A 112,265-nucleotide genomic window follows, 5' to 3' on the forward strand; every position below is an offset into this window, starting at 1 on the left:
TGGCGGCGTGACGGCCGCGCCGGCGTGGATCGCGCTCAGCAGGCCGGGGAACCGGGCCTCCAGGTCGTCCCAGCGGAGACGTACCTCTGTACCGTTGGGCCGCTGTGCCACGAAGATCACTCCCGACTCGCGCAGGACCCGGAAGTGGTGGGTCCGGCCGGCCTTGCCCACCGGCAGCTCGAACCAGGGGTAGGGGAAGGCGCTGTCCCGGGGCTGGTTGACGAGCATGGCGACGACGCGCAACCGGTTGGGCTCGGCGATGGCGCACAGCACTTCACGCAGGTCCAGCTCAGCCCGCTCGGGGTGGTGAATTTCCGGCGGTGTGGCCTGGGCTGTTGGGGAGACAGGGGGCATGGGAGCGATATCCACTTCTCGTCAGGTATGACGGTCACCATACGCTGTAGCTGAATCGTCGGGTATGGTAGCGACCGTACTCCAGATACCCGATTGATTTAGTTGGGAATTCGCATGGCCCTCCAGCTGATCGAGCTCACCCCCGACCGGGCGGACCGTGCCGCCGCCGACGCCCTGATCGAGTCCGCCGCCAAGGCCCTCAGCGCCGGAAACGCGGAGCTCGTCGAGGCCCAGGTCCCCAGTGACTTCGGCCGGGTCTTCCTGATCGCGGAGGAGCGGGCCGACTCGGCCGCCGCCGACGCGCTCAACACCGCCAGTATCACCTTCGACGACATCGCCGAGGTGCGCCTCGTCGGCGCCGACCTCGAGACCGTCAAGGCGAGCAAGGGCTCGGCCCAGTATCTCGTGGAGTGGGACCTCCCGGAGGGGCTGAGCATGGACAAGTACCTCGCCCGCAAGGCCGAGAAGTCCCCACTGTACGAGAACGTGCCCGAGACTCAGTTCCTGCGCACCTACGTGCGTGAGGACATGGGCAAGTGCCTCTGCTTCTACGACGCTCCCGACACCGAAGCCGTGGAGCGCGCCCGCCAGGTCGTCGACACCCCGATCGACCGCCTGCACGAGCTGAGCCAGCGGGACTGAGCAAGCCACCCCCCAGTAAGGCGAGGACAACGATGACGACCATCAGCACCCAGACACGCGTTCCCGACAACGACGGCGAACTCGTCACGTGGTTTGCCGAACGGGCTTCCGACGTCGACCGCAACGGCGCCGACGTGCGGGACGGACTGCGGTGGTTGGGCCAGCGTGGACTGCTGGACACCGCGGCCCCGCACTCCTGGGACGGCGGCCTGCTGCCCCTGCTCGGCACGGTCGAGAGCGTCGCCCGCGCCTGTCTGAGTTCCGCGTTCTCGCTGTGGGGGCAGCGGATGGTCATCGAGTACCTGAGTCGGGCCCCGGGGACGCCGTACGTCTCCGGGCTGCTCGACCAGCTCCGCACCGGCGAGATCACCGGCTCCAGTCACATGGCGCCCGCGCTGAAGGAGATCTCCGGCGTCGGCGACGTGGTGATCACCGCGCGCCGCACCGACGGCGGCTACGTCCTCAACGGGCCGATCCCCTGGGCGTCGAACCTGTTCCCCGACGCCGTCGTGGTCCTCCCCGCCCGCCTGAGTGATTCCTCGGACGACGACTCCGACCGGATCATCGCCACCGTGCGAGTCGGCGCTCCCGGGGTGCGGATCCGCGACTACCCCGAGCTCATGGCGCTGAACGCGACCGCCTCCTCCTCCGGCACCCTAGAGGAGGTTTTCGTCGCCGACGAAGCCGTGGTGTCCACCGACCTGAGTGCGTTCTGCTCCCAGGTCCGGCCCACGTTGCTGCTGGTCCAGACCGCGTTCTGCACCGGCCTGACCACCGCCTCCCTGGCCCAGGCGCGTGAGTCGCTGTCCTCCTCGGACTCCATGTTCGACGACGACCTGGACACCCTCGAGGGCGAGCTGGCCGGGCAGCGGGAACGGCTCGGGGCGTTGGCCACGACCCCACCGCAACCGCGCGCCGCCACCCAACTCCGGCTGGACGCCGCGCTCCTGGCACAGTCCGCCACCCGCCTGGAGGCCACCGCCAAGGGCGGCGCGGGATACATGGCCAAGAGCGCCACCAGCCGTCGACTGCGCGAGGCCGCGTTCCTGCCGGTCCAGTCGCCCACGGAAGGACACCTACGGTGGGATCTGCGAAACTAGAGGTCCGGTCGGGCCACAAGTCCTACGGGCACCATCCGGTTCTGCGCGGTGTCGACGTCAGCATCGACGCGGGACGCACCCTGGTGATCCTCGGTGCGAGCGGCTCCGGAAAGTCGACCCTGCTGCGGATCCTGGCCGGCCTGGAAGACCTGGACTCCGGCGACCTCCTGCCCGGTGGGTCGGAACTCGCCACCGGCATGGTGTTCCAGCAGGCGTTGCTGCTGCCCTGGCTCACCGTCCGCGAGAACATCGCGCTCGGCTTGAGCTACCGCGCCAACCGGGGTCGGGTGAACGCCGGACGAGCGGCGGCCAACGGCGGAACATCCACGACCGTCGGCACCTCCGCCGGCACCAGCGTCACCATCGACTCCCTGCTGGACTGGCTCGGACTCGTCGACCTGGCCGACACCCTGCCCGCCCAGCTCTCGGGGGGACAGGCGCAGCGCGCCGCCATCGCCCGCGCGTTGGCGATCCGCCCCGACGTGCTGCTGTTGGACGAACCGTTCAGCGCGCTCGACCCCCTGACCCGCGCCTCCCTGCAGGACCGGCTGCGCACGGTGATCGTGGAGCTCGGGCTGACCGTCGTCCTGGTGACACACGACGTCGGCGAGGCCGTCTACCTGGGCGACGAGATCGCGCTGTTGGACGCCACCGGGGCCATCGGGCACCGGTGGGACGGCGCGCCCGGCGACCGGGACTCAGATCGGGGCCAGGAACTCCAGGAACAGATCCTCGACCGCTACGAGGCCGTGCTTCCCGCAGGCGCCACGCGATGAGCGTCAACCGCCGCACCCTCCTCGGCGGGGGGATCGGGCTCGGGCTGGCCGCGGGGCTCGGCGCCACCGCCGCGGGGCTGCGCCCCTCCGACGCCGCCTCGGCGTCCTCGGCGCTGCGCATCGGCTACCTGCCGATCACCGACGCCGCCCCCCTGCTGGTCGCACACCAGCGCGGGCTGTACGAGGACTTCGACGTTCCCGTGGCCGAACCCGTCCGGTTCCGGAGCTGGGCGGAGCTCGCGCAGGCGTTCGTGGCCGGACGGGTCGACGTGGTCCACCTCCTCGCCCCGTTCGCGGTCCAGCTCCGGTACGGGATGGGCGCGCCGGTCCGACTCATCGCGTGGAACCACACCAACGGTTCGGCCATCACTCTCTCCGACACGATGTCGGGGCTCTCGGACCTGGCCGGTCAGACCTTCGCCATCCCCTACTGGTGGTCGATCCACAACATCCTGTCCCAGGACCTGTTCCGCGAGTCCGGTCTGCGCCCCGTGGTGCGCAAGACCCCGTCGGCGAGTGACGGTGAGGTCCGCGTCGTGGTGATGAGCCCCAGCGACATGCTCCCCGCGATGTCCAACGGCGTCATCGCCGGATACTCCGTCGCCGATCCGTTCAACGCGATGGCCGAGGTGCGCGAGGTGGGCCGGATCCACCGCTTCCTCGGTGACCTGTGGCGGAACCATGCCTGCTGCGCGGTGGTGATGCGGGAGGACACCATCGACGGGGACCCCGGCCTGGTGCAACGGTTCACCAACGCCCTCACGACCGCGCAACTCGACATCAACGCGGACCGGCCGGCCGCGGCGACCGCCCTGACCGAGGGCTACCTGCCCCAGCCGGAGCCCGCGATCGCCCGAGCCCTGACCTACCCGACGGAGGAGTACGCCGACTCCGGTGCGGTGCTGCGCCCCGACTGGCACGGCAACCAGATCGGTTTCGCGCCGTTCCCGTTCGCCGACTACACCGAGAACCTGGTGGACGCGATGGGACGCACCCTGGTCGACGTCGACACGCGCTTCCTCGACGACCTCGACCCGGCCGACGTCCACGCCGACCTCGTGGACGACACCTTCGCCCGCGAGGCGATCGAGGCGTCGGGCTCCCCCGCCGCGTTCGGACTTCCCGACTCCCTCACCCGCACCGAAGAAGTGGACATCACATGAGCGGCACACCTGAGGGCACACCACGGAGGCTGCTGCTGGTCCTCGTGCCGATCCTGGTGGCGGTCGCCCTGTGGTGGCTACTGACCTCCGTCATCGCGTCAGGCCACGTGGTGCTGTCCGGCTTCGCCCCACAGCACGCGTTCCCCGCCCTATGGGAGTTCGCCCTCCACGGAACCCTCTTCTCCGACACCCAGGCGAGCCTGTGGCGTCTCCTGCTCGGGCTCGGCATCGCCACCGCGGTGGGTGTGCCGCTGGGGCTGACCGTGGGGTTGATTCCAGCGGCCGAGCGGGCCACCCAGCCTCTCTTCCACTTCCTGCGGATGATCTCCCCGTTGTCGTGGGCGCCGGTGGCGATCGCGGTATTCGGCATCGGACACCAGCCGGTCTACTTCCTGGTGGCGGTCGCCGCCGTGTGGCCGATCGTCCTGAGCACGGCCGCGGGCGTCCGGGCGATCGACCCCGGGTTCCTCCAGGTGGCCCGCTCCCTGGGTGCCACCTCCACCGAAGTGCTGCGCACCGTCATCCTGCCGGCCGTGCGCACCCCCATCCTGACCGGCCTACGCCTGGCGCTGGGTACCGCGTGGATCGTCATCGTCCCAGCCGAGATGCTCGGCGTGGACTCCGGCCTCGGCTACGCCATCCTCAACGCGCGCGACCAGCTCGCCTTCGACGAACTCATGGCCGTCATCCTGTGGATCGGCCTCCTCGGCTACCTCATGGACGCCCTCTTCCGCGCCCTGCTCACCCGCTCAGTCCCGGCCGCCCAGCGCGAGTCCGCGCCGCAACCGGTGGGGTGAGGCGGACTGGGACGGACAGCCTCGTCCACTCCGGAACTTCGCCTTCGAACGTCACCGCGAGACGGCCCTACTTCGGGGGAGAGCCGACTGCCCCGGTTACCGCGCACGTCGCCGTCGGCCTCGAATCACTGAGGGACGGTCGGAGCGGGCAACGGTGCGATCTCACGGTGGAAGAACTCCAGGACGGGCTCGGCCTCCGCGAACAGCGACGCCATCGCGACGCGCACCGCGGTGATCCCGTCAGGGTCGTCGATGTGCCGTGCCTCCATCGGTGTTCCGTCGGATTCCTGTACCACGTGGTACAGGACATGCTCACCGAGGAGCACCAAATCTGGGAGGGGTCCGAAACGCTCACGGTCCGCGACGCGGCCCGCTTCCAGGACCCGCAGCGGAAAACCTTCCTCCGCCAGGATTCGGAAGTACTGCATCTCCCACTGGACATAGGGCGTGACCGGCTTCTCGACGATGCGCAGCCGACGGATCTCGACACCCCGTTCGCGCAGTGAACTAGCTTCGGCGCGGGCCCCGACGCGTTCCTGTTCGTTCAGGACGAGCGAGCGCTCCCAGTCGCCGGCGACGAACGCCTCCCAACTCGGGTCGCCGTGCTCCTGGTACGTCTGGCCACGTTCCAGCTTCCACAGCACACCCGTGAGCTGGGCGAATTCGGCGGCGAAGTCCTCGTGGTAGGCGGAACGGTCGAGCCGTTTACCCACCATCTCGGGGATTCGCTCAAGCATCGCGAATGTCCGGCTTGGCCGCGCTCAGCATGTTGCCCGGAATGACGACAAGCCGTTCATCCTCGCCGATCCGTGCGTCATCTGGCAGGCGCTCCCGGAGATCGTTGGTGAGATCGCGCCCGATGACGGCGATGTCCCCAGTTCGGCCGCAGTCTTTCCCAACCATCGGACAAGCCGGGCATTGGCGTCCGCTTCCCAGGCACACACCACGGGAGCCTCCACGTCCACTCACTGACGGAACACACCAGCGTTTCACCATCCGTCTGGAGCGACAAGCGAACGGCCGATAGCCCTTTGTGTCTCTTCGGTTAGCGAGACAGCAGGCACGGGAGCGAGAGTCAGGACGGGTCTACAGCGCATCGCCTTGGCGGCGAGCCGCCGCTTTCCTCCTCCGGATGGCGCTAGAGGAAGGGCTGCGTCGCTACTGGAACCGGGTTTGTCCGGACCTCAACCGATGTGCACCGCACGTTCGCTCCCTCTGCCTGGAGTTCTACGGCGGAGCGGGACTCGCCGGACGGTGGTCCTCATGCTGGATTTCCTTGAGCCGTGCCTGCCATTATCACGGCTACGCCCTCACTCCCAGCGCGGTCGAGATGCATAACCGTCACGACGAAGTCGCCGAGATCCTTCGCGAGTTCTCCCGCGCGGTTGGGGTGGCCCCGTCAGCCACGAAGTAGAGGTAGCCACGACAGCGCTGGCCACCGCTGGGCGGATGCGGGAGTAGCGGCCACCCGCACGAGGGAGCAGGCGTCGACGGACATGTCGGCGCCCCTTCTATCGACTAGCGTCTCTCGCTGTCCAGTGTCGGCCTCGGTAGGGGCCTTCCTCGGGGGTGGCCCACGCGGACAATGGGAGGCCGACGGTTGTTCCCGCGGTCCGGTCAGCCCGACCCACTCGTGAGCTGACTCGCCGTGGAACTCAATCGCCTTGCTCCCCGTCCACGAGAGGCCCGTGCCGACATGCGATCCGAGAAGCCAATCGTCATCGAGTTGCGCGGCGTCACTGCCCCCCTTACCCACTTCGTGAGCGTCGGGCTCCTCCTGTACGTCCTGCTCGCGGCTACGGGAGCCTCGGCGGTGTTCTTCTTGGAGAAGCTCGGGGTGATCATGGACGACGTCGGCGCCGGTTGGACGGATCTCCGCACGTGGGGCCTGGGGCTGGCCACTGTCGTCCTCATTCCATTCTCCGTCGCCATGGTGCGCCTGGCGGTGGTGCGAGCTCCCCGGCAGTTGGCGCGTCGTGAGTGCGTGATCTCCAGCGAGGGGATCGAACTGATCCGACACCGCAAGCGGTGGTCCCCCGAGATGCGCCTCAATCTGCCGTGGAGCGACATACATGCGATCACCACGAACATCGAGTTCCTGAGTCGCCGGCACGCCCGCCGAACGCACCGGCATCGAACGATGCTCATCGCCCTGCGCAAGGAGATACCGAGGAACGGAGAGTTCCAGGTCATCCCCAAGGGTGGGCCCATCCCCCGAGCCCACAGGTCCCACTGCCGGGTTTTGGTCAGGGGCATCAACCTCGGCCTTCGGGGTGCGAAGAACCGGGACATGCTGGCGATAGCCGAGGCCATCGAACGCATACGTCCGGGGCTGTTCCAGCGCGGCGTCAACAAGAGGGAGTGGTTCCCCCAATAGCCCCCCTCACGGCGAGGTTCTTCTATCTCGCTCCGGTGCTGAGTGGGTGGTGTCCGCCGGGGGGTGCCGACCTGTTCGCGTCGGCACCCCCGTGTCACAAGGTGACGCTACTGCTTCGCCGCCTGGTTCGACTTCAGGAACGGGCGCACGATCAGGCCGATGGCCACACCGACGAGACCGGTGAGGGTCATCGGGATCCAGGGGAGCGCCTGGCCGTCCGCTGACGCGGCGCGGAAGTCGGGGACGGCGTCGGGGTCGCCGGTCTGGCCCTGACGGTCCAGGGCGCTGCCGTCTTCCCAGCCGCCACCGAGGTCACAGTTCACGCGATCGCGGGAGGAAACGGCGCCCTCCGGTAGGGTCATGGACTGGCTGGAGGCGCTGGAGGTGGTGCCTTCCGGGACCTCGACGTCGGGCTCGGGGATCCCGCCCTCTTCGTCGCGCAGACGGGTGTCGAGGTCGTCGACCAGGTAGTCGCCGAGGTCCAGCCCGTCCATCGCCCACTCGGTGCTGAAGTCGGTGAGCAGGGCGCGGGCGGCCTCCTCGTCGCCGTCCTCGAAGGCGGCGAGGGCCTCCGCCTCGACGTCCTCCAGGTCCTCGGCGATCTGGGCCTCGAAACCCTCCCACACGTCGGTGACCTCACCCAGGAAGAGCTCCGGGCGGGCACAGGTGTAGTACATCAACCGCTTGTAGGTCTGCGTCGCGTAGCGCGTCGCCTCCTGCGGAGCGAACTCCGGGTTGAGGTAGCTGGACGGGGACTCCGAGGTGAGGTACCGGTGCTGGCGGTACTCCATCGGCACCTCGTCGGCCCCGATGTGGAACGGGATGTAGGGCGCGGTCACCGCGGAGGTGACGGCAAGCCACAGGGTGGCGAGCTCCTCGTGCTCGAGGTCGTCGCGCAGGTGAGCGACCTGTCCATAGCCGGCACGGTCGTCGGCCCACCGGGGGTCGCGCACCAGCCGGAGCATGTCCTCCAGGCTCAGTGGCGCCATCTCGCGCAGCTCGTCCTCCAGGCCAGGCGGGTAGCGGTACGGCGCCGGGTCCTCGGGGTCGTGTTCCACGGTGTCGGTGGGGAACGACGCGCCGTAGGCCTCCTGCAGGTTGAACGGCTCGTCACCGTCCGGGTCCCACCACTCCTGCTCGACCGCGAAGTCGACGATGTTCTCCGAGCCCATGAAGTCGGGGTCGTCGGCGAAGTCCTCGGGGAACTCCTGGATGTAGCCGGGGTAGGAGACGCGCACGTCGTCCGGGCCGAGCCGCTCGGCGGCCCAGAGGCCCTCGCCGCCCGGGAACTCCACGAGGACCCAGCCCTCGTTCTCGTCGGCGAAGAGGTGGGAGTTCCCGCCGTAGGTCGTGTAGCCGTGCTCGTCGATGAGGCCACCGACGATCTCGGCGGCCTCCTGCGCGGTGCTCGCGCGCTCCATCGCGATCCGCGACAGGTCGCTGTACTGCGGCCCCTCCTGCGGGGTCGGCGTCATGTCGACGAGTTCCTCGCGGGAGTCCATCCACACGTCACGCCCGGCCACCTGGTGTTCGTTGAGTCCCCCGTTGGTGAGGGGTGCGGGGAAGCCCGCGAACTCCGAGTAGAAGGAGGTGATGTACTTGTTCGTGCGTTCGGCCTGCGGGATCTCGGTGAGCTCACCGGGGATGTCGGCCTCGTCCGTGGCACCCACCTCGATGGTGGTGCCCTCCTCGTGCTCCTGGGAGGGCACGATCTCCATCCAGTGGCTGGACGGTTCGTGACCGAACCCTCCGAGCAACACCGAGCCGTCGTCGGTCAGGTTCTTCCCGACGTAGAACGCGATGCTCTTGTCTCTCGGGTCGGGGGGAGTAATCGGGACGTCGTTGGCCGTCTCGGTGTCCGCCACCGCGGGCGCGGCCCCCACACTGAGGGCGAGTGCCAGGGCGGAGACGACTCCGGTTCTTCCGGCGGTTCTCACGAATTCTCCTGTTCGGTTCCTGAGGACAGGTAACCGCAAGATCATAAAAGCAGGACAGACGTAGTAAATCTGACATAAACCGCGAATCGCCCACCTGGTAGGGCGAAACGTGCCGCCATGAGGATCCCCTCGATGGTCTCGAGGACGTCACGAAGAGGCCGAGCCAGCGAGGCCCGGCGGCTCCTCCGGAACGCGGGCTCCGATTAGGCGGGGTCGCCGACCGTGGACGAACCGGGAGCCTTACGTCGAGGGGTTCGCCGTCTCCATGATCCACGCGTGCACGCGGTCGACCGTGTGGATCGCTGGTTCGTTCGTGGTGTCCACGAGTGACACGGCCGGGGTGAGTTCCGCGGCGTTGGCGCGGAGCCAGGTGTCGAACTCGAGGGTTTCGGCGATGCGGCCCTCGGTCCACTGACGCCAGGCGGGGCGCCTACGCAGCCGTTCCGCGAGGCGCTCGGGGGCACAGGTCAGGGCCAGGTAGCGCACGTCGGCGAAGAGGCCGCGCTCTGGGAGGTGTTCGAGTTCCGGGGGGACCACCGTTCCGCACAGTACGACCGGACGCCCGTTCTGGTGGATCATCGCGGCGAGCCGTAGCCACGTCGCGCGGAAGGAGCCGACTCCGGCGGCGGAGTCGTGGAAGGCCTCGCCCCACAGCACGTCCTGTTCCAGGACGACGTGCGTGTCCCGCAGCCGTTCCGTGAGGAGTCGGGTCACCGTCGACTTGCCCGCGCCGCTCGGCCCGGTCAGACACCACAGGGGCAACCGCAGAAACGACTGCCGGTGCCCGCAGTTCCCACACGGCAGCACACCGTCGGATGTGGCGCGCTCCGGGTCGGTGTGCCCGCCGCAGCGGGCACAGATCAACGGGTCCACGGACTTCCTAGTCGAACAGGGACTCCAGGAATCCGCGTCGGCGACGCCGGTGTCCGTAGGGAGGTGGGGAGTCCGGGTAGTGGCCGTAGGGACGAGGAGAGTCGGGATAGGCGTAGACGCGCGTCGTACCGGCCGCGCGCGGTGGTGGTCCGGGTGGTGGCGGTGCGTGCGGGTCCGGCGGTGGGGCACCGTAGTGACGTTGTTCCGCGGAGACCAACTGTTCGAGTTCTCCACGGTCCAGGAACACACCACCGCAGCTCTGGCAACGATCGATGTGGACGCCTTGGCGGTCGAAGGTCTGCATCAGCCCTTGGCACTTGGGACAGGTCACAGTGTCAGAGTACTGACGCAGCGTCAGGGCGCCGTAAAGTTCGGGAACTCCGCTGGAAATCGGACAGCGGCGGTGGTTCCATGGGCGCCGTGGAGGAACGCGACGCGCGGGCCGAGGCCGACATCGCACCCGTACGAGCATTCTGGCGGGACCTGGGTGTCCCTGGCCTGGTCGACGTGCACACCCACTTCATGCCCGACCGGATGCTCCGCAAGGTCTGGGCGTTCTTCGACCAGGTCACCGGGCCGGACGGCACGGGGTGGCCCATCATGTACCGGTCGGACGAGGACGACCGCCTCGCGAGGCTGCGGGACTACGGCCTACGGACCTTCTCCGCATTGAGCTACCCCCACAAACCCGGCATGGCGTCCTGGCTCAACACCTACGCGACGGACTTCGCGGCGCGGGTCCCGGAGTCGCTGCACAGTGCCACGTTCTATCCCGAACCCGATGCCGCCGACTACGTGAAGGCCGTGATCGGCGAGGGGGCGCGGGTGTTCAAGGCGCACGTCCAGGTCGGAGCCTACGATCCCCGGGACCCACTGCTGGAGGGGGTGTGGCGGGCGATCGCGGACGCGGAGGTGCCGGTGGTGATCCACTGCGGATCGGGGCCGCACCCGGGCGCCTTCACCGGCCCGGGTCCCGTCCGGGAGATCCTCCGCCGCCATCCGCGGTTGCGGCTGGTCGTGGCGCACATGGGCATGCCGGAGTACTCGGAGTTCCTGGACCTGGTGGAGGAGTACCCCGGCGCGTACCTCGACACGACGATGGCGTTCACCCCCTTCACCGAGGCCTTCATGCCATTCCCACGGCAGGAGTTGGCCCGGCTGCGCGCGCTGGGCGACCGGATCCTGTTCGGTAGCGACTTTCCGAACATCCCCTACCGCTACATCGAGGCGCTGGAGGCCCTGGCCCGGCTCGACCTCGGCTCCGACTGGCTCCGCGCGGTCTGTCACGACAACGGGGCCGCCCTGTTCGACCTCCCCGACCCACGGAACGCCTAGGGCGCCCGCGTCAGGATCGAGGTATCCGCGCCTCTCCCTGGTCCGCCGCTGCGCCTGATCGGTCGGCCGCCCCCTGCCGCTCGGCGACCAGGAGATAGCCAGCGACCACACCGATCCAGCCGAGGGACAGGGCGAGGTTCACCCGCTGCCACAGTCCGTGGAACTGCCCGGACTGAGTCGCCATGTCGAACTGCCCGGCGCTCAGCGCGAAGGTGACCGGGATCAGCACGGCACTGGCGACGCAGTACCAGACGAGGGGTCGTGGGCCCCCGTCCTTCGCGAATCGCCACGCCATGACCACGACCAACGCGATGAGCGAGAGGTAGAACGGGATCGGGTTGGCGTCGTGGATCGTGCCGGCGAGGCTCGGTTCGCTGACGCCGGTGCTCCCGGCCGGGTAACCGGGCTTCGGGTCCGTGACGAAGACGCCGCCCACGATCAGGCAGAGCCCGAAGATCACGCCGAGCACTGGTGCGACGACCCCGGCCCGTCCTCCCGCGAGCGTTCTCCGCACGCCGGCCGAGAACGCGAGGACGAGCATCCCGGTCACGACGAAGTTGGCGATCTGGACCCAGCCGCGCTCCCCCAACGCCAGTTCGCTGCCGAACCGATGCGCCGACGCGTAGTCGGGCCGGAGCGCCCCCTCCACCAGGATGACCACGACGAACAGGGGGGCGAGCAGGCCGCAGGCCAGGAGCCGTCGCGTTCCCGTCCGAGTCCCTGACGGTGTCCCACGCACGGAACCACTCCTTAGCATCGATAAGCCCTTAGCGTTGCTAAGTGTGCATTAGCATCGCTAAGGACGCAAACGCGCGGGGGAAGCGGGGCCATGGATCGAGCACAGATCGCCCGCGAGGGCCTCGACCTCCTCAGCGAGGTGGGCTTGGACGGACTCACCGTGCGCCGGCTCGCGACACGCCTGAACGTGAAGTCCCCCGCGCTGTACTGGCACTTCCGCAGCAAGCAGGAACTCCTGGACGAGATGGCACAGGCCCTGCAGGCGAACCAGGACCTCGGCCCGCCGCACCCCGACGAGACATGGCGCGCCTGGCTGGCCCGACGCGCGAGGGAGCGACGTCAGGTCCTGCTGTCCCGGCGGGACGGGGCCCGACTCATGTCCGGAACACGCCCCGGCGACACCGCGCTACGGAGCTTCGAGGAGGAACTCCAGGCCCTGGTGGGGTTCGGATTCACACCGTTGGGAGCCGTGCGCGCGATTACGTCCCTGGGACACTTCGTCAGTGGATTCGTCCTGGAGGAGCAGGCTGAGCTCGAGCGGCGGCCGGACCCGTCGGGTTCTCACGTCGACGACCTGCCGCCCGAGGAACGGGAGGGTCTCCTCCAGGCGTTCCCGGTCCTCGCCGCGGCCGTCCACGCCGGGGGGTCGCCCGGCGGAGGGGACGACGCCTTCGAGGCCGGGCTGACCATGATGCTCGACGGAATCACGGTCCGCCTCTCGCCCGACGCGGATCCGCCCACACCCCGATAGCGCGCCACTCCGCGACCGCGACGCCCGACCAAGGCCACACGAATCCACATCAGCCCATCAGGCCAGCCCGAACACCCCTTGTTCCACCCCCAACTCCGCGTTAAGCTCACGTGAAACCACAGCGAAACGCAGGAGAATCCACATGTACGCGGAGGAGCGTCAACAGGAGATCCTGGACCGCGCTCGGGCCGCGGGACGGGTGGACGTCGCGGCACTCGCCGCGGACTTCGGGGTCGCCGGGGAGACGATCCGGCGCGATCTCACCACGTTGGAACGCGACGGGGTGTTGCGGCGCGTGCACGGCGGCGCCATCCCGGTTGAACGGTTCGGGTTCGAGCCCACGCTCGGGCTGCGGAACACGGTCATGACGGAGGAGAAGGACCGGATCGCCAAGGCGGCTCTCGAGGAGGTGCCGGCCGAGGGCGCGATCCTGATCGACGCCGGCTCCACCACCGGGCGGCTCGCCGAACATCTCCCCACCGACCGCGAGCTCACGGTGATCACCAACTCGCTCCCGATCGCGTCCACGCTGCGCTCCCGGCCCGCCGTTGAGGTCCTCTTCGTGGGTGGACGGGTCCGGGCCCGCACCATGGCCGCGGTCGGCGCGTGGTCCTACCAGATCCTGGAGCAGATCTACGTGGACGTGGCCTTCATCGCCGCCAACGGGATCTCGCCGGAACGCGGGCTCACCACCCCCGACACGTCCGAGGCCGAGGTGAAGCGGAGGATGGTGCGCGCCGCGCGCCGGGCGGTGTTGCTGTGCGACCACACGAAGTTCGGCAACGACCATCTCGCGCGATTCGCCCAGGTCGAGGACATCGACACTGTCATCACCGACACCGGGCTGGCGGACGGCCTCGCCGACGAGGTCCGGTCCCTCGGCCCCCGGGTCGAACTCGTCTGACACCCCACCCACGTACCGCCGCCCCCACCGCGAAGGAGCTCCGTGATCTGCACCGTCACCCCGAACCCCAGCGTCGATCGCACGGTGGAGGTGTCGACGCTGCTCCGGGGAGAGGTACTGCGCGCGCACGGAGGGGGGACGGATCCCGGCGGCAAGGGAGTGAACGTGTCCCGCGCGCTCCATGCCCAAGGCGTCGCGACCGTCGCGGTCCTCCCGGTGGGTGGCCACGAGGGGATGGTGCTGCGCCAACTCCTGGCCGAGCATGGTGTGCCCGCTACGACGGTTCCTGTGTCCGGGGGGACCCGCGGCAACATCACCGTCGTCGACGAGCACGAGACCACCACCAAGATCAACCTCGATGGGGTTCCCCTCACCGGTGAGGAGTCGGAGCGACTCGTCACCGCCGTGGCGGAGCGACTCGACGCGGGGGCGGAGTGGCTCGTCATCGGCGGAAGCCTGCCCTCCGACGCGCCCCCCGACCTGTGTGCTCGGCTCGTCGTCGCCGGCCGTGACCGGGGGGTTCCCGTCGCCGTGGACACCTCCGGTCCCGCCCTGGAGGCGGTGGCCCACGCCGGTGGCGTCGACCTCCTCACACCCAACCTGGAGGAACTCGCCGAGCTCGTCGGCCGGGAGCTCACGACAGTCGGCCATGTGGTCGACGCCGCGGAGACCGTACGCGGCTGGGGCAACACCACCGTCCTGACCACCCTCGGCGCCCACGGTGCGCTGCTGGTCAACGGCGAGGGGACGTGGTGGGCCGGGAGTCCGCCCGTCGTCGCGCGAAGCACGGTGGGGGCCGGCGACTGCGCCCTCGCCGGCTACCTCGCGGCCGGCGGCGCTCCGGCCCAGGAGCGGCTCCGCCACGCGGTCGCCTGGGGCGCCGCCGCCGTTGCCCTGCCCGGCAGCGCGGTCCCCCGTCCCGGTCAGCCCCGGCCCCACCACGTCCAGTTGACCGCCGACCCCGCACCCGACCACAAGATCAAGGGCGGTGAGCCGCAGGCCCACCGGCCCGCACCAGGAGGCCTCCGTTGACGTCGTCGACCACGCTTGTGACCCCCGAACTCGTGTCCCTCGGCCTGAGCGCTCATGACCGACAGGACGCGACCCGCCAGCTCGCCGAACTGCTGCGCGACTCCGGCCGCGTCACCGACCTCCCCGGCTTCCTCGCCGACGTCCAGGCCCGCGAGGAGCAGATGCCGACGGGGCTGCCCGGACAGGTCGGTCTCCCGCACGCTCGGTCCGCGTACGTCACCGCGCCCGGCCTCGCCATCGGAACGTTCCCCGAGGGAGTGGACTTCGCCGGCCCGGACGGCGACGCCGTCCTCGTCATCCTCATCGCCGCGCCAGCGAACGGCGACGAGGACCACCTGAGGATCCTCGCCGCCCTGGCCCGCAAACTCGTGCACGCGGAGTTCCGCGCGGCCCTGCTCGAGTCCCCCGACGCCGCCGGCGTCGCCGCCACCGTCAACCGAGAGGTCGTGGTGTCGTGAAACTCGTCGCGGTCACCGCCTGCCCCACCGGAATCGCCCACACCTACATGGCCGCGGAGGCGCTGGAGCGGGCCGCGACCGCCGCCGGACACGAGATGAAGGTGGAGACCCAGGGATCGGCCGGCGCGGAGACCCTGGACCCCGCCGTGATCGCGGAGGCGGACGCCGTCATCTTCGCGACCGACATGGGGGTCCGCGACAGAGGTCGGTTCGCCCACCTGCCCTCGGTGGACGTGGGGGTCAAGGTCGCGGTCACCGGAGCGGCCGACCTGGTCGCCCAGGCCGTCGCCGCCGGTGAGGCACGGGAGCCGGCGGCGCCGGACTCCCCCGACGACCAGCCCGCCACCCCGTCGCCCGCGCCCGCCACCAAGGTCACGGAGTCCGGCGGTGTGGGGACCCGGATCCGCCAGTGGCTGATGACCGGGGTCTCCTACATGATCCCCTTCGTCGCCGCCGGCGGGATCCTGATCGCCCTGGGCTTCATGGTCGGCGGATACGAGATCGCCGAGGTGGGGCCCGAGGCCGTCATCGACGAGTTCAGTGTCCTGTCGGCCCAGAGCTGGGGCGCGCTGCTGTTCCTCACCGGCGACACGATCTTCGCCTTCCTGGTGCCGGTGCTCGCCGGGTTCATCGCGTACGCGATCGCCGACCGGCCGGGGCTCGTCCCCGGCTTCCTGGGCGGGGCGGTGGCCCTGGTCGTGGAGGCCGGGTTCCTCGGCGGCCTCGTCGCGGGCTTCATCTCCGGTTTCGTCGCCTTGGGCCTCACCCGGATGCCGGTTCCCGCGGCGCTCCGCAGCATCATGCCGGTCGTGGTGACCCCGCTGCTCGCCTCGATCGCGACCGGGTTCGCCATGTTCATCCTGCTCGGCCCGCCCCTGGCCTCCCTGATGGGCGGCCTGGAGACGTGGCTCTCCTCGCTGACCGGCGGCAGCCTCATCCTGTTGTGCGGGCTGCTCGGTCTGATGATGGCGGTCGACATGGGCGGGCCGGTGAACAAGGTGGCCTACACCTTCGCCGTCACCGGGCTCACCACGGTCGGAGCCTCCGTGTCCGTCGACCACGCCGAGTTCACGATCATGGCCGCGGTCATGGCGGCCGGCATGACGCCACCCCTCGGCCTGGCGTTGGCGACCGTGGTGCGGGGACGCCTGTTCACCACGGCAGAACGGGAGAACGGCAAGGCCGCCTGGGTGCTGGGGGCCTCCTTCATCACCGAGGGCGCGATCCCCTTCGCCGCGGCGGACCCGCTGCGCGTCATCCCCGCGCTCGTGGTCGGGTCCGGGGTGACCGGTGCGGCGGTCGGCGCCGTGGGGGCCACCCTACGCGCGCCGCACGGTGGGATCTGGGTGGCGCCCCTCATCGGTCAACCCCTGATGTACCTGCTCGCACTGCTCCTCGGCACCGTCGTCACCGCGGCGGCCGTCCTGGGACTCAAGAGCCTGCGGCGCCGGCCCGCCGCCGACGCACCCGACGCGGTGACCGTCGCCGCGTGACCCGACCACTTCCCACACGAGAGGACGACCCATGGCTGAGGCCACCGCGACGATCCGCTCCGAGGTCGGGCTACACGCCCGCCCGGCGACCCTGTTCGTCACCGCAGTGACGGAGACCGGCCTCCCAGTGACGATCGCCAAGGACGGCGACGCCCCGGTCGACGCCACGAGCCTGCTGCAGGTGATGGGACTCGGCGCGCGCCACGGGGAGAAAGTGACCCTCACCGCCGAGGGAACCGACGCCGACGCGGTCCTCGCCCGTCTCGTCGAACTGCTGGAGAGCGACCTCGATGCGCACTGACCCCCACCAGCGTCTCCCGGCCGGCGCCCCCTCCTCCACCTTCGTCGGCCGGGAGGCTCCGTCCTCAGGTCAAACTCGGCCCTAGTTTCCTCCGACCGTGCTTAATCCCCTCGGCGCGCGGCAAGCCCGTACGAGAGGGCTGTCGTCCACCTCGATCGGGGGAACGCCGTGAAGATCGGGTTCAAGCTCATGGCCGAGAAGTTCGGACCGACGGAGCTGGTCCGCCAGGCCGTCCGTGCGGAGGAGCTGGGGTTCGACTTCGTCGAGATCAGCGACCACTACCACCCGTGGCTCTACAGCCACGGCCACTCCCCGTTGGCGTGGACGGTTCTGGGGGCGATCGCGAACGCCACGGAGCGGATCAGGTTGGGAACCGGTGTCACGTGTCCCTTCCTGCGTTATCACCCGGCGATCATCGCCCAGGCGGCCGCGACGACGGCGCTCCTGTCCGAGGGGCGACACTTCCTCGGCGTCGGAGCGGGCGAACGTCTGAACGAACACGTGGTGGGGGCGGGGTTTCCGTCCGCGACCGAGCGCCACCGCATGTTGCGGGAGGCGATGGAGATCATCCGGCGCCTGTGGTCGGGCGGGATGCACTCCTTCGACGGCGAGTACCTGACGCTGGAGGACGCACGCGTCTACGACCTGCCGGATGTTCCTCCGCCGGTCATCGTCGCGATCAGTGGTGAGGAGTCCGCGAAGGTCGCCGCGGAGTACGGGGACGGCGTCTTCGCCACGGAGCCCCGGTCGGAGCTGCCGCGACTGTACGAACGCGCCGGAGGGTACGGGCCGCGCTACAACGAGGTGCCGTTGGCGATCAACGCGGATCGCGCCACTGCGCTGCGCGACGCGCGGGAGATGTTCCGGTTCTCGGCAGGGGGCTGGAAGGTGATGTCGGAGCTGCCCAACCCGGTGAACTTCGAGGCGGCGAGCCAGTACGTCACGGTGGACGACATCGCGGAGATGATGTCGGCCGGCCCGGACCCCCAGGACCACATCGCCCAGGTGCGGACGTTCGCCGACGCCGGGTTCGACCATCTCGCGCTGGTCAACGCCGGCGGGGATGTGGACGAGTTCCTCGACTACTACCAGGAGGAACTCGCCGGACCGCTCGGTTCCCTGGTGTGACGTAGGCGTTGGGGCGGTGTGGCCCGCGAAACGGGTCACGTCGCCGTCCGCTCCTCGATGACCTTGCGGGTCATCGTGACCAGTATCGTCGCGCCGGCCGCACTGGTCAGACACAGGGTGAGGGCCATGGGGACGGCCGACGCCTCGTTGAGGCCGACCAGTGGCGCCACCAGGGCACCGAAGGAGAGCGGGAACGTGCCGAGCAGCGCGCTCGCGCTTCCGGCGTTGCCCTGCTGGCCCCGCATACCGAGGGAGAACGACGTGGTGACGATCATGCCCATGGACAGCATGTAGGCGAACAGGAGCCCGACCACCGCGGCCAGCGGTCCGGCGAACAGGGCGACCACGAGCAGGAGGACGGTGGCGCAGGTGGCCAGGGTGACGGCCGCGCGCAGCAGGTCGCGTTCGTGCACCCGACCGCTGAGCCGCCCGACGATCGCGTTGCCCAGGATGATGGCGACACCGTTGACGCCGAACAGGATTCCGAACGTCTGCGGCGATACTCCGTAGATGTCCTGATAGACGAAGGGCGTTCCGGCGACGTAGGCGAAGCTTCCGCCGTGGATGAGGCCGACGACCAGCGCGTACCCCATGAAGGAGCGGTTCGTCAGCAGCCCCCACATGGTGCGCACGGACGCGCCGACGGAGCTCGGCACCCGACGCTCCACGGCCAGGGTCTCCGGGAGACGCCACGCGGTGACGGAGACGATCACCACGCCCAGCAGTCCCAACGACACGAAGATCCAGTGCCAGGTGGCGTTGGGAAGTACGAGAACCCCGCCACCGAGCACGGGCGCGAAGATCGGAGCCGACGCGTTGATCATCATGACCAGCGCGAAGAAGCGCGTGAGTTCGGGCCCGGTGAAGACGTCGCGCACCACCGCGCGGGACAGCACCACCCCCGCGGATCCCGTGAACCCCTGGAGGAACCGGGCGACCACCAGGGTCGTGATGTTGGGGGCGACGGCGCACAGGAAGGAGGACAGCACGAAGAGGGACAGGAAGAAGACGAGCGGCCCGCGCCGCCCCCGCGCGTCACTGATCGGCCCGATCACCATCTGACCCACGGCCATCCCCACCAGGCACGTGGTGAGGCTCAGCTGGACCAGGGACGCCGGTGAGTCGAACTCCGCGGCGATGTCCGGGAATCCGGGAAGGTACATGTCCACGTTGAGCGGCCCGAGGATGGCCAGCATCCCCAACAAGAGGGCCAGGCCCAGCCGCACCCGCCCCACCGGATTGCGCAGCACTCAGACCCACACACTCATCGCGGACCACGGAACCCCGGCGACACCGGGACGGTAGGAGAGCGCTCGCACGGGACGCGAGCCTATCCACCGGGCGGTTCCCGAGACAGACCCGGGCCCCCCGGGGGGTGTGGTGCCCGGGGACCCGGCCCGGGGAAGGCGGGCCGGGCCTCGCCGTTCGGCTAGAGCTGGCCGCCGGCGTCCACGACGTGGGTGGTGCCGGTGACGTACTGACCGTCGTCGGTGACGAGGTACATCACGGCGTTGGAGATGTCCTCCGACTCCAGCGCGGCGACGGGGAGCTTGTTGAGGTCCCGTGCCGACTCCTCGAACTCGGCGCGGCCGGGGTTCTCGACGTCGGGGCGGAAGAGGCGGAACGTGGCGTCGTTGAGGACCATGTCGGTGGCGACGGTGGTGGGATGGACGGTGTTCACCCGGACGCTGTGCGGCGCGAGTTCCTTGGCCAGCACCTTCATGAGCATCACGAGGCCAGCCTTGGCGGCGCTGTAGTGCGCGGTGTTGGGGTTGGCGTAGATGGCGGCGAGGGAACTGGTGATGACCACGGAACCGCCGCGCCCACCCGCGGCGATGTGCGGCACCGACGCCTTGAGCGACTTCCAGACGCCGGTCAGGTTGATGTCGATCATGTCCTGCCAGACCTGGTCGTCCATGGCGAGTGAGTCCGCCGGGCTGGAGATGCCGGCGTTGGCCAGCACGATGTCGAGCCGCCCGAACGCCTCGATCCCCTCATCCACCGCGGCCGCGAGTGCCTCGCTGTCGCGGACGTCGGCCTCGCGGGCGACGATCCGCCGTCCGGTGGCCTCCACCTGGCGCACCGTCTCGGCGAGGTCGTCAGCGGTGGCCAGCGGATAGGGCACCGAGTCGACCGTGGTGGAGATGTCCACGGCGATGATGTCCGCGCCCTCGCTGGCCAGGCGTACCGCGTGACTCCGCCCCTGCCCTCGTGCCGCACCCGTGACGAACGCGACCTTGCCGTCTAACCGACCCATCTCGACCTCCATGTGATGTGCGTCTCAACGGATGGAGGAACAATATGACACCGGATGCCAAAAAGGAAGAATCTGGATGGTGGATCTTTCGTCGCGCCCACCGAGCTCCGTCGCGAGGGGCCGGGAGGAACCGACGGATGCGGCGGAGCTCGGTGGTGGATTGGGTCAGCCGGATCAGCCGGCGATGCGCCGATCGGGGTGGCGCACCAGCTCGAAGACGCTCATGAAGTCGTCGTCACCGTGTCCGTCGGCCACCCGACGACGCATCAGCTCGTCGATCGGTCGCATGAGCTCGCCGTTGACACCGAGGTCTTCGGCGACCCCCGCCATGCCCGACGCCGACGCCTGCATGGCCAATGTGGAGCCGGTGCCGCCGTAGTCCCCGTGCGCCGCCTGCCGGGCCGACTCCGGGAACGACGCGATGACGCCCCGCATCCACGGAAGGAGAAGCTCCGACGCGAACTCCTCCAGGTCGACACCTTCGGAGTCCACGAGGGCGAGCGCCTGCAGCAACCCGCCGAACATGCCGTACATTCCGTTCAGCAAGGCAAGGTCGTAGAGGGCCGCGATCCCCGGGTCCGCCCCGATGAAGTGCGGTGTGGCGATGGCCGCGAGGGTCGACTCGTACGCGCGGTAGCTCCGCTCCGATCCGCTGTACAGGATGAACGCGTGCGGCCCCGGGATCATGTCCGGCGTCGCCATGATTCCGCCGTCCAGGAAACCCGCCACCCCGTGGCCCTCGGCCCAGGTGGACAGCTCCCGTGCCCCCTCCGGGGCGGAGGTGGTCAGCTCGACGAGCGTGCGGCCTCGGAGATGCCCCGCCACCGGGTCCAGGACGTGGTGCACACTGTCGTGGTCCAGCAGGCAGGTGATCAGGAGTGGGCTCGCCGTCACGGCCTCCTCCACGGTGGTCGCCTGGTGGGCACCGGCGGCGACCAGGGGGCCGGCCTTGTCGGGGCTACGGTTCCACACGGTCACCGGGTAACCGGCCTTCAGCAGGGTGTGGGCGAGTTTGGCCCCCATGTTTCCCAGGCCCAGGACGGTGACCGGGGTTCGTTCCGTGGTTGGCATTCGGGTTCCTCGGTTCTCCTCGGATGGTTCGGCGGGAGGTGGTGCGACGGTCAGAACGCGCCGCGCTCGTACATCTCGACCACACGTGCGTAGTCCTCCTTGCCGTGGCCCTCGGCCACGGCCTTGTCGGCGATCGCCTTGGCGGCGCGCAGCACGCTGGCGTCGATGCCGCGCGCTTCGGAGGCCTCGATCAGGTGGCCCATGCTGTCGGCGTTGGACTCGATGAGGGAGCCCTCGCCGGGGAAGTTCCCGCCGTCGGCCCGCGACGCGAGGTCGGGCGCAAGATCGACGGTGAGCTGTCCGATCCCCTGCGCGAAGGGGGTCAGCTCGGTGGCGGAGACGCCCTCGGCCCGGGCGAGCGCGAAGGCGTGCATGAGGCCGTTCATCGAGGTCCAGAAGAAGTCGAGCAGCGCGGCGTCGTACGCGGCCGCCCGGCCGTGGTCCGATCCGAGGTGGCTGTGGGTACCGCCGAGGCTGGCGAGCGACGGCCGCCAACGCTGATAGAGCTCCTCGTCACCGCTGTAGATGAAGACGGCTCCCGGGCCACCGATGGATTCGGTCGGGGTCATGATGGCCCCGTCGATGTAGTTGATCCCGTGACCGGCCGCCCACTCGGCCATGTCCCGCGCGCGGTCCGTGAGGTCCGCGGTGAGGTTGACCAGGGTCCGCCCCCTCAGGTCGGCGGCGATCGGCTCGACGATGGCCCGCACCGCGGCGTAGTTCATCACGTTGACCACGACGAGCTCGCTGGCGGCCACGGCCTCGGCAGCACTGCGGGCATGGCGGGCGCCCTTCTCGACCAGCGGCTCCGCCTTGCTCGCGGTGCGGTTCCACACAGTGGTGGGGTGCCCCGCGTCCACGAAGGTGCCGGCCAGCGCCGACCCCATCGGCCCGAGCCCCAGCACCGTCACCGGCGTCTTGTCCGTCATCGTGCGCTCCAATGGTCGTTGTGTCTCGCTGACGGAATCACCGTGCCTCCGCACGCTGATGGACGACTGATGCGGCACTGATGGCTGGCTGGCGCCGGGTGGATGCCGGGGAGGGGGCGATGTTTCCCGCTCTCCTCTTCGTCCCCCCGTTGGGAAGGAGCCGCTGGCGGCGCCGCTCGCCCGCCCCACCAGAATCAGAAGAGCCGGGCGCAGCGGAGCACAGGTGCGGACACAGGCCCGCCGAAGACGGCGGCACCGACCGCGCCACCGTTGAGGACGCACCACACTCGGCCGCTCCCACTGACCGTTTGAGGGCCGGGGTCTCCATCGGCAGGACGGCGCGCGACAGCGCCGGTGGAGGCAGCGGCCCTCCGCGTCCGAGGCACAGTGCCAACTCCACAACCACGGTGCCCGCGCTCGGGATACCCCCAGGCGACACCACTCGCCCCACAATTAAAAGAGCCGGGCGTAGCCCGTCCGTTGTGGGTGGTGGTGGGCGACGGGTGGGGCGGGCGTAGCCCGTCCGTTGTGGGTGGTGGTGGGCGACGGGTGGGGCGGGCGTAGCCCGTCCGTTGTGGGTGGTGGTGGGCGACGGGTGGGGCCGGTCGCTTGTGGATGGCGGGCTCGCCGTCGACCGGGACGGCACGCGAAGGAGAGGTGGGCGGCCACGGGCCCGCTGAGGACGGCGGCACCAACCGCGCAACCGTTGAGGACACGCCACACTCGGCCCCCGCGGGCAAGGCCAGACGCGGGTGTGGTGGGCGACGGGCAAGGCGACGCAGCCCGTCCTTTGTGTATGACGCGGTCTCCGCCGGGGGCGCCAAATGCCTGGGGGGGCCGCTCGTGGGTGGTGGGCGGCGGGCTCGGGGGCCGGGGGGCTGGTGATGGCCTAGCGTGACGTTATGAGGTTCGGTGTCCTGGGTCCGCTCGCGGTGTGGACGGATGACCACACGGCGGTGCCGGTGCCGGAGGCGCTGGTCCGTCGGCTGCTTGGCGCGCTCCTGCTGGCCGACGGTGGGCCGGTGGGTTCGGACGGGCTCGCGGACGCGTTGTGGGGGGACGACGTTCCCGCCACCATGGGCAACGCGCTCCAGGCCAAGGTGTCGCGGCTCCGGCACGTGTTGGACCGGGCGGAGCCCAACGGGCGCAAGCGTCTGTCCCTGACTCCCGCTGGATACCACCTCGAGTTGGCGCCGGGTGACGTCGACGCCGTTCGATTCGCCGAGCTCGTGCGGCGGGCCCGGGCCGACCGGGATCCGACCGATCGTGCCCGCCGGTTGGACGAGGCGCTGGGGCTGTGGCGCGGCCCGGTGCTGGCGGAGTTCCGGGACGAGGCGTTCGTCGCCGCCGAGGCCGAACGCCTCGACGAGGCGTGGCTCGCCGCCGTGGAGGACCTCGCCGCCGCGCGCCTGGATCTGGGTGACCCCACCGAGGTCGTGACCACCCTCGCGGCGCCGGCCGCGCGGCACCCGTTCCGGGAGCGGCTCCACGCACTCCGGATGCGCGCCCTCTATCGGGCCGGACAGCAGGCCTCCGCGCTCGAGGTCTACCACGAGACCCGTCGACGCCTCGGTGAGGACCTCGGCGTGGCCCCCGGAGCGGAGCTCCAGGCCGTGTACTCGGAGGTCCTCAACCAGGAGCCGGTACCGGCCCCCACACTCCCGGAGGACACGGCCGCGCGTGGCAACATCCCCGTCCCACTCACCGAACTGGTGGGACGCGACGACGCGCTCGCCCAGCTCACCGCCCTCACGGCGTCGCGCCGCCTCGTCACGCTCGTGGGGACGGGCGGTGTGGGCAAGACCCGCCTGGCCACGGCGACCGCCCACGGGACCGTCACGGACGCCTGGTTCGTGGACCTGGGCGGCCTCGATGCCGGGGCCTCGGCCTCGGACATCGCCGGTCGGGTGAGCGTCACGCTGGGGATCCGTGGCGACACCTCCTCCGGCCCACGCGGCGTGGACACCCTCACCCGCCTCACTTCGGCACTCGCCGCGCGGGAAACGCTGGTCGTGCTGGACAACTGTGAACACGTGGTGGCGGGGGCCGCGGAGTTCGTCCAGGCGGTCCTGTCGGCTTCACGTGGGGCGCACGTGCTGGCCACCAGCCGGGAGCCGCTGGGTGTCGCCGGCGAGACCGTGTGGACCGTCCCTCCTCTCGACCTCCCTCCCGCCGTCGTGCGGGAGGCCCCGGCCCTGACGGGTTTCGCGGCCGCGCGACTGTTCCTCGACCGGGTTTCCGATACGGTGCCGGGCTTCACGTTGGCGCCGGACCAGGTGCCGGTTGTCGCCGCCATCTGCCGGAAACTGGACGGACTCCCGCTGGCCCTGGAGATCGCCGCCAGCCTCATGCGTGGGTTCTCGCCGCACGAGATGTTGGACCGACTGGACGACCGGTTCCGGCTGCTCTCCTCGGGAAAACACGGTGTCCCGGCTCGCCAACGAACTCTGCGGGCGCTGATCGACTGGAGCTGGGACCTGCTCGCGCCCGCGGAACGGGCGGTGCTGCGCCGGCTTTCGGTACACCGGGACGGGTGCACCCTCGCCTCGGCGGAGACGGTGTGCTCGGGAGCCGGGGTGACGGCAGGCGATGTTCCCGCACTGCTCGCGCGTCTGGTTGACCAGTCACTCGTCAACGCGGAAGGTTCTGGCACGACCCGCTATCGACTGCTGGAGTCGGTCGCCGCCTACGGTCGTGAGCGGCTCGCCGACGCCGGGGAGACCACGGAGACCGAACGGCGCCACCGCGTCTACTATCGGGACCTGGTGGAACGGGCCGACCTGGGGCTGCGGGGCCCGGACCAGTGTGAGTGGCTCTCCCTCCTCGACACGGAGTCCGCGAACACGGACGCCGCCCTGGAGCGCGCGATCGCCACGGACGACGCCGAGGACGCGCGACGAATAGCGGTCGCCCGATCCTGGTACGGCTTCCTGCGGGGGCACCGGCAGGAGGCGCGCACCATGCTCGACCGCGCGCTACGCACGCCAGGTGCGGCGCCCGCCTGGGTGAGCGCGCGTGCCCGGGCCTGGCGCGCGGGACTGACGATGTTGCTGGGAACCGAGCGCGGCGAACCGAACACGGACGTGGAGGCCGCCTTCGCCGCCGACGACCCACGAGGACTGGCGCGCGCCCGGTGGTTCCTCGCCTACGCGGAGTTCGGGTTCGGTGACCTGGACGAGAGCGAGCGTCTCCTCGACCTGGCCCTCGCCGAGTTCGAGCGCTCGGGCGACCAGTGGGGCACCGCCGCGGCCCTCAGCGTCCGGGCGGACCAGGCGTTGTTCCGTGGGGACCTCGACGCGTTACGCGCCGACGCGGAGCGCGGCGCCGCCCTGTTCGTGACGGTGGGCGACCAATGGGGGCACCTCGCCGCGCTCGGGTCCATCGGTGTGCATCACGAGATCGCCGGGGACACCGCGACCGCCGACGACGTCTTCGCCGAGGGCGAGCGGATCGCCGAGTACCTGGGGCTCTGGCCCGACGTGTCCACCATGCTCGCGCGACGGGGACGGGTCGCGATGCTGCGGCGCGACCACGAACGGGCCGACGAGCTACTCGAACGCGCCCGAAAGGTGGCCGACGACCACGGGGACGTCGCCGGACAGGAGTTCGCCGACGTGGGACGGGCGATGAACGCCCGCCGTCAGGGGCGCTGGACGGAGGCGGAGTCCCTGCTCCGACGCTGGCTGGAGTGGAACCGGAAGCTGGAGGCGGACTACGGCATCGCGCTGATCCTCGCGGAGCTGGGGTTCCTGGCCGAGGAGCGGGGGGACGCGGACGCGGCGCGACGCCTCCACCGGGAAAGCCTCGCCGCGGCCCGTCGGACCGGTGACCCCCGCGCCGTGGCCCTCGCCCTGGAAGGCCTCGCCGGTGCCGCGTCCCTGTCCGGGGACCATTCCGGAGCCGCGTACCTCCTCGGCACCGCCCACTCCGCCCGCCGGTCCGCCAACACTCCGCTCCCCGCCCGCGAACGCGCCGACGTCGACCGCAGCACGACCCGCGCCCGCGCCGCCCTCGGTGACGACGTCTTCACCGCCAGGTTCGCGATCGGCACGAAGATCGACTGGCGAACCGAACCCCCGACCGGTGAGCGGGCCTAGGAACTCGCTCGACAGACGCACTTCATGAGTTCGTTGGTGCAGTGCGGACAGTAGTCAGAGGCCGGGAGGGCGCGCTGTTTCGCGGGCCTCGGGTCCGGACGCTTCGACCGCTTCGGCCGGTGAACCTTCTTCGGCCCGGTTCGGCGTCTCCGCGCGGCACCCATGGCTGGCCTCCGTCACGTCTCGACCGGCGGCATGTTCCACTCGGCGCGGTCCAGGCGGTACACGTCGACCGACTCACCGAAATCACCGGTCAACCGCGTCACCCAGCGCATGCCGATCTTGCTCGCGACGCGAACGGACCCCGTGTTGACCGGCTGGACCCGCGCCACGAGCGTGTTCGCGTCGAGCTCCGTGAAGGCCGCGTCACGGATCGCCGTCGCGGCTTCGGTGGCGATCCCCCTCCCCCACGCCCGAGGGGATATCCACCAGCCGATCTCCAGTGCCTCCGGGTCGACTCCGGGCAGGGGTGCGAGGAGCAGGTTGATCGCGGCCACACCAAGGAACTCGCCGCTGCCACGCTCCAGCATTCCGCGCCAGCCGAACCCGTGCCGCGCCCAGTGGTCGATGTGGGCCTGGTGCCGCCGTGTGGCGAACTCCCGACTCCACGTCTGCCCGTTCAGGACGAACCGAACCACCTGGGGGTCCGCGGACAGTTGGACGAGCTCCTCGCGGAACCGGTCCTCCCAGGGGGCGAGAATCAGTCTGGCGGTCTCCAGCGATTCCATGCGTTCACCCTTCGCATGCGGCGTCGTCCCCGGCATCGGCTCTTGGCGCCCCGCTCGGGCGCCTACTCCATCGCAGCGTCGGCGAGGATCTCCTCGATCCCCGGCGTCTGCCACTCGTCGACGACGAAGATCTCGGACTCGGGCAGGTACCAGGAGCGCAGCAGGTACCGGTAGGGGTAGGCGCCGGTCTCGAGTTCGGGGATGGCGATATCGGGGTTGGGTCCACAGGTGCCGGCCCACTCTCGGTAGTAGGCGTCCCGGTCACCGATGGGGACGAGGTCCTCGGTCAGGGCCGTGCCGTCCTGTGGGCCGGACTCGAGGAACTCCATGCCAGGCACGCAGAAACCGACGTCGGTGCGGTTGGCGGGCTCCACGTTCTCGCTCAGGGGAGTCCAGATCGAGTCGGGTTCGTCGGCGTGGATCCGGTCCGGTCCGTACAGTACGACGTGACCGCAGTGACTCACCGCCGCCGCGTAGGCGGCCGGGTCGTCGCCCGGGGGCTCCACACAGTCCGGATTGTGGGTGTCGAGCACCAGGGCGTCCTCGATCAGGTACGCGTCCTCGGTCTCGGTCCAGTCCTCGGGCACCCACATGGTCAGGTTGCGGAAGGCGAACTCCTGCCCGTCGGGGTCCTCGTCCTGGTCCTCGCTCGGGCTGGGAGTCTCCGGCGCGCTGGACGGGCTAGGAGCGTTCGCGGCCGCGGGTGTGTCGTCGGTCGTGGGAGTGCCGCGTATCGCGTCGATCGCAAAGTATCCGCCGGCGACGACGGCACCGGCCGTGACCACCGCCGCGCCGCCCTTGGCGAGTGTCGCCGACTTCGCGGCCGAGGTGGCGCCCTTGGTCACGGTAGGCCCCGCTCCGGCTCCCACGCCTACGGCCGCCGCGCCTCCGGACGCCACCGCCAAGGTTCGCCAGGCGTGGGGGTCGTGGCCGGCGGCGTCGATCCCGACCCACAGATCACGGAGCAGCGGAACCAAGGCCGTGGACAGCGCCGAGGGGCTGGCTGGAGCGCCACCGAGTTCCACGGTGGGCTCGGTTCGTCCCGTCCCCGTGGTCTCGTCCCCCGCCGCGGAGGCGGGGGACGACGGCGGTGCTGCCGAGGGCCGCTCGCCGAGCAGGACCCAACCGATGCTCTCCGCCGTGGGGCGCTCCGTCGGGTCGACGGAGAGGGCGGCCCCCACCAGGGAGGAGATCCTGGACGGCAACCGGCTCAGGTCCGGGGGATGCCCGTCCCGGATGCGGGCGGCGACCTCCGTCGAGGGGACGTCGCCGAAGACGTGCGTCCCCGTGGCGGCGAAGGCCACCAGCAGTCCCCAGCAGTAGACGTCGTTGGCGGGGTCCGCCGGCCGCCCCGCCATCCGTTCCGGTGCCATCCAGCCGGGAGTTCCCATTCCTCGGTTCGGGTCGTCCGTCGGGTCGCCGCCCGCGTGGGCGATCCCGAAGTCCAGCACCTTCGGCCCGTCGGGAGAGAGGACGACGTTGCCGGGTTTCAGGTCCCGGTGGGTGACTCCGGCCCCGTGGAGCGCGCTCAGCCCCTCCGCGACGCCCACCGCGAAGGCCTGCAGGTGCGCCCCCCGCAGCGGCCCGAACGCCGCGACGTGCTCACGCAGGGTACGCCCGGGGACGAACTCGGTGGCCAGCCACGGTTCGTCGCCGCCTTCCTCTGCCCCGAGAAAGGCGGGGGCGCACGTCGCCCGCAGCCCCCGCACCAGCGCGATCTCCTGCGCGAATCGAGTACGGAACTCCGCTTCGGCGGCGTGCCGCGCGGCGATCACCTTGATAGCCACGCACCGCCCGTTGGTGTCGAGCCCCCCGTACACCACGCCCATGCCTCCGGCGCCAAGCCGGCCGATGACCGTGAACGGGCCCACCGAACCCGGGTCATCCGCGCTCAGGGGACCAAGCTCTGTCGGCATTGGGGGCGGCGGGGCGGCCATGCCCCGTATGGTACGAGCGGTCCCCTCCAGAGAACAGGGCGCCGGCCGCTACCGGTCAGCCAAATCTTTACACTGGAAATTTTCCACCGTATAGTTGTGGGTGTGTCAGACAAGAGGAACTACCACTACGGAAATCTGCGGGCGGCCGTGCTGGAACGGGCCGCGCGGGTCATCGAGGAGCGGGGGCCGGACGGTTTCAGTCTGCGCTCGCTCGCGGCTGACCTGGGAGTGAGTCACACCGCGCCGCGGCACCACTTCGGCAGCCGCACGGGTGTGTTCACCGCCCTGGCGACCGAGGGGCACAACGGCCTGGCGGCGCGGGTTCGGGAGTCGCGGGAGCAGGGGGGCGGCTTCCTCGAGGCCGGTGTGGCGTACGTGCAATACGCGGTGGAGCATCCGGCGCACTTCCACGTCATGTTCGCCCCGACGCTCCTGGACTCCAGCGATCCGGAGCTCGCCGAGGCGAAACGCGCCTCGTTCCAGGAGCTGCAGGCCGGGGCGACGTCCACGTTGGCGCGGGAGAACACCGACGACGCCCCCGCCGTCGCGCTCGCCGGGTGGGCCATCGCGCACGGCATCGCGACACTCGCGTTGAGCGGAAACCTGGACTCCAGCGGGATCCGGACCATGTTCGCCGAGCAGGACCTCGCCAGCATCACCCGCCGCAGCGCCGGCCAACTCTTCTCCTCACGCCCATCCCCAGAGGAGGAACCATGACATCAGCGAGCCTCATCGCCGCCGGGGTCGTCCTGCTCACCGTGATCGGGATCGCCTACGGGGGCACGTTCCTGCTGCGCGTCGTCAACGGCGGCGTGCCGACCAACGAGCTCCAGCGGTCCTACTTCCGCGCCGGGCACGCGCACGCGGGGATGCTGGTCACGCTGGGCCTCGTGGTGCTGTTGTTGCTGGGGCAGGCGGATGTTCCCGGGTGGAGCTACACGTTGGGACTCGGCGTGCTCTACTCCGCGATCCTGATGCCCGCCGGGTTCTTCCTGTCGGTCATTGGACGGGATCCCGAGCGTCCCAACGGCCTCAAGGCGCTGATCTGGCTCGGTGCCGCCAGCCTGGTCGTCGGCGTGGGCTCCGCCGGGATCGGGCTCATCGTCGCCGGAGCCTCCGGCTGACACCGCCTCCACCTCCCGTCGATGTCACCCACTCTGTTCCAGGCCCCACCGGCGGCGGATCGACCGGTCGGCGCGACTGAACAGTAGGTCGATGAGCAGGCCGATCACCAGAACGATGATGATGTAGCTGAGGAGCCGTTCGGCGTCGTTCATGGCGCGTGCCTGGCTGAGGGCCCAACCGATCGAGTTCTGTTGGTTGATGATCACCAGCAGCTCACCCGCCATGAGCGAACGCCAGGCGAACGCCCACCCCTGCTTGAGCCCACTGACGAACAGGGGAAGCGCGGCGGGGATCGTGAGCAGTCGGTACCGCGTCACCCCGCGCAGGCCCATGACGTTGCCGGCGCGCAGGAGCACGGGCGGTGTGTAGTCGATGCCGGAGATCAGGCCGTTGGCGATCGACGGGGCGGCGCCGAGGACGATGACGAACATGATGGCGGACTCATTGATGCCGTAGAGCAGCATCGCGAAGGGAAACCACACGATCGACGGCATCGTCTGCAGGCCGGTGATGATCGACCCGATCGCGGAGCGCAGCGGCGCGAACCGGGCGACCGCGATCCCCAACGCGGCCCCGACCGCGACGGCGAGCAGGAACCCGGTGACGGCGCGGCGCATCGTGACGCGCACCGCCTCCCAGAACTCCGGCGAGGCGACCTCCGCGGCGAGGGCGGGCAGCACTCGGTCCGGGCCAGGGAGCACGAACTCCGGTTTCCATCCGCTCCACACCACCAGCTGCCACGCGGCGAGGGCGAGCGCGACCGCCAGCAGTTTGGGCCAGGAAGCCTGCCAGGCGCGCCCGGCCGGGCCGAGGAGTCCGCCACCGGCGCCACGGGTGGACACGAGCTCCAACGCGTCCAGGCCCTCGACGCGCCTGGCGTCGTCGGTGGCCGCTGGAACCGACCCCTTCCCCCGGGGCTCAGCCGGCATGGCGGCTCACCTCCTCCCGCAGCCGGTCGGTGATCAGGGCGGCCCGCTCGGCCGTGCGCACGGAGTCGATCCGCCGTGGCCGCTCCTCCTCCACCGGAAACTCCTCGATGATCCGTCCCGGGCGGCTGGACAACAGGACGACCCGGTCGCCGAGCCGCACGGCCTCACGCACGTTGTGGGTCACGAACAGGACGGTCAGATTCCGCTCGTGCCAGATGCGCTCGAGCTCGTCGTGCAGGATGTCGCGGGTCATCGCGTCCAGCGCGCCGAACGGCTCGTCCATCAGGAGCACGTCGGCGTCCTGGGCGAGGGCCCGCGCGAGCGCCACGCGTTGCCGCATGCCGCCGGACAGTTCGTGTGGGCGTTTCCGCGCCATGCCGCCCAGGCGCACCAGGTCGAGGAGCTCCTCAGCGCGTCGGCGTCGGGCCGGCTTGGCAAGCTTGCGCACGCGCAGCGGAACCTCGATGTTCCCCGCCACGGTGAGCCACGGGAACAGGGCCGGTTCCTGGAACATCATGGACACCCGATGCTCACCCACCGACACCGCCCCGCGGGTGGGGGCGTCAAGGCCGGCGACGAGGGACAGCAGGGTGCTCTTCCCACAGCCCGACGCACCGAGGATGGAGACGAACTCCCCGACCCTGGCGGTGAGGTCCACCCCGTCGATCGCGGTGACGGCGCCACCGCCGTGCCCGAACACCTTGGTCACGCCGGCGACCGAGACCGCGTCCCCGACGGGGGTCCGTTGTTGGGTGGGCTGGTCGACGCTCATCCGGTGGATCCGGAGAATCCCGCGACGGTGGTGTCGCCCCGCTCGTCCAGCACGGTGTTCAGCGGGTCCAAGGCGTAGATCCCGTCCAGGTCGACGGGGTCCAGCAGCCCCACCTCCTCCGCGTGCTCGGCGCTGCCGCGCAGCGAGTCGGCGATCGGGTCCACGGTGAACTCCAGGTTGTCGAAGGCCGACTCCAGTACCGCGTCGTTGAGTGGCGCCCCGCTCAGCGCCTCGAAGTGGGTGTTGGCCACGTCCCGCGCCTCGGCGGGGTTGTCGTTGATCCAGTCGACGGTCTCGACGTGTCCCGCCACGAGGCGCTCGACGGCCTCGGGGTGGTTGTCGAGGAAGTCGGCGTTGACGATCAGGTGGGTGGTGACGAACTCGCCGTCGGTGTCGGGCCACTCGTCGGTCTCGTCGACCAGCACGTTGCCGTCGCCCTCCAGGACGAGTCGGCTCGCGTGTGGCTCCGGCACCCAGGCTCCGTCGATCTCTCCGTCCACGAACGCGCTGATGATCTCCGGGTTCTCCTGCGGGACGATGGAGATGTCCCCGCCGCCCTCGGTGTCGAAGTCCCACCCCTGCTCGGCCGCCCAGTACCGCAGGGCGACGTCCTGGGTGTTGCCGAGCTGCGGGGTGGAGAGGGTGGCCCCTTCCAAGTCCTCGACGGAGGTGATGTCGGGCTGGGTGACGAGGGCTCCGCCGCGCGACGTGGAGCCGGCGACGATCCGCAGCGCGGTGCCCTCCGACTCCGCCCAGCCGTTGATGGCGGGGTTGGGGCCGATGAACGTGGCGTCGACCTCGCCGGAGAACAGGGCGTTGATCGCGTCGGGGCCGGCGTTGAAGGTCTGGGTGTCGAAGGCGACGTCCTCGCCGAGCGCGTCGGCGAACGTGCCCTGTTCCACTCCGACCAGCGCGGGGGCGTGGGTGATGTTGGGGAAGTAGCCGAGTGTGAAGGCGTCGACCTCGCCACCGTCCCCGCAGGCGGTGAGGGTCCCCGTCAGGACGACGACGGTGAGCGCGGCGGGCGTCCGCCACCGGACAAGAGCCATGGATGCACCCTTTCAGAATCCCCTGGAACCCTACTTGAAAAGTAGGAAAATGAACATGGAATGGCGCGAGGGATTCGGCGTGAAGCGTCCCTCCGCCGGGCGGGACCGTCGTCAGGTCAGTCCGGGACCAGGTCGTTGTACCGGTCGTCGACGAAGTCCCCGAAGTTCGGCGCCTGGGGGATCTCGCCCGCTTCGGCGAAGTCGTCGGCCAGCCGCTGCTCGGCCTCGACCAGGTCGTCGTCGATCGGCCGGGGCGTGGGCTGTCGTCGTTCGGCCGCGGCCCGGGTGACCTCCACCGGAAGTCCACTGTGTTCGGACCACACCTCCGCGTACTCGTCCGGGTGCTCTCGGCTCCACTCCAGGGCCCGGTGAACGCGTTGGACGTAGTCCTCGATCGCGGCCTCACGCACCGGGTCCTCCAACGCCGCCTCGCTCGCCACCTGGAAGTTGTAGGTGTTGCTGTATCCCTCGGCGTTGACGAGGATGCGGGCGTCCGCCTGGTGTTCCGCCTGTGCGACGTAGGGGTCCCACACGGCCCAGGCGTCCACCCGGCCCTCGGAGAACGAGGCGAGGGCGTCCGAGGGCTGCACGAAGTTCACGTCCAGGTCGTCGAGTTCCAACCCCTCACCGGACAGGACCCCCAGTAGGTGTCCGTGTGCCGAACTTCCCTTGGCCACGGCGACGGACGTACCCGCGAGGTCAGCGGGCTCGGAGAGGTCGGAGTCCTCCGGAACGAGGATCGAGGAGCCGTCCGGATTGGCGTCGAAGGCGGCCACGATCCGTAGGTCGGAGTCGGCCGCGGCGGCGAAAACCGGCGGAGTGTTGCCGACCTGTCCGATGTCCACCGCCTCCGCGTGCACCGCCTCCAACAGTGGAGGCCCCGAGGTGAAAGTGGACCACTCGATCTCGTAGGGCGTGTCCTCGAGCTCTCCCGCCGCCTCCAGCAACGGTTGGGCGCCCGCCAACTGGTCGCCCACCTGGAGCGTGAGATCGGCCAGATCGTCGGCACCTCCGGCGTCCGCGCTCGCGCAACCGGTGGTCAGGACGAGCACGACAGCGGGGAGGGGAGCAACGCGCCGGATCTTCATGGTTACCGCCTGAGTCTCTAGTTCGTCACACCGAGTTCGCTGAGTAGGTCGGCCCGGAGCCGGACGAGGTGCGGGTCCTCCCGGTGCCGGGGGCGCTCCAGTCCGACCGGGGTGTCCCGCGAGATCCGGCCGTCTGTCAGGACCACGACGCGGTCCGCGAGCAGGAGGGCCTCGTCCACGTCGTGGGTGACGAGGAGGACGGCGGGGTCGTGTGCCCGCCACAGGCGCAGCACCAGGTCGTGCATCGTCGTGCGGGTCAGCGCGTCCAGCGCTCCGAACGGCTCGTCCAGCAGCAACAGTCGGGGCTCCCGGATCAACGCGCGGGCGAGGGAGGCCCGCTGCGCCTCTCCCCCGGACAGGGTGAGGGGCCAGGCGTCGACATGGCCACCGAGGCCCACCTCGCGCAGCGCGGCCTCGGCGTCCCCGCGCGGCGTGGCGGTGTCGAGACCGAGGACGACGTTCTGCCACACCCGCTTCCACGGCAACAGTCGCGGTTCCTGGAACGCGACCATGACGGCGCCCCGTGTCGTCAGCGTCCCGTCGAACCCCACGTCCAGCCCGGCGAGGAGACGGAGAAGCGTCGACTTCCCCGAGCCACTGCGTCCCAGCAGGGCGACGAACTCCCCCGGGCCGATGGTGAGGTCCAGGTCGTCGAGGACACGCCGACCGTCGAAGGACTTCCGCAGTCCACGCACGAGCGCCGCGGCGTTCGTCGCGGCGTCGGTGTTCAGAGATCCAGTCCCCGTCGCCATACCAACGCCCTCCTCTCCAGGAGTCGAACCAGGGCGTCCGTCGCGAGGCCGAGGAGGCTGTACACGATGAGCCCGAGCACGACGATGTCGGTGCGCAGGAACTCCCGCGCGCTGTTGATCATGAAGCCGAGGCCGGCGTCGGCGTTGATCTGTTCCGCGACGATCAGCGCCAGCCAGGCCGCTCCGAGGCTCAGGCGCAGGCCCACCAGCAGGTTCGGGAGCGCCCCCGGAAAGATGACGTGTCGGATCACGCCCGTGCGGCGCAGCCCGGCGATCCGGGCGACCTCCACGTACTTCGGGTCCACGCCGCGGATCCCGGCGAAGGTGTTGATGTAGAGCGGGATGACCACGGCGATGCAGACCAGGGCGACCTTCGGCAGTTCGCCGATCCCGAACCAGAGGATGAACAGCGGGATCAGCCCGAAGATCGGCAGCGTTCGCAGCATCTGCAGCGGCGGGTCCAGGAGATTCTCGCCCCAGCGGTTCAGCCCCGCGAGCAGGGCGAACACCAGTGCCGCGCTGGCCCCCACCGAGAAGCCGACCACGACGCGTTGCAGCGAGACCGCGATCGCGGGGAGGAGCGTCCCATCCCCCAGGAGCTCCCATCCCGTCACCGCGATGGTGGTGGGCGCGGGCAGCAGCCGCTCGGGTATCAGGCCCAGCGCCGATCCCACCTGCCACACCACCAGGAGGCCGAGGGGGCTGACCCATCGGTGCCAGGTGGGGGTACCGGAGCGTCGCCTCCGTGCGGGGGCGTCGGGTTCCACGCGGTCGGGCGGGGCGCCGTCCGGGGGGTCGGGTCTCGGAAGGGCGTGGGTCACCGCGTCCTCGGGGGCGGAGGGCGCCGAGGCGTCACGGTCGGTGTCGGACGGATGGTCCTGGCTGGCCGTCGGGGACATGTGCCTGATCTCCTTGCGCCGTGGGAGTCGGACGGGACGGCGAGGCGTGGCCCTACCGGCTGGGTGGCCGGAGGAGGCGAGCCGCCGCCCCGGGTCAGCGGGCGTAGGCCGCGGTGAAGGCCCCACCTTGGAAGCCGCCAGCGCCCGCGACGGACGCGGGTGTGTCACCGGGTGGCTCCCAGACGCCCCGGTCACGGAGGATCGGGAGCACTCCCTCCCCGAACCAGTAGGCCTCTTCAAGGTGGGGGTATCCCGACATGACGAACTCGGAGATTCCCGCCCGGGCGTACTCCTCGATCCGGTCGGCGACCTCCGTGTGGCTTCCGACCAGCGCCGTCCCAGCGCCGCCGCGCGCGAGCCCCACGCCCGCCCACAGGTTGGGGTAGATCTCCAAGCCGTCGCGGGTCCCGCCGTGCAGGTCGAGCATGCGCCGCTGTCCCTCCGACTCGCTGCGGCCGAGCCCCGCCTGGACAGCGGCGACGGTGCCGGGGTCGAGGTGCTCCAACAGACGGTCGGCCGCACGCCACGCGTCCTCCGAGGTGTCCCGGGTGATGACGTGCAACCGGATCCCGTACTCCAGTGCCCGGCCACGCCGCGTGGCCAACGCCCGCACGCGGTCCACCTTGTCGGCCACGGCGCCGGGCGGTTCGCCCCAGGTCAGGTAGGTGTCTACGCGCTTGGCCGCGACCTCGAGCGCGGCCGGGGAGGAGCCGCCGAAGTACACGGGTGGGCGGGGCGCGGGCGTGCGCGCGAGCGCGGCGCGCTCCACGCGGAGGTGCTCGCCGTCGTGTGTCACGGTCTCGCCGTCCCACAGCCGGTTGACGACGCTCAGGAACTCGTCGGTGCGCGCGTAGCGCTCGTCCTTGCTGAGGAAGTCGCCGTGCGTCCGCTGTTCGGCGCTCTCACCACCGGTCACGACGTTCAACAACAGGCGACCGCGACTCAGGCGCTGATAGGTCGACGCCATCTGGGCCGCCAGGGTTGGTGAGAGGAGTCCAGGCCGGAACGCCACCAGGAACTTCAGGCGCTCGGTGATTCCCACGAGCATCGCCGTGGTGATCCAGGCGTCCTCACACCAGGCTCCGGTGGGGGTGAGCGCGCCCTCGAACCCCAACTGTTCCGCGGCGCGGGCCACCTGCGCCAGGTATTCGGTACTGGGCTCACGGGTGCGCCAGGCCGAGTCCACGGCGACGCCGTGTCCGCCCCCGACGATGCCGCGACTGTCGCCCTGCGTGGGAAGGAACCAGTGGAATGTGAGTGCCATGCGGCCGACCTACCGTCCCTGTCGCTCGAGGTGGGGGCCGGCTCCGCGTACCGACCCCCGTTCGTGGGCGCGCGGTGTCACCGCGACGTCCCACCGCCACACCGGAACCGGCCGCCTTGCGTCGCTCCCGGCTTCCGTTCGTCAGACTCGTCGACACAACCGACTTTGTCAACCAGAAAAGTAGGAAATAGACACAGCACCCGGACACTCCGGCCGCACCACCAGCACAAGTACCAGCACAAGCACCCGACAGAATTACCCACTATCCCTGTAGGAAATGTGGTTAACTGTGGGATCGCAGGTCACACACGGGAGGAACGAGATGACGACGAGCCTGGCCGGAACCGAGGCGGCCTCGGTACCCGCGCCCACGCCGTGGACCCTGGAACGGCTGCTGCGCCACACCGCCACGGTCGCCGCCGAGGTACGCGCGGGCATCCACCAGATCCGCTTCGACGCGGAGCACCGATGGTCGACCCGGCTCCACAGCGACGAGCACATGGACGTCTGGCTGATTAGCTGGACCCCGGACCAGTCCACCCGGCTCCACGACCACGCCGGATCGCTCGGGGCCCTCACCGTCGCCAGTGGCACTCTCACCGAGGTCTACTGGTCCGGCGGCCACGGCGAGCGCACCCTGCCCACCGGGACGGGAGCCGGATTCCCCCTGGGACACGTCCACGACGTGGTCAATCGGCAGGCTGATCCCGCGGTGAGCGTGCACGCCTACTCACCACCGCTGACCGCCATGTCCTACTACGAGACCGGCCGGGACAACACGCTGCGACGCACCCACAGCGTACTGACCGACGACCCGGAACCACAGGTCACGACCCTGGACCACGTGCCAACCGTCGGGGGCGGGGCTCTGGGGGGCAACCGCGTCGGAGGCGGGGTGGTGGGGCCGTGAGCGCGATCGCCGAGCTCCTCGCCCGCCGCCGGGCCCAGATCCGGCGCGTCACCCCCGCGGAGGCCCACGCCCTCCATCGTGGCGGCGGACTCCGTCGACACCCGCCCCGCCGACTACCGCGAGCGTGAGGGACACATCACCGGCGCACTGATAGTGGAGCGCAACGTCCTGGAGTGGCGGCTGGACCCCACCAGCCCCGACCGCCTACCGGAGCTCCAGGGCGCAGACCAGGACGTGGTCGTGTTGTGTAACGAGGGATACGCCTCCACCCTCGCCGTCGCCCAGCTCACGGACCTGGGCCTCACCCGCGTCGCGGACCTGATCGGCGGCTATCGTGCCTGGCACGCCGCGGGCCTGCCCACGGTCTGACCGTCCGACCACCCGCCGCCTCAGCTCGGGACGGGCTCCCCCGACAGTCGGGACCGCAGCTCGTCGGGTACCGGGGTGGCCTGGCCGTCCACCGAGTCGACGTACACGGTGACCACGCGACAGCGGGCCACCGGACCGGACGGACCGGAGAGCTCCGCCTCGAAGGTGATCGACGAGCGCCCCACCTTGGCCACGGTGAGCGTCGTTGTCACCTCGTCGCCGAAGACCACGGGGGACACGAAGTCGGCCTCGATCCGAACCCGCGGGACGTGCCCGTAGACCCACATGGTCCCGAGTTCCCGCATCAGCTCGTGCTCGGCGTGCTCGACGAACCGGAAGACCGTCGAATAGTGCCAGATCCCCGCCGCGTCGGTGTCTATCCACTCCAGGCGACGACGAACCGTGACGCTCGCACCCGACATCCCAACCCCCAAGGCGAAGGCACCCAGACGCCGTAACGGTAACACCCACGGCCGGACCGGCCCCGCACGGGCTGTGACCAGCTACGGGACAAGATCCCGGCCGGGGCAACGGCGAATGCGGCGCGGCTGTACGGGTAGGAACAGGGTGCGGTGAAGGGGGGTCGGTGTGCGTATACGCGACGTGGCGATCTATGTGGACGACCAGGCGAAGGCGCTGGACTTCTACACGCGGGTCCTGGGCTTCCGCAAGAAGACCGAGATCCCGTTGGGGGACGTGGCGTGGCTGACGGTGGTCTCCCCCGAGGACCCCAACGGACCAGCCATCCTCCTCGAACCCGAGGGCCACCCAGCCGTAGCCCCCTTCAAACGGGCGCTCCTCACCGACGGTGTCCCCTACGCCACCTTCATCGTGGACGACGTCCGCACCGAACACCGCCGCCTGAGCGAACTCGACGTCCACTTCCAACACGAGCCGAGCACCGTCAACGGCACCACCATGGCGGTGCTGGACGACACCTGCGGCAATCTCATCGCCATCACCTCGGGCTGACCCGCCCGAGGTCACGTGGGCCGGGTCAGGGGCCCCGACCCACGCGGACGGGACTACTGCGGCGGCAGCAGGTCCTCCATCTGCCAGGCGAGGTGGCTGTCCACGGCGACCACGCCGTCGACTCCTTCGATGATCTGGATGACGACCGGGACGTTGCTGTGCTGGTGGAGGCGGCCCTCGGCGCGGACGATGCCCTCGCGGACGGTGAACGACAGGTCGGCCGGTTCGATCCAGGCGGGGACGTTCTGGATGGCGCGCTCGACGTCGCGTTTGATGTCCTCGTCGGCGCGGACGAACACTCCGAGGAGGTCGCGGCGGCTGACGAGGCCGAGGAGATGGTTACGCTCGTCGACGACCGGCACCTGCTTCACGTCGAACCGGTCCATCACGCGGGCGATCGTCACCGCGTTGTCGTCGGGGTGGACGGTCACGACGCGGGTCGACATCAGCTGGTCGGCCTGCTCGGCGTTCGCCTTGCGGCGGATGGCGCCGGAGGTGCCGAGTTTACGGCGCAGCCGGGCGCGGAGCGGTGACGCGTACTCCTCGCCGTAGTCCTGGGGCTTGAACTCCTCCTTGTGCAGCATGTCGGTCTCGGTGATGATGCCGACGATCTTGCCGTCGGTGATGACCGGGAGAGCGCTGACGTCGCGCGAAACCATGGTGCGCGCGACCTCCTTGTACGCCGTGTCCGGCGTGACGGTGGCGACGTCGGTGGTCATGACGTCGCGCGCGATGGTGCTCATGGACCCTTCTCCTTCGGACGTCCTTCGGTGTTGGTGTGACCTCCTCGGGCCACGACCAACCCCACCTATTACGGTATGCCCGCAATACGGCACACAATGTAATGGAATGACGCTCGCGACAGGAAACTGGCCCCGCGTCGGTCCCCTGAACCCCTAGGACCCCGAGAACGTCGAAGATCCAGGATTTCGGCGAAGTTTTTGGAAGGCCAAAACACGGACTGTCGGGTTTCGCGGCGGAAGGCACCACTGGTCGGGGCGAGGAGGCCGAAACCGGCGGTGTGATCGCGGCTCTGAGTCGGAGATCAGAGCGTGTCGGCACTGTTATTCTGCTGCCTCATCCGCCGTACGTGCCGCACTGTCGCACGACAGGCTCCCGCCTGTCGTGGGCACGGATCATCGAGGGACGGCCGCATGCGTGTCGAGACCGACCGGACGACGCGGAGTGTGCGGTCCAGCCGGCACCGTCGACCACGGCGCCGGTTCGCCGTCCATCACAGTGCGGGCCCGACTCAGCGATCCCGAGCCCAAGCGCGTCCGTGACGTCGGGCGGTGTGCCATCCCGGACTCGCCGCCTCTCCCCACTCGACCGAGGAGTCTTCGATGGCCGAACCGAACGAGTTCATGAAGCAGGCCGCGCGGGAGTACGACCCCTCCGGGTACCCGCCCGACATCCCCACCGACCGCCCCACCGCCTCCCGGGCGTACGGCTGGCTCCTCGGTGGCAAGGACAACTTCCAGGTCGACCGCGACTTCATCATGAACCTGGAGAAGCGCTTCCCCGAGTGTCTGGACATCGCACGGCAGAACCGCATGTTCCTGTACCGCGCGGTGCGCTACCTGGCGCGCGACGTGGGCATCCGCCAGTTCCTCGACCTGGGCAGCGGCTACCCCACCACCAACAACGTGCACCAGGTGGCCCAGCTCTTCCAACCGGACGCCCGGGTGGTCTACGTCGACATCGACCCGATCGTCCTGACCCACGGCCGCGCGCTCCTGGCCGACAACCCCAACACCACCGTCATCACCGCCGACATCACCGACCCCGACGCCGTGCTGAACCACCCCGACGTCACGCGCCTGATCGACCCCGCCGAGCCGCTCGGCATCCTGCTGTTCTCCATCCCGCACTGCATCCCCGACAGTGACGGGGCCTACCGCGCCCTGCGGCACCCCATCGACCGGGCGGCGCCCGGAAGCCACATGGCGATGAGCCACGTCGTCGCCGACGACCAGGCGACCGCCGACGATCTCACGTCGGTCATCACCTCGCTCGGTATGCCTTGGTGCACCCGCACCTCGGCCACGGTCACGCAGTGGCTGGAGGGCCTGGAGCCGGTGGAACCGGGGCTCGTGGACATCAGCACCTGGCGCCCGGACCCCGACCAGCCCGCCCTGCCGGACGTCGCCGACGAGCTGAAGCAGTACCTCGGGGCCGGCTCACAGAGTAAGAAGGTCTACGAGTTCGGCGGCGTGCTGCGGAAGTAGCGGCGGATTCCCCTCCTCAGATCCCCCCAGGAGCCAGCGATGACCGGTACCAACGAGTTCATGAAGCGGGCCGCGCGGGAGTACGACCCCGCGCAGTATCCGCCCGACATCCCCACCGACCGTCCCACGCCGTCCCGGGCGTACGGTTGGCTGCTCGGTGGCAAGGACAACTTCCAGGTCGACCGTGACTTCGTGCTGAACGGTCACAAGAAGTTCCCGGAGTGCCTCGACATCGCACGAGAGAACCGGCTGTTCCTCTACCGGGCGGTGCGCTACCTGGCGCGCGACGCCGGCATCACCCAGTTCCTCGACCTGGGCAGCGGCTACCCGACCGAGAACAACGTGCACCAGGTGGCACAAAGCTTCCAACCGGACGCCCGGGTGGTGTACGTCGACATCGACCCGATCGTCCTGACCCACGGCCGCGCGCTCCTGGCCGACAACCCCAACACCACGGTCATCACCGCCGACATCACCGAACCGGACGCCATCTTCGCCCACCCGGACGTGAAGGCGTTGATCGACCCCGCTCAGCCGCTCGGGGTCCTGCTGTTCTCCATCCCGCACTGCATCCCCGACGACGCGACGGCCCAGCGCACCGTCCGGGCGGCGATCGACCATACGGTTCCCGGGAGCTACCTGGCGTTCAGCCACGTCTCGGCACACGACCAGGAAACCGCCGACGCCATGACCTCGGTCATCACCGAGCTGGGCATGCCGTGGCGGACCCGCACCCCCGAAACGATCGCCACCTGGGTGGAGGGACTGGAGCCGGTGGACCCCGGGCTGGTCGACATCAGCACCTGGCGCCCCGACCCTGGCCAACCGCCGCTCTCCGAAGTCCCCGACGAACTCCGGCAGTACATCGGCGCGACCCAGAGGAACAAGCGCATCCACGAGTTCGGCGGCGTCCTACGCGCGTGACGTGGCGGCGCCCGGTCCCCCGGCCCGCACGTCGGTCAGGTACCGGGCGCATCCTGCCAAGGGTCCCTACTGGTCCGACCGGTCCAACCGGTAGAAGCGGGCGGCGTTGCGCCACAGCACGTCGTGGGCCCGTTCCTCCCCCACCGCTTCGGTCAGCACGGTGAGGTCGGCGTCCCGGAAGGGGCGGGGCGCCCGGGTGGAGGGCAGGTCCGTCCCGAACATCACCGCCTCCGGGTTGGCGTCACACAACCGGCGGAGCGCCGTGGGCACGTCCAGGTCGACCCGCCCGAAGCCGGTCGCCTTCACCCGGACACCGGCCTCGACCATCCGCAGCAGGTTCGGTAGGCCGGCGGCGGAGAGACCGAGATGGTCCACGCTGGCGGCGGGGAGCGCGGCGATCCGGGGGCCGAGCTCGTCGGCCGACGCCGCGTCGACGTAGAACTCCGCGTGCCATCCCGCGAGGTCATGGACGCGGCGCGCGAAGGTGTCCATCGCGTCCACGGGAGCGGAGCCCCCGCGCCGAACGTTGAACCGAACCGCGCGCACGCCTCGCTCCGCGAGGTCCAGGATGGTGGAGTCCGGGGTGTCGGCCGGGAGTTGGGTCACGCCGACGAACCCCGGTCCCAGTCGCTGGAGTGCGTCGAGCAGGTAGGTCTGGTCGAAGGCCTGGAACGAGCCGGACACCACGGCACCTCCGACGATCCCCAGGCCCTTGGCGCGCGCGTCGTAGTCGGCGACGGTGAACGGGGGCGGTCGGTAGCCATCGTTGTCCACCAGCGGAAACCGGGCGTCGATGATGTGCATGTGGGCGTCGAACACCGGCCCCCAAGGCGCGCCGGCTCCACCCTCCGTCGTGTCGGCGCCTCCCTCCGCTGGGGGACGGCCCGGTGTCGTGTCCCCCACACCCGTGTTCCCGTTCGTCGCAGTCACCCGAGTTCCCTCCGCCCGATCGTCGACGTCATGCGGGCTCCATCCTGTCGGGACGCGCCGTGGGGCGTGCGGGCGGGTGTGACGTGCGTCGTGGCCCCGGGTCGGCGCGCGTCGATAGGATCGGGCGGTCCGCAACGGCCAACCGTCAGGTGAGAGTGGGAGTATGACCGGCGTCATCGCGGGGTTCTCGGTGATCGCCGTCGTCATCGGGGTCGGTTACGTCCTGGGCCACTTCGACGCGCTGGGCGCCAACGCCCGTGAGGTTCTCACCAAGACCGCCTTCTACGCGGCCACCCCTGCCCTGCTGTTCGACATCCTCAGCAAGGCGGACCTGTCGGTGCTGCTGTCGGTGCCGCTGTTGGTCGCCGCCATCAGCATCGCCGTGAACATCCTGCTCTTCGTGCTCCTGGGCGTGTTCCTGCGCTGGGGCACCGGGCCCACGACGCTCGGTGCGATGTGTTCCAGTGTGGTGAACGCAGGGAACCTGGGGATCCCGATCGCCGTGTACGTCCTCGGTGACCCGTCCCTGGTCGCTCCGATCCTCCTGCTGCAACAGTTGGTGATCAACCCGGTCGGGCTCACCGTCCTCGACCTGAGCGGCCAGGGCGGTGGCGGGCGGGTTGGCCTGTTCACTCTGGTCACCACCCCGTTCCGCACCCCCATCGTGATCGCCTCTCTCGCGGGTGTCACCGTGTCGGCCACCGGCTGGGCCCCGCCCGAGCTGATGATGCGCCCGATCGAACTCATCGGCTCGATGGCGGTGCCCGCCGTCCTCCTGGCGTTCGGTATCTCTCTCCGTGGAAGCGCCGTTCCGGGGCGCGGCCCGGAACGCGCCCCGGTGTTCGTGTCGGTGTTCCTCAAGTCGTTCGTGATGCCCTTCGTCGCCTGGGCCGTCGGTTCCTGGGGCTTCGGTCTCTCCGGCGACGAACTCTTCCGCGTCGTGGTCCTGGCCGCCCTCCCGGCCGCTCAGGACCTGTTCACCTTCGCGTCCCGCTACGACGTCTCCACCCGCCTGGTCCGCGAGTCCCTACTGCTCTCCACTCTGATCACGATGCCGGTCCTGGTCCTCATCGCGTTCCTGCTGAGCTGACCTGCGGCTCACGCTCGTCGCGCCAGGCGATACACCCGCTCGGCCGTCGCCCCCTCGACCGCGACCCGTTCGCTCGGCGTCCAGTCGGCGAAGAGCCCCCGGACTCCGGTGGCGATGTCGCCGTACCGGGCGACGAGCCGGGTCACCGGCCAGTTGCTGGCCATCATCAACCGGTCCGCGCCGAACAGGTGACGAACGTGCTCCACGTAGGGGGCGAGTGCGGGCGGGGCCCACCGGTTCCACGCGCTCAACAGGTGCACCCCGGCCGACACCTTCAGCGTCGTGTTGGGCTGGGCCGCGACCTCCGCGATGGCCGAGGCCCAGGGCTCCCACGCGCCGGTGTCGGCGGGTGGGCGGCCCAGGTGGTCCAGCACGAGGCGCAACTGGGGCCGTTCGGCCGCCAGCGCGGCGGCGGCCCGCAGCTCCTCGGCGCTGACGCACACCAGGTCGTAGCTCAGATCGTGGTCGGCGAGGACCTGGAGCGCGTCGAGGCCGGCGCGGGAGGTGGGATCGGGCTCGGGGGTGGTCAGCGAGTGGTGCCGGGCGAGGTGCCGGACCCCGCGTAACGCCGTCGGATGGCCCAGCTCGGCGAGGGCCTGGCGGGTCGCGTCGGGGTCGTGCAGGGGCAGCCACCCGCAGACACCGGCGACGAAGTCGTGCTCGGCGTGGATCCGCAGCAGCGCCCGCGTGTGGTCGAGCGTGTTCGCGGTCTGCACCACGACGCTCGCCCCCACCCCGCTCACCCGCAGGTTGTGCTCCAGTTGTTCCGGTGTCGCGTCGCGGTGCAGGGGCGCGTACCGGGGCGCGGGGAAGTTCCCGGCGGCGTGCTCCGCCGTCCAGAAGTGGTGATGGGTGTCGACGACCCGTGCGCGCTCAGTCACGTCGGCCCCTCTCGTCGATCCGGGGTGCCGCGACCTGGCTGAGGACGCCCGCCAACGGCATGCTCAGGTCCAGTTGCCGGGCGACCGTCACGACGTCCCAGAGGTCCTTGCGCCATGGACGGTTGGCGGGAGCGGCACCGGAGGCCTCGTACTCGCTGGCGACGCGGTCGAAGAATCCCCAGTTGCGAAGACACCAGGAGTCGGCGGTACCGGCCTGGGCCACCTCCACCACGCGGTCCTCGGCGACGCCGAAGGCACGCGCGAGCGCGACCGCCTCCAGCGCGGCGGCCTGGTTGGCGAAGGTCATGAGCTGGTTGGCGAACTTGACCGCGAGCCCGCTGCCCAGGGGGCCGAGGTGGAAGACGTGCTCTCCCAACACGTCGAGCACCGGGCCGGCGTGGGACACGTCGGCGTCCTCACCGCCCACCATGATCGCGAGCGTTCCGGCCCGGGCCCCGTGGTCACCTCCGCTGACCGGAGCGTCCAGCACGGCCACTCCCCACGGCCCCAGCTCGCCGGCGAGGGCGGTGACCGTGCTCGGGAAGACCGTACTGTGCACCATGACCGTCGTGCCCGTTCGCAGGTGTCGTGCCACCCCTTCCGGTCCCGCGACGACGTCGCGGACCTGGTCGTCGTCGACCACGCATACGCAGACGACGTCACACTCGTGGAGGTCCGCCGGCCGGTCCACCAGCGTGACGCCGGCGTCCTGGGCGACGGCCCGTCGTTCGTGGCTCACCTCCACGGCCAGCACCGGTACCTGGGTCTCCGCCAGCCGTAGGGCCATGGGGAGCCCGAGGTTGCCGAGGCCGATCACACCGACGCGGGGAACTGGTCCGGGGGAGACTTCGGTTGGTGTTGTCACTCTTCCTCCATGACGCCATCGCTGTTACGGGTGGGCGGGCTTGGGGTTCCACGGACCTCGGGGTCCGCCAGTCACTGGGGGCTCGGGGTCGCCTCCTCGGCGCGGTTCGCGCGGGCGCGCCACAGGGAGAACCCCAGCGAGGCGACGCTCAGCAGTAGCAACAGGAATGGGATCGGTTCCAGGATCCAGCCGTAGCCACCGCCCTCGAGGATGGTGGCGCGCCGGAAACCCGCCTCGGCGAGCGGCCCGACGATGAGGCCGATGACCATGGCGGCCGGTGGGAACCCGCCCTTGTGCATGGCGTAGCCGAGGACGCCGGCGAGGATCATCACCAGGATGTCGAACGGGTTGGAGCGCAGGGCGAAGGCCCCGATGACGCACAGCACCAGGACCCCCGGCCACAGGAACCGGGTCGGGATCCGCCTCGTCTGCGCCCACAGCCGGATCCCGAGGAGTCCGACCAGCAGCATCACGAAGGGAATGATGAGGAACCCGATGAACACCCCGTACACCACGTCGGGTGCGCCGGAGAAGAGCTGGGGTCCGGGCTGGAGACCGTGCACCGTGATGGCGCCGATGAGCACCGCCGCCGTGGCGTTGCCCGGGATCCCGAGCGTGAGGGTGGGGGCGAGGGTCCCCGGTACCGCCGCGTTGTTGGCCGACTCGGCCGCCGCGACACCGCGCGGGTCACCGTGGCCGAAGCTGTCCTTGTCCCGGGACAGGCGCCGGACCTCGTTGTAGCCGACGAACGCGCCGATGTCGCCGCCCGTCCCGGGGAGGATTCCGACGACGAACCCGAGCAGCGAGCTGTAGACCGACGCCGGCAGCAAGCGTCGCAGTCCACCGAGGATCGCGATCCGGAACGACCCGATCGGGGTGCTCCCCGACTGTCCCGAGCGCATGTTCTCGTAGTGCCGGAAGGCCTCGGCCACGCCGAACAGTCCGACGAGGACCGGGATGAAGTCCAGGCCCGCGCGCATCTCCCCTATCCCGAAGGTGAAGCGGGGATAGCCGTCGATCGGGTCCAATCCCACGGTCGCGATCAGCATTCCGAGCAGGCCGGCGATCAACGCCTTGCCCACCGCACGTTCCTGCAGGGAGGCGATGATGGTGAGGGCGAACACCGAGAACATGAAGTACTCCGCGGGCCCGAAGGACAGCGCGAACTCGGCGAAGAAGGGCGCGAAGGCCGCGAGCAGGACCGCTCCGACGAAGCCACCGACGCACGAGACGACGACCGCGATGGTCAGCGCTTCACCCGCCCGGCCCTGCCGCGCCATGGCGTGGCCGTCGGCGACCGTCGCCGCCGCGGCGGGAGTGCCGGGGAGCCGGAGCAGGATCGCGGGGATGGATCCCGCGTAGACGGCGCCCGAGTAGATCCCCAACAGCAGCATCATGCCCGGCAGCGGGTCGAGCGCGAACGTGAAGGGAAGCAGGATCGCCACGGCCATGGTGGCGGTGAGTCCGGGCAGGGCGCCCACCGCGACCCCGGCGACGACACCCACGACGAGCAGGAGTAACGGCTGCCACGCGAGGACAGCTTCCAGGCCGATCATCCAGTTGTTCACCGGTGTGTCTCCTGAGGGACGGTCCGGCGCGGGGGCCGGGGCGGATTCGGGGTCCGGTCGCCGGCCACGGCTCCGACGCTCAGGGCGCGGTCCCCGGCGGGGCACCGGGGCGGGGCACTGTTCCGGCCGGGCGCGTCCACCCGAGATCCCGCTTGGGGGACGTGCGTCGGGGTGTGCGGGACGAGGAGGGGCTGCACGCGGTCTCCCTTTCGCGGTGGGCGACGGGTGGGGCACCCGCCGCGCGACGGTGCGCGTACGGGGCGCGGGACGACGGGCGAGGCCCGGTGGGCGTCGGGTCAGGGGGAGGTCACGTCAGCAGACGTTCGAGGGGACCCCGGGGAAGGGAGACGTCGAAGACCCCGTAGAAGGTGAAGTAGACGGCGGCGCTGAATGCCACCGAGACGCCGACCAGCGCGAGGACGTTGCGCACCCCGGCCAACCTGAGGGCGACGCCGAGGAAGACGGTGGTCGCGAGCAGGTACCCCAGCGGCGCGAGAACATTGACGTAGCCGACGATCGCCGCCACGACACCGACCACCCGCCAGGCGTCACTTCCGCGGGGGAACCGTTCCTCACCCACCGACCGGGGCAGCAGGGTCAGCGCGAGTGCCGCGAGGACAACGGCCAGGAGTCGGGGATAGCCCCCGGCCCCCGGATCGCTCTGCCGGCCCGGCGCGGGGAGGTCCAGGCTCGCCGCCCACACGGTGCCGGCCACCACGAGCAGGACGAGCACCGTCGCGATGGTCCCGGCTCGGCCCGGCGCCGTCCCCACGGGGGTGGGGGCCGCCACGGTCACGACTCCCCGTACAGGGTGTCGATCAGGTCGGCGTACTGCTCGAACTCTTCGTCCATGAACGCCTCGAACTGCTCGGCGTCGAGGTAGTCGCGCACGAAGCCCTGGGTGTCCATGAAGTCGACGAACTCCTCGGCCTCGAACGCCTCGGCGAAACACTCGTTGAGGGCGGCGACGCGTTCGGCGTCCACATCGTTGGGGACGACGAGGCCGAACCAGTTGGCGGCCGTCCAGTCGACACCCTCCTCCACCAGTGTCGGTGTGTCCGGGAGCCGCTCCAGACGGTCCTCGGCCATGGTCGCCAGGGGACGCAGCTCCCCGGCGTCCATGTGGTCCACGCTCTCCGCACCGGAGGGGGCGATGGCCTCCACCTGGCCTCCCATGACGGCGGCGATCATGTCGGCGCCCCCGTCGAAGGGCACGCGCTCGGTGAACTCGGCGCCGGCCTCCACCTCGAGTCCGCCCGCCGCGATGTCCCAGATCCCACCGGTGCCGTTGGTGGCGATCCGGACCGTGTCGTCGCTCTCCATCGCGTCGACGAGGTCGCCGACGGACTGGAACTCCGAGTCGTTGGCGACGCTGAGCACGGCGGGATTGGCGCTGAACTTCATGACGCCTTGGAGATCGTCGGGAGTGACCTCCGCGCCTCCGAGGTGGTTGAGGATCGACACCTCGATCGTGGCCGCTCCGAGCGTGTACCCGTCGGGCTCGGCGTCGGCGACGGCCTGGTGGCCGATGGCGCTACCGCCGCCCTCCTGGTTGCTGACGATGATGTCGACGCCGCAGGGCTCCTCCGCCGCCGTGGCGAGTTGGCGCACCGTTTGGTCCGTCCCTCCGCCGGCGGCCCAGGGCACGATGACCTCGATCTGACGACTGGGGAACTCCTCGTCGTCCGCGGCGTCGAGGCCACAGGACGTCAGGGCGAGGGTGAGGACGAGTCCGAGACTGAGTGGTGGCGTCAAGGGGATGAGAGCCGGTCGTTCTCCGCGAGGTGCCATCTGCCTCTCCTTCTGTGTCCACGGTTGGGGTCCCCCGTGTCGCACGCCGCGTGGTCGCTGGCGTGGTCAGACAGGCATCGAGTGCGGATCCGCGTCTGCGCGACGATGACAGCCACATTGTGGGCCGCGTCTCGGACTTTTGTCTACAATAGACTCGACTTTTCGCGCAACGGAAGTCGTTAGACTGCCTGCAAGGACGCGACGGGTGACCAGATCGATGGCCAGGGAGTATGTCCGCGCGGCCGGCCGAGTGCCATGGGTGCGTATCTGCGTGACACGACCAAAGGAGCGCCGTAATGTCCGTCTCCAGCGCCGAGACGACCGTTCCGCACAGTATGCGGTTGTCCTCGCCGCCGAGCATGACGCAGCTCGCTACGGATGCCGTCCGCTCCATGATCCTCTCGGGGACGCTCTCGCCGGGGGACCGGGTGGTGGAGAGCCGTCTCACCGAGCTGCTGGGGGTGAGCCGGCCACCGCTGCGCGAGGCCCTGCGGGTGTTGGAACAAGAGGGCCTGATCGAGCAGCTACCCCGCCGGGGGGCACGCGTTCCGCCGATCACCCTGCAGGACATCTACGAGATCTACTCCCTGCGCGAGGGCCTGGAGGAGATGGCGCTCGGGTTGGCGCTGCCGGTACAGACCCCGGCGCGGCTCGAGCGGGTCCGCGCGGCGTTGAACTCCATGCGGGAGGCGGCCTCCGTCGGCGACGAGGGCCGGTTCACCGAACGCGCCTTCGAGTTCCACACCGCGATCGTCGCGTTGGCGGGAAACCACCGGCTGGAGATGAGTTATCGATCGGTGGCCAACCAGATCCGCCTCTGCATGGCGATGAACCGCCGCGCCCGCCAGGCGCAGGAGTCACTCGAGGCCGACTGTGCCCGACACCAGGAGGTGTTGGACGCGTTGGAGGCCGGGGTGCCGGAGGACGCGTGCCAGGCACTGCGTACCCACGGTCACCGCACGTTCCTGCTGTCCGTCGAGCCGGACACCGCTGAGGCGAGCCCGCAGGCCATCGCGTGGCTGCGCGAGGTGCAGCGCGCGGAGGGCGGGATCGACGCCCCCGACGTCTGAACGGCCGCGCGATATCCCGGTCGAGGCGATGGCCCCGCCCTGCCGGTGGGCGCGGGCGGGACCATCGCACGGGGGGACGCCTACCGCTCGGCGGGCTCCTTGGCCGACCCGTCGTCGGCCCGGTCCCGGTACATCAGCCGGGACAGCACCGCGTAGACCACGGCACCGACCAGCACCGCCGGCAGCGACGCCGTCGTGTACTTGAACAGGACGGTGTGCGGCTCGTAGGTCACCGGGTTCATGATCGCGATGTAGGTCGCGCTGCCCAGGAGGAGGGCGGCGATCCCCGCGATGTTGAACCCGCCGGTGTACCAGTACGCGGACCGGGGCGAGTGATCGAACAGCGAGGCAACCCGCAGTGTGTCGATCCGGCGCAGCAGGTACCAGTCGGCGAGCTGGATGCCCACCATCGGCGCGATCATCAGACCGAGGAACGCCATGAACGCGTCCACGTTGTCGTAGAACGCGTTGCCGAAGAGCAGCACGGTGACGAACATCGGCAGCAGCACCAGCGCGGACAGGGGTTTCCAGCCGATCCTGGTGTTGACGTGCGGAAGCTGGGACAGACCCAGCGTCGCGATGAACGCCCCGACCAGGGGTGAGGTGATGTTGGCGAACGCCACGAAGACGAGGACGGCGATGCCGCCCGCGGGTCCGGCGAGTTCGGGAGCCCAGATCGTGGGGTCGCCCTCTCCGGTGACCAGCGCCGCGTACAGGCTGACGATCCCGACGAGGACCCAGGCGACGCCGAGGCCGATCATCGACGGGAGGATCGCCTTCCGCGCCCTGCCGGTCATGCGCACGATGCCGCCCATGTAGGACCACCAACCCCAGGTGCTGGCGATCAGCAGCTCAACCACGGAGGTGTAGTTGACCAGGCGATCGGCCCAGGGCTCCAGGGGTTCGGCGTTCGCGATCGCGGTCACGCCGTAGGTGGAGAGCAGCACGTAGAGCAGGTAGATCGTCAGCAGGGAGGTGAGGATCGCGACGACCGGCCCGATCTTCTTCAACGAGCGGGATCCACGACTCACCAACACCCAGACCAGCACGACACCGGCGCCGGCGATCAGGGTCGAGGTGGTCTCCCGCGCCCCGGGTGGGATGACCCCGAGGATTTCCAGCACCGACCCGGCGGCCCGCCCGAAGAAGATCATCAGGACGGTGTTCCAGCCCAGGGCCGTCGCGTACTGGAAGAACAGTGCGATGTAGCTGCCCCGAACGCCGAGCTGCGGCTTGGTCGTGGTGACCGTTTCCAGGCCGTACTTGGTGCTCGCGGGGACAGTCGCCAGCGTGATGAGCAGTTGGCCGATGATGCCGCCCGCCAGCATCGCGGCGGCGCCCATCTTGGCGTCGAGGTAGTAGGCGGACGATGTGCCGACCACGAAGGACCAGGTCGCGATCCCCACGGTGGTGCACACGGCGCCGAGGACGAATCCGTTCCAGTTCCGGTCACCGAGCGGGACCGGCAGACTCGAACTGCGCATTTTCAGGGCGGGTCGACTCATAGCCAACCCCAGATCAGCAGCATGGCCGGGACCAGTAGGCCCAGAACCGCGAGTACCGCGAGATCGGGACCGTTGAAGCCCTCTCCGACCGGCTGCCTCTCTAACTCGTCCGCGTAGATCTCCACAATCTCTTGGTCAGGATCTCGGTCTGACACGCAGACCTCTCTCTCGTTGATTGTTGAATACGGCTAGCCGGTCGATCACCCTGGGTGATCGACCGGCTATACCGTGATCTTCTTTTTGGCACCGGGGCTACCGGGAGGGGGTGTTCCCCTCCCGGCGGTTCCTCGGCTTGACCGGCTCACGCTCGCTCGGGCAGCGGCTTTCCGAGCCAGTCGCGGTAGAAGGTCTCGAGGTCAGGCAGGAAGTCGAAGACGACGGGGAACCCCGGAGGGGCGGCCTCGACCTCGAGCAGGGTGGTGCATCCGGGGCAGATGAACTCCCGGATCTCCATCCAGTCGGTGTCGGGGGCCAGACGCCCCGGGTAGATCTCCTCGACGCTCTCCTTGTCGCCGCGGACCCGCACGTTGGCGCTGAGCTTCCAGTTCGTCCGGTAGTCACCGAACTCCTGGCCACAGTCGCACTTGACGATCCGCCCGGAGGGGCTCTCCACGATGTAGAGGTGCTCACCGATGGGCAGCAGGATCGGGTCGTCCCACTTCACGCGGTCCTGCAGGACGGCGATGTAGGTGTCGAAGCGGTCGTCGTCCTTGTGGGAGCTCATCATCGACTTGAGCGTCGGCCACTGGAGCTCGCCCTCGATGAGGTCCTTGATGATCTTCTTGTCACTGAAAGACACGATGTGTTTCCAATCCGCGTAGTGGAGGTCGGCTCAGCGCGCGTCCGCGGCGGGTTCGAAGCTGAAGTCGTCGTTCAGCCCCCAGAACTCGCGGAACTCCTGCGCGAACCGCTCCGACAGCGCCATGCTGTCGCGGTACATCTCCCGCACCTCCGGGACGAAGTCCCGCCGGGCCACCCGCTCGCGCTCGGTCTTCATCCACTCGGAGACCGGGACGCCCTTGGTCTGGCGGTCGGCCACGATCTCGCGGCGACGCTCAGCGGTGGCCTCCGCGTTGACCTGCGGAATCTCGTCGTCTGACACGATAACGCCATACACGGCGCGGGCCGCGAGCCGGGTCACGTATCCGTTGGCGATGTCGGTGGCCACGGACGCGGGGTCGCGCTCCAGCGGGTCACCGTAGCCGCCGCCGCCGTTGTAGGCGTGGGAGAACATGTCGCCCTCGCGCAGCGGGTCGTCGATGTAGGGACCCTCGACGACGTCGACGTTGCCGTTGGAGTACTTCTCGACCTCGGTCTCGTAGGGGTCCTGGCCGAGGGCGTGCGGCAGCGGCTTGCGCGCGTCGGTGAGCTCCTTGAGGTTGCCACCGGTGGCGGCGTAGTGGAGCTGCACGGTCGGCGCCGGGTAGCCACCGCACATGCCGGCGTTGTCGAAGACGCGGCTGGAGTGCTCGGAGGTGGCGATCCGCAGTTGGTCGGTGCGGTTCACCAGCCACAGGGACTCGAAGCCGCAGCCACCGCGGTAGCGGCCGAAGCCACCGGAGTTGGCGCTGATGCTCCGGCCGAGGTAGACGGCCGGCATGTCCTGCTCCCAGACCTCCATGTTGCCCATGTCGGACTCGGGGTTCCAGCCGACGTAGGCGGTGTCCAGGCCGTCCTTGACTCCCAGGGCGCCACTACCGGCCGCGGCGCACTCGAACAGGGCGATACCGAAGTTGCCGCCGTACTGGCTGCGACCACCCATCTCGACCATGGGGCTGTTCACCTGGCCGACGAACACTTCCTCCATGAACCCACGGCCGAGGAAACCGCGGCTGAGGAGTCGCTGGAACAGCCCGTAGGCCGGCAGCAGCAGGGCCCAGGACGTCGCGGTGGCCACCGACTCGTCCTGCGGGTTCGTCCAGGTGTCCGGCGGCAGGGTCAGGTCGGTCGCCAGCCAGGCGCCGTCGTTGACCTTGCCGTCGTAGTTCATGCTCTGGGTGAGGGTGACGAACAGACCACCGTCCATACCGGCCGGGGTGCAGTTCATGGAGTGGTAGCCCCACGAGTTGGTGCCCTCGAAGTCCAGCGACAGCTTGCCCTCCGCGGACACGTCCATGTCCATCGGGATGGCGTACAGCCAGTTCTTCTTGTCGGAGAGGGGAAGCAGACCCTTCTTGCCCTCGGTGACGTATCCGAAGAACGTGTGGCCGCGGTAGCGTCCGGGCACCGTGAGCTGGCGCATCCGGGCGAGCTGCGCCTGGCGGCCCTCCTCGATGAACTCCTTCGTGGCCTGCTTGTAGTAGTCCACGCCGACGTTCTCGATGACCTCCTTGAGCTGCTCACGCACCTCGAGGCAGGCGGCGACCTTGGCCTTCTCGTCCAGCACCCAGTAGATGGGCATGCGCAGGTTGCGCTCGAGCCGGATCAGGTAGTCGCGGCGCAGCTCGTCGTTCTGGCCGACCTTCTCCGCGCAGACGAACAGACCCTCGGTGTAGCGCTCCTGCGCCAGGGCGACGTCACCACCGGGGGTGATGCCACCGACCTCGAGCTCGTGCACGACGGCGGCGGCCCAGCCAATGAGCTCGCCCTCGTGGAACAGCGGGATCACGTCGATGACGTCGGGGGTCTGCACGGTGCCGATGAAGGCGTCGTTGTTGGCGAAGATGTCACCCGGGTTGATGCCGGGGTTCTCCTCGTACCCGTTCTCGATCATCCACTTGATGAACCGGCTGGCGGTGTGGACGTGCACCATGATGCCGTTGGACAGCGCGATCGCGTCGCCCTGCGGGGTGAACAGCGCGACGACGCTCTCGCCGACCTCGCGCACGCCGGGGGAGGCGGAGATACGGCGGGCCATCTCACGCGCGGAGACGACCATGGAGCGCAGCTTGATGTGCAGGCTCTCGTACTTCATCGGGTCCTGGTCGCGCAGCGTGAGGTCACTCAGCCCCGCGTAGTGCCCGGTTTCCTCGAACTGCCGTTCGCTCTCCAGCAACGAGTCACGAAGCGGCATCGACGCGTTCGATACCTGAGTTGCGGACATTGTCCACCTTCCTGTGTCGGGAGAGCTGTCAGGCGTGCTCGTAGTGCAGAATCGTCCACTCGTCGACCCACACCCGGTCCCCCGGCGGGATGACGAGGGTGGTGGCGGGGTGCTCGACCACGGCGGGGCCCTCGACGACGTTGCCCGGGCGCAGCAGGTCCATCTCCCACAGGGCGGCCTCGTGCCACTCCTTGAAGTAGTACATCTGCCGCGTGCCCTTGGAGGCCTCCGCGTCCGGCTGGGCGCTGCCCAGTTCCTGCTTCACCAACTGCGGCTTGATCTTGTCGACCTTGGAGATCAGACCAAGTTCGGTGATGGTGTGTCCGGCCTCCCGGTACTGCGCGACCGCGCGGTTGATGGAGGCGTAGAGACGGTCGAACTCCTCGACCAGGGTGTCCAGGTCGGCGTCCGAGCTGAATTCCTGGATCGTCAGCGGCACCTCGACGTCCTCGAGCTGGCCCGTGTAGCGGGTCATCGCGAAGAGCTGGATCTCGACCTTGCCCGCCTCGTGGCCTTCCTCGACCATCTCGCGGACCGCGTTCTCCTTCAGCGCGCTCCACACCCGGTTCGCCTGCTCGACGACGTCGGCCCGGTGGGCGGCGTCGGCGTTCGGCGGGATGGTGAGCTGCACCGAGCGGCTGTAGCGGCGCAGGTAGTCGGCGGTGGCGCAGCCGAAGGCCGAGAACGCCGCCGCGAAGGGGAAGGTGAGGATGTTCTTGAAGCCCATGCCGCGGCTGTACTCCGCCATGTGCAGCGGGCCGGAGCCACCGTAGGACATCAGGGTGTACTCGGCGGGGTCCACGGCGCGGGCGGAGATCATCTGCCGCATCGCGTCCTTGGCGCTCTCCTCGAGGATGTTCGCCATCCCCTCGGCCGCCTCGTAGAGGTCGATGCCCAGCGGGTCGGCGACCTTCTCCTTGATGACCTTCTTCGCGGCCTCGACGTCCAGGCGCACCTTGCCGCCGAGGAAGTTGTCGGGGTTGAGCCGGCCCATGACGACGTCGCAGTCACACACGGTGGGCTCGGTGCCGCCCTTGCCGAAGGCGACCGGGCCGGGGTCGGACCCGGCGCTCTCCGGGCCGAGGCTGACCTTCTTGGTCAGCGGGTCGACCTTGATGATGGTTCCGGCGCCGGCGCCGATGGTGTCCATCGCGATGGTGGGCAGGTTCAGCTTGAACCGGGCCAGGGTGGGCTCGTCGTCGATCGGGATCGTGCCGCGGGTGATGGCGCTGATGTCGAAGCTGGTGCCACCCATGTCACTGACGATGATCGAGTCGGAGCCGATCACATCGCCGACGTACTTGGCGCCCAGGATGCCGCCGACCGGGCCGGAGATCATCGTCTCGTGCAGCCTCGGGTAGCGGACGCCGGCGAGACCGCCGTAGGACAGCACGGTCTGCACTCCGTAGCGGAAGCCCTGGGAGTGCGCGACCTCCTCGACCCCGAGGAGCTGCTGCCGGCTGCGGCCGGCGGCGTAGGCCTCGAGGATGACGCTGTTGAGGCGGGACTGCTCGCGGATGACGGAGCGGACCGCGGACGACAGGTAGACGTCGACGTCCGCCTTGTGGTCGGCGATGACCTGCTGGGCGATCTCCGCGATCTGACGCTCGTGGGCGTCGTCGACGTAGGAGAACATGGTGCAGATGCAGATCGCCTCGACGCCCTTGGCGAGCATGTCCTCGACGCCGTTGACGACCTCGTGCTCGTACACCGGCGCGATCTCGGTGCCGAATTGGTCGATGCGCTCGGTGACGCCACGGACGAGGTTCCGGGGAATCAGGGGCTCGGGGTGGGCGTGGGTCACGGCGTGCAGCCGGTCCTGGTAGGAGTAGTCCGCCCACGCCTGCAGGCCTCGACCCATCAGGACCATGTCTTCCATGCCCTTGGTCACGAGGAGGCCAACGCGCCGACCGGTGCGTGACAGGAGGGTGTTGAGCATGCCGGTCCCGGAGTACAGGACGACGGCCAGGGCCTCGAAGGCCTCACGGGAGCTCATGCCGAAGTAGCCGGCCGCGTCCTCCGCGGACTCGAGGAAGCCCTCCGACTCGTTATGCGGAGTTGTCGGTGCTTTACCTACGGCGAATCGTCCGTACTCGTCGACGAGGAGGGTATCGGTCATCGTCCCTCCGGCGTCGATCCCGAGTACGAGAGGCCGAAACTCGTTCAACGGGGATCCTTCCGCCTGCTGACATTGACTAACGAGATTAACCATAACCGCAGGTTGGGGCGATAGATCAAATCTGATCTTGCGTTAATCGCAATCCTCAACGAAAACGGCGCGTTGTTCTGTCGCATCAATTGCCGCAAAAACAAGTGACCTTAATCACAAAAATTACGTATTGTCACTGGTCAATCAAGGTGCAGATTTAGACACAAATTAGGGGCGAAAATCCGCAAACGGTATGGTCGGCCAATCTTTGTCCGATCCGCGCAGGAGGCCCCCCATGTCCGCCCTTGCCCCCTTCGTCCGCGCACTCGCGTCGGGCGACATCGACGTGATCGACCTCACAGCACCACTGACCTCCGAGACGCCCGTCCTCCAGCTCCCCGAACCCTTCGCGAACACCGTTCCGTTCACGTTGCGGGAGGTCAGCCGCTACGACGACCGGGGACCCGCCTGGTACTGGAACGACATCCACACCGGCGAGCACACCGGGACCCACTTCGACGCCCCGGTGCACTGGGTGACCGGCGCCGAGGGTCGCGACATCGCCCAGGTTCCGGCCACCGAACTCCTCGCCCCGGGAGTCGTGCTGGACTTCTCCGCGCAGAGCGCGGCCGACCCCGACTTCCTGCTGAGCGTCGACGACGTCCGCGGGTGGGAGGCCACCCACGGCCCCCTCCCCAGCGGCGGTTGGCTGCTGCTGCGCACCGGGTGGGACGCATACGCCCACGACGCGGAGCGCTACCTCAACACCGACGAGACGGGCTCGCACACGCCGGGCATCTCTGGGGACTGCGCGCGGTGGCTCGCCGAGGAGACCGACATCCTCGGAATCGGGGTGGAGACCGTCGGGACCGACGCGGGAATGGCGGCGGGCTTCACTCCCCCGTTCCCCTGCCACGCCCTCCTTCTCGGTGCGGGCAAGTACGGCCTGACCCAGCTCCAGCGGTTGGAGCGACTGCCCGCCACCGGGACGTTGATCATCACCGCCCCACTGCCGATCGTGGGAGGGTCGGGCAGCCCAGCGCGCGTCCTTGCCCTGGTGGACCGCACCGCGTAGGCGGAGCCCACGGCGTCAGGTGCGCCGCCCCGCCTCGCGGAGAACCGGTCAGATCCCTCCCGTGAGGGTCTTCCCCCCGTCCACGGGAACGGTCTGGCCGGTCAGCCACGCGGCGTCCTCGGAGAGCAGGAACGCCACGACGCCACTGACGTCGCTGGGCACACCGAGTCGACCCAGCGGGTAGCCCGCGGCCACCTCGGGCTCCTTCCCCTCGTACAGGGCGGTGGCGAAGCGGGTCTTGACGACCGCCGGGGCGACGGCGTTGACGCGCACGGCGGGGGCGAGCTCGACGGCCAGCTCCGCCGTGAGGTGGGAGAGCATCGCCTTGCTCGCGCCGTAGATCCCGATGCCGGGTGCCGGGGCGAGTCCCGCGACCGAGGACAGGTTGACCACCGCGCCGCCGTGGTCCCGCATTCCGGCGCGGTACACCTGCTGGGTCCAGGCCAGGGCCGCGAGACAGTTCACCTCGATCACCTTGCGCGCCGCGTCCAGGTCCACGTCGATGATCGGGCCGTACACCGGGTTGATGCCCGCGTTGTTCACGAGCAGGTCGATCGGGCCGAACGCCGCCCGGGTTCGCTCGACGGTCTCGCTCTGGTGGTCGGCGTCGTCGCTCCTGCCCGGCACGCCCATGGCGTGGTCGGGGCCACCCAGCTGGGCCACGGCCTCGTTCAGGGGGTCGGGTTTGCGCGCGGTGACACACACCCGCGCGCCCTCGGCCACGAGCCGCTCCGCGACGGCGAGTCCGATCCCACGACTCGCCCCTGTGACGATCGCGGTCCTTCCGGCGAATCTTCCGGTCATGGGGATCCCTTCTCGGCGAGGCGGCCACGGGGGTGGCCGGGCGAACACGCGGGCTCGGGGAACCCCAGCTAGATGTCCCGCTGTTCGATTCCGCTCACGAGGAGCTCCGCGTAGTGGGCGGCGAGGGTCGGGGGCGGAAGGGGACCCGTGGGGTCGTACCAGGTGCCCAAGTGGTGCACGGAACCGACGAACTGGTGCACCACCAGGTCGGCGGGGATGTCGTCGCGGAACGCACCCGACTCCTGTCCCTCGGCGATGAGCGCGGTGAAGGTGTCGTGGAACCGGCGGCGCTCGGTCTCCACGCCGCGCCGTTGGTCGGAGCGGAGCCGGTGCGCCGCCGTCAGGAACACCCACACCTCGTCCAGGTTCTGCACTGTCGTGACGACGAAGTCCTCCGCCGCGGTGCGGACACGCCCCACGGGGGCGTCGGACGCGCCGGCGATCGTCTCCAACCGTGCCCGCTGCTGGCGGATGATGCGGGCGTAGATCTCGTAGAGCAGGTCGTCCTTGGAGTCGAAGTAGTGGTACATCGCGCCCTTGGTGAGACCCGCGGCGCCGACGATGTCCTGCACGACGCCCGGTCGAAGCCACGTGCGGCGAAGAGCCGGCCCGCGACCTCCAGCAGCCGCTCCGGTACCGCGCGTGGGGAGTCGCGATCGGACTCCCCTGGGTCGGCCGGACCGGACCGTCGGTTCTGCTCCGTCATCCCGGCCAGCATACCGAGCGCCGGGCCCCGGAAACCGAGACCCGGCGCTCGGCCCAAGCCGACGGAGCCCTAGTCGACGGAACCCTTCTCGGCCGTGCCCGCCGCCTGCGTTGACGAGGATGACTCCGCGTCCTCGACCTGGTCGACCTCGTCGAACCGTTCGGGAAGCCCGGCACGGTGACGATGGTGGGCCACCACGTGGGCGACGATCACGGCGCCCACGACGAGAGCGCTCAGCCCGTTGAGCAGGACCGCGTTGCCGGTGGGGATGGAGGCCGTCGCCTGGGTGATCGCCGCGGCCAAGCCACCGGGGAGGAGATTCACGAAGTAGTCCGCGAGCCAGCTCGAGAGGATGAGGGCCATGGTCGCCGCGCCCAGTCCGACCCGTTCCAGCAGGGTGGTGGCTCGGAGGAAGTAACCCTCCAGACACACCGCGAAGGCGAACAGGGCGAGACATCCAGTGATCACCGCCGAAATGATCTCGGCGAGCGATCCGTTCAGCAGCAGCGGCGTGTAGGCCATCAACAGGGGAATCAGGTAGAGGCCCTTGGCGTACTTCCAGGCCGACACCGAGGTGCGCATCGCCCCCGACCCCGCGATGGCCGCGGCGGAGAACGCCGCCAACGCCACGGGTGGTGTCACGTTGGAGTCCTGGGAGTACCAGTAGACGATCATGTGCGCGACCACGAGGGAGAGCCCCAGCTCGCCGAGCGCGGGGACGGCGAGGACGCTGAGCACGATGTAGGACGCCGTGACCGGCATACCGAGCCCCATGATCAGGGATGCCAGCGCGATGAGCAGCAGGGTGAGGAAGAGGTACCCGCCGCCAGCGCCCACGATGTAGCTGGAGAGCCGCAGCCCCAGGCCGGTGAGCCCGACGATTCCGACGATGATGCCGGCGGCGGCGCAGGCCACCGAGACCAGCAGCGTGTTGCGGGCGGCGATGACGAACACTTCCAGGATGTCCCAGAAGCCCAGGCGGCTCGCGGCACGCACCATGGCGACCAGGAGCAGCACGCCGATCGCGACCATGCCGGCCCGCAGCGGGGTCCAGTAGAGGAGCAGCAACGCGGTCAGGACGACCAGTGGGATGAGGAAGTGGAACCCGCTGGCCATGACGTCGCGTACACGGGGGAGGCTCTCCTTGGGCATCCCCGTGAGGCCGTTCTTGCGGGCGATGATGTCCACGAAGAGGTAGACGACGAGGAAGTACATCAACGCCGGGATGATGGCGATCTTCACGACGTCGGTGTAGGGGACGCCCAGGAACTCCGCCATGACGAACGCCCCGGCGCCCATGATGGGTGGGAGGAGCTGTCCACCGGTGGACGAGGCCGCCTCGACGCCGCCGGCCTGGTGTCCCTTGAAGCCGACGCGCCGCATCATCGGGATCGTGAAACTGCCGGTGATGGCGACGTTCGCGATCGCGCTGCCCGACACCGAACCGACGAGCCCGCTACCCACGACGGCGCCCTTGGCCGGACCGCCGGGGGAACGTCCGGTCAGCGCCATCGCGAGACCGACCAGGAAATTGCCGCCACCGGACTTCTGGAGCAACGCCCCGAACAGCAGGAAGACGAAGATGAAGGTCGCGGCGACACCCAGCGGCACCCCGTAGATGCCCTCCTGGAACAGGTAGCTGTGGTAGGTGATCCGCTGGTAGGTGTAGCCACGGTGGGCGAGGTCCCCGGGCAGCAGCGGTCCGATCCAGGCGTAGAACAGGAACCCGGCCACCAGGACGGACATGAACAGGCCGATGACGCGGCGGCAGGCCTCCAGGACCACCAGGATGGCGACGACGCCCATGGCGAGGTCCAGCCCGGTCGGCTGGCCCATGCGCTGCACGATCTCGCCGAAGTTCAGCAATGGGTAGAGGCTGACGACGGCGGCGGTCCCGGCGAGCAGGAAGTCCACGACGCCCATCGGTGTGCTCTTGGCCCACGCGCCCTTGCCGGCCGGCTTCACCAGGAACACCAGCACCAGCACGAAGAGCAGGTGGGTGACGCGGTGCAGGTAGGCGTCCAGGCTCACGAAGAGCGCGCTGTAAATCTGGTACAGGCCGAGCAGCACCGCGATCACGAGCACCACGATGCCGAGCACTGAGGCCAGACGGCCCTCGCCCCAGCGTTCCGTGGCGAGCCGCTCCCACAGGGGCCGACCGTCACCCTCACTGTCCACGTCGGGCTGTGTCGGGCCGGACGGCGGCACGGGGGGAGCCGCCGACTGGGCGGGTGGCCGCCGCGCGGTGTCTTCAGTCATGGCTTTGCCTCATTCGTTGCCTCCGTGTCGCAGCCGGCGGGCTCGGGGCCCGCCGTGATCCATCGCAGGGTGGAGACCCGAGCCGCGCTCAACGTGACGCGTTCGCTCTCCCAGCACCGGGAGAGCGCGACCTCTCCCTCGGAGTACAGAAGACGGTGGTCCACCCCGGCGTCTCCGGCGCGGACGTGCAGCTCGCCCACTGGTTCGTCGATGTCCTCGACCACCCAGTCGGCGCCGTCGGCGCTGCCGCTCCCCCGGCCCGGGATGTGGCCCATCCCGGCGCCGAACGACTGGATCCGGGTGGACTCCAGCACGACCTCCCCGTCGGCGATCCGGTACTGGTCCTGGACGGGAAGTCCGTCGATGGAGTGGGTGAACGACACGGTGAACACGGCATCGTCACCCAGCCGGAGGAACCCGGCGTCGCCCGACTCGGCGTGGACCGAGAGGGCGGGCCACACCGGCAGGAGAAGAGCGGCCGTCGCCCCCAGGACGGCCGCCGTCCCCCACAGTCGGGCCGGGGTCACGGCCGCAGGTCGTCCGGGACGTCGATGTCGTTGTCCTCCGCGTAGGACACCAGCCCGGGGTGCAGCGGGATCGGGCTGTTCTCCAGGGTCTCCGGCGCGAAGTACGGGGTTCCGGGCTCGTAGACCTGCGAGATCATGTCGACGTTGTCGTAGACGGTCTCGACGATCTCTCGCCCGAGCTCCTCGGGGAAGTCGGGCGGCACGACGACCACGTTCCACAGGGCGAGGGTCTCGGTGTCGTCCTCGACGGAGTCGTAGACGTCGGCGTCGATGGTGTGCGGCTCGTAGAACGGGTGCGCGTCGGTGATCTCCGCCTGTTCGTCCTCGCACATGTCGATCAGGTGGATCGGGTCGGTGGCCTCGAGCTCCATCAGGCTGCCGTGGCTTTCGCCCACGACCCACGATCCGGCGTCGAGGTCACCGTCACGCAGCGCGGTGGCGGTCTCGGCGTAGGCGTAGCGGTAGACGTCGATGTCGTCGAAGGTCATGTCCAGACCGTCGAAGACCAGGTCGGTGGCGAGCTCGTTGCCGCTCGCGGGGGCGCCGACGGAGAACCGGTGTCCCTCGACGTCGGAGAAGCACTCCAGACCGAGGTCGTCGGCGACGCTCTGGAGCGTCACCGCGTGGTAGACGTTCGGGTAGATGACCATCAACACCTGGGACTCGATCGGGTCGTCGGCGAACTCGTCGCCCTCCCCGTGCAGGGCCTGGTAGGCGACGTCTCCCTGGACGAGCGCCAGGTCGCTCTGCCCCTCCTCGAGCAGGCGCATGTTCTCCACCGAGGCGCCGGTCGACTCGGTCGTCGCCCGGACGTCCTCCACCTCACTGTTGATGATCTCCGAGATGGCGCCGCCGACCGGATAGTAGACTCCGGCGGTCGTTCCGGTGGCCATCGACAGGTCATCCCAGGCGCGCTCGTCGCCGGACTGCTCGGCGGGCTGCGTACACGCGGCCACCAGCAGGACCGCGCCGACGCCCGGTAGCGCGGCGTACACACGTCCCTTACGTCCCCGCATCGTCCACCTCTTCCACGATTGCGTCCTATGTCACGTGCCAGCGACCTTGTACTAACATCGCGAACAGCGGTAGGGATCCGTGGTTGATTTGAGGAAGACCTGAGGTGGACCGACCACCCGGCCCGGCTGCCGCGTAGGAGGTCAACCCCCATGCCTCGCTCCACAGCCGCCCGCGTCGCCTCCGGGGTACTCGCGCTGGCCGTGGTCAGTGGCCTCGCCTCCGTGTCCTGGGTCTGGGCGCGGCACGACGCCGAGCCCCTGCCGAACCTGGTGCTGGCCACGGGGAGCACCGGCGGCGTCTACCACGTGTACGGTCTGGGCTTCGCGCGGATCCTGGAGGAGCGCACCGATGCCGAGATCACCACGGTGCCGACAGCGGCGAGCCTGGAGAACATCAACGTCGTGGTCGGCGGAGACGCCGACGTCGGCTTCTCCCTGGCGGACGTCGCCGCCGCCGCGGTGCGTGGCGACCCCCCGTTCGAGGGGCCGATGCCGGCGTCCGCGCTGGCCCGCATCTACGACAACCGGACACACCTCATCGTGCGGGCCGACTCCCCGGTGGAGCGGGTCGAGGACCTCACCGGCCGGGTGGTGTCCACCGGGGCGCGGGACTCCGGCACGGAGTTCATCGCCGACCGGCTGCTCGACGTGGCGGGTGTGGACCCCGAGGACGACATCGACCGCCGACCCATGGACCTCGTCGACGCCGCCCAGGCCCTCACCGACGACGAGATCGACGCGTTCTTCTGGTCCGGTGGCCTGCCGACCGAGGCGGTGACCGAACTCGCCGCGTCGACCGACGTCCGGCTCCTGGACCTCGGCCGCTACGTGGAGGACCTACGGGCGGAGCACGGTGACGTCTACACGGAGGTGTCCATCCCCACCGGCACCTACGCCGGGATCCCGAACGTGCGCACCATCGGCGTACCGAACCTGTTGGTCGTCGCCGACACCATGCCCGACGACGTCGCCGAGAGCCTGACCCGCCTGCTGTTCACGTCCCGCCCCGACCTGGTCCACGTGCACGACGCGGCCCTCCAGCTCAACCCCCGAGTCGCGGTGGCGACCCTCCCCGTCCCCCTGCACCCCGGCGCCGCCGAGTACTACCGCACCGAGAAGACCGCCTACGGAGCGACCGCGCACCTCCCCCTCGCCCTCCCCAACGCCCGCCCCACCGCGACCCGCCCAGCGGCACCCCTCCGAGGCCCCCGCCCCTCCCCCCACAACGTTCGCCCGGCGGCCCCGGCCCTCGCCGCGACCTGACCGCGAGGCACGTACGGGGTTTCCGGTCTCCGTGGTGGGCCCACAACCGGTTCCGCCCGGCGGTTCCTAGGGCGCGAGGTGGGTGACGTCGCGCCCGGCAACGTTCGTATGCAGGCCCAAGGAGCACGGTGGTCTTCGCACACATGACAGGGAAGACGGTGCGGTGGAGTCGGCCCCTTGGTCGCGCCCGACGCACGCCCCACTCCCTCCCCCCACCGCCGATCGTCATCCTCGGACCCCGCTCGACGCTCCCGACAGAGCCAACGGCGCCACGTCACGCATGCGGGATTCCGCCAGACGCGAGGCTCCCCGCAACCGCGCACGGCGCGGGAGGTGGATGCTCCGGTGAGGATCTGCGTCCGCATTCGCGGTGATCCCGTAGGCCCCGTCCGAGGCCAGCACAGCCGGCCCGAAGGCCGCGTCCCGGGGAGACCCGCCACGCGAAGGCGGAGGGGATCCTGGGGCTGAACGTCCCCGACCCCTTCCGCGCCGGACCCCTCACCCTCGCGCACACCCCACGACACGGACGGGCCACACCGGCGGTTCCCTCGTGTGCGGTGTCTCCCCGCGCGGACGACCGGCCCTACGGCCCGCTGCCAGGGGTCCGCCTCACGTCCGTCGGCCTGGTTGGTGGCCTTTCGGTCTCGCGGGGTGGCATGGTCACTCCTCGTCGACGGGGTTCGGTACCTCGGTGGGGACCTGGATTCGGGCGTCGATGCCGTGGGGGTCGGCGGAGTCGAGGCGGAGCTCGCCATCGTAGGTCTCCAGGAGGGTGGCGACGATGGACAGGCCGAGGCCGACTCCGGCGGCGCCGGCGCTGTCGGGGGAGCGCCAGAACGGGGCGGCGGCCTTCTCGAGCTGTTCGGGGGCGAGACCGGGGCCGTTGTCGACCACGTGCACGCGGACCTTCCCGTCCCGGGGTGGGTACACGTGGACGGCGACCTGGACGCCGGCGCCACCGAACTTCAGCGCGTTGTCGATCAGTACGTCCAGGGCTTGGTCGAGGATGCCGTCGGGCAGGCGCACGGGGGCGTGGTGTGCTCCGCAGCGGCGCAGGTCCATGCCGGAGCGTTCCGCGATCGGGAGCCACGCGGCCACGCGCGCGTCGGCGACCTCACGCACATCGAGGTCGACGGCGCGTTCTCGGCCGGGTCCGGTGCGGGCGAGCTGGAGCAGGGTGTCGCAGATGCGGGCGAGCCGGTCGACCTCGTCGAGGGTGAGCGCGTGGTCGGCGGCGCCCGCGGAGTTGAGGTGGGCGGCGAGACCGTCCACGCGCAGCCGGAGCGCCGCCAAGGGGTTACGGATCTGGTGCCCGGCGTAGGAGACGAACGTGCGTTGCCGGCTGAGCAGCGTGGTGATGGTGTCGGCCATCCGGTTGAAGGACTCGCTGAGGCGGCGTAGCTCCGGCGGCCCGGCCTCGGCCGGGACGCGGGCGGTCAGCTCACCGTCGCTGATCCGCCGGGTGGCGGTGTCCAGGTCGTGGACGGGGCGCAGGACCCAGCGGGCGAGCGGGTTGAGCGCCAGCGTACCGACGGTCAGCACGAGGAGGACCGAGCCGAGGACGACGCCCCACTGCCACATCGTGCTCCAGCGCAGGGCGTCGGTGGGCGACTCGGTGGCGACCGCGCCGATCACCTCGCCGGAGCGCACCACCGGCTCCACCACCACGAGAGCCTGGGTGTCCCACGGCCACAAGGTGTCGGCTCCGGCGCTCCGGTTACCGGCCAGCGCGGCGCGCAGTTCCTCCCCGGACACGGTCGTTCCGGCGCTCACCCCGGAGGAGACCACGACTCCGCCGTGCCGGTCGAACACCCACGCCCGGATGTCGTACAGCGCGTAGTAGGCGTCGAGCTCCGCACCGAGCGCCTCGGTCTCGCCGCTCTCCAGGGCCGGCCCGGCCAGGCTGGCGAACCGGACGGTGTCGTTGGAGCGGTCGATGACCATGTCGCCGGTGTTGCCGGACGCGATCGCCGTACACAGCGGGAAGGCGAGGCCGAGGCAGGCGGTCACGAGCAGGGAGAGGTAGACCGTGACCAGGCGTCGACGCACGAGCCGACCCTCAGGAGGCGTTGAGTCGGTAGCCGACCCCGCGCACGGTCTCGATCAACTCGCGTCCGCCGAGCTTCGACCGGAGCGTCGCGATGTGGACCTCCAGGGTGCGGTTGTTGCCCTGCCAGTCGGTGTTCCAGACCTCGATCAGCAGGCGTTGCTTGGACACGACGGCGCCGGGTTCCCGGGCGAGCGCGGCCAGGAGCTGGGACTCCTTGCGGGTCAACTGGATGGACGCGCCGTCGTGGGAGACCTCCAGGGCGTCCCGATCGAACTCCAGCGGGCCGACCTGTTGGCGTGGTGGCCGCTGGCCCCGCACCCGCCGCCCCACCGCCTCGATCCGGGCCCGCAGTTCCTCCATGGCGAACGGCTTCACCACGTAGTCGTCGGCGCCGGCGCGCAGTCCCCGGACCCGGTCCTGGGCCCGGCCCCGCGCGGTGACCGCGATGATCCCGGTGTCGCCCCGCTCCCGCAGCGCGCGGCACAGGGAGATACCGTCCCGGTCGGGCAGGCCGAGGTCGAGCAGCACGATGTCGCAGGGATCCGCGTCGAGGGCGGCCTGGGCCGTCGCGACATGCGTGACGTCGTAGCCGTGCCCGCGCAGAGTGCTGGCGAGCACGTCCGCGAGTCGCATGTCGTCCTCGATGAGGAGAACGCGCATAGGTTCACCGCCGATCCGCGGGCGGCTCGGGGGCGCCGCCCTCATCGACCACTGTGGCGGCGGGCGTCTCGATCTTCAAGAGGGGAGTTCGAGGTCGATGCGGCGGTCTCGTACGCACACCCGACCACTGGCGGGGAATGCCGGCCTCAGCGGTGCGCGCCGGTGACCATCCAGGCGTCCCCGTGGGCACGGACGCCGAGGGTGAGGCCGCGGGCGACCATCCACACGCCGAACGCGGCCCACAGCGCGGTGAGACTCCAGTCCGCCCACTCGGGGACGAGCCAGAGCACGGCGGCGGCGCAGGGGAGGTAGGCGATCATGGTCCAGAGACTGGCCCAGGCGAGGTAGCGCTGGTCGCCGGCGCCCATCAGGATTCCGTCCAGCACCATGACCACCCCACTCAGCGGCTGCATGATGGCGACGACGAGCAGGGCACCGGTGAGGAGTTGGGCCACCGCCGGGTCCACGCCGAAGGGAACGGCGGCCCACGGGCTGACGGCGAACACGAGGACGCCGAAGACCAGGCCGAGCATCACCCCCCACTCGAGCATGCGACGGGTCGCGGCGCGGGTGCCGGGGACGTCGGACGCGCCGAGGTATCGCCCGATGATGGCCTGGCCGGCGATGGCGATGGCGTCCATCGCGAACACCAGCAGGGACCAGATCTGCATGGCGACGTGGTGGGCGGCGATCTGGGCGTCGCCCAGGCGGGCCGCCACCGCCGTGGTGACGAGCAGCACGATCCGCAGAGAGGCGGTGCGCAGGAGGAGCGCGAACCCGGCGGTGGCGGCCCGCTGGATGCCCGCCCAGACCGGACGGACACTCACGCCCTGGCGTCCGGCGGCCCGGAGCACGATCGCGAGGTAGACGGCGGCGCCGGCCCCCTGCGCCGCGACGGTCGCCCACGCGGCACCGGCGATGCCCCAGCCGAGCCCGAGGACGAACAGGGCGCAGAGACCGGCGTTGATGACGTTGCTGCCCACGGCGACTACGAGCGGGGTGCGCGCGTCTTGGAGCCCCCGCAGGACACCGGTCCCGGCGAGGATGAGGAGCAGCGCGGGAGTGCTGATCAGACTGATCCGGAGGTAGGTGATCGCGGGGGGAGCGACGTTCTCCGACGCGCCCAACGCCTCCACCAACAATGGAGCCGCCACCCAGCCACCGACCCCGAGCCCGATCCCGACCAGGAGCGCGAGCCACAGCCCCTGCACTCCGTCCCGCAGCCCGCCCGGGATGTCGCCCGCCCCGTACTTCCGGGCGACGGCTGCGGTGGTCCCGTAAGCCAGGAACACGCACAGGCCGGCCAGGGTCAGCAACACCTGACTGGCGACCGCCAACCCTCCGAGCGTCGCCGTCCCGAGCCGACCCACGACGGCCGTGTCCACCAACAGCATGAGCGGCTCCGACACCAACGCGAAGAAGGTGGGAACGGCCAGCGAGAAGATCTCACGGTCGTGGGCATGGCGAAACGGAGCGGCGGAAAGAACTCGGGGCACGCCGGACACGCTACCCAAGCCGCACTCGGTCGCCGTATCCAGGCGTGGGGTCGGGCACAGGTCCAATGACGAGGTGGTACTCCCCTGTCGGAAGCCCTGCGGTGACCGTTGGGCCCGGCGCCGAGCGGGTGACCGCTTCCACTATTCGGCCGCTCAGAGCGACCATTCGTCAGTGAACTGGTCCAGCTCGCGCAGGAACCGGTCATGTGCTTCCAGTTGGGCCCAGTGGCCGCAGTTCGGCACCATGGCCAGGGTGGCGTGCGGCATCCGGTTCGTCGCCTCGCGGGAGCCCCGCGGGTCGACCAGTGGGTCGTCCTCACCGTGGAAGAACAGGGTCGGGACCTCGATGGAGCCCACCACCGGGAGGAGGTTGTTCAGCATCCCCCTCCGGCCCAGCGTGGCCTGGTTGTAGCGTCGGTACCCCATACTGGTGGAACGTCGCCGGGCCTCCTCGACGAACTCCCGGCGCACCTCGGGCGGCAGGGTGTCGACGTCCTTGACCATGGTGCGGATGACGGCGTCGACGTAGCGGTTCGCCAGTCGCGCCAGTGGGTCCATCGCCCAGTCCGGCAGGACCGACATCATCCACGCGGCCGTGTGCGTCCAGCGGTTGCGCAGCAGGGGGATGAGACCCCCCGGACCGATGAGCACCAGCCCGGCCACCCGCTCGGCATGCCGCAGCGCCAGGTTGAGCGCGACGTCCCCGCCCATCGACACGCCGGCGACGATCGCCCGGTCGAGGCCGAGTGCCTCGGCGACCCCCGCCACAAAGTCGGCCTGGGCGTCGGGACCGCCCACCGGGTCGATCTCGGTGTAACCGAACCCGGGGAGGTCAACGGCGTAGACGGCGCGGCCGGACCCCAGGGCGTCGAACAACCGATACCAGGAGATCGCCGCGTTGTCCGTGCCCCCGCCATGGACCAGCAGCAGGGGCGTGGCAGCCGGGTGGTCGCCGGTGCTGCGCAACACCCGCACCCGCCCGGTCTGGACGTCGACGAAGAGTTCCTCGGCGCCGGGGGGTATGAGCCGTTCTCTCTTGGCCTCTTCCGTCATCCACTCCACCGATCCCTCGCGTGGCCAATTGACCAAATCAACGTATTTAGTCAATGAGTCTACAGTCTGAGGATCCCCGCCGCGCAGGCAACCCCCGGCGGTGATCAACGCGACGGGACCGGCCGCTCGCCTGACCAGGGAGAACCAATCGACTCGTGCGTTTTGTCGGTACGTACGACTGAGACGTACGTACCAACGAGGGCTAGACTCCCCCGCCATGAACCAGAAGGACGCGCTCCTGCGTGGCGCCAAGAAGTGCCTGATCGAGAAGGGCTATGGGCGCACCACCGCCCGCGACATCACGGAGGCCTCCGGCGCCCACCTCGGGTCGATCGGCTACCACTACGGTTCCAAGGATCGGCTGATGAGTCTGGCCGCGCTGGAGCTCAGCAGTGAGTGGGGCGACACGATCTCCGAGGCCCTGCACGAAGCCAAGGGCGCGACCCCCCGCGCCCGGCTCGGCACCGTCCTGGCCACGATCCGCGCGTCACTCCCGGAGACCCGCGACGTCCAGTCCGCGAGTCTGCAGGCGTTCGTCCAGTCCCAGTTCGACGACACGCTCCGCGAACACCTCGCCGCGGGCGGCGCGAACGCCCGCCGCGAGTTCGGCGCCCTCCTCGCCGACCAAACCGAGTCGACCACGGACCTCTCCGCCCCCCAGTCCGCTCTGGGCGCCCTCGCCCACGCCCTCACCCTGGGCGTCGTGGTGCAGTACCTCGTCGAACCCGACAGCCTGCCCACCGCGAACGAGATGAGGGCCGCGCTCGACCTGCTCTGTGACGGAGAGGAAGAGCGTTAGGTCACCGAAGAGCCTGTTCGGCCGACCGCGGTGCAGCGACGAATCACGGACGCGGCATCGTCGGGGCGTCGGGGTGCTCCACCATCTCCCGTCCTTCACGGGCGATCCGCCGTTTGCCCCACTCACCCAGGGGCTGAAGGGCGGCGTTGAGGGCTTGGCCGTGTTCGGTGAGTGAGTACTCCACGCGGGGTGGGACCTCGGCGTGGACGACGCGGTTGACCAGTCCGTCCTGCTCCATCTCACGCAGGTGCTGGGTCAGCATCTTCTCGCTTACGCCGGGAACGCCACGCCGGAGTTCGGCGAAGCGTCGCGTTCCGTGCCAGTCCAGCTCCCACAGGATCAGGCCCTTCCACTTGCCTCCCACGACGTCGAGAGCGGCATCGATCCCACACACGTAGGGACCGTTCCGGGCCGACTTCGCCATCCAGACACCCCACTTACTTTTTGGTAAGTACCGCAGAAAAAGGTGGGTACTTCCCCAATCTACAGCGGGAGTCCAGCATGGAGGAGACCACCCAAGGACACAAGGGCTAGGAGCGATAGTCATGCACGACTCCACCGCGACACCAGTGACCGTCATCGGACTCGGCTCGATGGGATCCGCGCTCGCGAAGGCGTTGGTCGGTGCCGGACATCCGACCACGGTGTGGAACCGAACCCCGGAGCGGGCCGAGCCCCTGGCGCGGGCGGGTGCCCAGGTCGCGGCGACCGTCGCGGAGGCCGTCGCCGCCAGTCCGCTGGTCATCACCTGCCTGACCGACTTCGACCAGACGCGCGCCGCTCTCGCTCCCGCCGAGGGCGAGCTCCCCGGGCGGGCCCTCGTCACGCTCAACACCGGCTCGCCGGTGGGGGCCCGCGCCACGGCCGAGTGGGCCGCGGCCAACCGGGCCCGATTCCTCGCGGGGGCGATCAAGAACGTCCCGGCGGCCGTGGGGGCGGAGGACACCCTGCTCTATTTCGGCGGCGAGCGTTCGGTCTTCGACGAGTACCAGGCCACCATCCGCGTTCTCGGAGGGGACACCGAGTATCTGGGCGAGGAGCCCGATCTCGCCGCCCTGTACGAGGCGGCTGTGGGGGCGATGCTGCTTCCCGCCCTGATGGGGTTCTTCCAGGGGGCGGCGGTGATCCAGTCCCGGGGGCTCAAGGCGGCCAGCATGGTGCGCTTCACGCAGAAGTGGATCGACATGATCAGGATGATCGTCCCCGCATTCGCCGAACAGATCGACCACAGGGACTACACCAACGCCTCGTCCAGCGTGAACCTGTTCCTGGCGGCCCAGAAACTGGACACCGAGCTCGCGGAGGAGACCGGTGTCGACGTCACCTGGCACGAGCCGATGTTCGACCGACTGCGGAGTGCCGCCGCCCTCGGCTACGGAGACCAGGAGATCTCGGCGGTAACCGAGGTGCTGCGCCAGGGCCACCCCTAGAGGTCGTGGGTGGGAACGACCCCGCTGTGGCAGGTGGATGTGCACACCCACACGCTGAGGGTGCGTTGGCCCTGATGGGGGGAGAGAAATCCTGGTGGGGGGGAGAGGGGTGGGAGGAACGCGCCTAGACGTCCAGGGCGACGAGGGCGTCGAGGGCGACGTGGATGCCTCGGCTGACTCCGTCGGCGACGACGGTGCGATGGGGGTCGTAGGCGGTGGGGTCGGGGTGGTCGTCCACGGCGTTGCCGTCGATGACGAGGACTCCACCGGCCGTGACGCCGTGCATCGCGGCGTCGACGAGCAGCGTCGAGAGCTCCATCTCGATCGCGATCACGCGGGACTGGATGTACTCGTCGGTCGGAAGCCGCAACGCGCCCGGGGAGAAGGCCGCGCGGGTCCACACGATCCCTCGGTGGGCGGGCGCCGCGTGCTCACGGGCGGCGCCGGCCAGGGCGAGGACCGCCTCGGGGGTGCTGAACGCCGGGTACTCGGCCGGCACCAACTGTTGGGTGACACCGTCGTCGCGCACCGCGCCCTCGGCGATCACCAGGTCGCCCTCCGCGATGTCGGACCGGAACGCGCCCGCCGTGCCCAGACGCAGCATCGCCCGCACGCCGGCCACGCGCAGCTCCTGGAACAGGCACAGCGCGCCGGGTCCACCCACCCCGTGGGAGGAGACGACCACCGGAACGTCCCGCCACGTCCCCGCGTAGGTGTGGTACTCCCGGTTACGCGCGACCTCACGACCGTCCGTGAGCCGCTCCGCGACCGACGCCGCGCGGGTCTGGTCACCAACGAGGAGCGCGCGTGCGGGCAGACCGGTACGGGGCACTTTCGTGATGGGCAGGGTCATGCGGTCTCCGTTGCGTAGTAGGAGGCGAGGTCGAACGCTGAGAAGCGCCCACGGTCGGTGGCCACGGCGCTGACGAACCGCGGCGGAGTCACGTCGAACGAGGGGTAGTAGCCACGGACCAGCCGGGACGCCGTCCGGGTGCCCAGGGCGTGCAGCACGTCCTCTCCGTCCCGCTCCTCCATTGGCACCTGTTCCGCCGTCGGGGCGTCGGCGGGGTGCTGGACCAGCGCGTAGTACGGCACCGCGAACGCGTGCGCGGCCACGGCGAGCTGCAACGTGCCCACCTTGTTGATGACATGACCGTCCATCGTGACACGGTCCGCCGCGGTGACCAGGGCAGAGACACGGCCCGTACTCAGGACGTGTGCGCCCATGTTGTCGGTGATCACGGTGGTGTCCACGCCCATCTCGGCGAGGCTCTCGGCGGTGAGGCGCGCGCCCTGCAGGTAGGGGCGGGTCTCGGTGACGTAGGCACGCAGGGTCTTGCCTTGGCCCAGTGCCGCGGCCACGGTCTCGGTCAGGTAGGACTCCGCCCAGCAGTGGGTGAGGATCACGTCGCCGTCGCGCAGCAGTTCCGCCGCGTACGCTCCCATGGTCCGGCTGCGCCCGAGGTAGTCCTCACCGTGGCGCGACGCCGCGCTCCACAGGGCGTCCGCGAGGTCCTCCCCGGCGGAGATCGTGTTCTCGGCGTCGGCGAGCATCGCCGGGACCAACCCGCGCGATCTGGTCGTTGGTGGGGCGGGTCGCCATCAGGGTGTCGCCGGCGGCGCGGAGGTAGGCGAGCGGCTCGGCCTCGGTACGGGCCTCGCGGGCGGCGAGAACCATCCCGCCGGCCGCGGCGAAGTACGGCCCGCTGCTCTGGGTCACCATGTCCTTGATGGCCTGGGCGACCTCCTGGTGCGTGTCACACCGCACCCAGACGCGTTCGAAGGGGAATCGCCGCCGGTCCAGAATGCGGACGCAGTCGTCCTCGATGAGCACGCTCTGTGCGATCAGCGTGGGAACGGGGATGGAGGTCACGGTGCCCTTCCGGTGCGAACTAGAGTTTGTGCCCGGCGCTGGATGATCATCGAGCGTTTAGACTTGTCAGACGTCCGACGACTAACGACTGGACGTTAGACGCGCAGCCCGGAAACCGTCAAATGGGACGAACGTGAATCGCGCACCGACCCTCGCCGCCCAGCTCGCCGCCGGGCTCCGGCAGCGTATCCACAGCGGCGAGTGGGCCCCCGGCGAGAAGCTGCCGAGCGAGACCACGCTGGCGGCCGAGCTCGGGGCGAGCCGAGCCACCGTCCGGCAGGCGATCAACGCGCTCCAGGAGGCGGGACTCGTCCGGGTTCGGCACGGTCGGGGCACCTTCGTCGCGCACTTCCCGTCGGTGATCCGCAGCGGGCTGCAGGAACTGCGCTCCATGACCGCCACCATCGCCGAGCAGGGCCTCACCCCGGGCATGCGCTACAGACACCGCGAGGTGCGCCCGGCCACCGGGGAGGACGCGGAGCGGCTGGGCATCGCGGCGAACGACCCGGTGTTCGCGGTGGAGCGGGCGATCACCGCGGACGACGAGGTCGTCGCCTTCTCCTACGACCAGATTCCCGCCAACCTGCTCGGTGCGGACTTCGATCCAAACGGGGTGGCCGGCTCTCTGTTCGACCTGATGGAACGCTACGGTGTACTTCCGGATCACGGTGTCGCCGAGGTCCGTCCCGTGATCTCACCCACGGTGGGGTGGGGCGAGGGTGTTTCCCCGGAGGGTCTGTACCTGCTCCTCGAGCAGACGCAGCACCTCGCGGACGGTTCCATCGTGAGCTATTCGCGGATCTACTTCGTGGAGGATCGGTTCCGGTTCCTTATCGTCCGGCAACGGCCGTGAAACATCGCGTCCTGTACCTTACATTCGCTACATCTATGCAGGTAAGACGCCCGACGGCGACGGTGCCCGGGCGGAACGTCCACAAGGAGACCCTCACCCCATGAGATTCCGCGCCACGGGTACCTTGGCCGCCGCCGCAGCCGTCGGCGTGCTCGCCGTCACCGGCTGTAACGCCAGCTCCGACGACGACACCGCCGACAGCGACATGTCCTTCGTGCTCGTCACCCCGGACCCGATCGGGACCAACGAGTTCTTCGGCATGTCGATCGAGGGCATGGAGGAGGCCGCCGAGGAGCACAACGCCTCCACCAACGTCTACGAGAGCGACGACCCGGCCACCATCGCGCAGAACATGGCTGCCGCCGTCCGGGAGAGCCCCGACATCGTGATCGGCGTGGGCTTCAACCTCGCCGACGCGATCGCCGAGGAGGCGGAGAGCAACCCAGACCAGGAGTTCCTCTTCGTGGACGCCTGCACCGAGGAGGAGTTCGACAACGTCGCCTGCGCCTCCTTCCGCGAGCAGGAGAGCAGCTTCCTCGTCGGCGCCGAGGCCGGCCTGCTGACCGAGAGCGACCACGTGGGCTCGGTCGTCGCCCTCGACGCGCCGCAGTTCCACCGCTTCTCCGAGGGCTTCGCGGCCGGCGCCGAGGAGGTCAACTCCGACGTCGATGTCTCCACCCTCTTCGTCGGTGGCCAGAACCCCTTCAACGACCCGGCGCGCGCCAAGGAGCAGGCCACCACGCTGGCCAACGACGGGGTCGACATGGTGTACGGCGTGGCCGCCGTATCCGGCAACCCCGGCGTCTTCGAGGCCGCGGAGGAGAACGACATCATGGCGTTCGGTGTCGACTCCAACCAGTGCCCCGAGGCCCCGGGCACCATCGTGGACAACGCGCTCAAGCGCACCGACGTCGTCGTCGCCGACGGCATCAATCGGATCCTCGACGGTGACACCGGCGGTTCCCTGTCCTATGGCCTGGCCGAGGAGGGCATCGGCGTGGTCGGTCTCCTGGACGACGAGGTCGCCGACTCCGAGTGCGTGATCGCGGAGCACGAGGACGTGATCGAGGAGCTCCGGGAGATCCAGGACAAGATCATCGACGGCGAGATCACCATCGATGACCCCCTCGACTCCTGATCCGGACCTGCCGCCCTCGGCGGCGGGTCACGACACCGAGGGCACGGCCGGCACGGCGGGGGACGTCCCCGCCGTCCGGCTCACCGGCATCGTCAAGCGCTACCCGGGTGTCCTCGCCAACGACGACGTGGACCTCACCGTGACCCGCGGTGAGATCCACGCCCTGATGGGCGAGAACGGCGCCGGCAAGTCGACGCTCATGTCGATCCTGTACGGCATGGAGAAACCCGACTCCGGCACGATCGAGATCGACGGGCGGACCGTGCACTTCGGTTCGCCCACCGACGCGATCGAGCACGGCCTGGGCATGGTGCACCAAGGGTTCAAGCTGTTCCCGAGCCTGACGGTCACCGACAACGTGGTCTACGGCCACGAGCCCACGAGCGGGGGCTTCCTCTCCTCCGCGCAGGCCCGGAGCCAGGTCGCCGAACTCGTGGAGCGCTACGGCCTCCAGGTCGATCCGGACGCGAAGATCTCCGACCTCCCGGTCGGGGTGCGCCAGCGGGTGGAGATCCTCAAGCTCCTGTACCGCCAGGCCCACATCCTGATCCTGGACGAGCCCACCGCCGTCCTCACCCCCGGTGAGACGGACCGGCTGTTCGACGTGCTGCGCGGACTGCGGGAGGACGGGCGGACCATCCTCCTGGTCACGCACAAACTGCACGAGGCCCTCGCCCTGACCTCCACCATCACGGTGCTGCGGGACGGCGCGGTCAGCGAGACCATGGCCACGCGGGACGCCACGTCCACCGACATCGCCCGCGCGATGACCGGACGCGACGTCGAACTCGACCGGGCGTACCCCAACGGCCAGCCCGGCGAGACCGCCCTGGAGGTCGACCGGCTCACCGTCTCCGGTCCCGGCGCGAAGCCGCTGGTCGACGCCGCGACGTTCACGGTCCGCTCCGGTGAGATCGTCGGTGTGGCCGGTGTCGCTGGTAACGGGCAGAGCGAGCTGGTCGAGGCCCTCGCCGGACTGCGCGCTACGGCCAGCGGAACGGTGCGGGTCAACGGCCAGGACATGGCGGGGCTCTCCGTCGCGCGCCGCCGCGCGGCTGGCCTCGCCTACGTTCCGGAGGACCGTGCGGAGGTCGGCGCCGCCGCCGGGGCTTCCACCTCCGACAACCTCGCCATGGGGTTCCAGCGCGGCCCGCTGCGGTCCCGCTGGGGCTGGCTGAGCCCGCGCGCGCTGCGGGAGCACGCCCAGCGCGTGGTGTCGGACTTCGGGGTCAAGGTGTCGGCGCTGTCGGTGCCCATCAGCACCCTGTCGGGCGGTAACCAGCAGAAGGCGATCCTGGGTCGGGAGATGACCCACGAGGCGCCGTTGCTGGTCGTCGAACAGCCCACGCGCGGTGTGGACATCGGTGCCGTGGAGAACATCCACCGGCGACTCATCGAGTACCGCGACCAGGGACACGCCGTACTCCTGGTCTCCGCCGAACTCAGTGAGGTCCTCGGCGTGTGCGACCGCGTCCTGGTCATGTACGAGGGCCGCATCGTCCTGGATGTCGCGCGGGACGACACTGACCATCACGAGCTTGGGCTCGCCATGGCCGGTGGGCCGGCCGGGGAGGACTGAACACATGTCACGCACCACGTCCCCGGTGGTGAAGGGCGAGCGGGGCGGCCTGTGGACCGCGATCGCCCCGCGGCTCCGGGGGCTCGTGTTCTCACCGGTGACGTTCGCGCTCGCCGCGGGCCTCGCCCTGGCCGTCGTCATCCTGTTGGCGACGGGCGCGAACCCGCTGACCGCGATCGGCGCCCTGTTCGTCGGAGCCTTCGGCGAGGACGGGATCTCCGACACCATCAGCCAGGCGATCCCCATCGTGGGGCTCGCGATCGCCCTCGCGATCCCACTGCGTGCGGGACTGGTCAACCTCGGCGGTGAGGGCCAGCTGGTCCTGGGCGCCATGGCCGCGGTCGTCACCGGCCTCTACAGCCCCTTCCCCGGCTTCGTCACCCTGGTGCTCGCGCTGGTGGCGGGGATGGTGGCCGGCGGGCTCTACGCCTGCATCGCCGCCCTGGGCGAGATTAAGTTCGGGGTTCCACTGCTGGTCACAAGCCTGCTGCTCAGCTACCCCGCGATGTCCTTCGCGTCCTACCTGGTGCGCCACCCACTCCGGGAGGAGGGGTCGGCGCTGCCGCAGACGCAGCGCGTCCCCGCCGAGGCGCACCTGGCGTCCTTCGACATCGGACCGGCGCACATCAGCGTGGGCGCCGTGCTGGTGCTGGTGGTCATCGTGCTGTTCACGGTGAGCGACGCCCGCACGCCCGGCGGGTACGAGGTCCGGATGACCGGCCTCGGTCCCCGATTCGCCGCCTACGCCGGGGTGAACCGGAACCGGCTCACCCTCCGGCTGCTGTTCATCTCCGGGTCGCTCGCCGGCATGGTCGGCGCGATCCTGATGCTCGGCTTCCCCTACCGCTTCATCGACGGCGCCCTCATCACCCCCGCCTACGTGTGGACGGGCCTGATGGCGGCCCTGCTCGCGGCGGCGGCGCCGGTCGGGACGGCGATCGCGGCCGCGTTCTTCGCCGCGCTCAGCGTCGGCGGGTTCGGCATGGAGCGAGCGACCGAGGTGCCGCGCGAGCTGAGCGCGGTGCTGCAGGCGGTGATCATCGTGTTCCTGGCGGCGCGGACCGGCATGTTCCGGCGTAAACGCCAGCGCGACACGGCGAACGGGGACGAGGACTGACCATGCCCATCGACACCGAGCTCTTCTTCTCCGCGCTGCGCGCGCTCACGCCGATCCTGTTCGCCGCACTGGGCGGCGCGCTGTGCGAACGCGCGGGCGTCTTCAACATCTCCCTCGAGGGAACGCTGCTGATCGGCTGCTTCACCGCGGTCGCCGGGAGCTGGTTCACCGGTTCGCCGTGGCTGGGCGTCCTGTTCGCGATGGTCGCGGGGATCCTCTTCTCCCTGATCCTGGCGGTCGGCACCGTCACGCTCAAGGGCAACTCCATCGTGCTGTGTGTCGCGATGAACCTGCTGGCCCTCGGGTTGACGACGTATCTGCTACGCACCGTGTTCGGTGCGCAGGGTTCCTTCACCGACCCCAACCTGCAGGGGCTGAGCCGCATCGACATCCCGCTCGTGGCCGACATCCCGTTGGTCGGCCCGGTCGTCTCGGGCCACTCACCCCTGGTCTACCTGTCATGGGTCGCGGTGGTCGTGTTGGCGGTCATGTTGCGCCGCCACGTGTGGGGGCTGCGGCTGCGCGGGGTCGGCGAGACCCCGGACGCGGCGGAAAGCCTCGGCGTGAGCGTCTCCCGCTACCGCTATGCCGCGATCATGACCAGCGGCGCGCTGTGCGGCCTCGGTGGTGCGCAGCTGGCCCTGGGCAACGTCACCCTGTTCGCCGAGAACATGACCGCGGGGCGCGGCTGGATCGCGGTCGTCGCGGTCATGCTGGGCGCGGCGGCGCCGGTCGGGGTGTTCCTCGCCGGCGGACTGTTCGGTGTGGCCGAGGCGTTGGGCTACCGGCTCCAGGGCCTCGGAATGCCGCAGCAGGCGGCCGACGCCGCTCCGTACCTGGTCACGCTGGTGGCGCTGTTCCTCGCCGCGCGTCGGGTCCGGCGCCAGGCCCAGGCCGCGACCACGTCCACGGCGGACGGTGGTTCCGATCCCACCCCGGAGGCCGCCGCCCCGGTGGGTCCGCAGCGGGAGTAGTGACGCCCTGGCCAGAGTGACGGGAGTTGACGGGCGCGGTGTAGCGGGACCGAGTGTTCGGCCCACACCGCGCCGCCCTGGCCCTCACACGGCCCTTGCCCCGTCTCACGGGGCGAGGAGCCGACGGAGCCCGCGCGCGATCCCGAACTCGCCGCCGCGGATCTCCTCCAGCGCGTCGCCGACCGTGGCGCTGTTCACTGCTGGGGCCCACGTGGAGAGCAGGCCCATGGCGTCGACGATGTCCAGGGCGGCGACGAGTTCGGTGTGGGTGGGAGCCTCGACGAAGAACAGGTAGGACGGTGCCACTGCCCGTCGGTAGACGGCGATCGACAGGGCGCCGTGCGCCACCCCGAGCCGGGTGAACTCCTCGTACCGGGCGGCGGCCAGCTCCTCGGCGATCTCGCCGATCTCCGGGAGTGGGTGCTGTGTGGTGGTCCAGGTCTCCCGCGAGTACAGCGGGATCAGCTCCCGGACCATGTGCTTCTCCGTCATCGGAACCTCTGGTCGGGGCCCGTCGGGGGCGGTTACGTCCGGCGCCGGGGCACGCGGGTCGCGTCCCGTGGCGGACCGCTACAGCACGAACTCGAACAGGACGATCATCAGCGCGATGAGGACCACCGCGGCGGCGATGACCCAGCATCCGACGTTGCCCACGGACCCCGGGTCGCGCGTGTCGCCGCGGCGGAGCTCGGTCCGGGCGCGGCCCTTCTGCTGACGTGCGCGTGACTTCTTGCGGGCGGCCATGGCAGCGACCCTCACTCTCGCCGTTGCCGACACATCTGACGCGACGACCATACCGGGTTCCCGTGGGCGACTCTCCCGGCCCTAACGCGGTTGATGCCATTTGTTCCTGGTCAGGCGATACCGTAGAAGCCCAGAGAGGTCTGTTGGGGTGGGGAAGGGCGGGAGTACACGCATGCGGCGTCGTATCGTCACCGTCGTCAAACGTGTACTGATCGGCCTGTTCGCGGCGCAGCTCGCGACGGTCGCGGTTCTCGTTGGGGCGGACTTCTGGCGCCGCCGGATGCTGCGGTGCGACCAGGGGCGCTTTCCGCGGACGTCCCCGATGGAGACGGGCGTGGAGGGCACGTCGGTCACGACGTACACCTTCGGCGAGGACCTCTTCGCTGACATGCTGGACGCGATTCGCTCGGCCCGTGGTCGTGTCTTCTTCGAGTCCTACATCATCAAGGACGACGAGGTGGGGCGGCGTTTCAAGTCGGCCCTCATCGAGGCCGCCGACCGTGGAGTCGAGGTCTACGTCATCTACGACGGGTTCGCGAACCTGGTCGTCCCGCGCTCGTTCTTCCAGTTCCCGTCAACGATCCAGGTGCTGCGCTATCCGGTGTTCCGTCTCGGAGCGCCGCTGCTGCTCAGTCGGTCGGGGCGGGATCACCGCAAGATCCTCACCGTCGACGGCGAGGTCGGGTTCGTGGGCGGCTACAACGTCGGTTCCGCCTACGCCACCGAGTGGCGCGACACCCACCTGCGCCTCCAGGGGCCCTCGGTGTGGGAGCTCGACAACGCGTTCATCGACTTCTGGAACGCCCACCGTGGGGCCGCCCAGCCGGCGTTGGAGCACGACGGCACCCGGCACTGGAACGCGCGCATCCGCGCGTACCGCAACGTACCGTCGCAGTTGATCTACCCGATCCGTGCCATGTACCTCGAGGCATTCGACCGTGCGCGGGAGCGGATCCTGCTGACGCAGGCCTACTTCATCCCCGACCGGGAGATGACCGAGACCCTGGTGGCCGCCGCCCGGCGCGGCGTCGAGGTGCACGTGCTGCTGCCGGAGCGCTCCAACCACGTGATCGCCGACTGGTTGTCGCGCGGCTGGTACTCCACCCTGCTGCGCGGTGGGGTTCAGTTGTGGCTGTTCCAGGACGCGATGGTGCACGCCAAGACCGCGACGGTCGACGGTCAGTGGAGCACGGTCGGTACGGCCAACATCGACCGGTTGAGTCTCACCGGGAACTACGAGATCAACCTGGAGCTGCTCGACCCCGGGGTCGCCGACCACTTGGAGAAGGCGTTCGTGACCGACCGTGGCAACGCGCGTCCGATCACGCTCGCCGAGTGGCAGGCGCGTCCCCTGTGGGAGAAGGTCTGTGAGCGCCTCCTCTCCCCGCTGTGGCCGATGCTCTGACCCCCGCTTCCCCCACCAGGATTCCCCACCCCCATCGGATTTCTCCACCCCCAACCCCTGGGGCTGCACATCCACCTACCAGAACGCGGCTGATCGCACCCGGGCGTCTCGCCGACCCCGCATGGATCTCAGTTCCCCTGCCAGTCCGGCCGCTCCTTGGCCATGAACGCGGCGACGCCCCGGTGGAAGTCGTCGCTGCCGAACACGCGCGCCACGATGTCGTCCCCGTCGGGCAGGTTGGCCAGCCGCAGCCGACGCACCGCCTCCTTCGCCGCCCACATGGACAGGGGCGCGTGCTCCAGCAGGCGGGACGTGGTGGTGCGCACGACGTCCTCGAGGTCCTCGTCGGCGCACACCTCGGCCACGAACCCCGCCGCGGCGGCCTCGTCGGCGTCGAAGAGGCGGGCGCGCAGCAGCATGTCGAGGGTGCGGCTCGGCCCCATGTGGTGGACGAGCAGGGAGTAGGTGTTCATGGAGAGGCAGTTGCCCAGCGTGCGCGCGACGGGGACACCGAAGCGCGCCGACCGGGTGGCGACGCGCAGGTCGCACACCGCTGCGAGGATGAGTCCCCCACCGACGCAGTAGCCGCGCACCGCGGCGACGGTGGGCACGCGGACCGCCTCCAGAGTCTCGGAGATCGCCCCGATCGTGTGCTCGTACTCCACGCCGTCCTGGCCGCTGGTGAACTCCTGGAACTGTCCGATGTCGGTCCCGGCGACGAACGCCTTCTCCCCCGCGCCGGTCAACACCATCACCCGCACGCTGTCGTCGGTGTTCGCCCGTTCGCAGGCGGCGCGCAGGCCCTCGTACATGGTCCAGGTCATGGCGTTGCGCTGTTGTGGCCGGTTGAAGGTCACGGTCAGGACGTGGCCGTCCTGCCTGGTCAGAATCTCGTCAGTTCCCGCGTTCGACTCCACCACGCGCGATCCTCCATGTCCCGGCAGCACTGCCTATTGTCGACTACAGGCTTATTGTAGACAATAGTCAGAAAACTGAACCGGCGGCACCCACACCGCCCGCACCGTCGACTCCCACCCCCCAGGAAGAGGCAGGCGAACCGTGACCTACGTAGTGGTGACCGACTCCGAGTTCGACGACGTCTCAGTGGAGGAGAGGATCCTCGCCCCGGCCGGTGTCGCCGTGGTGGGGGCACACACCCGCGACGTGGACACCATCGTGCGGTGCGCCGAGGGGGCCCGCGCGCTGCTCGTCGGACTGGCTCCCGTCACCGGAGCGCTGCTCGACCGACTGCCGAAGGTGGAGCTCGTCGTCCGGTACGGGGTGGGCGTGGACAACGTGGACCTCGAGGCCGCGACGGCTCGTGGCGTGGCCGTGTGCAACGTCGTGGACTACGGCACCGAGGAGGTGGCCGCGCACGCCGCGGCCCTCACGCTGGCGACCTGGCGGCACGTCCCCATCCTGGACCGGGCGGTCCGCGCCGGCGAGTGGAACTACACCAGCGCGGGGGTGATCCCCCGCCTGAGCGAGAGCACGTTGGGGCTGGTCGGCTTCGGGCGGATCGGCCGCGACACCGCGGCGGGGCTGGCCCCCTGGTTCGGTTCGGTCATCGCGGCCGACCCCTACGCGCCGGCGGACGGCTGGCCCGGGAACGTCGCCCGCGTGGAGATCGACGAGGTGTTCGAGCGGGCGGACGCGATCAGCCTGCACCTGCCGTTGTCCGACGAGACCCGCCACATCGTGGACGCGCGCCGGCTGGCCACCGTGCGCCCCACGACGGTGCTGGTGAACACGGCGCGCGGCGGGTTGGTCGACGTGGACGCCCTCCACGCGGCGCTGGAGGAGGGGCGGCTGCGCGCGGCCGGGCTCGACGTCCTCCCCGAGGAGCCGCCCGCGGCCGACCACCCGATCCTTCGCCATCCTCGGGTCACCCTCACCCCGCACATGGGCTGGTACTCCGAGGTCGCCGGCGTGGACCTGCGCCGAATCGCCGCCGAGCAGGTCGCCGCGTGGTTCTCCGGCCAACGACCCCGGTGGCAGATCTCCGGTCCCCCTCCGCGCGATCCGGTGTCCCGCCGCGACCCCATCGTGTCCGGAACCCACGTAGATTCGGAAGAGAGGACCTAAACAGGAGGACACATGGCGACGGCCGCGCGCAACGCGTCACACGTGATCGTCGGACGCGGGGTCGTCGCACCCGGCGGGATCCTGAGCCCTGGGTGGATGGAGGTCGCCGGGGACCGGATCGTCGGGATCGGGGCCGGTGACCCGCCGCGACCCGCGGACTACGACCTGGGCGGCCAGTGGCTGGTGCCCGGCTTCGTCGACATCCACGTCCACGGCGGCGCCGGTGTCGCGTTCGGCGACGGGGTGGAGGAGGCGCGCCAGGTGGCCGCCTTCCATCGGGCGAACGGCACGACCACGATGCACGCGAGCCTGGTGACCCGGACGCTCGCGGACCTGGAGGGCGAGGTACGCGAACTCGCCGACCTGGTGGACGACGGCCTGCTCGCCGGCATCCACCTCGAGGGACCGTTCCTGAGCCACGCGCGCTGTGGCGCGCACGAGCCGACGCTGCTGCGCGCCCCGGCCCGGGACGACGTCGCCCGACTGTTGGAGGCGGGGCGTGGCACCGTCCGCATGGTGACTCTCGCTCCGGAACTCGAGGGCGGCCTGGACGCGGTCCGCCAGATCGTGGACGGTGGCGCGATCGCCGCCGTCGGCCACACCGACGCGCCCTTCGACGTGGTCACGGCCGCCGTGGACGCCGGTGCCCGCGTGGGTACCCACCTGTTCAACGGGATGCCACCGCTGCACCACCGGACTCCGGGCCCGGTCGCCGCCCTCCTGAACGACCCGCGCGTGGTGGTGGAGGTCATCAACGACGGGATGCACCTGGACCCGGCCGTGGTGCGGACCGCCGTCCGCGCCGCCGGGCAGAGCCGCGTCGCCCTGATCACCGACGCCATGGCCGCCGCGGGCATGGGCGACGGGCGCTACCGCCTGGGGTCGTTGGACACCGTGGTGGAGAACGGCATGGTGCGGCTCGCCGACGGTGGCTCGTTGGCCGGCAGCACCCTGACCATGGCGGACGCGTTCCGCCGCGCGGCGCTGGACCTGGGGCTGGACACCGCGGTCGCGATGGCTTCGGCGACCCCCGCGCAGGTCATCGGGGCACGGGACGTGGGGGCCCTCGCTCCGGGGAATCGAGCCGACATCGTGGCGGTGGACGACACGTTCCAGCTCACCGCGGTGATGGCCGGGGGTGCGTGGGTCGAGCTGGGTTAGGGACACCCGTCGGGTCGGCCGTGCCCGCCGACCTACGGAGTGGTGCTGCGCGCCAGGGTCACCACGGCCACGACGACCCCAACCAGGAGGAGGCCGACCAGCAACCAGGTCGGCGGCTGTCCGGTGTGCAGGGACTGCGGCATCCGACCGTCGATCGTGGTGAAGGCGAAGACCAGCCCGCCCAGCCCCTGGGAGAGAGCGGCGAGGATCCGGACGGGCAACAATCCAAGGACGGTCATGTCGTTACCTCCGACCGCTCATAGATTAATTGATATCACTTTGCTAGTGTATTCATATCAGCATCGATTCGCGCAACCACATTTGGAGGCGACATGGCGGAGCCCACTCCATCTGAGACGCCCAGCACTGACGCCCTGGAGCCGACCCTGCGGGAGTACCCCGCACGGAGCGTGTCCGGTTGGGGGCCGCTACTCCTCGCCGCCGTCCTGATCCTCGGAGGTCTCCTCGTCGGAACGTGGGGAGTCCTCCAGCTCACCGGCGACGGCCCCCTCGGCCTCGTCATGCTGGTCGGGGGGATCGTGGCCCTGCTCGTGGGGCTGGTCCTCGCGATGGGCCTGACCGCCGTGGCCCCGAAGGAAGCGCAGGTGATCCAGGTTCTGGGCAAGTACGTCGGCACCGTGCGCACCGACGGACTCCAGTGGGTCAACCCACTCAGCTACCCGAGGCAGAAGGTATCAGTCCGGATCCGCAACCACGAGACGTCCACACTGAAGGTCAACGACCTCTCGGGGAACCCGATCGAGATCGCGGCCGTCGTCGTCTGGCAGGTGACCGACACCGCGGAGGCGACGTTCGGTGTCGACGACTTCGTACAGTTCGTGAACACCCAGTCCGAGACCGCCGTGCGCCACATCGCCAACGGCTACGCCTACGACGTCGCGGAGGGGGAGGGCCTCACCCTCCGGGACAACGCCGACGAGATCACCGAGAAGCTCACGCGGGAGATCGCCGACCGGGTGGACGCCGCGGGCGTGCGGGTGATCGAGTCGCGCATCACCCACCTCGCCTACGCACCGGAGATCGCGGGTGCCATGCTGCGCCGGCAACAGGCCGGGGCCGTGGTGGCGGCGCGCCAGCAGATCGTCGAGGGTTCGGTGGGCATGGTCGAGATGGCACTCAACCGGCTGGCGGAGGACGACGTGGTCGACCTGGACGAGGAGCGCAAAGCGGCTATGGTCAGCAACCTCCTCGTGGTTCTGTGCGCGGACCGCGACGCCCAGCCCGTCGTCAACTCCGGATCGTTGTACCAGTAACCCACGTAGCCCAGCCCCCCACGGGATGGACGCCCAATCGTGAGTGAACGCAAGAAGATCCTGCTCCGGCTCGATCCCACCGTGCACGACGCCCTCGCCCGCTGGGCCGGGGACGAGCTCCGCAGCACCAACGCCCAGATCGAGTTCGTGCTCCGCCGAGCCCTGTCCGACGCCGGCCGCCTCCCCTCCGGCACGTCCCCCATCCGCCCCCGCGGCCGCCCACGCAAGAAGGACAAAGACTCCACCGAGAACACGGACGAGGATCCCGACGCCTAGGGGTGGACACGTGTCCACCCCTAGCGGCGACCCGAGTCTACGAGGGGCGTGTGGAGAGATGGGTGCGGTCGTTCGGCGTCGCCTGTTCGATCAGTCACGGCTCACTCAGCGGGTCGTGGGATGGGGACGCCCGGAGCCTGTCCGGTGCGGTCCCTCACCCTACGAGGACCGCGTGCGGCGTTAGTGGGGCGGGGGTTGGGTGTCCCACAGGACCCCACGTGTACCGCGTGCGGGTCACTCGTCGACGACGTGACCCTGGAGCGGAGCCTCGCGCCAGTGCTCCCAGTGGAGGTAGCGCTCGGTCTCGCCGAGGACGGCGGCGGCGAGCCAGACGGCGACACCGATGTCATCGACGACGCCGAGGATCGGCACGATGAGTTCGGGGATGAAGTCGATGGGCGAGACGATGTAGCCCACCGCGAGGATCATCAGCAGGATGCGGGACTTCGTGAGCTGGACGTAGTCGCCGCGGAAGCGGGCGCCGAACATGCGGGGCACCGCCCGGGTCCGTGCCCACACCGACGGCTTGCCGGGTTTGGTGGCGTCGTGCACCACCTGCCACGCCGCCGCGCCCGCCGCGGCCCGGTTCGCACTTCGCATTGGCCCTCCTCGGTCTCAGCACCACCTTCACGATATGACGCGACATCAAATCGCGCGGTTCCCGCCTGTGCGCGCGATCACCGAACGGCGGGAGATCACTCGAGATCCCTCATTGAGGCCCGCCGGCTTGTTAGGTTAGACTAACCTTCGCTCTCGATCGGGAGGATTCCCCCATACTTCCGTATTCCGCGCTCCATGCCGCCTCCATGACGGCGTGGAGATCGAGACGCCACCCCATTGGAGACGAAGAGGGCAGATCACGCCATGCACTCCGCATACAGACACCTCGGCGGAGCCGCGCTCGCCGCACTGATGACCGCGACCCTGAGCGCGTGTGGGAACGAGGGCGGGGAAACCGACAGCGCCGAGGCGTCCGGTGAGGGCTTCCCCGTCGAGATCGAAAGCGCCCTGGGCACCGCCGAGATTCCCGACACTCCCGAACGCGTCGTCACCCTCGGCCAGGGCTCCGCCGAGACCGCGATCGCCCTGGGCACCGTCCCCGTCGGGATCGAGAGCTACGAGTGGGGCAGCGACGACACCGGCTACCTGCCGTGGGTGCACGAGGCCGTGACCGAACTCGACGCGGAACTTCCGGAGCAGTTCCAGGGCGCCGACGACATCGACTTCGAGGCGATCCTGGAGCTGGAGCCCGACGTCATCCTCGCTCCCTGGTCGGGCATTACCCAGGAGCAGTACGACATCCTCGCCGACATCGCGCCCACCGTCGCCTACCCGGACCTGCCCTGGAGCACGGACTGGGACCAACAGATCGAGACCATCGGCCTGGCCCTCGGCCAGCCGGACGACGCCACGGCGCTCATCGAGGACATCAACGACCAGTTCGCCGAGGTCGCGGCGGACAACCCGGACTACGCCGACGTCACCTTCTCCTACATCTACACCGACGGCCCCGGCACCCTGGGCGTGTTCCTGCCCGACGAGCAGCGCGTGGCGATGGTGCGCAGCCTTGGTCTCACCGTCGACCCCGTGGTGGAGACACTGCCGGAGACCGAGGGGACGGACTCGGCCGTCATCGGCTTGGAGAACGCCGACGAGCTGTCCGACAGCGACCTCATCTTCACGTTCTACAGCGACGAGGACACCCGCGAGGAGATCGAGTCGCAGGACCTGTACGGGGCGATCCCGGCGATCGAACGCGACTCCGTGGTCGCCAGCGACGACAACCCGTTCGTCACAGCGTCCTCGCTGATCAACCCGCTGACCGTGCCGTGGGTCATCGATCGGTACCTCCCGATGATCGACGAGGCCATCGAGAACGTCGACGACTGATCCCCGGCTACGAACGGCATCCCTGGTGAGAACCACGACCGTACCCACGCGCGGCCGGCGCGCCGGCCGCGCCCGGGCCGGTGTGATGCTCGGCGCCGGAGTCGTCGCGCTGTTCGGCGCGATGCTGCTCAGTCTGGCCGTCGGGAGCCGGCTGACGACACCCACCGAGGTCTTCCAGGCGATCGACGGCTCGGGTGACCCGTTCGTCGTGACCGTGGTGGAGAGCCGCTACGCCCGCACCGTCATGGGTGTCCTGGCCGGGGCGGCGCTCGCCGTCGCGGGAACGCTCATGCAGGGCATCACCCGCAACCCGCTCGCCGACCCCGGCCTCCTGGGCATCAACGCGGGCGCCGCCGCGGCCGTGGTGACGGTCACCGCGGCGACCGGCGCGACGTCGGTCACCGGAACGGTGTGGGCCGCGCTGCCCGGCGCGTTCCTGGCCGGCGCCGCCGCCTACATCGTGGGCACCCGGGGCGGCGAGGGCGGCATGGTCCGCCTCGTGCTCGCGGGCGCGGTGGTCTCCGCCGTTCTCACCGCCTACGTGCAGGCGGTCGCGCTGAGCATGCCGGACGCCTTCGACAGTTACCGGTACTGGGTCGTGGGATCTCTCGCGGGCCGCGACTTCGAGGTCGTCTACGCGGTGCTGCCCTTCGTGGCGGTGGGGATCGTCCTGTCCCTGTGTCTGATGGGTGGACTGAACGCCCTGGCGCTCGGGGACGAGGCCGCGGTGTCGATCGGGGTGTCGGCGACGTGGGTCCGTGGCGGAGCGTTGACGACGGCGACCCTCCTCGCCGCCGCCGCGACCGCCGCCGTCGGCCCGATCGCCTTCGTCGGCCTCGCCGTCCCCCACATCGTGCGCTCGATGGTGGGGGTGGACTTCCGTCTCCAGGTTCCCTTCGCGCTCCTCGTCGGACCAACGCTCCTGCTGCTGTCCGACGTGGTCGGCCGCGCCCTGCTGCGCCCCACCGAACTCATGGTCGGCGTCGTCACGGCCTTCGTGGGAGCACCGGTGCTGCTCTACGCCGTCCGCCGAATGAGGACCGCCGCATGAGCCGACGAGCTACCGCCCTCGGTACCCCCCGTCGCGCGATCCACTATTCCGGTGCTCCGTCCCAGCGACCTCCGCACCACGCGTTGGTCCGTGCGCCCGCCGAGGACCGGCACACAGATCAAGCAACCACTGCGCCCATCACCCCACGGGGCCGAGGACGCAACCAGCCGAGCCCCGTTGACGGCCCCAGCGACCGCGCGATCACGGCCGGCCCGCCGCGACAGGCCCTACGCGGGCGGCGTCACGGCCCACGCCCGGTCGGCCGTGCGACGGGTAGCACCGCCCGCCCGAGCCACCAGAACACCCGCACTCACTGTTGTCCGCCCCCGGCCGTCCGGCTGTGGATCAGACCCGCGAGGAGGCACCGTCCGATGGACGCCCCGGGTCCGCCCCCGCTCGGGGCCCTCGCCGCACACCACGGAGCGCCGACGTCGCTCCGGCCCGACCGGACCGACGACCAGCAGCGTCCCGCCCCACAGGGCCCACCCGGTCGAGGGTCTCACCCGGCCGTCCGTCGGGCGACCGGACACGACCATCCAATGGACGCACCCGGCCACGCGGGCTCCCGGACCGCCCACCCGGCCTTCACGCGACCGACGCCACGCGTCGGCTCTCCGCTCAGCGGCCCCGCCGCCGACCACGGAGCGCCGACGTCGCTACCGGCCTTTGGAGGCGGAGCTGCCATGACCGTTCGCGGGACGGAGCCGCGTCCATGAGCCAACAGACCGCCGACTCGCCGGTGCCGGCTACCTCCCCGGCCCCTCCGTCCACCACCCTGCGGCCGCCGCCGGCATCGCGTGGGTTCGTGGTGCGGGTGGGGCGCTGGGTCGCGGTGCCCGTGCGGCGGCGGTCCGTGGTCGTCGCGGTGATCCTCCTCGTCGGGGTGGTGGCGTCGGCGCTCGCGACGCTCACCCTGGGCAGCCTCGGGATCGCGGTGGGGCGGCTTCCGGCCGTGGTCGGCGGTGGTGGGGACGCGACGGAACACTTCGTCTTCGACCGGCTGCGGGGGCCACGGCTGGCGGTCGGGATCGGTGTGGGAGCCGCCCTGGGGATCGCCGGGGCACTCTTCCAGTCGGTCACCCGGAATCCGCTGGGCAGCCCGGACGTCATCGGTCTGGGGTCGGGTGCGGGGGCCGGCGCGGCGTTCGCGGCGCTCATCCTGCCGGGCGTCGTCCCCATCCCTGTCGGCGCGCTCGCCGGGGCGGTGGTGGCGATCGGCATCGTGGCGCTCTCCACCGGAACCGGGCTCCGGCACCCCGGCCGCCTGATCGTCGCCGGTATCGGCGTGGCGGCCATGGCACAGGCCTTCACCCACTTCGTGGTCGCGGTCATGGTGCGGGAGGAGGCCACCCAGCTCTGGGTGTACCTGAACGGCAGCCTCAACGCGCGCGACTGGAACCACGCCGCCGTGATCTGGACGGTTCTCGTCGTCGCCGTGCCCGTGCTGATGGCCCTGTCCCGGCCGGTGACCCTCGGCGAGATGGGTGACGAGACCGCCGAGACGCTCGGTGCCCCGGCCTCCGCCACCCGGACGGGAGCGATCATGGTCTCGGTCGTGCTGTCGGCCGCCGCGGTGAGCGTGGCCGGCCCGATCGCCTTCGTCGCGTTGACGGCGCCGCAGATCGCCCGCCGACTCGTTCGGGGTGGCGGCCCGAGCTTCCTGGTCTCAGCACTGGTCGGGGCGCTGCTGCTCGTGTGCGCCGACCTGGTGGTGCAGCAGGTTCCGCTGGGTGAGGGCCTGCCGGTCGGCATCGTGACCATGGCCCTCGGCGGCGTCTACCTGGGCCACCTACTCATCCGTGAATGGCGAAAGGGGACCCTGTGACCGACGCGAGCTCCGCCATCATCTCCGCGCTGGGGTTGACCCTCGGCTACGGCGCCGACCCGGTCGTGCGCGACGTCGACCTGGAGGTGCGCCGGGGCGAGTTCACCGTCATCCTCGGCCCCAACGGCTGCGGGAAGTCAACGCTGTTGAAGGCGCTGGGGCGGATCATCAAACCGATGAGCGGGCAGGTCCTGCTGCACGGACGGGACGTGCGCACGCAGCGGTCCAAGCGGATCGCCCGGGAGCTCGCCCTGTTGCCGCAGAGCCCGGTGGCGCCGGACGGAATCACCGTGCGGGGCCTTGCGGAGCGTGGACGATTCCCGCACCACACGTTGCTGCGCCAGTGGAGCCCGGACGACGACCAGGCGATCGCCCACGCCCTGGAGCTCACCGGGACGGCCGACCTCGCGGACGCCCCCCTATCGTCCCTGTCCGGTGGTCAGCGGCAGCGCGCATGGGTGGCGATGGTGCTGGCCCAGGACACCGACGTGTTGTTGTTGGACGAGCCCACGACGTTCCTGGACATCGCGCACCAGTACGACCTCCTGGGTCTGTTCGCCGACCTGCACGCGGGGGGCCGCACCGTGGTGGCCGTGTTGCACGACCTCGCCCAGGCGGCGCGGTTCGCCACCCGGCTGGTGATGATGCGTGACGGCGCGATCGTGGCCGACGGGCGGCCCGATGACGTGGTCACCAGCGAACTGGTGGGCGAAGTGTTCGGCCTGGCCTGCGACGTCGTCCCCGATCCGCGAACCCGCACCCCCATGGTGATCCCCCACGCCCGGGCGGCGACCCCGGCCGGCGGCGCGCTCGGCACCACCTGAGACCCCGTAGCCCCGTCGACGGCGGACCCACCCCCAAAACCACACACAGTTAACAATTCATCATTCTGGGTAATCCTCCGGTTGGGTCGAACTCGGAGGGCCGGAATGACACCAACACTCACCAGCGCCGGACTCGTCATCGACTGGGCGAACATGCCCACCTACAACACGGTGATGTCGGTCGCCGCCGGTGCGGGGCTACTTCTCGTCGTCGGCCTGGGGCGCCAGTTGCTCCGGTCGGACGCGGAACTGTCCACCGAGGGCTACGCGATGGCCTTCGGCGTGCTGGGGGTCATTCTCACCACGACAGGTCTGCACATGTCGCTGACGTGGCCGCTCGCGCCCGGGGGCTTCGCCTTCGACAACATCATCTTCGGTGAACCGTCCCTGGCGTTCGGTGTCCTGCTGCTGTTCGCGTCGTTCTACCTGTGGCGGCGCGGTGAGGAGATCGCGGCGAGCACGGACCGCGTCCGTTCGATCGCGCGGGTGGGCCGCCCGGTGTCGGTGTTCGTCCTGGGCATGGGCCTCGGCTGTATCGGGATCGCCTTTGCCGGCGTCACTTACCAGCTTTTCGCCGCCCCGCCGGAGGAACCGATCTCCGGCGCGTTCGCCGAGTACCCGCTGATGGAGGCCATCTTCATCTCGGCCCTCTACGCGCTGGTGGGGATCGGCGCGATCCTGTTCCCGTTCGCGCTGCGCAAGGCCGCCGCGGGGGCGCTCGCCACCATCATCGGGATCTGCTGGGGGATCTCCGGTGCGCTGTTCCTCCTGTTCGGGGCACTCAACTTCTTCACCCACATCGGGCTGATCGTCAACACGATGGAGTGAGGCGGACGGCCGGTACCGCGCCGGCCGTCCGCCTCACGGTCACCGTTGTGGTCAGGACTCGGCCTTGTCGCCGGACCCCTCACCGGCCCGCACGGACGTGCCGACGTCCATGACCGCGCGTTCCGCGGCGAGGATCCGCAACGCCTCCTCGGAGGTGACGCGGCTCGGTCGAGTGACGAGGCTGAACACGATCCCGCACAGGAACGCGGCCGCGAGCGACGGGATCACGGCGTTGCCCCAGAACTCGGCGAACGAGTCCACGTTGTTCACGACCAGCGCGGTCGCGGAACCACCGACCATGGCCGCCACTCCGCCGACCCAGGTGGCCCGGCTCCAGAAGCGTCCGAGGACCGAGGCGGCGAAGAGCCCGGTGAGGATCGTGGAGACCATCGTGGTGATGTAGTCGATGATGGTGGTGGCGACGAGCGCCCCGACCAGCGCGCCGGTGAGCACGAGAGCTAGGGCGACGCGGGACAGCCACACCATGTTCTCCCGTCGCGGCACCCGACCCGTGAAGATCTGCACCACGTCCCGCAGGAGGATGGTGACGCCGGCGACGGCGTCGGAGTCCCCGGAGGACATCGTCGCCGACAACCCCGCCACGAGGAGGAACGCCCCCAGCCACAAGGGGAACAGGGTGGTGGCGAGGTAGGGGAACGCCATGTCGGCGTTCTCCAGGCCCGGCTCCATGCTGGCGGCGGTCAGTCCCGCGAGCGCCGGCAGGATGGAGAACGCCAGGAATAGTAGGCCCGCGATCAGGAAGCTTCGCCGCACCGTCTTCACGTCGGCGGCGGAGTAGATGCGCTGGCGGAACGACGGAGTGGCGAGCACCCCGATCGCGACGACCACCGCGAGAGACAGCGCCGGGATGGGTCCCACGGCCTCGACGCCCAGCAGGGAGAGGCCCTCCTCCGGGGCGTTCTCCCGGATGCCGCTCATCCCGCCCACATGGACGAACGCGAGCGCGGCGAGGACCGTGAAGCCGAGGAAGAGGATGAAGCCCTGGATCGCGTCAGTGATGACGACCGCCAGGTAGCCACCGACGATCGTGTAGAGGCCGAAGCTCAGCGCGACCACGATCTTCGCCGAGGTGTCGCCCATCCCCGTCAGGTACGAGAGGTAGATCGACCCGCCGAGGATGTGGGCGCCGAGCCATCCCACGGAGGCGAGCAACATGAGCAGGGACACCAGGCCCTTGATGAACATGTTGGCGCCGAAGTAGTAGCTCATCTCCTCGGCGTAGGTCATGAAGCCGTACTTGCGCACGTCGGCGAACAGCACGAGGAGCAGGAACGTTCCCAGCGCGCCACCGAGCCCGTAGAGCGCGCCGGCCCAGCCGTTCTCGTAGGCGAAACCGACGGCGCCCAGACTCGACCCGGTTCCCACCAGGGTCGCGAGCGTCGTGCCCATGAGCAGGGGAGTGCCGAGTCTGCGCCCGGCCAGGAGGAAGTCCTCGCCGGACGTGTTCCGGCGGGCGACCCAGATTCCGATACCCAACATGAGGACCACGGCGACGATCAACGCCACCAAGTACCCCGGATGCGTGTCGATCATTGGGGGGACTCCAAGTTTGTTCTGGGGGGAGGGTGCGGGCCCCCGTGGGGGCCCGCGGAGGCTGGCCGGGGGGGACCCGTGGGGTCCGCCCCGTGCCAGCTAGGAATGCGGCACGCTCGGCCTCAGTCGGCCGGGTTGTACAGCACCGCGTCGACCTCGATCAGGAAGCCGGGCAGGTCGGCCTGGATGGTGGTCCGGGCCGGCGGCTCGTCACCGAAGTACTCGGCGAAGAACTTGTTCATCTCCTGGAAGTCGGAGAGGTCGCGGAGGTACACGCCGACCCGCACCGCGTCGGCGAGGCTCGACCCGGACGCCTTGGCCACCGTCGCCAGGTTGTCGAGGGTGGCGCGGGCCTGGGTGCTGAAGTCGCCGTCGACGAGGGTTCCGTCGGTCCGGTGCGGGGTCGCCCCGGCCAGGTAGACGAAGTCGCCGGCGACCACCGCGTGGGAGTACGGGCCACCGGGTGGGGCGGCCTCGGGGGTGTTGACGACACGCTTGGACACGTAGTGCTCCTTGTTTCGTAGTGAATGGATATGAGGGGAACTGTGGGGGTGGGCGTGGCCCGCAGGGTTCCTTACGGCCGGGGCGCCCACCGTGTTGGGGGTCCGGCTCAGAAAAGGGTGCGGACGGCGTCGACCACCCGGCCGTCCGGGTCGAGGACGGGGATGAGGGGCCACTTGTCGAACACGGTGCAGGGGTGGGACAGGCCGAGTTCGACGACGTCCCCGACCTCAAGCCGCACGGAGCCGTCGAGGTCCACGAACGCGTGGTGGTCGTTCAGCTCGACGACCCGCAGGCCGCCCGAAACCGGGAGTCGCTCCCCGTCGCGCAGCACCGCGCGCACGACGGGGAGGTCGATGTCGTAGGCGACGTCCCGCTTGCCCGCGCCGAGCAGCGCCCGCCCCGGCTCGGGGATGGAGAGCACGCGCGCGTAGCAGGAGAGGGCCGGTCGTAGGGGGTCGTCGTCGGCTCCGGTCCGCAGTGGCGAGGCCCGTTCCATCATCAGGTCGTCGTGGGTGAGGTAGCAGCCGGAGCGCACCACGCGGCGGACGGGCCGGCTGGTGTCGTCCAACCGGGCGAAGGCCTCCGCGACCAGGTCGGGGAAGGAGCTTCCGCCCGCGGTGACGACGATCTCCTCGGCCTCGGCGAACAGTCCCTCGGTGTCCGCGGAGCGGGTGAGCGCGACCAACGCGTCCAGCCAGGAGCTCACGCGTTGTGGGGAGTCGTCGTCGCGGCGCTGCGGGAACACGCCCTCGAAGCCCTCGACGCCCGCCAGCACCAGGTGCGGGCAGGCCGCGACCGTCCGGGCCAGGGACAGCGCGGTGCCCGTGTCGCGGACGCCGGCGCGCCGCCCGGGCACGCCGACCTCGACGAGCACCGGCAGGGGTCGTGGCGCGCCAGACAGGGCTTGGTCGAGGAGGCGAACCCCGTCCTCGGAGTCCACGAGGCAGTACGGCGTGAACGCGGGGTCGGCGAGGCTCTCCGCCAGCCAGGCGAGTTGGCCGGGGTCGGTGACCTCGTTGGCGATGATGACCTGGTCGGCGCCGTGGTCCCGCATCACCCGGGCCTGGGCGACCGTCGCGGCGGTGAGCGCCCACGCGCCCCGGTCCAGTTGGGCGGCCCACAGGACCGGCGCCATGGTGGTCTTCCCGTGTGGCGCGAGATCGGCGTCCTGTTCCGCGCACCAGCGGCGGAACCGGTCGAGGTTGTGCAGAAGCGCGTCACGGTCCAGGGTGACGGCCGGCAGCCACAGGTCGGCCAGGGCGAGCCCGGCCGCACGGACCTCCGCCGGCGACATGGGGCTCGTCGGCAGGGAGCGGGCGACCACGGGGGCTGCGTCGAGCGCGGCCAGCCGGCCACGCGACAGGCCCGCCCCCGCCAGCGGGGACACGTCGTGGACCTCGTTGGACGTCATGCGTGTTCTCCTCGGTGTGGGAAGGGTTCGTCCCGGTCATTTGCCCATGGGGAGGCGGCGCCACGCACGTTCCCCGCGCCGGCGCGGGATCCCAGGCGTTCGGTCACGGGCCCGCGCCCCAGCCGAGATCCCGGGCAGCCGGCGTCTCGCCCGGGTGGGCTCCGGTGCCGGGGACCGACCCGTCCCCCACGCCACGGCTTCGGTCACGGTCATGTGTGGGCTCCTGGGCGCGGGAAGGGTTCGTCGAAGTCGTCGGGGCTGCTGAGGTACCGCACCGCGGCGCGGACCCGCTGCTGGCGGTCGGTCTCGGCGGCACGTTGGGCCGGGCTCAGCGGCACCCACGACGGAGGTGGGGTGGCGACCATGGGTGGGAGCAGCCGACCTCCGCAGTAGGTGGCGGTGTTCTCGAGCCGCAGCGGCGCGCCCCGGACGGAACCGTGCACGTCGACGACGGGGAAGGAGCCGTGTCCGAGCCGGAAGACCGCGATGTCCGCCGGGGCTCCGACGGTGAGTGTGCCGGCGTCGAGGCCGAGCGCGCGGGCGGGGCGGACGGTGGCGGCGCCGACGGCGTCGGCGAGCGACATCCCGGCCGCCGTGGCCTTCACCAGGACGGTGGGCAGGTCGAAGGCCGGGCCGTAGAGGGAGCGGATGTGCAGGTCGGAGGAGATGAGGGGAACGATTCCGGCCGCGAGCTCCGCCTCGAGGACGTCGAAGTCGAACGCGCCCGAGCCGTGCCCCAGGTCGAAGTGGATGCCGGCGTCCCAGGCGCGGAGCACGGCGTCACTGGGTCGTCCGTGGGTCAGCAGGTCGGTGGCGACGCCGGTCGCGCAGTGGGTCAGGATGTCGCCGGCCTGGAGGTAGGGCAGGATCTCGGCGACGGTGGGTGGCCCGTAGCCGATGTGCACCATCATCGGGCGTTCCAGGCACCGGGCCAGTTCGGCGGCGCGGCGGAGGGGTTCGAGGCCGTGCTGTCCCACGGTGTTGCGGTCGATGCGGGCCTTGACGCCGCGCACGAAGTCGCCCTGCTCGGCGACCACGGTGGCGGCGAGGTCGACGTCGAGGTTGTCCAACCGCTGGTGTTCCCCGGTCTCCCCCGTCAGCCCCACACCGGAGACGTTGATCAGCGCGTGGATCCGCGCGGAGCTGGGGTCGGCGACGTGGCGGCGCAGCCCGTCGATGGTGAAGGCCCCGGCGGATCCCGCGTCGACCCAAGTGGTGACGCCGCTGCGCCAGGCCACCGGTTCCGGGTCGAGCCCCCAGTAGCTGGCGCCGTGCCACAGGTGGGTGTGGATGTCGACCAACCCCGGGGTGAGGAGGTGGCCGGTCAGGTCCTCGACGCGCGCCGCCGACGTGGCGGGGAGGTCGGGGCCGATCTGGGCGACGCTGCCGCCCCACACGGCGACGTCACAGACCTCGTCCCGGCCGTTCGCGGGGTCCAACACTCGGGCTCCACGCAACAGGAGGTCCCACATCGCACCCGCTCCCTCCGTGCTGCGTATAGCGCAGCACTGTTGCGTATTGTTCAGCGTCTTCAATAGCATTCTGGGAGAGATCTGGTCAATATCGTCGGCTGATGCGGCGAACACGAGGAGGTCATAGGTGTCGAGCCAGGGGGATCCCACGGTGGAACGACCGGTGGGCTCCCGGTCCCCAGCCGAAACCAGCGCCCCTCCCGCGGACGGTTGGACCGGTGCCGTGGTGGACGCCGTGTGCGTGGGCGAGACCATGGCTCTGCTCATCCCGGAGGGCACCGACGACACCGGAGCGCCTCGGTTCCGCACCGACATCGGGGGCACCGAGTCCAACGTCGCGGTGCACCTGTCCCGCGCGGGGCGCCCGGTGGTGTGGCGCAGCGCGCTCGGCGACGACGTCTTCGGCGAGTTCCTACTGAGCCGGATCGCCGGGGAGGGGGTGCGGTGTTCCGTGCGCACCGATCCACGTCGGCCCACCGCCGTCTACTTCAAGGAGCCCAACCCCAAGGGGACGCGGGTGCGCTACTACCGGCGGGACTCCGCCGCCTCCGCGCTGGGTCCGGAGGACGCGGCCGACGTCTGGGGGTTCCGGCCCCGGCTCGTGCACACGACCGGCATCACGGCGGCGATCTCGGACACGGCGCAGGCCCTCGTGGCGGAACTACTGCGGGAGGCACCCACGGGGACACTGCGCACCTTCGACGTCAACTTCCGGTCCGCCCTGCACGGGGAGCACAACGCGGAGACGATCCTGTCGTTGGCCCGGCAGGCCGACGTGGTGTTCTGCGGTGTCGACGAGGCGGAGTCCCTCTGGGGGGCGACGTCGGTCGACGCCGTACGGGAGCTGATCCCCACCCCCCGGGTGCTGGTGGTCAAGCAGGGCGCGGAGGGCGCCACGGCGATCAGCGGCGGGAACTCGTGGTTCGAGCCGGCCCCCGCCGTGGAGGTCCTGGAACCGGTGGGAGCGGGCGACGCGTTCGCGGCGGGTTTCCTGGACCGGCTTCTCGCCGACGCGCCACTTCCCGACTGCCTCGCCGCCGGGGCGCACCTGGCCGGGACCGTCCTGGGGGTCGCCGGGGACATCCCGCCCGCGACCTCGAGCCGGGCGTAGCGATGTCCACCGGGCCGACGAGTGTGCACCGGGCGCTGCGGATCCTCACCGAACTCGCCGAGGGCCCCCTCAGCATCAGCGAGCTGGGGCGGCGCCTCGACGTGCACCGAACGACGTCGCTGCGGCTGTTGCGCGCGCTGGAGGAGGACCGCTTCGTCCGCCGCACGGCGGAGGGCCACTACCGGCTCGGCCCCCGGATGGCGACGATCGCGCACGCGGCGTCCGCCGGGATGGACCTGACGGAGCTCGCGGCACCGCACCTGCGGCGCCTCGGCGCGGACTGTGGACACACGGTGCACCTCGGCGCGCTCGACGGCGGCCAGGCGGTGTACCTGGACAAGGTCGACTCCCGCCAGGCGGTGCGCATGTACTCCCACGTGGGCGCGCTGGTCCCCGCCCACGCGACCGCCATGGGCAAGGTGCTCCTGGCCGGTCTGCCGCGCGCCGAGCGGGACACGATCCTGGGCACGCCACCGTTCTCCCGCTGCACGCCGAACACCCGCACCACCCGCGAGGAGTTGGACCGGGACCTGCGGCTGATCACCGGCCAGGGGTGGGGACTGGACGACCAGGAACACGAGGAACTCATCCACTGTGTCGCGGCCCCGATCCGCGACGCTGGTGGACGTACCGTCGCCGCCGTCTCGGTGTCGGTGCCCATCATGCTGCTCGACCAGGACGGTCTGCTGCGGCTCGTCCCCGCGCTCACCGACGCGGCGGGCGCGATCAGTGAAGAACTTGGCTGGAGGCCATCGTGAGCACCACTCCCGTATCCCTGTCCGACTGGCCGGACTTCTTCGTCGAGAACCTGGGCGACGTGCCGCTGGTCGTCATCCTGCGCGGCGCCTCCCCGGAGGAGGCCGCCGCCACGGCCCGCACCGCGTGGGAGGCGGGCGTCGGTCTGGTGGAGGTGACCGTCGAGAGCGAGGCGGGTTTCCCGGCTCTGGAGGCGGTGGTGGAGGCGGCGGGCGACGACCACGTCGTGGGCGCGGGGACGGTGACCACGCCGGAGCTGCTGGACCGGACCGTCGACGCCGGCGCCCGGTTCGGCGTCGCCCCAGGGCTGGACACCGACACCGTGAAAGCGGCCATCGACCGTGGGATTCCCTTCCTGCCGGGTATCGCCACCCCCACCGAGGCCGGGCAGGCGCTGCGCCTCGGCGTCTCCACCGTCAAGGCGTTCCCCGCCAACGCGCTGGGACCGAAGTGGATCTCCACGGTCTCCGGGCCCTTCCCCCGACTCTCAGTGATCCCCACCGGCGGCATCGGAGCCCACAACGCCGCCGACTACCTGGCGGCCGGGGCCGTCGCCGTGGGGGTGGGCAGCTCCATCACCAAGGGCGGCGGGCTGGCGGACCTGGTCCGGACCCTGCGCGGGGCGTGAGTCCATTCGCCGTGCGCCACCCAGACGTCCTTGATCTCGCGGTTGGTGTGGGGTGGTGGTGGGGATCCGGGTCGGGTTGGCCTGGATCCCCACCACTTGGGGGCCGCCCTGCGGGAGGGGTGCGGGGCGGGGTTGTGGTCTAGGTGTGGTGTTTGTGGGTGAGGAGTTGGGTGGCGACGTGGTGTTCGGCGCCGGTGGGGTAGGTGTGGCCGGCGACGTGCCACATGCCGTTAGTCAGGGTTGCGTGGATCATGTGGCCGTTGTCCCGCTTGATCGACAACGAGACGTGGGTTCGGCCTTGTGTGGGGTTGGCGGTGGAGCGGTAGAACACGGCGCCGTGTGGGGTTAACAGGTGGAGCAAGGTCGTCACCGGGTTCGCTTTCACCGTTGGCCTCCCCCGGTGGGGACGAGGGTGGGGAGGTCGGTGGTGACGGTGCAGTGGCCATCATTGGTGATGGTGGTCCACCGCTCCACGAGGCTCGCTACGAGGTTGAGTCCGTGGCCGTGTTCGGTGAGGGGATCGGTCTTCTTCCCCCACAGAGGGGCCGACTTCCCCTCCGTGCCCTGGTCGATGACGCTGATCCGCACCATTGAGGGGCGGATGTCGAGCTCCACCTGGAACGAGCCCCCGGGGTGGCCGCTGCGGGAGTGACGGATCGCGTTCGTCGCCAACTCCGAAACCACCAACGCGGCCTCCTCCACCGTGCCGAGATCGGTACCACGCTGATGGAGTTCGTTCCGAGTCCACGCACGAACCAGACCGACACTTCCAGGGACACCCGCGAACCTTCGGGCAGTCATGAGGCACCTCCGAGGATTCCGAGTCCACCGCACGAGTGACACGTACGGGCGATCCCCGCCACTGCGCCCACCGCCGAAGCCGACTGCTGCAAGCCAGCGAGGACACGGGCGAGGAGCCCGTCCTGCGCTGCGGCGCGTTCAGCCAACATCCGCGTCACGTAAGGACGCACCCGAGCCGCCCGACGGCCCGGGAAGCGGGGGTGGCGGGGAACCCGCGTCGGATCGTGGATCGATAGAGTCGACACCGTCATCACTCCTCTACTGAGTGGTGGCCACAACCCCCGGACGGGGCCTAATCCGTCGCGGGGGTCCTTTCATTTCTGGGAACAGTGCGCAGGCCGACAGGGGCAGCTTCCCCGGACCTCCACACCCATCACGCGAGCGGCCGAAGGCCGCTGAGCGGATAAGACATGGGTGTCACCAGGCACGGACATGCCAACTCCTCGGGAAGCCGCGAGAGGAACGGCCAGGGTGTTCCGGAGCTTCCATCATGGCGCACAATCAAGATCAAGTGCAATATTCACTCAAAGATGCTTCGATTCATCGTGACCGTGTTATGCAACGTGAACTGAATGGTGCGAAGGATGTCCGAGAAATCGACCAGGCGCGTAGAATCACGGCGGCAGCGAACGCGACAGCCTGCGAGGTCCGAGTTGGCAGCAAGCCCGACCCTGAGAAGACGACGCCTCGCGCGACAGCTCCTCACGCTGCGCGCAGCCCGGGGCATGACGGTGGATGCCGTAGGCAAGGAAGCAAAGCGCCGCGCACCCAACCGACCTTGGTCAGCCGCCAAGATCACCAGGATCGAAAACCGAAAACTCCAGCACCTCCCCGAGACCGACCTCAAGGTGCTGCTCGACATCTACCGGGTCGAGGACGACGACGAGCGAGCGTCCTACATCCAGTTGGCCCGTGCGGCAAGCCAAACAGGTTGGTGGGTCGGCTACTCCGATGTGCTGGGACGCGGTGCTTACGTCGATCTGGAGACCGAAGCGGCGAGCCTGAGTTCGTTTGAAGCGCTCGTCATCCCCGGTCTTCTACAGACACCGGGATACATCAGGGCCGTCGTCTTGGGGCAGGGGGTGACTGACGAGCACGTCATCTCGCGTCGAATCGAGGCTCGGATGATGCGTCGTCAGGTCTTGGAACGTGCCGACGCGCCGCGCTTCGCCTCGTTGATCGATGAGTCCGCGATCCGCAAGATCCCCGAATCGGTACGCGATGAGCAACTCAAGTATCTGATCGCCGCTACCGAGCGTGGGCTCGAAGTCAGGGTGGTACCAGATGAACGGGGCCCGCACTCTGCTGTGCACGGCGCCTTTGTAGTGATGCGGTTCGCCAACGACCCTGCCCTGGTCTATCTGGAGGAAGTGAGATCGGAGCTGTTCCTCGAAGAGGATGACGAGATCGACCACTATCAGCGGATCTATGATGAGACAGTGGAGCAAGCGCTGACAGTCAGTGAGTCCGTGGCGCTCCTGAACCGATACCGCAGTTAGGCCCAATTGGAGTCTGCCCATGTCTGAAGCATCCCGGCTGCGCTGGCACAAAAGCAGTTTCAGTACCGGAACTGGCCAGAACTGCGTAGAGGTCGCTGACCTTCCGGCCGGGGCTGCGGTCCGGGACTCCCAGCACCCCGAGCTGGGACATCTGTCCTTCACCACGACCGAGTGGTCGGCGTTCCTTCACGCCGCGCGCACCGGCGAGCTCTAAGACCCCCAGCAGTCCGAGGCCCTGGCTCCGCCGGGGCCTTCGTCATGCCCGCCGTAGAAGGAAACCCGCCGCGCTACGGTGACCCTGACGGCTAACCCGACCAGCCGGGAGGAATCGCATGCCAGAAACCCCCTACCCCACCTGGCACAAGTCCAGCTACAGTGCGCCACGTCGCGAGAACTGTGTGGAAGTGGCGGATCTTCCCAAGGGAGCCGCAGTGCGGGACTCCCAGCACCCCGAACTGGGTCACCTGTCCTTCGCCGCGAGCGAGTGGTCGGCGTTCCTTCACGCCACCCGCACCGGCGAACTCTAATACCCCCAGCGATCCGAGGCCCTGGCTCCCGCCGGGGCCTTCGTCATTCCCGCCGTAGAAGGAAACCCGCCACGCGCAGCGTGACCCCTCAGGCACCGGCATGGGTGAGCGGTGGCATGCGGGGATGGTGGAGGTGGTGGTGGGTTGGGGTGACCTGGATCTGGAATTCGGTTTGGTCGGGTTGCCCCGCTGTGTCGTAGGCGTCGAGGACGGCTTCTATCTGGTCCCACAGGGGTGTGGGTCCGGCTTGGCGGACGTGCCACGTGTCGTTGTGGGAAGTGAGAATCGCGGTGGAGCCCGTCACGGGGTCGATGAGATGGACCTGGCCGTCCAGGGTGATCTGTTGGGCGGTGGGAGTGGCCCACTGGGCGAGGAACTGGGTGAAGCCGGTTCCGGGCGCGCCGCTGATGCGATGAGGGGAATGGCGGGCTGGGCGTTGGGGGGCGCTCACGGTGAGGGCGGCCCAGTGGGCGGGGTTGCCGAACGCCGGTGGGGCCTGGGTGCGAGCCGGCATGAAGGAGATAGCGCCAGGAAGTAGATGGCCGCTGGCTTCACCGCCGTCTGCGACGGTCAACAGCACCCGAGCGTGGCCGCCGAGCCATCCGGTCAGCGTGAGGAGGATCTTGCCGCCCAGAGTGGTTTGGGCGATCAGTGGGCCCGGGACGTGGCGCATGGAGCAGGCGGCGACAATGCGGTCGTACGGAGCGTAGGGCCAGTAGCCATACAGTCCGTCCGTGACGGCGACATGGGGCGCGTAGCCGCAGGTGTTGAAGCCGTCGATGGCCTGGCGTAGTCGTGCGTCGTCGATCTCCACCGAGGTCACCAGGTCCGAACCCAACCGCTCACACGCCACGGCTGTGGAGTACCCGGTGCCGGTACCGATCTCCAACACCCGGTGCCCGTCCTGGATATCGGCGTCCTGCCACATCGTGGCCACCACCGACGGCAATGTGGAGGACGAGGTGAACACCCCGCCGTGACGCACCCGCGGCGCTTCCCAGTCCTCTTCCACCCCGTCCAACTGGGTTATCAGTGTCTTGTTGGAGTACGCCGCGGTCACCCATCGCTTCGGGTCAATCGCCTCCGTCACCGGCTCCCACACCGGCATGCCCTCAGAGATCTCATCGGATCGCAGGTAAAACCCGGGCGTGAACACATGCCGTGGCACGACCTCAAACGCCGCACGCCACGCGGGATCAAGCACATACCCCTCATCCACCAGTGACCGCACCAGCCCGGCACGCAGTTCCGCATCGAGACCCATCAACAACTCCGATCGGCAGACAAAGAAAGAACTCTGCCGAACGCGGCGGCGATTTCGGCATAATTGTCCAGAAATCCCCATTGGCCATTGGGGTTACACTCCAGCCACACCCAGTCCCCCGGTTCACTCCCGGTACCGGTCACGGCGAAATCGAAGCAACCGAACACCAGGCCGTAATGAGCGAGGTAGGCGTGCAGTTTCTCCACGATCCGCTCGGGCACCGAGATCGGTCGATGCCGCAGATGATCCCAGTCGGCACGGCGCCAATCCAGCACCTGTTCGGTTGTGGTGATCGCCGAAGCGAAAACCTGGTTCGCGACGACTGTCACACGCACGTCCGCGGTCTTTTCGGAAACCTCGGCCTGGAATAGGTGCGCGGTGGCCGAGACCGCGTCGTCGATACTGGCCGGGTCGATGCGTTGAGCCCAAATGGCTCCCGCCCTCCCGTCCGGGTCGGGCCGGAGACCACGCAGTGGCTTGTAGATCACCGGCGCATGCTGGATCGCGAAAGCCCTGGCTTCCTCCGGATCATTGGTGATCAATGTCGGGGGAAGCGCGAAGTCAATCCGGGCCGCGGCCTGGAGTTGTCCTGGTTTGAACTCCGCGCGACTGATCGCGGAAGGGTGATTGACATAGGACGCATTCGGCAGGTTGTACAGCAATCCGCCGAAGCCATGGCGTCCTTCAGTGGCGGAGAACTCCGCGGTCTGGACGTCAGGATGGGTGGAACTCCACCGAGAGGGGCGCCTGTAGTACACCGCCGTCACCCCACCGAGCTCGAACCGCCGAGTGTGCGTGGACACCGTTCCGGACCAGCCCGTCTCCCCCGTACCGAGGGAAGCCGTGAAGCGTACGTTCCCGCCGAGGAGGTCGGCGGGGTCCACACGGACGACGAACGTGCCTCGTTCGTTGAGGGCATCGATGACGAGATCGGCGGTGACGTCGGTCAGACTGGTGAGCACCAGGACGCAGGACACTAATCGCTCTCGTAGTCAGTCACGCTATCGTCCTGAACCTGGATCTGCTCTTCTTGTCCGTCGCCACCACCACTAGACATGGAGTTCGTGGCGCGACTCCGGTTGGTGCCGTGCTTACCCATCTCGATGATGGCTCCCGATCCATCCCGGTAGACGGCAATTTGTGAATCGCCGTCCAGATCTACCGACGCAAAGGAAGACGAAGGGAGGAAAAGGCGTTCAGAAGCCAAGCGCATGCCCCACGGGGCCACGTGTGTCTGTGACATGTGAACTCCTGAAAATTGGGGGACTACCTCAGGAAGGCTCACCCTGACGGTAAAGAAATCCAACGGGGCGCGCAACCATGACGGAGATTTCAACTGCGACGCGGCAAAGCTGCCTCATGATCAATTCGGCTGTTGAGCACGAAGCCAAGATCCTCGACATTGTCCCTGTGGTGATGACTCGGATCACCATGGACAAAGGTGGCACATTTCGGCACGAAACACGTCAGCGTCGTTATGTCGACGACATCGATCCCGGAGATCAGTCGCGGTGGATTCGATTGCGCGACACCGGAGTCGAGATCACGTTCACCCCATACCGCAACGGGAGCAGCCGTCACGCTCCGCGCGACCCCTCCCAGTGGCCACTCCGGTTTCGCACCCGCGGAGCGACAGGCCGAAAAAAGCTGGAGTGCCAGGCCCTCAACCATTGGCCCAGAGCAACCGAAGTCGCCACAATCAATGCGCCGCGCGCAGCGCGACCTTTCCTTCGAGAAACCACTCCTGCCTGGCGGTCACGCTTCGCGTGGCTCACTCCCCAATGGCCACTCCGGTTCTGTCGGCGCGGGGTGGCGGGCTTGGTGCGAGGAACCGCCCGTGTGGGTGGGCGCTACTGCTTCCGGGAGTCCGGTGCGCCGGACCAGGTGACGATGCCGTAGCGGTAGGCGTAGACGGCGGCTTCGACTCGGCTGCGCAGGCCGAGTTTGGTGAGGATGTTGGCCACGTGGATCTTGACGGTGCCCTGGGCGATGAACAGCTCCGAGGCGATCTGCTGGTTGCTGTTGCCCCGGGCCACCCCGGCCAGGACTTCGGTCTCGCGGGGGGTCAGGTCCGTGGACTCGGTGGGGGCGGAGCGGGGGGAGGTTTCGGCGAACCGGCGCACCAGTCGGGGGGTGACGCGGGGGTCGATCACGCCCTGCCCGTCGTGGGCGGTGCGGACGGCGTCCACGAACTGCTCCGGGTTGCTCTCCTTCAGCAGGAAACCGACCGCCCCGGCCTGGAGGGCACCGAATAGGTACTCGTCGATGTCGAACGTGGTGAGCGCCACCATCGGCGGAGCCGGGTCGAGTTGGGCGATGCGGCGGATCGCCTCGATGCCGTCCATCCCCGGCATCCGGATGTCGGTGAGGACCACGTCGGGTCGCCGGCGCTCAGCGAGGGCGAGCAGCTCGCGGCCGTCCGCGGCCGTCCCGATGACCTCGATGTCGTCGACGCCCGACAGGATCATGCGCAGGCCCTCGCGCGCCGCCGGCTGATCGTCGGCGATCAGGACACGGATCGTCATTCCGCCATGCTCCCTTCACGTGTGGCGGAGAGGGCCGGGGCCCCCTGATCCCCACGGGGCTCTCCCGTGCCGCCCTCGACCGTCTGTTTCGGCAGCGCCGTATCGTCCTGGCGCGCGGGCAGGCGGGCGAACACCTGCCACCCGTCGCTCCCGTTGGGCCCGACCTTGACGTCCCCGCCGACCTCGGCCGCCCGCTCCCGCATGCCCACCAGGCCGCGGCCTCCGCTCACGGACGGGTCACTCGGTTCGGCCGGCGGGCCGGGGTCGTCGACCCGGATCGTCACGGTGTCGCCCAGGGTCTCCACCCGCACCCGCGCCGTCGTCGCCGTCGAGTGGCGCAGCACGTTGGTCAGCGCCTCCTGCACGATCCGGTAGCCGGCGGTGTGCGTCTCGGCGTCGATGTGCTTCTCCCGCGCGGTCCGCAGGTCCAGGGTGACCCGCAGCCCCACGTCAGCGAGGTTGCTCACCAGCGTCGAGAGGTCGGCGAGCCGGTGCTCTTCGTGGTGGCCGATCCACTCGCCGTCCTCGTCCTGCAGCCGACGCAGGAGCGTGCGGATCTCACCCAGCGCCCGCCCCGAGATCTCCGCGACCGTGCCGAGCGCGGCCTCCGCCTCCGCGGGATCCCCCCGCATGGCGTTGCGTCCGCCCAGCGCCTGGAGCCGGATCGCGCTGAGGTGGTGCCCCACGATGTCGTGCACGTCGCGGGCGATCCGGGCCCGCTCCTCGGACCGCTCCTGCAGGACGCGCGCGTGCTGCAGCCGCGCGTTCTGCTCGCGGCGCTCGGCGTTCAGGCGGAGCGCATACCCGATGAAGATCGGGACCGTCGCGGTGATCGGCACCAACACGAACGTCGCGATATCGAGCGTCAGCCCTTGCATGGCCATGGCGAACAGGAGGATCCACACCATCGAGGCGGGGAGCATGAACCCCAGGGACCATCGTTCGCGGTGGTAGTACGCGGCCGACGCCCCCGCGAAGGTCGTGATCCATAGTCCCGTCAAGTCGGACGGCGAGCCGATTCCCGCGCTCACCAGCGCGATACCCGCCACAGCCAGTCCGGCCCCGAGTGGATACCGGCGCCGGTAGGCGAACGGCACGACGTAGACGGCCATCGAGATCGCCAAGACGACCCCGGCGGAGAACGTCGGGATCGGCGCCGGTTCGGGTGTCGCCAGGAAAGTGGCGAACAGCAGGATCGCTGTGCCGAGCGCGGCGTCGCGCAGCGTGGCCGGGATCCGCCGCCACTGCCGGAGTACCTCAGCCCAAGCCCCGAACACCCGTCCCGACTCGGCCCACTTGCGCAGCCACCATCCGGTGAGGACCGGGATCGTGGCGATGGTGGGGGCGAGGGTGAGGAGCGCGATGGTGTTCATACCGCCGCCGGAGGGGAGTCCGGCCCCGATGATCCACAGCCCGGACAGCACCAACAGCACCGGCATCGTCCACGGCCGCCGGTGGTAGTACGCGGTCGAGACACCGGCCAGGATGACCAGGAACAGATGGACCACGATGAGTGAGTGGGACACGAACGGCCCCACCAACAGCGCCACGGCGGCGACGAGACCGCTCCCCAGCGGATACACGCGTCGGAACGCCATGGCGGCGACCACGACAAGGAGGACCCCGCCGCCGGCGATGGCCTCGTACCATCCGTTCCACGTGACCGGTGGGAGCAGGAGCAACCAGCCCACCACACCCACGGCGATCACCGCGTCGCGCACCACCAACGGCAGCCGGCGCCACATCGCCACGGCAACCTCCCGCTCCGTCACTGTGCGTCGTCCCTGTGACGGTAGTCGACGTCAGGACGGCCCCGCATCGGCCGAAGGGGATACTCCGACGGACCCGGCGGCGAGCCCGCAGGTGAGCGGACTAACCCCATCGCGACACCTCTCGCCATAAGCGACCCCCGTGTGGCATGCTCTGGTGATTCGGCAGGGAGGCCATATATGCCCAGTCCAGTACGGCACATCCTCAGCGTCCTGATCGGCATCGTCGCGATCGCCGCGGTCGTGATACTCCTTCCGTGGATGACGGGTCATCTGTTCATGGCCGGCTACATCGTGGACATCGGCACCCGACTGGGAATATTCGCGGTGATCCTGTTGCTCGGGGCGCTCATGGGTGTCCTGACGGTCTCCACGTTCTCCCCGGTCGGCGCTCTGGTCAGCGGCGTGGTGCTCGTGGCGCTGGGGCTCCTCTACCCGTCGGTGCGGCTCCCGGAGGTCCTCCCCGGCTCCAGCTATCCCGATCCCGTCCTGATCCTCCTCATCGGCGGGATCCTCCTCACCTCGGCCGTCTTCCCGCACCGCTGGCGCGCGCCGAGACAGCCCATGCACACGCTCTCGCCGAACTGGCAGCCGCCCACCCCCGCCCAGTCCGCGATGTACGCCCCGCCCCAGTCGTCGCCGCAGTCCCCGCCGGCCAACTCGCCCTGGCCTCAGGGACCGCAGGGGCCGACGCAGCACTAGCGTCCGCCTCCTCTCCCGGGGGCGGAGGTCAGGAGAGCGGGCCGGGCACCCGGTGAGCCCCGGTCCCGGGTTTGATCAGGATCGGTGCCGGGAGCGGTGCCGGGCGACGTTCACCCGGTTGGCGCACGTCACCGAGCAGAACCGGCGGCGGCCGTTGCGGGACGTGTCGATGAAGGTCACCTCGCACCCCTGACGCTCGCAGCGCCCGAGCCGGTGCCCGCCCGCGCCGCAGACGGCGACCGCCAGCCCGCCGGCGGTTACGGCGCGTACGCGCGAGACCAGGTCGTCCACCTCGCCCTGATAGTGCAGGTGCGGCGGGTGGCCGTCGTGGGTGGCGATCCGGACCCGCGTGGTGCCGTCCACGAGCAGCGCGTTGACCAGGGCGATCTGGTGCTGTTGGTCACGTTCCCCGAAGACGGGGCGCAGCCGCTCGCACCACGCGGTGAGCTCGCGCGCCTGGTCCTCGTTCGGCTCCGGATCCCGGATGCGCTGCGCGGACAGGGCTTCCGCCAGTCCCGCGGGGCTGTGATCCACCACGTTGGCCAGTGCCGAGGCCAGTTCCGCCCCGTTCCCCCCGTAATGGTTGAACTGCATAAGGGCATTACACCATGCTCGGCCACGACAGCGGAGAAATACGCTCCTTCGGGGGAAATGTCGGTTTGGGGTCGGGTGTCGTGGATATCGGGTGGGAGATCGTCGCGCTACTGCTCGCGGCGGCGTTGTTCGCGGGATGGCTGGACGCCGTCGTCGGTGGAGGCGGACTCGTACTCCTCCCCGCCCTGATGGCCGCGCTCCCCGGAGCTCCGGTTCCGGCTCTGCTGGGCACCAACAAGCTCGCCTCCGTGTTCGGCACGACCTCGGCCGCGATCGCTTACGCCCGCCGGGTGAAGATCGACTGGCGTCTGATCGCTCCCACCGTGGGGCTCGCCCTGCTCGGCTCCGGCCTCGGAGCGGCGGTGGCCGGCAGCCTGTCCTCCGACGCCCTACGCCCCCTGATCATCGGCGTCCTGCTGATCGCCCTGGTCGTCGTCGTGCTGCGGCCGGGACTCGGCGCCACACCCTCCCCCCGCCTGCTCACCCGGGAGCGGGTCATCGCGCTGCTGGTGCTGTGTGGGCTGGGCGTGAGCTTCTACGACGGTCTCGTCGGGCCGGGGACCGGTGTGTTCCTGGTCATCGCCTTCGCCACGATCACCGGGGTGGACTTCATCGGCGCCTCGGCGTCGGCCAAGGTGGTCAACGCCGCGACCAACCTCGGTGCGGTCACCGTGTTCGCGGTGAACGGGCAGGTCTACTGGCTTCTGGGGCTCACCCTCGCGCTCGGCACCAGCCTGGGCGCACAGATCGGGGCACGCACGGCGGTCCGCGCCGGCACCGGCTTCATCCGCGCCGTCCTGGTCGTGGTGGTGGTCGCGCTGCTCTGCCGCCTGGGCTACGAACAGTTCACCGGCGTCTGAGACGCCCTGCGACCCGGAACGTTACGATGGCCCCGCGTTGTCATGGTTCGACGGGACGCAGGAACGGCCGTGGCGCGCACGTTGCCCAGCCCCCCCAAACCGGCGAGGTTCACCATGACCGACGACCAGCACACCCCCGAGTGGCCGCCTTCCGGGATGGACCTCGGCAAGCCCACCATCGCCCGCGCCTACGACGCGCTCCTGGGCGGTAAGGACAACTTCGCGGCGGACCGGGCGCTGGCCGACCACGCCACCGAACACATTCCCGGCCTGCGGGAGTCGGCCTGGGAGAACCGCAAGGTCCTCGTGCGCGGGGTGCGCCACCTGGCCGGCACCCTGGGAATGGACCAGTTCCTGGACCTCGGTAGCGGGCTTCCCACCGTGCAGAACACCCACGAGGTCGCCCAGGCCCACAACCCCGACGCCCGTGTCGTCTACGTCGACATCGACCCGATGGTGCTGGCCCACGGCCGCGCGATCCTGGCCACCAACGGCCGTACGTCGGTGTTCACCGGGGACGTGCGCGACCCGAAGTCCATCCTGGGCCACTCCGCCGTCACCGACCGGCTCGACTTCTCCCGCCCGGCGGTCATCATGCTGGTGGGGATGCTGCACTACCTGTCCCCCGACGTGGTGGACGAGGTGGTCACCGCCTACCGCGACGCGCTCGCCCCCGGCAGCTACCTGTTCATGACCTCCCTGGTCGACACCGGCCTCCCCGCCCAGCAGGAACTCGCCCGCATCACCCGCGAAAGCCTCGAGGAGGGCTGGGCCCGCACCCCAGAAGAGATCGAAGCCCAGTTCGGCGACTTCGAACTCCTGAGCCCCGGAGTCGTCTACACCGCCCTCTGGCGCCCCGACGAACCCACCGACCCCAACAACCTGACCGCCGGCGAACAACT

The 112,265-nt window shown here is 69.8% G+C and carries 114 protein-coding genes (2 of these 114 cut by a window edge); 52 read left to right on the plus strand and 62 right to left on the minus strand.

Annotated features, from left to right (window positions below; translation table 11 throughout):
- Positions 1-354, minus strand: the 5' portion of a protein-coding gene (locus J4H86_RS13640; RefSeq protein ID WP_236537581.1) for an ArsR/SmtB family transcription factor. The gene continues 24 nt to the left of window position 1, outside the view; the window shows 354 of its 378 coding nt (coding positions 1-354); the start codon lies at positions 352-354; its stop codon lies beyond the left edge, outside the window.
- Between the two features lie 114 nt (positions 355-468).
- On the opposite strand from J4H86_RS13640, the gene J4H86_RS13645 reads away from it, so the two are divergent.
- Genes J4H86_RS13645 through J4H86_RS13665 form a run of 5 tightly spaced genes read left to right on the plus strand, consistent with a single transcriptional unit; the run spans position 469 to position 4,832 of the window.
- Positions 469-996 carry a DUF4242 domain-containing protein gene (locus J4H86_RS13645; RefSeq protein WP_236537582.1) on the plus strand — a complete coding sequence of 176 codons (528 nt, stop codon included), beginning with the start codon at positions 469-471 and terminating at the stop codon, positions 994-996.
- A gap of 32 nt (positions 997-1,028) precedes the next feature.
- On the plus strand, positions 1,029-2,096 hold the full coding sequence (locus tag J4H86_RS13650; protein ID WP_236537583.1) for an acyl-CoA dehydrogenase family protein: 1,068 nt from the start codon (positions 1,029-1,031) through the stop codon (positions 2,094-2,096).
- On the plus strand, positions 2,078-2,872 hold the full coding sequence (locus tag J4H86_RS13655; RefSeq protein WP_236537584.1) for an ABC transporter ATP-binding protein: 795 nt from the start codon (positions 2,078-2,080) through the stop codon (positions 2,870-2,872). Before J4H86_RS13650 ends, J4H86_RS13655 begins: the two co-directional genes overlap by 19 nt.
- Entirely contained in the window at positions 2,869-4,035 is a 1,167-nt protein-coding gene (locus tag J4H86_RS13660; RefSeq protein WP_236537585.1) for an ABC transporter substrate-binding protein, read from the plus strand. Before J4H86_RS13655 ends, J4H86_RS13660 begins: the two co-directional genes overlap by 4 nt.
- Positions 4,032-4,832, plus strand: coding sequence for an ABC transporter permease (locus J4H86_RS13665; protein WP_236537586.1), 801 nt, complete (start codon positions 4,032-4,034; stop codon positions 4,830-4,832). Before J4H86_RS13660 ends, J4H86_RS13665 begins: the two co-directional genes overlap by 4 nt.
- A gap of 125 nt (positions 4,833-4,957) precedes the next feature.
- Here the strand turns inward: J4H86_RS13665 and J4H86_RS13670 are convergent, their stop codons facing one another.
- Positions 4,958-5,569, minus strand: a complete 612-nt coding sequence (locus tag J4H86_RS13670) for a DUF6879 family protein (protein ID WP_236537587.1) — start codon at positions 5,567-5,569, stop codon at positions 4,958-4,960.
- Entirely contained in the window at positions 5,562-5,735 is a 174-nt protein-coding gene (locus J4H86_RS13675; protein ID WP_236544200.1) for a hypothetical protein, read from the minus strand. The genes J4H86_RS13670 and J4H86_RS13675 overlap by 8 nt, the downstream gene beginning before the upstream one ends.
- Before the next feature lie 793 nt (positions 5,736-6,528).
- Between J4H86_RS13675 and J4H86_RS13680 the strand changes: the two genes are divergently transcribed.
- Positions 6,529-7,209, plus strand: coding sequence for a hypothetical protein (locus J4H86_RS13680; RefSeq protein ID WP_236537588.1), 681 nt, complete (start codon positions 6,529-6,531; stop codon positions 7,207-7,209).
- 107 nt (positions 7,210-7,316) lie between these two features.
- Here the strand turns inward: J4H86_RS13680 and J4H86_RS27270 are convergent, their stop codons facing one another.
- The 3 genes from J4H86_RS27270 to J4H86_RS13695 form a co-directional block, all read right to left on the minus strand.
- The gene (locus tag J4H86_RS27270) at positions 7,317-9,146 is read right to left on the minus strand and encodes a C69 family dipeptidase (protein WP_269134463.1); all 1,830 of its coding nucleotides are present in this window, start codon (positions 9,144-9,146) and stop codon (positions 7,317-7,319) included.
- 240 nt (positions 9,147-9,386) lie between these two features.
- Complete coding sequence (locus J4H86_RS13690; RefSeq protein ID WP_236537589.1) at positions 9,387-10,019, minus strand: AAA family ATPase; 633 nt, start codon at positions 10,017-10,019, stop codon at positions 9,387-9,389.
- A 7-nt stretch (positions 10,020-10,026) separates the two neighbouring features.
- Entirely contained in the window at positions 10,027-10,323 is a 297-nt protein-coding gene (locus J4H86_RS13695; RefSeq protein WP_236544025.1) for a TFIIB-type zinc ribbon-containing protein, read from the minus strand.
- Positions 10,324-10,430: 107 nt separating this feature from the next.
- On the opposite strand from J4H86_RS13695, the gene J4H86_RS13700 reads away from it, so the two are divergent.
- Positions 10,431-11,354: an amidohydrolase family protein gene (locus tag J4H86_RS13700; RefSeq protein ID WP_236537590.1), complete on the plus strand. Its 924-nt coding sequence runs from the start codon at positions 10,431-10,433 to the stop codon at positions 11,352-11,354.
- 10 nt (positions 11,355-11,364) lie between these two features.
- Here the strand turns inward: J4H86_RS13700 and J4H86_RS13705 are convergent, their stop codons facing one another.
- A complete protein-coding gene (locus J4H86_RS13705; RefSeq protein WP_236537591.1) occupies positions 11,365-12,093 on the minus strand; it encodes a DUF998 domain-containing protein in 729 nt (242 codons plus the stop codon).
- Positions 12,094-12,183: 90 nt separating this feature from the next.
- Here J4H86_RS13705 and J4H86_RS13710 point away from each other — a divergent pair, with 90 nt between their 5' ends.
- The 7 genes from J4H86_RS13710 to J4H86_RS13740 all read left to right on the plus strand — a co-directional run bounded on the left by J4H86_RS13710 (position 12,184) and on the right by J4H86_RS13740 (position 18,159).
- Positions 12,184-12,843, plus strand: coding sequence for a TetR/AcrR family transcriptional regulator C-terminal domain-containing protein (locus J4H86_RS13710; protein ID WP_236537592.1), 660 nt, complete (start codon positions 12,184-12,186; stop codon positions 12,841-12,843).
- A 142-nt stretch (positions 12,844-12,985) separates the two neighbouring features.
- Positions 12,986-13,747 (plus strand): DeoR/GlpR family DNA-binding transcription regulator, encoded by a 762-nt coding sequence (locus J4H86_RS13715; RefSeq protein ID WP_236537593.1) that lies wholly within the window; start codon positions 12,986-12,988, stop codon positions 13,745-13,747.
- Positions 13,748-13,789: 42 nt separating this feature from the next.
- A complete protein-coding gene (locus tag J4H86_RS13720) occupies positions 13,790-14,779 on the plus strand; it encodes a 1-phosphofructokinase family hexose kinase (protein WP_236537594.1) in 990 nt (329 codons plus the stop codon).
- On the plus strand, positions 14,776-15,237 hold the full coding sequence (locus J4H86_RS13725) for a PTS sugar transporter subunit IIA (RefSeq protein ID WP_236537595.1): 462 nt from the start codon (positions 14,776-14,778) through the stop codon (positions 15,235-15,237). Before J4H86_RS13720 ends, J4H86_RS13725 begins: the two co-directional genes overlap by 4 nt.
- Positions 15,234-16,730, plus strand: a complete 1,497-nt coding sequence (locus J4H86_RS13730; protein ID WP_236537596.1) for a PTS fructose transporter subunit IIC — start codon at positions 15,234-15,236, stop codon at positions 16,728-16,730. Before J4H86_RS13725 ends, J4H86_RS13730 begins: the two co-directional genes overlap by 4 nt.
- 31 nt (positions 16,731-16,761) lie before the next feature.
- Positions 16,762-17,031 (plus strand): HPr family phosphocarrier protein, encoded by a 270-nt coding sequence (locus J4H86_RS13735; RefSeq protein ID WP_236537597.1) that lies wholly within the window; start codon positions 16,762-16,764, stop codon positions 17,029-17,031.
- A gap of 168 nt (positions 17,032-17,199) precedes the next feature.
- Positions 17,200-18,159, plus strand: coding sequence for a TIGR03557 family F420-dependent LLM class oxidoreductase (locus J4H86_RS13740; RefSeq protein WP_236537598.1), 960 nt, complete (start codon positions 17,200-17,202; stop codon positions 18,157-18,159).
- Positions 18,160-18,194: 35 nt separating this feature from the next.
- On the opposite strand, the gene J4H86_RS13745 is transcribed toward J4H86_RS13740, so the two are convergent.
- The 4 genes from J4H86_RS13745 to J4H86_RS13760 all read right to left on the minus strand — a co-directional run bounded on the left by J4H86_RS13745 (position 18,195) and on the right by J4H86_RS13760 (position 22,416).
- Entirely contained in the window at positions 18,195-19,409 is a 1,215-nt protein-coding gene (locus J4H86_RS13745) for a Bcr/CflA family efflux MFS transporter (protein ID WP_236537599.1), read from the minus strand.
- 179 nt (positions 19,410-19,588) lie between these two features.
- The gene (locus J4H86_RS13750) at positions 19,589-20,416 is read right to left on the minus strand and encodes a mycofactocin-coupled SDR family oxidoreductase (protein ID WP_236537600.1); all 828 of its coding nucleotides are present in this window, start codon (positions 20,414-20,416) and stop codon (positions 19,589-19,591) included.
- A 174-nt stretch (positions 20,417-20,590) separates the two neighbouring features.
- Complete coding sequence (locus J4H86_RS13755) at positions 20,591-21,487, minus strand: NAD(P)-dependent oxidoreductase (RefSeq protein WP_236537601.1); 897 nt, start codon at positions 21,485-21,487, stop codon at positions 20,591-20,593.
- A gap of 50 nt (positions 21,488-21,537) precedes the next feature.
- Positions 21,538-22,416: an NAD(P)-dependent oxidoreductase gene (locus tag J4H86_RS13760; protein ID WP_236537602.1), complete on the minus strand. Its 879-nt coding sequence runs from the start codon at positions 22,414-22,416 to the stop codon at positions 21,538-21,540.
- Positions 22,417-23,318: 902 nt separating this feature from the next.
- On the opposite strand from J4H86_RS13760, the gene J4H86_RS13765 reads away from it, so the two are divergent.
- Positions 23,319-26,513 (plus strand): ATP-binding protein, encoded by a 3,195-nt coding sequence (locus J4H86_RS13765; protein ID WP_236537603.1) that lies wholly within the window; start codon positions 23,319-23,321, stop codon positions 26,511-26,513.
- Between the two features lie 176 nt (positions 26,514-26,689).
- On the opposite strand, the gene J4H86_RS13770 is transcribed toward J4H86_RS13765, so the two are convergent.
- Positions 26,690-27,241, minus strand: coding sequence for a GNAT family N-acetyltransferase (locus J4H86_RS13770; protein WP_236537604.1), 552 nt, complete (start codon positions 27,239-27,241; stop codon positions 26,690-26,692).
- 62 nt (positions 27,242-27,303) lie between these two features.
- On the minus strand, positions 27,304-29,178 hold the full coding sequence (locus J4H86_RS13775) for a serine/threonine protein kinase (protein ID WP_236537605.1): 1,875 nt from the start codon (positions 29,176-29,178) through the stop codon (positions 27,304-27,306).
- 102 nt (positions 29,179-29,280) lie between these two features.
- Between J4H86_RS13775 and J4H86_RS13780 the strand changes: the two genes are divergently transcribed.
- Both J4H86_RS13780 and J4H86_RS13785 read left to right on the plus strand, forming a co-directional pair.
- Positions 29,281-29,895, plus strand: coding sequence for a TetR/AcrR family transcriptional regulator (locus J4H86_RS13780; protein WP_236537606.1), 615 nt, complete (start codon positions 29,281-29,283; stop codon positions 29,893-29,895).
- On the plus strand, positions 29,892-30,302 hold the full coding sequence (locus J4H86_RS13785; protein WP_236537607.1) for a hypothetical protein: 411 nt from the start codon (positions 29,892-29,894) through the stop codon (positions 30,300-30,302). Before J4H86_RS13780 ends, J4H86_RS13785 begins: the two co-directional genes overlap by 4 nt.
- Positions 30,303-30,326: 24 nt before the next feature.
- Here J4H86_RS13785 and J4H86_RS13790 read toward each other — a convergent pair whose 3' ends face one another.
- The 7 genes from J4H86_RS13790 to J4H86_RS13820 form a co-directional block, all read right to left on the minus strand.
- Positions 30,327-31,232: an ABC transporter permease gene (locus J4H86_RS13790; protein WP_236537608.1), complete on the minus strand. Its 906-nt coding sequence runs from the start codon at positions 31,230-31,232 to the stop codon at positions 30,327-30,329.
- Positions 31,222-32,004, minus strand: a complete 783-nt coding sequence (locus J4H86_RS13795; RefSeq protein WP_236537609.1) for an ABC transporter ATP-binding protein — start codon at positions 32,002-32,004, stop codon at positions 31,222-31,224. The genes J4H86_RS13790 and J4H86_RS13795 overlap by 11 nt, the downstream gene beginning before the upstream one ends.
- Positions 32,001-33,053 carry an ABC transporter substrate-binding protein gene (locus tag J4H86_RS13800; protein WP_236537610.1) on the minus strand — a complete coding sequence of 351 codons (1,053 nt, stop codon included), beginning with the start codon at positions 33,051-33,053 and terminating at the stop codon, positions 32,001-32,003. The genes J4H86_RS13795 and J4H86_RS13800 overlap by 4 nt, the downstream gene beginning before the upstream one ends.
- A gap of 116 nt (positions 33,054-33,169) precedes the next feature.
- Positions 33,170-34,141 (minus strand): ABC transporter substrate-binding protein, encoded by a 972-nt coding sequence (locus tag J4H86_RS13805; protein ID WP_236537611.1) that lies wholly within the window; start codon positions 34,139-34,141, stop codon positions 33,170-33,172.
- Between the two features lie 17 nt (positions 34,142-34,158).
- Positions 34,159-34,893 (minus strand): ABC transporter ATP-binding protein, encoded by a 735-nt coding sequence (locus J4H86_RS13810; RefSeq protein ID WP_236537612.1) that lies wholly within the window; start codon positions 34,891-34,893, stop codon positions 34,159-34,161.
- The gene (locus J4H86_RS13815) at positions 34,869-35,792 is read right to left on the minus strand and encodes an ABC transporter permease (protein ID WP_236537613.1); all 924 of its coding nucleotides are present in this window, start codon (positions 35,790-35,792) and stop codon (positions 34,869-34,871) included. The genes J4H86_RS13810 and J4H86_RS13815 overlap by 25 nt, the downstream gene beginning before the upstream one ends.
- 94 nt (positions 35,793-35,886) lie before the next feature.
- Positions 35,887-37,056: an LLM class flavin-dependent oxidoreductase gene (locus J4H86_RS13820; RefSeq protein WP_236537614.1), complete on the minus strand. Its 1,170-nt coding sequence runs from the start codon at positions 37,054-37,056 to the stop codon at positions 35,887-35,889.
- Between the two features lie 322 nt (positions 37,057-37,378).
- On the opposite strand from J4H86_RS13820, the gene J4H86_RS13825 reads away from it, so the two are divergent.
- Together J4H86_RS13825 and J4H86_RS13830 are read left to right on the plus strand one after the other, a co-directional pair.
- Positions 37,379-37,966, plus strand: a complete 588-nt coding sequence (locus J4H86_RS13825; protein WP_236537615.1) for a cysteine dioxygenase — start codon at positions 37,379-37,381, stop codon at positions 37,964-37,966.
- A 78-nt stretch (positions 37,967-38,044) separates the two neighbouring features.
- A complete protein-coding gene (locus tag J4H86_RS13830; protein WP_236537616.1) occupies positions 38,045-38,335 on the plus strand; it encodes a rhodanese-like domain-containing protein in 291 nt (96 codons plus the stop codon).
- A 20-nt stretch (positions 38,336-38,355) separates the two neighbouring features.
- On the opposite strand, the gene J4H86_RS13835 is transcribed toward J4H86_RS13830, so the two are convergent.
- On the minus strand, positions 38,356-38,757 hold the full coding sequence (locus J4H86_RS13835; RefSeq protein WP_236537617.1) for an acyl-CoA thioesterase: 402 nt from the start codon (positions 38,755-38,757) through the stop codon (positions 38,356-38,358).
- Positions 38,758-38,923: 166 nt separating this feature from the next.
- On the opposite strand from J4H86_RS13835, the gene J4H86_RS13840 reads away from it, so the two are divergent.
- Positions 38,924-39,307: a VOC family protein gene (locus tag J4H86_RS13840; protein ID WP_236537618.1), complete on the plus strand. Its 384-nt coding sequence runs from the start codon at positions 38,924-38,926 to the stop codon at positions 39,305-39,307.
- A 53-nt stretch (positions 39,308-39,360) separates the two neighbouring features.
- On the opposite strand, the gene J4H86_RS13845 is transcribed toward J4H86_RS13840, so the two are convergent.
- Entirely contained in the window at positions 39,361-40,050 is a 690-nt protein-coding gene (locus tag J4H86_RS13845) for a CBS domain-containing protein (protein ID WP_236537619.1), read from the minus strand.
- A gap of 600 nt (positions 40,051-40,650) precedes the next feature.
- Here J4H86_RS13845 and J4H86_RS13850 point away from each other — a divergent pair.
- A complete protein-coding gene (locus J4H86_RS13850; protein ID WP_236537620.1) occupies positions 40,651-41,535 on the plus strand; it encodes an SAM-dependent methyltransferase in 885 nt (294 codons plus the stop codon).
- Between the two features lie 39 nt (positions 41,536-41,574).
- On the plus strand, positions 41,575-42,459 hold the full coding sequence (locus tag J4H86_RS13855) for an SAM-dependent methyltransferase (protein WP_236537621.1): 885 nt from the start codon (positions 41,575-41,577) through the stop codon (positions 42,457-42,459).
- Between the two features lie 66 nt (positions 42,460-42,525).
- Here the strand turns inward: J4H86_RS13855 and J4H86_RS13860 are convergent, their stop codons facing one another.
- Entirely contained in the window at positions 42,526-43,389 is an 864-nt protein-coding gene (locus J4H86_RS13860; protein ID WP_236537622.1) for an amidohydrolase family protein, read from the minus strand.
- Between the two features lie 163 nt (positions 43,390-43,552).
- Here J4H86_RS13860 and J4H86_RS13865 point away from each other — a divergent pair, with 163 nt between their 5' ends.
- On the plus strand, positions 43,553-44,479 hold the full coding sequence (locus J4H86_RS13865; RefSeq protein ID WP_236537623.1) for an AEC family transporter: 927 nt from the start codon (positions 43,553-43,555) through the stop codon (positions 44,477-44,479).
- 8 nt (positions 44,480-44,487) lie between these two features.
- On the opposite strand, the gene J4H86_RS13870 is transcribed toward J4H86_RS13865, so the two are convergent.
- From J4H86_RS13870 to J4H86_RS13890, 5 genes are all read right to left on the minus strand, one after another.
- Complete coding sequence (locus J4H86_RS13870) at positions 44,488-45,360, minus strand: amidohydrolase family protein (protein WP_236537624.1); 873 nt, start codon at positions 45,358-45,360, stop codon at positions 44,488-44,490.
- A complete protein-coding gene (locus tag J4H86_RS13875) occupies positions 45,353-46,225 on the minus strand; it encodes an NAD(P)-dependent oxidoreductase (RefSeq protein WP_236537625.1) in 873 nt (290 codons plus the stop codon). Before J4H86_RS13875 ends, J4H86_RS13870 begins: the two co-directional genes overlap by 8 nt.
- Positions 46,226-46,296: 71 nt before the next feature.
- Entirely contained in the window at positions 46,297-47,793 is a 1,497-nt protein-coding gene (locus J4H86_RS13880; RefSeq protein WP_236537626.1) for a tripartite tricarboxylate transporter permease, read from the minus strand.
- Between the two features lie 307 nt (positions 47,794-48,100).
- Entirely contained in the window at positions 48,101-48,583 is a 483-nt protein-coding gene (locus tag J4H86_RS13885) for a tripartite tricarboxylate transporter TctB family protein (protein ID WP_236537627.1), read from the minus strand.
- Positions 48,584-48,585: 2 nt separating this feature from the next.
- Entirely contained in the window at positions 48,586-49,584 is a 999-nt protein-coding gene (locus tag J4H86_RS13890; RefSeq protein WP_236537628.1) for a tripartite tricarboxylate transporter substrate binding protein, read from the minus strand.
- 296 nt (positions 49,585-49,880) lie between these two features.
- Between J4H86_RS13890 and J4H86_RS13895 the strand changes: the two genes are divergently transcribed.
- Positions 49,881-50,654 carry a GntR family transcriptional regulator gene (locus tag J4H86_RS13895; protein WP_236537629.1) on the plus strand — a complete coding sequence of 258 codons (774 nt, stop codon included), beginning with the start codon at positions 49,881-49,883 and terminating at the stop codon, positions 50,652-50,654.
- An 80-nt stretch (positions 50,655-50,734) separates the two neighbouring features.
- On the opposite strand, the gene J4H86_RS13900 is transcribed toward J4H86_RS13895, so the two are convergent.
- The 4 genes from J4H86_RS13900 to J4H86_RS13915 all read right to left on the minus strand — a co-directional run bounded on the left by J4H86_RS13900 (position 50,735) and on the right by J4H86_RS13915 (position 57,414).
- The gene (locus tag J4H86_RS13900; RefSeq protein WP_236537630.1) at positions 50,735-52,159 is read right to left on the minus strand and encodes a cytosine permease; all 1,425 of its coding nucleotides are present in this window, start codon (positions 52,157-52,159) and stop codon (positions 50,735-50,737) included.
- Positions 52,160-52,460: 301 nt separating this feature from the next.
- Positions 52,461-52,958, minus strand: coding sequence for an acetone carboxylase subunit gamma (locus J4H86_RS13905; RefSeq protein ID WP_236537635.1), 498 nt, complete (start codon positions 52,956-52,958; stop codon positions 52,461-52,463).
- Between the two features lie 33 nt (positions 52,959-52,991).
- The gene (locus tag J4H86_RS13910; RefSeq protein ID WP_236537637.1) at positions 52,992-55,172 is read right to left on the minus strand and encodes a hydantoinase B/oxoprolinase family protein; all 2,181 of its coding nucleotides are present in this window, start codon (positions 55,170-55,172) and stop codon (positions 52,992-52,994) included.
- Positions 55,173-55,230: 58 nt separating this feature from the next.
- A complete protein-coding gene (locus J4H86_RS13915) occupies positions 55,231-57,414 on the minus strand; it encodes a hydantoinase/oxoprolinase family protein (protein WP_269134465.1) in 2,184 nt (727 codons plus the stop codon).
- Between the two features lie 232 nt (positions 57,415-57,646).
- Here J4H86_RS13915 and J4H86_RS13920 point away from each other — a divergent pair, with 232 nt between their 5' ends.
- A complete protein-coding gene (locus J4H86_RS13920) occupies positions 57,647-58,426 on the plus strand; it encodes a cyclase family protein (RefSeq protein ID WP_236537640.1) in 780 nt (259 codons plus the stop codon).
- A 48-nt stretch (positions 58,427-58,474) separates the two neighbouring features.
- On the opposite strand, the gene J4H86_RS13925 is transcribed toward J4H86_RS13920, so the two are convergent.
- The 5 genes from J4H86_RS13925 to J4H86_RS13945 form a co-directional block, all read right to left on the minus strand.
- Entirely contained in the window at positions 58,475-59,230 is a 756-nt protein-coding gene (locus J4H86_RS13925; protein WP_236537641.1) for an SDR family oxidoreductase, read from the minus strand.
- Positions 59,231-59,298: 68 nt separating this feature from the next.
- On the minus strand, positions 59,299-59,802 hold the full coding sequence (locus J4H86_RS13930; protein ID WP_330932411.1) for a TetR/AcrR family transcriptional regulator: 504 nt from the start codon (positions 59,800-59,802) through the stop codon (positions 59,299-59,301).
- 203 nt (positions 59,803-60,005) lie between these two features.
- On the minus strand, positions 60,006-62,195 hold the full coding sequence (locus J4H86_RS13935) for a TRAP transporter permease (protein ID WP_236537642.1): 2,190 nt from the start codon (positions 62,193-62,195) through the stop codon (positions 60,006-60,008).
- Entirely contained in the window at positions 62,192-62,722 is a 531-nt protein-coding gene (locus J4H86_RS13940) for a DUF1850 domain-containing protein (protein WP_236537655.1), read from the minus strand. Before J4H86_RS13940 ends, J4H86_RS13935 begins: the two co-directional genes overlap by 4 nt.
- Positions 62,719-63,738, minus strand: coding sequence for a TAXI family TRAP transporter solute-binding subunit (locus tag J4H86_RS13945; protein WP_236537657.1), 1,020 nt, complete (start codon positions 63,736-63,738; stop codon positions 62,719-62,721). Before J4H86_RS13945 ends, J4H86_RS13940 begins: the two co-directional genes overlap by 4 nt.
- Before the next feature lie 150 nt (positions 63,739-63,888).
- On the opposite strand from J4H86_RS13945, the gene J4H86_RS13950 reads away from it, so the two are divergent.
- Positions 63,889-65,001 (plus strand): TAXI family TRAP transporter solute-binding subunit, encoded by a 1,113-nt coding sequence (locus tag J4H86_RS13950; RefSeq protein ID WP_236537658.1) that lies wholly within the window; start codon positions 63,889-63,891, stop codon positions 64,999-65,001.
- Between the two features lie 660 nt (positions 65,002-65,661).
- Here J4H86_RS13950 and J4H86_RS13955 read toward each other — a convergent pair.
- The 4 genes from J4H86_RS13955 to J4H86_RS13970 form a co-directional block, all read right to left on the minus strand.
- Positions 65,662-67,050 carry a sensor histidine kinase gene (locus J4H86_RS13955; RefSeq protein WP_236537660.1) on the minus strand — a complete coding sequence of 463 codons (1,389 nt, stop codon included), beginning with the start codon at positions 67,048-67,050 and terminating at the stop codon, positions 65,662-65,664.
- Positions 67,051-67,060: 10 nt separating this feature from the next.
- Complete coding sequence (locus J4H86_RS13960) at positions 67,061-67,711, minus strand: response regulator transcription factor (RefSeq protein WP_236537661.1); 651 nt, start codon at positions 67,709-67,711, stop codon at positions 67,061-67,063.
- 146 nt (positions 67,712-67,857) lie between these two features.
- Positions 67,858-69,207, minus strand: coding sequence for an MATE family efflux transporter (locus J4H86_RS13965; protein ID WP_236537663.1), 1,350 nt, complete (start codon positions 69,205-69,207; stop codon positions 67,858-67,860).
- A 153-nt stretch (positions 69,208-69,360) separates the two neighbouring features.
- The gene (locus J4H86_RS13970; protein ID WP_236537665.1) at positions 69,361-70,260 is read right to left on the minus strand and encodes an alpha/beta fold hydrolase; all 900 of its coding nucleotides are present in this window, start codon (positions 70,258-70,260) and stop codon (positions 69,361-69,363) included.
- 217 nt (positions 70,261-70,477) lie between these two features.
- Here J4H86_RS13970 and J4H86_RS13975 point away from each other — a divergent pair, with 217 nt between their 5' ends.
- A complete protein-coding gene (locus J4H86_RS13975) occupies positions 70,478-71,059 on the plus strand; it encodes a TetR/AcrR family transcriptional regulator (RefSeq protein WP_236537667.1) in 582 nt (193 codons plus the stop codon).
- 43 nt (positions 71,060-71,102) lie between these two features.
- Here the strand turns inward: J4H86_RS13975 and J4H86_RS13980 are convergent, their stop codons facing one another.
- A complete protein-coding gene (locus J4H86_RS13980; RefSeq protein ID WP_236537669.1) occupies positions 71,103-71,483 on the minus strand; it encodes a winged helix-turn-helix transcriptional regulator in 381 nt (126 codons plus the stop codon).
- Positions 71,484-71,604: 121 nt separating this feature from the next.
- Here J4H86_RS13980 and J4H86_RS13985 point away from each other — a divergent pair, with 121 nt between their 5' ends.
- Positions 71,605-72,489 (plus strand): NAD(P)-dependent oxidoreductase, encoded by an 885-nt coding sequence (locus J4H86_RS13985; RefSeq protein WP_236537670.1) that lies wholly within the window; start codon positions 71,605-71,607, stop codon positions 72,487-72,489.
- Between the two features lie 124 nt (positions 72,490-72,613).
- Here J4H86_RS13985 and J4H86_RS13990 read toward each other — a convergent pair whose 3' ends face one another.
- The 3 genes from J4H86_RS13990 to J4H86_RS14000 are packed head-to-tail and all read right to left on the minus strand — an operon-like array spanning position 72,614 to position 74,362.
- Complete coding sequence (locus J4H86_RS13990; RefSeq protein WP_236537672.1) at positions 72,614-73,342, minus strand: nucleoside phosphorylase; 729 nt, start codon at positions 73,340-73,342, stop codon at positions 72,614-72,616.
- Positions 73,339-74,043 (minus strand): translation initiation factor eIF-2B alpha/beta/delta subunit family protein, encoded by a 705-nt coding sequence (locus tag J4H86_RS13995; RefSeq protein ID WP_236537678.1) that lies wholly within the window; start codon positions 74,041-74,043, stop codon positions 73,339-73,341. Before J4H86_RS13995 ends, J4H86_RS13990 begins: the two co-directional genes overlap by 4 nt.
- The gene (locus J4H86_RS14000) at positions 73,961-74,362 is read right to left on the minus strand and encodes a translation initiation factor eIF-2B alpha/beta/delta subunit family protein (RefSeq protein ID WP_236537680.1); all 402 of its coding nucleotides are present in this window, start codon (positions 74,360-74,362) and stop codon (positions 73,961-73,963) included. Before J4H86_RS14000 ends, J4H86_RS13995 begins: the two co-directional genes overlap by 83 nt.
- 133 nt (positions 74,363-74,495) lie before the next feature.
- On the opposite strand from J4H86_RS14000, the gene J4H86_RS14005 reads away from it, so the two are divergent.
- From J4H86_RS14005 to J4H86_RS14025, 5 genes are all read left to right on the plus strand, one after another.
- Positions 74,496-75,215 (plus strand): GntR family transcriptional regulator, encoded by a 720-nt coding sequence (locus J4H86_RS14005; RefSeq protein WP_236537687.1) that lies wholly within the window; start codon positions 74,496-74,498, stop codon positions 75,213-75,215.
- Positions 75,216-75,315: 100 nt separating this feature from the next.
- Positions 75,316-76,353, plus strand: coding sequence for a BMP family ABC transporter substrate-binding protein (locus tag J4H86_RS14010; protein ID WP_236537690.1), 1,038 nt, complete (start codon positions 75,316-75,318; stop codon positions 76,351-76,353).
- Positions 76,334-77,932 (plus strand): ABC transporter ATP-binding protein, encoded by a 1,599-nt coding sequence (locus J4H86_RS14015; RefSeq protein WP_236537692.1) that lies wholly within the window; start codon positions 76,334-76,336, stop codon positions 77,930-77,932. The genes J4H86_RS14010 and J4H86_RS14015 overlap by 20 nt, the downstream gene beginning before the upstream one ends.
- Positions 77,933-77,936: 4 nt before the next feature.
- Positions 77,937-79,049 (plus strand): ABC transporter permease, encoded by a 1,113-nt coding sequence (locus tag J4H86_RS14020; RefSeq protein WP_236537694.1) that lies wholly within the window; start codon positions 77,937-77,939, stop codon positions 79,047-79,049.
- Positions 79,050-79,051: 2 nt separating this feature from the next.
- A complete protein-coding gene (locus J4H86_RS14025) occupies positions 79,052-80,023 on the plus strand; it encodes an ABC transporter permease (RefSeq protein ID WP_236537696.1) in 972 nt (323 codons plus the stop codon).
- Positions 80,024-80,128: 105 nt separating this feature from the next.
- Here the strand turns inward: J4H86_RS14025 and J4H86_RS14030 are convergent, their stop codons facing one another.
- Together J4H86_RS14030 and J4H86_RS14035 are read right to left on the minus strand one after the other, a co-directional pair.
- A complete protein-coding gene (locus tag J4H86_RS14030; RefSeq protein WP_236537698.1) occupies positions 80,129-80,515 on the minus strand; it encodes a hypothetical protein in 387 nt (128 codons plus the stop codon).
- Positions 80,516-80,593: 78 nt separating this feature from the next.
- Positions 80,594-80,767, minus strand: a complete 174-nt coding sequence (locus J4H86_RS14035; RefSeq protein ID WP_236537700.1) for a hypothetical protein — start codon at positions 80,765-80,767, stop codon at positions 80,594-80,596.
- 172 nt (positions 80,768-80,939) lie between these two features.
- Here J4H86_RS14035 and J4H86_RS14040 point away from each other — a divergent pair, with 172 nt between their 5' ends.
- The gene (locus J4H86_RS14040) at positions 80,940-82,172 is read left to right on the plus strand and encodes a phospholipase D-like domain-containing protein (protein WP_236537708.1); all 1,233 of its coding nucleotides are present in this window, start codon (positions 80,940-80,942) and stop codon (positions 82,170-82,172) included.
- Between the two features lie 128 nt (positions 82,173-82,300).
- Here J4H86_RS14040 and J4H86_RS14045 read toward each other — a convergent pair whose 3' ends face one another.
- Entirely contained in the window at positions 82,301-83,092 is a 792-nt protein-coding gene (locus tag J4H86_RS14045) for an enoyl-CoA hydratase/isomerase family protein (RefSeq protein ID WP_236537715.1), read from the minus strand.
- Positions 83,093-83,231: 139 nt separating this feature from the next.
- On the opposite strand from J4H86_RS14045, the gene J4H86_RS14050 reads away from it, so the two are divergent.
- Both J4H86_RS14050 and nagA read left to right on the plus strand, forming a co-directional pair.
- Positions 83,232-84,257: a C-terminal binding protein gene (locus J4H86_RS14050; RefSeq protein ID WP_236537721.1), complete on the plus strand. Its 1,026-nt coding sequence runs from the start codon at positions 83,232-83,234 to the stop codon at positions 84,255-84,257.
- Between the two features lie 12 nt (positions 84,258-84,269).
- Entirely contained in the window at positions 84,270-85,418 is a 1,149-nt protein-coding gene (gene nagA, locus J4H86_RS14055; RefSeq protein WP_236537727.1) for an N-acetylglucosamine-6-phosphate deacetylase, read from the plus strand.
- Positions 85,419-85,450: 32 nt separating this feature from the next.
- On the opposite strand, the gene J4H86_RS14060 is transcribed toward nagA, so the two are convergent.
- Positions 85,451-85,657, minus strand: coding sequence for a hypothetical protein (locus J4H86_RS14060; protein ID WP_236537729.1), 207 nt, complete (start codon positions 85,655-85,657; stop codon positions 85,451-85,453).
- Between the two features lie 93 nt (positions 85,658-85,750).
- On the opposite strand from J4H86_RS14060, the gene J4H86_RS14065 reads away from it, so the two are divergent.
- Positions 85,751-86,692: an SPFH domain-containing protein gene (locus J4H86_RS14065; protein WP_236537731.1), complete on the plus strand. Its 942-nt coding sequence runs from the start codon at positions 85,751-85,753 to the stop codon at positions 86,690-86,692.
- A gap of 39 nt (positions 86,693-86,731) precedes the next feature.
- Complete coding sequence (locus J4H86_RS14070) at positions 86,732-86,968, plus strand: hypothetical protein (RefSeq protein ID WP_236537733.1); 237 nt, start codon at positions 86,732-86,734, stop codon at positions 86,966-86,968.
- Positions 86,969-87,202: 234 nt separating this feature from the next.
- Here the strand turns inward: J4H86_RS14070 and J4H86_RS14075 are convergent, their stop codons facing one another.
- Positions 87,203-87,568 carry a YkvA family protein gene (locus J4H86_RS14075; protein WP_236537734.1) on the minus strand — a complete coding sequence of 122 codons (366 nt, stop codon included), beginning with the start codon at positions 87,566-87,568 and terminating at the stop codon, positions 87,203-87,205.
- Between the two features lie 264 nt (positions 87,569-87,832).
- Between J4H86_RS14075 and J4H86_RS14080 the strand changes: the two genes are divergently transcribed.
- The 5 genes from J4H86_RS14080 to J4H86_RS14100 all read left to right on the plus strand — a co-directional run bounded on the left by J4H86_RS14080 (position 87,833) and on the right by J4H86_RS14100 (position 93,386).
- The gene (locus tag J4H86_RS14080) at positions 87,833-88,858 is read left to right on the plus strand and encodes an iron-siderophore ABC transporter substrate-binding protein (RefSeq protein ID WP_236537736.1); all 1,026 of its coding nucleotides are present in this window, start codon (positions 87,833-87,835) and stop codon (positions 88,856-88,858) included.
- A gap of 22 nt (positions 88,859-88,880) precedes the next feature.
- On the plus strand, positions 88,881-89,909 hold the full coding sequence (locus J4H86_RS14085) for a FecCD family ABC transporter permease (RefSeq protein ID WP_394356515.1): 1,029 nt from the start codon (positions 88,881-88,883) through the stop codon (positions 89,907-89,909).
- A 712-nt stretch (positions 89,910-90,621) separates the two neighbouring features.
- Positions 90,622-91,734: a FecCD family ABC transporter permease gene (locus tag J4H86_RS14090; RefSeq protein ID WP_394356372.1), complete on the plus strand. Its 1,113-nt coding sequence runs from the start codon at positions 90,622-90,624 to the stop codon at positions 91,732-91,734.
- Positions 91,731-92,558: an ABC transporter ATP-binding protein gene (locus J4H86_RS14095; protein WP_236537742.1), complete on the plus strand. Its 828-nt coding sequence runs from the start codon at positions 91,731-91,733 to the stop codon at positions 92,556-92,558. The genes J4H86_RS14090 and J4H86_RS14095 overlap by 4 nt, the downstream gene beginning before the upstream one ends.
- 105 nt (positions 92,559-92,663) lie before the next feature.
- Positions 92,664-93,386: a DUF981 domain-containing protein gene (locus tag J4H86_RS14100; protein ID WP_236537743.1), complete on the plus strand. Its 723-nt coding sequence runs from the start codon at positions 92,664-92,666 to the stop codon at positions 93,384-93,386.
- A gap of 51 nt (positions 93,387-93,437) precedes the next feature.
- Here J4H86_RS14100 and J4H86_RS14105 read toward each other — a convergent pair whose 3' ends face one another.
- The 4 genes from J4H86_RS14105 to J4H86_RS14120 all read right to left on the minus strand — a co-directional run bounded on the left by J4H86_RS14105 (position 93,438) and on the right by J4H86_RS14120 (position 98,297).
- Positions 93,438-94,940, minus strand: a complete 1,503-nt coding sequence (locus tag J4H86_RS14105) for a sodium:solute symporter family protein (protein ID WP_236537750.1) — start codon at positions 94,938-94,940, stop codon at positions 93,438-93,440.
- Between the two features lie 122 nt (positions 94,941-95,062).
- Positions 95,063-95,443 carry a RidA family protein gene (locus tag J4H86_RS14110; protein ID WP_236537751.1) on the minus strand — a complete coding sequence of 127 codons (381 nt, stop codon included), beginning with the start codon at positions 95,441-95,443 and terminating at the stop codon, positions 95,063-95,065.
- Positions 95,444-95,550: 107 nt separating this feature from the next.
- On the minus strand, positions 95,551-96,855 hold the full coding sequence (locus J4H86_RS14115; RefSeq protein ID WP_236537759.1) for an alanine racemase: 1,305 nt from the start codon (positions 96,853-96,855) through the stop codon (positions 95,551-95,553).
- Between the two features lie 209 nt (positions 96,856-97,064).
- Positions 97,065-98,297 (minus strand): amidohydrolase/deacetylase family metallohydrolase, encoded by a 1,233-nt coding sequence (locus J4H86_RS14120; protein WP_330932412.1) that lies wholly within the window; start codon positions 98,295-98,297, stop codon positions 97,065-97,067.
- A gap of 157 nt (positions 98,298-98,454) precedes the next feature.
- Between J4H86_RS14120 and J4H86_RS14125 the strand changes: the two genes are divergently transcribed.
- The 3 genes from J4H86_RS14125 to J4H86_RS14135 are packed head-to-tail and all read left to right on the plus strand — an operon-like array spanning position 98,455 to position 100,822.
- Positions 98,455-99,438: a sugar kinase gene (locus tag J4H86_RS14125; protein WP_330932413.1), complete on the plus strand. Its 984-nt coding sequence runs from the start codon at positions 98,455-98,457 to the stop codon at positions 99,436-99,438.
- Between the two features lie 2 nt (positions 99,439-99,440).
- Positions 99,441-100,196, plus strand: coding sequence for an IclR family transcriptional regulator (locus J4H86_RS14130; RefSeq protein ID WP_236537762.1), 756 nt, complete (start codon positions 99,441-99,443; stop codon positions 100,194-100,196).
- A complete protein-coding gene (locus tag J4H86_RS14135; RefSeq protein ID WP_236537764.1) occupies positions 100,193-100,822 on the plus strand; it encodes a bifunctional 4-hydroxy-2-oxoglutarate aldolase/2-dehydro-3-deoxy-phosphogluconate aldolase in 630 nt (209 codons plus the stop codon). Before J4H86_RS14130 ends, J4H86_RS14135 begins: the two co-directional genes overlap by 4 nt.
- 139 nt (positions 100,823-100,961) lie before the next feature.
- Here the strand turns inward: J4H86_RS14135 and J4H86_RS14140 are convergent, their stop codons facing one another.
- Both J4H86_RS14140 and J4H86_RS14145 read right to left on the minus strand, forming a co-directional pair.
- Entirely contained in the window at positions 100,962-101,207 is a 246-nt protein-coding gene (locus J4H86_RS14140) for a hypothetical protein (protein WP_236537765.1), read from the minus strand.
- Positions 101,204-101,623, minus strand: coding sequence for an ATP-binding protein (locus J4H86_RS14145; RefSeq protein WP_236537779.1), 420 nt, complete (start codon positions 101,621-101,623; stop codon positions 101,204-101,206). Before J4H86_RS14145 ends, J4H86_RS14140 begins: the two co-directional genes overlap by 4 nt.
- A gap of 653 nt (positions 101,624-102,276) precedes the next feature.
- Between J4H86_RS14145 and J4H86_RS14150 the strand changes: the two genes are divergently transcribed.
- From J4H86_RS14150 to J4H86_RS14160, 3 genes are all read left to right on the plus strand, one after another.
- Positions 102,277-103,122, plus strand: coding sequence for a DUF5753 domain-containing protein (locus tag J4H86_RS14150; RefSeq protein ID WP_236537781.1), 846 nt, complete (start codon positions 102,277-102,279; stop codon positions 103,120-103,122).
- Positions 103,123-103,141: 19 nt separating this feature from the next.
- Entirely contained in the window at positions 103,142-103,336 is a 195-nt protein-coding gene (locus J4H86_RS14155) for a DUF397 domain-containing protein (RefSeq protein ID WP_236537783.1), read from the plus strand.
- Positions 103,337-103,454: 118 nt separating this feature from the next.
- Positions 103,455-103,649, plus strand: a complete 195-nt coding sequence (locus tag J4H86_RS14160) for a DUF397 domain-containing protein (protein ID WP_236537785.1) — start codon at positions 103,455-103,457, stop codon at positions 103,647-103,649.
- Between the two features lie 88 nt (positions 103,650-103,737).
- Here J4H86_RS14160 and tgmC read toward each other — a convergent pair whose 3' ends face one another.
- The 5 genes from tgmC to J4H86_RS14185 all read right to left on the minus strand — a co-directional run bounded on the left by tgmC (position 103,738) and on the right by J4H86_RS14185 (position 109,210).
- Positions 103,738-104,913 (minus strand): ATP-grasp peptide maturase system methyltransferase, encoded by a 1,176-nt coding sequence (gene tgmC / locus J4H86_RS14165; protein WP_236537787.1) that lies wholly within the window; start codon positions 104,911-104,913, stop codon positions 103,738-103,740.
- The gene (locus tag J4H86_RS14170) at positions 104,913-105,875 is read right to left on the minus strand and encodes a hypothetical protein (RefSeq protein WP_236537789.1); all 963 of its coding nucleotides are present in this window, start codon (positions 105,873-105,875) and stop codon (positions 104,913-104,915) included. The genes tgmC and J4H86_RS14170 overlap by 1 nt, the downstream gene beginning before the upstream one ends.
- Before the next feature lie 14 nt (positions 105,876-105,889).
- Positions 105,890-106,156 carry a putative ATP-grasp-modified RiPP gene (gene tgmA / locus J4H86_RS14175; RefSeq protein ID WP_236537790.1) on the minus strand — a complete coding sequence of 89 codons (267 nt, stop codon included), beginning with the start codon at positions 106,154-106,156 and terminating at the stop codon, positions 105,890-105,892.
- A 607-nt stretch (positions 106,157-106,763) separates the two neighbouring features.
- The gene (locus tag J4H86_RS14180; RefSeq protein WP_236537791.1) at positions 106,764-107,438 is read right to left on the minus strand and encodes a response regulator; all 675 of its coding nucleotides are present in this window, start codon (positions 107,436-107,438) and stop codon (positions 106,764-106,766) included.
- On the minus strand, positions 107,435-109,210 hold the full coding sequence (locus J4H86_RS14185; protein WP_236537794.1) for a sensor histidine kinase: 1,776 nt from the start codon (positions 109,208-109,210) through the stop codon (positions 107,435-107,437). The genes J4H86_RS14180 and J4H86_RS14185 overlap by 4 nt, the downstream gene beginning before the upstream one ends.
- 177 nt (positions 109,211-109,387) lie before the next feature.
- Here J4H86_RS14185 and J4H86_RS14190 point away from each other — a divergent pair, with 177 nt between their 5' ends.
- Complete coding sequence (locus tag J4H86_RS14190; RefSeq protein ID WP_236537796.1) at positions 109,388-109,909, plus strand: hypothetical protein; 522 nt, start codon at positions 109,388-109,390, stop codon at positions 109,907-109,909.
- A gap of 75 nt (positions 109,910-109,984) precedes the next feature.
- Here J4H86_RS14190 and J4H86_RS14195 read toward each other — a convergent pair whose 3' ends face one another.
- Entirely contained in the window at positions 109,985-110,503 is a 519-nt protein-coding gene (locus J4H86_RS14195; RefSeq protein ID WP_236537798.1) for a CGNR zinc finger domain-containing protein, read from the minus strand.
- Positions 110,504-110,589: 86 nt separating this feature from the next.
- Between J4H86_RS14195 and J4H86_RS14200 the strand changes: the two genes are divergently transcribed.
- Both J4H86_RS14200 and J4H86_RS14205 read left to right on the plus strand, forming a co-directional pair.
- Positions 110,590-111,363: a TSUP family transporter gene (locus J4H86_RS14200; protein WP_236544029.1), complete on the plus strand. Its 774-nt coding sequence runs from the start codon at positions 110,590-110,592 to the stop codon at positions 111,361-111,363.
- Between the two features lie 114 nt (positions 111,364-111,477).
- A protein-coding gene (locus J4H86_RS14205; RefSeq protein WP_236537799.1) for an SAM-dependent methyltransferase crosses the window boundary here: on the plus strand, positions 111,478-112,265 show its 5' portion. The gene runs 34 nt beyond the window's last position; only the first 788 of its 822 coding nucleotides appear in the window; it begins with the start codon at positions 111,478-111,480; its stop codon lies off the right edge, out of view.

It is taken from the genome of Spiractinospora alimapuensis (assembly GCF_018437505.1).
GTDB lineage: Bacteria > Actinomycetota > Actinomycetes > Streptosporangiales > Streptosporangiaceae > Spiractinospora > Spiractinospora alimapuensis.

What these genes read in the sequence shown, in the direction of transcription:
- J4H86_RS13975 (WP_236537667.1), top strand. Translation starts at nt 70,478, where the DNA reads ATGAACCAGAAGGACGCGCTCCTGCGTGGCGCCAAGAAGTGCCTGATC.
- J4H86_RS14180 (WP_236537791.1), bottom strand. Translation starts at nt 107,438, where the DNA reads ATGACGATCCGTGTCCTGATCGCCGACGATCAGCCGGCGGCGCGCGAG.
- J4H86_RS13850 (WP_236537620.1), top strand. Translation starts at nt 40,651, where the DNA reads ATGGCCGAACCGAACGAGTTCATGAAGCAGGCCGCGCGGGAGTACGAC.
- J4H86_RS13825 (WP_236537615.1), top strand. Translation starts at nt 37,379, where the DNA reads ATGACGACGAGCCTGGCCGGAACCGAGGCGGCCTCGGTACCCGCGCCC.
- J4H86_RS14130 (WP_236537762.1), top strand. Translation starts at nt 99,441, where the DNA reads ATGTCCACCGGGCCGACGAGTGTGCACCGGGCGCTGCGGATCCTCACC.
- J4H86_RS13890 (WP_236537628.1), bottom strand. Translation starts at nt 49,584, where the DNA reads ATGGCACCTCGCGGAGAACGACCGGCTCTCATCCCCTTGACGCCACCA.
- J4H86_RS14080 (WP_236537736.1), top strand. Translation starts at nt 87,833, where the DNA reads ATGCACTCCGCATACAGACACCTCGGCGGAGCCGCGCTCGCCGCACTG.
- J4H86_RS13855 (WP_236537621.1), top strand. Translation starts at nt 41,575, where the DNA reads ATGACCGGTACCAACGAGTTCATGAAGCGGGCCGCGCGGGAGTACGAC.
- J4H86_RS13835 (WP_236537617.1), bottom strand. Translation starts at nt 38,757, where the DNA reads ATGTCGGGTGCGAGCGTCACGGTTCGTCGTCGCCTGGAGTGGATAGAC.
- J4H86_RS13805 (WP_236537611.1), bottom strand. Translation starts at nt 34,141, where the DNA reads ATGAAGATCCGGCGCGTTGCTCCCCTCCCCGCTGTCGTGCTCGTCCTG.
- J4H86_RS14195 (WP_236537798.1), bottom strand. Translation starts at nt 110,503, where the DNA reads ATGCAGTTCAACCATTACGGGGGGAACGGGGCGGAACTGGCCTCGGCA.
- J4H86_RS14015 (WP_236537692.1), top strand. Translation starts at nt 76,334, where the DNA reads ATGACCCCCTCGACTCCTGATCCGGACCTGCCGCCCTCGGCGGCGGGT.
- J4H86_RS13920 (WP_236537640.1), top strand. Translation starts at nt 57,647, where the DNA reads ATGTCCGCCCTTGCCCCCTTCGTCCGCGCACTCGCGTCGGGCGACATC.
- J4H86_RS13670 (WP_236537587.1), bottom strand. Translation starts at nt 5,569, where the DNA reads ATGCTTGAGCGAATCCCCGAGATGGTGGGTAAACGGCTCGACCGTTCC.
- J4H86_RS14065 (WP_236537731.1), top strand. Translation starts at nt 85,751, where the DNA reads ATGGCGGAGCCCACTCCATCTGAGACGCCCAGCACTGACGCCCTGGAG.
- J4H86_RS14155 (WP_236537783.1), top strand. Translation starts at nt 103,142, where the DNA reads ATGTCTGAAGCATCCCGGCTGCGCTGGCACAAAAGCAGTTTCAGTACC.
- J4H86_RS14090 (WP_394356372.1), top strand. Translation starts at nt 90,622, where the DNA reads ATGAGCCAACAGACCGCCGACTCGCCGGTGCCGGCTACCTCCCCGGCC.
- J4H86_RS13800 (WP_236537610.1), bottom strand. Translation starts at nt 33,053, where the DNA reads ATGGCTCTTGTCCGGTGGCGGACGCCCGCCGCGCTCACCGTCGTCGTC.
- J4H86_RS14025 (WP_236537696.1), top strand. Translation starts at nt 79,052, where the DNA reads ATGCCCATCGACACCGAGCTCTTCTTCTCCGCGCTGCGCGCGCTCACG.
- J4H86_RS13795 (WP_236537609.1), bottom strand. Translation starts at nt 32,004, where the DNA reads ATGAGCGTCGACCAGCCCACCCAACAACGGACCCCCGTCGGGGACGCG.
- J4H86_RS13925 (WP_236537641.1), bottom strand. Translation starts at nt 59,230, where the DNA reads ATGACCGGAAGATTCGCCGGAAGGACCGCGATCGTCACAGGGGCGAGT.
- J4H86_RS13775 (WP_236537605.1), bottom strand. Translation starts at nt 29,178, where the DNA reads ATGGCCGCCCCGCCGCCCCCAATGCCGACAGAGCTTGGTCCCCTGAGC.
- J4H86_RS14060 (WP_236537729.1), bottom strand. Translation starts at nt 85,657, where the DNA reads ATGACCGTCCTTGGATTGTTGCCCGTCCGGATCCTCGCCGCTCTCTCC.
- J4H86_RS13715 (WP_236537593.1), top strand. Translation starts at nt 12,986, where the DNA reads ATGTACGCGGAGGAGCGTCAACAGGAGATCCTGGACCGCGCTCGGGCC.
- J4H86_RS13710 (WP_236537592.1), top strand. Translation starts at nt 12,184, where the DNA reads ATGGATCGAGCACAGATCGCCCGCGAGGGCCTCGACCTCCTCAGCGAG.
- J4H86_RS14160 (WP_236537785.1), top strand. Translation starts at nt 103,455, where the DNA reads ATGCCAGAAACCCCCTACCCCACCTGGCACAAGTCCAGCTACAGTGCG.
- J4H86_RS13935 (WP_236537642.1), bottom strand. Translation starts at nt 62,195, where the DNA reads ATGACTGAAGACACCGCGCGGCGGCCACCCGCCCAGTCGGCGGCTCCC.
- J4H86_RS13755 (WP_236537601.1), bottom strand. Translation starts at nt 21,487, where the DNA reads ATGCCAACCACGGAACGAACCCCGGTCACCGTCCTGGGCCTGGGAAAC.
- nagA (WP_236537727.1), top strand. Translation starts at nt 84,270, where the DNA reads ATGGCGACGGCCGCGCGCAACGCGTCACACGTGATCGTCGGACGCGGG.
- J4H86_RS13915 (WP_269134465.1), bottom strand. Translation starts at nt 57,414, where the DNA reads ATGGTTAATCTCGTTAGTCAATGTCAGCAGGCGGAAGGATCCCCGTTG.
- J4H86_RS13735 (WP_236537597.1), top strand. Translation starts at nt 16,762, where the DNA reads ATGGCTGAGGCCACCGCGACGATCCGCTCCGAGGTCGGGCTACACGCC.
- J4H86_RS14115 (WP_236537759.1), bottom strand. Translation starts at nt 96,855, where the DNA reads ATGACGTCCAACGAGGTCCACGACGTGTCCCCGCTGGCGGGGGCGGGC.
- tgmC (WP_236537787.1), bottom strand. Translation starts at nt 104,913, where the DNA reads ATGGGTCTCGATGCGGAACTGCGTGCCGGGCTGGTGCGGTCACTGGTG.
- J4H86_RS14190 (WP_236537796.1), top strand. Translation starts at nt 109,388, where the DNA reads ATGCCCAGTCCAGTACGGCACATCCTCAGCGTCCTGATCGGCATCGTC.
- J4H86_RS14040 (WP_236537708.1), top strand. Translation starts at nt 80,940, where the DNA reads ATGCGGCGTCGTATCGTCACCGTCGTCAAACGTGTACTGATCGGCCTG.
- J4H86_RS13820 (WP_236537614.1), bottom strand. Translation starts at nt 37,056, where the DNA reads ATGGCACTCACATTCCACTGGTTCCTTCCCACGCAGGGCGACAGTCGC.
- J4H86_RS13760 (WP_236537602.1), bottom strand. Translation starts at nt 22,416, where the DNA reads ATGACGGACAAGACGCCGGTGACGGTGCTGGGGCTCGGGCCGATGGGG.
- J4H86_RS13700 (WP_236537590.1), top strand. Translation starts at nt 10,431, where the DNA reads ATGGGCGCCGTGGAGGAACGCGACGCGCGGGCCGAGGCCGACATCGCA.
- J4H86_RS13945 (WP_236537657.1), bottom strand. Translation starts at nt 63,738, where the DNA reads ATGCGGGGACGTAAGGGACGTGTGTACGCCGCGCTACCGGGCGTCGGC.
- J4H86_RS13815 (WP_236537613.1), bottom strand. Translation starts at nt 35,792, where the DNA reads ATGTCCCCGACGGCCAGCCAGGACCATCCGTCCGACACCGACCGTGAC.
- J4H86_RS13895 (WP_236537629.1), top strand. Translation starts at nt 49,881, where the DNA reads ATGTCCGTCTCCAGCGCCGAGACGACCGTTCCGCACAGTATGCGGTTG.
- J4H86_RS13750 (WP_236537600.1), bottom strand. Translation starts at nt 20,416, where the DNA reads ATGGGTCGGTTAGACGGCAAGGTCGCGTTCGTCACGGGTGCGGCACGA.
- J4H86_RS13675 (WP_236544200.1), bottom strand. Translation starts at nt 5,735, where the DNA reads ATGGTTGGGAAAGACTGCGGCCGAACTGGGGACATCGCCGTCATCGGG.
- J4H86_RS14100 (WP_236537743.1), top strand. Translation starts at nt 92,664, where the DNA reads ATGACACCAACACTCACCAGCGCCGGACTCGTCATCGACTGGGCGAAC.
- J4H86_RS13785 (WP_236537607.1), top strand. Translation starts at nt 29,892, where the DNA reads ATGACATCAGCGAGCCTCATCGCCGCCGGGGTCGTCCTGCTCACCGTG.
- J4H86_RS13970 (WP_236537665.1), bottom strand. Translation starts at nt 70,260, where the DNA reads ATGACGGAAGAGGCCAAGAGAGAACGGCTCATACCCCCCGGCGCCGAG.
- J4H86_RS13680 (WP_236537588.1), top strand. Translation starts at nt 6,529, where the DNA reads ATGCGATCCGAGAAGCCAATCGTCATCGAGTTGCGCGGCGTCACTGCC.
- J4H86_RS13900 (WP_236537630.1), bottom strand. Translation starts at nt 52,159, where the DNA reads ATGAGTCGACCCGCCCTGAAAATGCGCAGTTCGAGTCTGCCGGTCCCG.
- J4H86_RS14075 (WP_236537734.1), bottom strand. Translation starts at nt 87,568, where the DNA reads ATGCGAAGTGCGAACCGGGCCGCGGCGGGCGCGGCGGCGTGGCAGGTG.
- J4H86_RS13845 (WP_236537619.1), bottom strand. Translation starts at nt 40,050, where the DNA reads ATGAGCACCATCGCGCGCGACGTCATGACCACCGACGTCGCCACCGTC.
- J4H86_RS13665 (WP_236537586.1), top strand. Translation starts at nt 4,032, where the DNA reads ATGAGCGGCACACCTGAGGGCACACCACGGAGGCTGCTGCTGGTCCTC.
- J4H86_RS13960 (WP_236537661.1), bottom strand. Translation starts at nt 67,711, where the DNA reads ATGCGCGTTCTCCTCATCGAGGACGACATGCGACTCGCGGACGTGCTC.
- J4H86_RS13980 (WP_236537669.1), bottom strand. Translation starts at nt 71,483, where the DNA reads ATGGCGAAGTCGGCCCGGAACGGTCCCTACGTGTGTGGGATCGATGCC.
- J4H86_RS13950 (WP_236537658.1), top strand. Translation starts at nt 63,889, where the DNA reads ATGCCTCGCTCCACAGCCGCCCGCGTCGCCTCCGGGGTACTCGCGCTG.
- tgmA (WP_236537790.1), bottom strand. Translation starts at nt 106,156, where the DNA reads ATGTCACAGACACACGTGGCCCCGTGGGGCATGCGCTTGGCTTCTGAA.
- J4H86_RS13790 (WP_236537608.1), bottom strand. Translation starts at nt 31,232, where the DNA reads ATGCCGGCTGAGCCCCGGGGGAAGGGGTCGGTTCCAGCGGCCACCGAC.
- J4H86_RS13910 (WP_236537637.1), bottom strand. Translation starts at nt 55,172, where the DNA reads ATGCCGCTTCGTGACTCGTTGCTGGAGAGCGAACGGCAGTTCGAGGAA.
- J4H86_RS13985 (WP_236537670.1), top strand. Translation starts at nt 71,605, where the DNA reads ATGCACGACTCCACCGCGACACCAGTGACCGTCATCGGACTCGGCTCG.
- J4H86_RS14035 (WP_236537700.1), bottom strand. Translation starts at nt 80,767, where the DNA reads ATGGCCGCCCGCAAGAAGTCACGCGCACGTCAGCAGAAGGGCCGCGCC.
- J4H86_RS14010 (WP_236537690.1), top strand. Translation starts at nt 75,316, where the DNA reads ATGAGATTCCGCGCCACGGGTACCTTGGCCGCCGCCGCAGCCGTCGGC.
- J4H86_RS13990 (WP_236537672.1), bottom strand. Translation starts at nt 73,342, where the DNA reads ATGACCCTGCCCATCACGAAAGTGCCCCGTACCGGTCTGCCCGCACGC.
- J4H86_RS13645 (WP_236537582.1), top strand. Translation starts at nt 469, where the DNA reads ATGGCCCTCCAGCTGATCGAGCTCACCCCCGACCGGGCGGACCGTGCC.
- J4H86_RS14105 (WP_236537750.1), bottom strand. Translation starts at nt 94,940, where the DNA reads ATGATCGACACGCATCCGGGGTACTTGGTGGCGTTGATCGTCGCCGTG.
- J4H86_RS14030 (WP_236537698.1), bottom strand. Translation starts at nt 80,515, where the DNA reads ATGACGGAGAAGCACATGGTCCGGGAGCTGATCCCGCTGTACTCGCGG.
- J4H86_RS13660 (WP_236537585.1), top strand. Translation starts at nt 2,869, where the DNA reads ATGAGCGTCAACCGCCGCACCCTCCTCGGCGGGGGGATCGGGCTCGGG.
- J4H86_RS13650 (WP_236537583.1), top strand. Translation starts at nt 1,029, where the DNA reads ATGACGACCATCAGCACCCAGACACGCGTTCCCGACAACGACGGCGAA.
- J4H86_RS13765 (WP_236537603.1), top strand. Translation starts at nt 23,319, where the DNA reads ATGAGGTTCGGTGTCCTGGGTCCGCTCGCGGTGTGGACGGATGACCAC.
- J4H86_RS13865 (WP_236537623.1), top strand. Translation starts at nt 43,553, where the DNA reads ATGACCGGCGTCATCGCGGGGTTCTCGGTGATCGCCGTCGTCATCGGG.
- J4H86_RS13695 (WP_236544025.1), bottom strand. Translation starts at nt 10,323, where the DNA reads ATGCAGACCTTCGACCGCCAAGGCGTCCACATCGATCGTTGCCAGAGC.
- J4H86_RS13770 (WP_236537604.1), bottom strand. Translation starts at nt 27,241, where the DNA reads ATGGAATCGCTGGAGACCGCCAGACTGATTCTCGCCCCCTGGGAGGAC.
- J4H86_RS13810 (WP_236537612.1), bottom strand. Translation starts at nt 34,893, where the DNA reads ATGGCGACGGGGACTGGATCTCTGAACACCGACGCCGCGACGAACGCC.
- J4H86_RS14020 (WP_236537694.1), top strand. Translation starts at nt 77,937, where the DNA reads ATGTCACGCACCACGTCCCCGGTGGTGAAGGGCGAGCGGGGCGGCCTG.
- J4H86_RS13995 (WP_236537678.1), bottom strand. Translation starts at nt 74,043, where the DNA reads ATGCTCGCCGACGCCGAGAACACGATCTCCGCCGGGGAGGACCTCGCG.
- J4H86_RS14145 (WP_236537779.1), bottom strand. Translation starts at nt 101,623, where the DNA reads ATGACTGCCCGAAGGTTCGCGGGTGTCCCTGGAAGTGTCGGTCTGGTT.